92 protein-coding genes and 11 pseudogenes (2 of these 103 running past the window's edge) are annotated in these 115,343 nt (G+C 63.7%); 56 read left to right on the top strand and 47 right to left on the bottom strand.

From position 1 onward, the window contains the following. From QI450_RS07070 to QI450_RS07050, 5 genes are all read left to right on the top strand, one after another. Nucleotides 1-440, top strand: partial view of an IS481 family transposase gene (locus QI450_RS07070; RefSeq protein WP_282360797.1) — the end only. Its footprint begins 523 nt before the window's first position; only the last 440 of its 963 coding nucleotides appear in the window; the start codon falls outside the window, past its left edge; it ends in the stop codon at nt 438-440. 82 nt (nt 441-522) lie between these two features. Beyond that, nucleotides 523-1,344, top strand: coding sequence for an MBL fold metallo-hydrolase (locus QI450_RS07065; protein ID WP_226776256.1), 822 nt, complete (start codon nt 523-525; stop codon nt 1,342-1,344). Between the two features lie 376 nt (nt 1,345-1,720). Beyond that, the gene (locus QI450_RS07060) at nt 1,721-2,473 is read left to right on the top strand and encodes a MerR family transcriptional regulator (protein WP_226776257.1); all 753 of its coding nucleotides are present in this window, start codon (nt 1,721-1,723) and stop codon (nt 2,471-2,473) included. Between the two features lie 356 nt (nt 2,474-2,829). Further along, the gene (locus QI450_RS07055; RefSeq protein WP_282468145.1) at nt 2,830-10,977 is read left to right on the top strand and encodes a SpvB/TcaC N-terminal domain-containing protein; all 8,148 of its coding nucleotides are present in this window, start codon (nt 2,830-2,832) and stop codon (nt 10,975-10,977) included. A 25-nt stretch (nt 10,978-11,002) separates the two neighbouring features. Continuing rightward, nucleotides 11,003-20,080, top strand: a complete 9,078-nt coding sequence (locus QI450_RS07050; protein ID WP_282468144.1) for a neuraminidase-like domain-containing protein — start codon at nt 11,003-11,005, stop codon at nt 20,078-20,080. A 110-nt stretch (nt 20,081-20,190) separates the two neighbouring features. Here the strand turns inward: QI450_RS07050 and QI450_RS07045 are convergent, their stop codons facing one another. After that, entirely contained in the window at nt 20,191-21,144 is a 954-nt protein-coding gene (locus QI450_RS07045) for a DUF4862 family protein (protein WP_226776045.1), read from the bottom strand. 110 nt (nt 21,145-21,254) lie between these two features. Here QI450_RS07045 and QI450_RS07040 point away from each other — a divergent pair, with 110 nt between their 5' ends. The 7 genes from QI450_RS07040 to QI450_RS07010 all read left to right on the top strand — a co-directional run bounded on the left by QI450_RS07040 (nt 21,255) and on the right by QI450_RS07010 (nt 29,545). Beyond that, nucleotides 21,255-22,898 (top strand): ABC transporter substrate-binding protein, encoded by a 1,644-nt coding sequence (locus QI450_RS07040; RefSeq protein WP_226776044.1) that lies wholly within the window; start codon nt 21,255-21,257, stop codon nt 22,896-22,898. A 114-nt stretch (nt 22,899-23,012) separates the two neighbouring features. Continuing rightward, complete coding sequence (locus QI450_RS07035; RefSeq protein WP_226776043.1) at nt 23,013-23,969, top strand: ABC transporter permease; 957 nt, start codon at nt 23,013-23,015, stop codon at nt 23,967-23,969. Nucleotides 23,970-23,972: 3 nt separating this feature from the next. After that, complete coding sequence (locus QI450_RS07030) at nt 23,973-26,063, top strand: dipeptide/oligopeptide/nickel ABC transporter permease/ATP-binding protein (RefSeq protein WP_226776042.1); 2,091 nt, start codon at nt 23,973-23,975, stop codon at nt 26,061-26,063. Continuing rightward, complete coding sequence (locus QI450_RS07025) at nt 26,060-26,866, top strand: ABC transporter ATP-binding protein (RefSeq protein ID WP_226776041.1); 807 nt, start codon at nt 26,060-26,062, stop codon at nt 26,864-26,866. The genes QI450_RS07030 and QI450_RS07025 overlap by 4 nt, the downstream gene beginning before the upstream one ends. Nucleotides 26,867-26,912: 46 nt before the next feature. Then, nucleotides 26,913-27,830, top strand: a complete 918-nt coding sequence (locus tag QI450_RS07020) for a dihydrodipicolinate synthase family protein (protein ID WP_226776040.1) — start codon at nt 26,913-26,915, stop codon at nt 27,828-27,830. Between the two features lie 44 nt (nt 27,831-27,874). After that, nucleotides 27,875-28,813 (top strand): ROK family protein, encoded by a 939-nt coding sequence (locus tag QI450_RS07015; protein ID WP_226776039.1) that lies wholly within the window; start codon nt 27,875-27,877, stop codon nt 28,811-28,813. A 45-nt stretch (nt 28,814-28,858) separates the two neighbouring features. Then, nucleotides 28,859-29,545 (top strand): N-acetylmannosamine-6-phosphate 2-epimerase, encoded by a 687-nt coding sequence (locus QI450_RS07010; RefSeq protein WP_226776038.1) that lies wholly within the window; start codon nt 28,859-28,861, stop codon nt 29,543-29,545. A 151-nt stretch (nt 29,546-29,696) separates the two neighbouring features. Here the strand turns inward: QI450_RS07010 and QI450_RS07005 are convergent, their stop codons facing one another. Next, on the bottom strand, nt 29,697-30,428 hold the full coding sequence (locus QI450_RS07005; protein ID WP_226776037.1) for an FCD domain-containing protein: 732 nt from the start codon (nt 30,426-30,428) through the stop codon (nt 29,697-29,699). 431 nt (nt 30,429-30,859) lie between these two features. On the opposite strand from QI450_RS07005, the gene QI450_RS07000 reads away from it, so the two are divergent. The 4 genes from QI450_RS07000 (at nt 30,860) to QI450_RS06985 (ending at nt 34,884) form a co-directional block, all read left to right on the top strand. Next, entirely contained in the window at nt 30,860-31,288 is a 429-nt protein-coding gene (locus QI450_RS07000; protein ID WP_226776036.1) for an ester cyclase, read from the top strand. 375 nt (nt 31,289-31,663) lie between these two features. Beyond that, a complete protein-coding gene (locus QI450_RS06995) occupies nt 31,664-31,921 on the top strand; it encodes an SHOCT domain-containing protein (RefSeq protein ID WP_226776035.1) in 258 nt (85 codons plus the stop codon). Continuing rightward, complete coding sequence (locus QI450_RS06990; protein ID WP_226776034.1) at nt 31,918-32,490, top strand: sulfocyanin-like copper-binding protein; 573 nt, start codon at nt 31,918-31,920, stop codon at nt 32,488-32,490. Before QI450_RS06995 ends, QI450_RS06990 begins: the two co-directional genes overlap by 4 nt. 264 nt (nt 32,491-32,754) lie before the next feature. Then, the gene (locus QI450_RS06985) at nt 32,755-34,884 is read left to right on the top strand and encodes a copper-translocating P-type ATPase (RefSeq protein WP_282468143.1); all 2,130 of its coding nucleotides are present in this window, start codon (nt 32,755-32,757) and stop codon (nt 34,882-34,884) included. Between the two features lie 247 nt (nt 34,885-35,131). Here QI450_RS06985 and QI450_RS06980 read toward each other — a convergent pair whose 3' ends face one another. Together QI450_RS06980 and QI450_RS06975 are read right to left on the bottom strand one after the other, a co-directional pair. Then, entirely contained in the window at nt 35,132-35,491 is a 360-nt protein-coding gene (locus QI450_RS06980; protein WP_226774279.1) for a metalloregulator ArsR/SmtB family transcription factor, read from the bottom strand. A gap of 4 nt (nt 35,492-35,495) precedes the next feature. Further along, a complete protein-coding gene (locus QI450_RS06975) occupies nt 35,496-36,725 on the bottom strand; it encodes an MFS transporter (RefSeq protein WP_226774280.1) in 1,230 nt (409 codons plus the stop codon). Nucleotides 36,726-36,843: 118 nt separating this feature from the next. Here QI450_RS06975 and QI450_RS06970 point away from each other — a divergent pair, with 118 nt between their 5' ends. Together QI450_RS06970 and QI450_RS06965 are read left to right on the top strand one after the other, a co-directional pair. After that, complete coding sequence (locus QI450_RS06970; RefSeq protein ID WP_226774281.1) at nt 36,844-37,170, top strand: metalloregulator ArsR/SmtB family transcription factor; 327 nt, start codon at nt 36,844-36,846, stop codon at nt 37,168-37,170. Continuing rightward, nucleotides 37,167-37,886, top strand: a complete 720-nt coding sequence (locus QI450_RS06965) for a cation transporter (protein ID WP_226774282.1) — start codon at nt 37,167-37,169, stop codon at nt 37,884-37,886. Before QI450_RS06970 ends, QI450_RS06965 begins: the two co-directional genes overlap by 4 nt. A gap of 80 nt (nt 37,887-37,966) precedes the next feature. Here QI450_RS06965 and QI450_RS06960 read toward each other — a convergent pair whose 3' ends face one another. Both QI450_RS06960 and QI450_RS06955 read right to left on the bottom strand, forming a co-directional pair. Continuing rightward, on the bottom strand, nt 37,967-40,861 hold the full coding sequence (locus QI450_RS06960) for a GGDEF and EAL domain-containing protein (RefSeq protein WP_226774283.1): 2,895 nt from the start codon (nt 40,859-40,861) through the stop codon (nt 37,967-37,969). 235 nt (nt 40,862-41,096) lie between these two features. Continuing rightward, entirely contained in the window at nt 41,097-42,038 is a 942-nt protein-coding gene (locus QI450_RS06955; protein ID WP_282468142.1) for a ferritin-like domain-containing protein, read from the bottom strand. Nucleotides 42,039-42,436: 398 nt separating this feature from the next. Between QI450_RS06955 and QI450_RS06950 the strand changes: the two genes are divergently transcribed. From QI450_RS06950 to QI450_RS06915, 8 genes are all read left to right on the top strand, one after another. Beyond that, on the top strand, nt 42,437-44,050 hold the full coding sequence (locus QI450_RS06950) for a phospholipase D-like domain-containing protein (protein ID WP_226776289.1): 1,614 nt from the start codon (nt 42,437-42,439) through the stop codon (nt 44,048-44,050). A 179-nt stretch (nt 44,051-44,229) separates the two neighbouring features. Further along, nucleotides 44,230-44,460: a hypothetical protein gene (locus tag QI450_RS06945; protein WP_226776288.1), complete on the top strand. Its 231-nt coding sequence runs from the start codon at nt 44,230-44,232 to the stop codon at nt 44,458-44,460. Nucleotides 44,461-44,517: 57 nt separating this feature from the next. Next, nucleotides 44,518-44,724 (top strand): hypothetical protein, encoded by a 207-nt coding sequence (locus tag QI450_RS06940; RefSeq protein ID WP_226776287.1) that lies wholly within the window; start codon nt 44,518-44,520, stop codon nt 44,722-44,724. A 58-nt stretch (nt 44,725-44,782) separates the two neighbouring features. Then, nucleotides 44,783-45,553, top strand: a complete 771-nt coding sequence (locus tag QI450_RS06935) for a diguanylate cyclase (RefSeq protein WP_282360954.1) — start codon at nt 44,783-44,785, stop codon at nt 45,551-45,553. Further along, the gene (locus QI450_RS06930) at nt 45,499-45,840 is read left to right on the top strand and encodes a YnfA family protein (RefSeq protein ID WP_226776285.1); all 342 of its coding nucleotides are present in this window, start codon (nt 45,499-45,501) and stop codon (nt 45,838-45,840) included. The genes QI450_RS06935 and QI450_RS06930 overlap by 55 nt, the downstream gene beginning before the upstream one ends. 220 nt (nt 45,841-46,060) lie before the next feature. Continuing rightward, nucleotides 46,061-46,867: an ABC transporter ATP-binding protein gene (locus QI450_RS06925; protein WP_226776284.1), complete on the top strand. Its 807-nt coding sequence runs from the start codon at nt 46,061-46,063 to the stop codon at nt 46,865-46,867. Between the two features lie 8 nt (nt 46,868-46,875). Continuing rightward, nucleotides 46,876-47,619 carry an ABC transporter permease gene (locus tag QI450_RS06920; RefSeq protein ID WP_226776292.1) on the top strand — a complete coding sequence of 248 codons (744 nt, stop codon included), beginning with the start codon at nt 46,876-46,878 and terminating at the stop codon, nt 47,617-47,619. Between the two features lie 106 nt (nt 47,620-47,725). Beyond that, entirely contained in the window at nt 47,726-48,226 is a 501-nt protein-coding gene (locus QI450_RS06915; RefSeq protein WP_226776283.1) for an SRPBCC family protein, read from the top strand. A gap of 112 nt (nt 48,227-48,338) precedes the next feature. On the opposite strand, the gene QI450_RS06910 is transcribed toward QI450_RS06915, so the two are convergent. Next, nucleotides 48,339-49,403 carry a sodium:calcium antiporter gene (locus tag QI450_RS06910; RefSeq protein WP_226776282.1) on the bottom strand — a complete coding sequence of 355 codons (1,065 nt, stop codon included), beginning with the start codon at nt 49,401-49,403 and terminating at the stop codon, nt 48,339-48,341. 755 nt (nt 49,404-50,158) lie between these two features. On the opposite strand from QI450_RS06910, the gene QI450_RS06905 reads away from it, so the two are divergent. From QI450_RS06905 to QI450_RS06890, 4 genes are all read left to right on the top strand, one after another. After that, a complete protein-coding gene (locus QI450_RS06905; protein WP_226776280.1) occupies nt 50,159-50,713 on the top strand; it encodes a hypothetical protein in 555 nt (184 codons plus the stop codon). A 454-nt stretch (nt 50,714-51,167) separates the two neighbouring features. Then, nucleotides 51,168-51,860, top strand: a complete 693-nt coding sequence (locus QI450_RS06900; RefSeq protein ID WP_226776279.1) for an MSMEG_4193 family putative phosphomutase — start codon at nt 51,168-51,170, stop codon at nt 51,858-51,860. Nucleotides 51,861-51,884: 24 nt separating this feature from the next. Beyond that, entirely contained in the window at nt 51,885-52,439 is a 555-nt protein-coding gene (locus tag QI450_RS06895) for a DUF3090 domain-containing protein (protein ID WP_226776278.1), read from the top strand. Beyond that, nucleotides 52,439-53,206 (top strand): SCO1664 family protein, encoded by a 768-nt coding sequence (locus QI450_RS06890; RefSeq protein WP_226776277.1) that lies wholly within the window; start codon nt 52,439-52,441, stop codon nt 53,204-53,206. Before QI450_RS06895 ends, QI450_RS06890 begins: the two co-directional genes overlap by 1 nt. Before the next feature lie 379 nt (nt 53,207-53,585). Here the strand turns inward: QI450_RS06890 and QI450_RS06885 are convergent, their stop codons facing one another. From QI450_RS06885 to QI450_RS06835, 11 genes are all read right to left on the bottom strand, one after another. Then, nucleotides 53,586-54,209: a hypothetical protein gene (locus QI450_RS06885; protein ID WP_226776276.1), complete on the bottom strand. Its 624-nt coding sequence runs from the start codon at nt 54,207-54,209 to the stop codon at nt 53,586-53,588. Nucleotides 54,210-54,652: 443 nt separating this feature from the next. Continuing rightward, nucleotides 54,653-55,699: a Gfo/Idh/MocA family oxidoreductase gene (locus QI450_RS06880; protein WP_226776275.1), complete on the bottom strand. Its 1,047-nt coding sequence runs from the start codon at nt 55,697-55,699 to the stop codon at nt 54,653-54,655. 8 nt (nt 55,700-55,707) lie between these two features. Beyond that, entirely contained in the window at nt 55,708-56,598 is an 891-nt protein-coding gene (locus QI450_RS06875) for a sugar phosphate isomerase/epimerase family protein (RefSeq protein WP_226776274.1), read from the bottom strand. A gap of 37 nt (nt 56,599-56,635) precedes the next feature. After that, a complete protein-coding gene (locus QI450_RS06870; RefSeq protein WP_226776273.1) occupies nt 56,636-57,550 on the bottom strand; it encodes an ROK family protein in 915 nt (304 codons plus the stop codon). Further along, nucleotides 57,547-58,605, bottom strand: coding sequence for a Gfo/Idh/MocA family oxidoreductase (locus QI450_RS06865; protein ID WP_226776272.1), 1,059 nt, complete (start codon nt 58,603-58,605; stop codon nt 57,547-57,549). Before QI450_RS06865 ends, QI450_RS06870 begins: the two co-directional genes overlap by 4 nt. A 7-nt stretch (nt 58,606-58,612) precedes the next feature. Beyond that, nucleotides 58,613-59,494, bottom strand: a complete 882-nt coding sequence (locus tag QI450_RS06860; RefSeq protein WP_226776271.1) for a sugar phosphate isomerase/epimerase — start codon at nt 59,492-59,494, stop codon at nt 58,613-58,615. A 13-nt stretch (nt 59,495-59,507) separates the two neighbouring features. Continuing rightward, nucleotides 59,508-60,383, bottom strand: coding sequence for an ATP-binding cassette domain-containing protein (locus QI450_RS06855; protein ID WP_226776270.1), 876 nt, complete (start codon nt 60,381-60,383; stop codon nt 59,508-59,510). Continuing rightward, nucleotides 60,380-62,164, bottom strand: coding sequence for a dipeptide/oligopeptide/nickel ABC transporter permease/ATP-binding protein (locus QI450_RS06850; RefSeq protein WP_226776269.1), 1,785 nt, complete (start codon nt 62,162-62,164; stop codon nt 60,380-60,382). Before QI450_RS06850 ends, QI450_RS06855 begins: the two co-directional genes overlap by 4 nt. Next, entirely contained in the window at nt 62,161-63,102 is a 942-nt protein-coding gene (locus QI450_RS06845) for an ABC transporter permease (RefSeq protein ID WP_226776268.1), read from the bottom strand. The genes QI450_RS06850 and QI450_RS06845 overlap by 4 nt, the downstream gene beginning before the upstream one ends. Before the next feature lie 68 nt (nt 63,103-63,170). Then, the gene (locus tag QI450_RS06840; RefSeq protein ID WP_226776267.1) at nt 63,171-64,691 is read right to left on the bottom strand and encodes an ABC transporter substrate-binding protein; all 1,521 of its coding nucleotides are present in this window, start codon (nt 64,689-64,691) and stop codon (nt 63,171-63,173) included. Between the two features lie 71 nt (nt 64,692-64,762). Then, on the bottom strand, nt 64,763-65,812 hold the full coding sequence (locus QI450_RS06835) for an ROK family transcriptional regulator (protein ID WP_309485715.1): 1,050 nt from the start codon (nt 65,810-65,812) through the stop codon (nt 64,763-64,765). Between the two features lie 602 nt (nt 65,813-66,414). Here QI450_RS06835 and QI450_RS06830 point away from each other — a divergent pair. Then, entirely contained in the window at nt 66,415-67,374 is a 960-nt protein-coding gene (locus tag QI450_RS06830) for an IS481 family transposase (RefSeq protein WP_282468141.1), read from the top strand. A 290-nt stretch (nt 67,375-67,664) separates the two neighbouring features. On the opposite strand, the gene QI450_RS06825 is transcribed toward QI450_RS06830, so the two are convergent. Beyond that, nucleotides 67,665-67,883 carry a hypothetical protein gene (locus QI450_RS06825; RefSeq protein ID WP_226776264.1) on the bottom strand — a complete coding sequence of 73 codons (219 nt, stop codon included), beginning with the start codon at nt 67,881-67,883 and terminating at the stop codon, nt 67,665-67,667. A gap of 178 nt (nt 67,884-68,061) precedes the next feature. After that, nucleotides 68,062-68,616: a hypothetical protein gene (locus QI450_RS06820; RefSeq protein WP_226776263.1), complete on the bottom strand. Its 555-nt coding sequence runs from the start codon at nt 68,614-68,616 to the stop codon at nt 68,062-68,064. A 636-nt stretch (nt 68,617-69,252) separates the two neighbouring features. Between QI450_RS06820 and QI450_RS06815 the strand changes: the two genes are divergently transcribed. Then, nucleotides 69,253-70,149, top strand: coding sequence for an NAD-dependent epimerase/dehydratase family protein (locus tag QI450_RS06815; protein WP_226776262.1), 897 nt, complete (start codon nt 69,253-69,255; stop codon nt 70,147-70,149). 9 nt (nt 70,150-70,158) lie between these two features. On the opposite strand, the gene heR is transcribed toward QI450_RS06815, so the two are convergent. After that, a complete protein-coding gene (heR, locus tag QI450_RS06810; protein ID WP_226776261.1) occupies nt 70,159-70,953 on the bottom strand; it encodes a heliorhodopsin HeR in 795 nt (264 codons plus the stop codon). Between the two features lie 129 nt (nt 70,954-71,082). Between heR and QI450_RS06805 the strand changes: the two genes are divergently transcribed. From QI450_RS06805 to QI450_RS06790, 4 genes and pseudogenes are all read left to right on the top strand, one after another. After that, on the top strand, nt 71,083-71,679 hold the full coding sequence (locus QI450_RS06805) for a TetR/AcrR family transcriptional regulator (RefSeq protein WP_226776260.1): 597 nt from the start codon (nt 71,083-71,085) through the stop codon (nt 71,677-71,679). 699 nt (nt 71,680-72,378) lie between these two features. Further along, nucleotides 72,379-72,981, top strand: a complete 603-nt coding sequence (locus QI450_RS06800; RefSeq protein WP_226776259.1) for a GNAT family protein — start codon at nt 72,379-72,381, stop codon at nt 72,979-72,981. Nucleotides 72,982-73,185: 204 nt separating this feature from the next. Then, nucleotides 73,186-73,476, top strand: a complete 291-nt coding sequence (locus QI450_RS06795) for a transposase (RefSeq protein WP_226776254.1) — start codon at nt 73,186-73,188, stop codon at nt 73,474-73,476. A 32-nt stretch (nt 73,477-73,508) separates the two neighbouring features. Further along, nucleotides 73,509-74,180 (top strand): annotated as a pseudogene (locus QI450_RS06790) (IS3 family transposase); the annotation flags it as partial. Here QI450_RS06790 and QI450_RS06785 read toward each other — a convergent pair. Then, a pseudogene (locus QI450_RS06785) lies at nt 74,077-74,604 on the bottom strand (IS30 family transposase); the annotation flags it as partial. The pseudogenes QI450_RS06790 and QI450_RS06785 sit on opposite strands and share 104 nt — an antisense overlap. A 238-nt stretch (nt 74,605-74,842) precedes the next feature. On the opposite strand from QI450_RS06785, the gene QI450_RS06780 reads away from it, so the two are divergent. Beyond that, the gene (locus QI450_RS06780; protein ID WP_226774816.1) at nt 74,843-76,015 is read left to right on the top strand and encodes an IS110 family transposase; all 1,173 of its coding nucleotides are present in this window, start codon (nt 74,843-74,845) and stop codon (nt 76,013-76,015) included. Nucleotides 76,016-76,063: 48 nt separating this feature from the next. On the opposite strand, the pseudogene QI450_RS06775 reads toward QI450_RS06780, so the two are convergent. Further along, nucleotides 76,064-76,936, bottom strand: a pseudogene (locus QI450_RS06775) (helix-turn-helix domain-containing protein); the annotation flags it as partial. An 85-nt stretch (nt 76,937-77,021) separates the two neighbouring features. Between QI450_RS06775 and QI450_RS06770 the strand changes: the two are divergent. After that, nucleotides 77,022-77,282, top strand: a pseudogene (locus tag QI450_RS06770) (integrase core domain-containing protein); the annotation flags it as partial. Nucleotides 77,283-77,484: 202 nt separating this feature from the next. Here QI450_RS06770 and QI450_RS06765 read toward each other — a convergent pair. The 7 genes and pseudogenes from QI450_RS06765 to QI450_RS06735 all read right to left on the bottom strand — a co-directional run bounded on the left by QI450_RS06765 (nt 77,485) and on the right by QI450_RS06735 (nt 82,108). Then, complete coding sequence (locus QI450_RS06765) at nt 77,485-77,781, bottom strand: hypothetical protein (protein ID WP_282361085.1); 297 nt, start codon at nt 77,779-77,781, stop codon at nt 77,485-77,487. A gap of 1,103 nt (nt 77,782-78,884) precedes the next feature. Beyond that, complete coding sequence (locus tag QI450_RS06760; protein WP_282468140.1) at nt 78,885-79,847, bottom strand: IS481 family transposase; 963 nt, start codon at nt 79,845-79,847, stop codon at nt 78,885-78,887. 93 nt (nt 79,848-79,940) lie between these two features. Next, nucleotides 79,941-80,309, bottom strand: a complete 369-nt coding sequence (locus QI450_RS06755) for a type II toxin-antitoxin system death-on-curing family toxin (protein ID WP_226776054.1) — start codon at nt 80,307-80,309, stop codon at nt 79,941-79,943. Further along, the gene (locus QI450_RS06750) at nt 80,306-80,506 is read right to left on the bottom strand and encodes a ribbon-helix-helix protein, CopG family (RefSeq protein WP_226776059.1); all 201 of its coding nucleotides are present in this window, start codon (nt 80,504-80,506) and stop codon (nt 80,306-80,308) included. Before QI450_RS06750 ends, QI450_RS06755 begins: the two co-directional genes overlap by 4 nt. A gap of 646 nt (nt 80,507-81,152) precedes the next feature. Beyond that, the gene (locus tag QI450_RS06745; RefSeq protein ID WP_256447028.1) at nt 81,153-81,287 is read right to left on the bottom strand and encodes a hypothetical protein; all 135 of its coding nucleotides are present in this window, start codon (nt 81,285-81,287) and stop codon (nt 81,153-81,155) included. A gap of 55 nt (nt 81,288-81,342) precedes the next feature. Then, a pseudogene (locus QI450_RS06740) lies at nt 81,343-81,641 on the bottom strand (transposase); the annotation flags it as partial. Nucleotides 81,642-81,790: 149 nt separating this feature from the next. Continuing rightward, on the bottom strand, nt 81,791-82,108 hold the full coding sequence (locus tag QI450_RS06735; RefSeq protein ID WP_226776055.1) for a hypothetical protein: 318 nt from the start codon (nt 82,106-82,108) through the stop codon (nt 81,791-81,793). 4 nt (nt 82,109-82,112) lie between these two features. On the opposite strand from QI450_RS06735, the gene QI450_RS06730 reads away from it, so the two are divergent. The 3 genes and pseudogenes from QI450_RS06730 (at nt 82,113) to QI450_RS06720 (ending at nt 83,803) form a co-directional block, all read left to right on the top strand. Continuing rightward, nucleotides 82,113-82,637: a hypothetical protein gene (locus QI450_RS06730; RefSeq protein WP_226776056.1), complete on the top strand. Its 525-nt coding sequence runs from the start codon at nt 82,113-82,115 to the stop codon at nt 82,635-82,637. A gap of 145 nt (nt 82,638-82,782) precedes the next feature. Beyond that, nucleotides 82,783-83,070 (top strand): annotated as a pseudogene (locus QI450_RS06725) (IS30 family transposase); the annotation flags it as partial. Between the two features lie 130 nt (nt 83,071-83,200). Then, nucleotides 83,201-83,803: a hypothetical protein gene (locus QI450_RS06720; protein WP_226776057.1), complete on the top strand. Its 603-nt coding sequence runs from the start codon at nt 83,201-83,203 to the stop codon at nt 83,801-83,803. 91 nt (nt 83,804-83,894) lie between these two features. On the opposite strand, the gene QI450_RS06715 is transcribed toward QI450_RS06720, so the two are convergent. Continuing rightward, a complete protein-coding gene (locus QI450_RS06715; protein WP_226776058.1) occupies nt 83,895-84,419 on the bottom strand; it encodes a GNAT family N-acetyltransferase in 525 nt (174 codons plus the stop codon). Between the two features lie 72 nt (nt 84,420-84,491). Continuing rightward, nucleotides 84,492-84,941: pseudogene (locus QI450_RS06710) on the bottom strand (IS30 family transposase); the annotation flags it as partial. Between the two features lie 238 nt (nt 84,942-85,179). On the opposite strand from QI450_RS06710, the pseudogene QI450_RS06705 reads away from it, so the two are divergent. Then, nucleotides 85,180-86,352 (top strand): annotated as a pseudogene (locus QI450_RS06705) (IS110 family transposase); the annotation flags it as partial. Between the two features lie 922 nt (nt 86,353-87,274). Here the strand turns inward: QI450_RS06705 and QI450_RS06700 are convergent. Both QI450_RS06700 and QI450_RS06695 read right to left on the bottom strand, forming a co-directional pair. Then, a complete protein-coding gene (locus QI450_RS06700; protein WP_226775793.1) occupies nt 87,275-87,742 on the bottom strand; it encodes a hypothetical protein in 468 nt (155 codons plus the stop codon). Between the two features lie 780 nt (nt 87,743-88,522). Then, complete coding sequence (locus QI450_RS06695; RefSeq protein WP_226775792.1) at nt 88,523-89,170, bottom strand: hypothetical protein; 648 nt, start codon at nt 89,168-89,170, stop codon at nt 88,523-88,525. Nucleotides 89,171-90,020: 850 nt separating this feature from the next. Between QI450_RS06695 and QI450_RS06690 the strand changes: the two genes are divergently transcribed. Next, the gene (locus tag QI450_RS06690; RefSeq protein WP_226775791.1) at nt 90,021-91,268 is read left to right on the top strand and encodes a hypothetical protein; all 1,248 of its coding nucleotides are present in this window, start codon (nt 90,021-90,023) and stop codon (nt 91,266-91,268) included. Between the two features lie 515 nt (nt 91,269-91,783). Beyond that, nucleotides 91,784-92,377 carry a hypothetical protein gene (locus QI450_RS06685; RefSeq protein WP_282365204.1) on the top strand — a complete coding sequence of 198 codons (594 nt, stop codon included), beginning with the start codon at nt 91,784-91,786 and terminating at the stop codon, nt 92,375-92,377. A gap of 144 nt (nt 92,378-92,521) precedes the next feature. Here the strand turns inward: QI450_RS06685 and QI450_RS06680 are convergent, their stop codons facing one another. From QI450_RS06680 to QI450_RS06665, 4 genes are all read right to left on the bottom strand, one after another. Next, nucleotides 92,522-93,544 (bottom strand): pentapeptide repeat-containing protein, encoded by a 1,023-nt coding sequence (locus QI450_RS06680; protein ID WP_309485703.1) that lies wholly within the window; start codon nt 93,542-93,544, stop codon nt 92,522-92,524. A gap of 265 nt (nt 93,545-93,809) precedes the next feature. Beyond that, the gene (locus QI450_RS06675) at nt 93,810-94,019 is read right to left on the bottom strand and encodes a DNA gyrase subunit A (RefSeq protein WP_282468139.1); all 210 of its coding nucleotides are present in this window, start codon (nt 94,017-94,019) and stop codon (nt 93,810-93,812) included. A gap of 89 nt (nt 94,020-94,108) precedes the next feature. Further along, nucleotides 94,109-95,256 (bottom strand): IS3 family transposase gene (locus QI450_RS06670; protein ID WP_226776049.1). Its coding sequence is split into 2 segments (ribosomal slippage): nt 94,109-94,992 and nt 94,992-95,256, totalling 1,149 coding nucleotides; the frame shifts between segments, so codons are not numbered across the junction. Between the two features lie 565 nt (nt 95,257-95,821). Next, entirely contained in the window at nt 95,822-96,337 is a 516-nt protein-coding gene (locus tag QI450_RS06665) for a DinB family protein (RefSeq protein ID WP_226773369.1), read from the bottom strand. A 168-nt stretch (nt 96,338-96,505) separates the two neighbouring features. Between QI450_RS06665 and QI450_RS06660 the strand changes: the two genes are divergently transcribed. Further along, a complete protein-coding gene (locus tag QI450_RS06660) occupies nt 96,506-97,099 on the top strand; it encodes a class I SAM-dependent methyltransferase (RefSeq protein ID WP_282361083.1) in 594 nt (197 codons plus the stop codon). Between the two features lie 33 nt (nt 97,100-97,132). Here QI450_RS06660 and QI450_RS06655 read toward each other — a convergent pair whose 3' ends face one another. After that, nucleotides 97,133-98,119 (bottom strand): IS30 family transposase, encoded by a 987-nt coding sequence (locus QI450_RS06655; RefSeq protein WP_282468166.1) that lies wholly within the window; start codon nt 98,117-98,119, stop codon nt 97,133-97,135. Nucleotides 98,120-98,380: 261 nt separating this feature from the next. Continuing rightward, nucleotides 98,381-98,713, bottom strand: a complete 333-nt coding sequence (locus tag QI450_RS06650) for an SDR family oxidoreductase (RefSeq protein ID WP_282468138.1) — start codon at nt 98,711-98,713, stop codon at nt 98,381-98,383. A gap of 19 nt (nt 98,714-98,732) precedes the next feature. Here QI450_RS06650 and QI450_RS06645 point away from each other — a divergent pair. Next, a protein-coding gene (locus tag QI450_RS06645) for an IS3 family transposase (RefSeq protein WP_226776049.1) occupies nt 98,733-99,880 on the top strand; the annotation gives its coding sequence in 2 pieces (ribosomal slippage) (nt 98,733-98,997 and nt 98,997-99,880; 1,149 coding nt in all). On the opposite strand, the gene QI450_RS06640 is transcribed toward QI450_RS06645, so the two are convergent. Beyond that, nucleotides 99,870-100,433: an SDR family oxidoreductase gene (locus QI450_RS06640; protein WP_282468137.1), complete on the bottom strand. Its 564-nt coding sequence runs from the start codon at nt 100,431-100,433 to the stop codon at nt 99,870-99,872. The genes QI450_RS06645 and QI450_RS06640 overlap by 11 nt on opposite strands. Nucleotides 100,434-100,487: 54 nt before the next feature. Between QI450_RS06640 and QI450_RS06635 the strand changes: the two genes are divergently transcribed. Next, entirely contained in the window at nt 100,488-101,063 is a 576-nt protein-coding gene (locus QI450_RS06635) for a MarR family transcriptional regulator (RefSeq protein WP_348994529.1), read from the top strand. Nucleotides 101,064-101,934: 871 nt separating this feature from the next. Here QI450_RS06635 and QI450_RS06630 read toward each other — a convergent pair. After that, complete coding sequence (locus QI450_RS06630) at nt 101,935-103,107, bottom strand: IS110 family transposase (protein ID WP_226774816.1); 1,173 nt, start codon at nt 103,105-103,107, stop codon at nt 101,935-101,937. Between the two features lie 238 nt (nt 103,108-103,345). Here QI450_RS06630 and QI450_RS06625 point away from each other — a divergent pair. After that, nucleotides 103,346-103,795: pseudogene (locus tag QI450_RS06625) on the top strand (IS30 family transposase); the annotation flags it as partial. A 1,266-nt stretch (nt 103,796-105,061) separates the two neighbouring features. Beyond that, on the top strand, nt 105,062-105,790 hold the full coding sequence (locus QI450_RS06615) for a hypothetical protein (protein WP_226774815.1): 729 nt from the start codon (nt 105,062-105,064) through the stop codon (nt 105,788-105,790). On the opposite strand, the pseudogene QI450_RS06610 reads toward QI450_RS06615, so the two are convergent. From QI450_RS06610 to QI450_RS06595, 4 genes and pseudogenes are all read right to left on the bottom strand, one after another. Continuing rightward, nucleotides 105,753-106,013 (bottom strand): annotated as a pseudogene (locus tag QI450_RS06610) (integrase core domain-containing protein); the annotation flags it as partial. The gene QI450_RS06615 and the pseudogene QI450_RS06610 sit on opposite strands and share 38 nt — an antisense overlap. A gap of 46 nt (nt 106,014-106,059) precedes the next feature. Continuing rightward, nucleotides 106,060-107,457 (bottom strand): IS30 family transposase, encoded by a 1,398-nt coding sequence (locus tag QI450_RS06605; protein ID WP_282468136.1) that lies wholly within the window; start codon nt 107,455-107,457, stop codon nt 106,060-106,062. A 49-nt stretch (nt 107,458-107,506) separates the two neighbouring features. Continuing rightward, a pseudogene (locus QI450_RS06600) lies at nt 107,507-108,064 on the bottom strand (IS3 family transposase); the annotation flags it as partial. Between the two features lie 32 nt (nt 108,065-108,096). After that, nucleotides 108,097-108,387, bottom strand: coding sequence for a transposase (locus QI450_RS06595; protein WP_226776254.1), 291 nt, complete (start codon nt 108,385-108,387; stop codon nt 108,097-108,099). 94 nt (nt 108,388-108,481) lie between these two features. On the opposite strand from QI450_RS06595, the gene QI450_RS06590 reads away from it, so the two are divergent. The 4 genes from QI450_RS06590 to QI450_RS06575 all read left to right on the top strand — a co-directional run bounded on the left by QI450_RS06590 (nt 108,482) and on the right by QI450_RS06575 (nt 110,680). Further along, nucleotides 108,482-108,877, top strand: coding sequence for a tyrosine-type recombinase/integrase (locus QI450_RS06590; RefSeq protein WP_226773765.1), 396 nt, complete (start codon nt 108,482-108,484; stop codon nt 108,875-108,877). Beyond that, nucleotides 108,874-109,206: a helix-turn-helix transcriptional regulator gene (locus QI450_RS06585; RefSeq protein WP_226773766.1), complete on the top strand. Its 333-nt coding sequence runs from the start codon at nt 108,874-108,876 to the stop codon at nt 109,204-109,206. Before QI450_RS06590 ends, QI450_RS06585 begins: the two co-directional genes overlap by 4 nt. A 392-nt stretch (nt 109,207-109,598) precedes the next feature. Further along, on the top strand, nt 109,599-109,958 hold the full coding sequence (locus tag QI450_RS06580) for a hypothetical protein (RefSeq protein ID WP_282360876.1): 360 nt from the start codon (nt 109,599-109,601) through the stop codon (nt 109,956-109,958). Next, entirely contained in the window at nt 109,853-110,680 is an 828-nt protein-coding gene (locus tag QI450_RS06575; protein WP_226773768.1) for a hypothetical protein, read from the top strand. Before QI450_RS06580 ends, QI450_RS06575 begins: the two co-directional genes overlap by 106 nt. A gap of 477 nt (nt 110,681-111,157) precedes the next feature. On the opposite strand, the gene QI450_RS06570 is transcribed toward QI450_RS06575, so the two are convergent. Next, nucleotides 111,158-112,255: a hypothetical protein gene (locus QI450_RS06570; RefSeq protein WP_226773769.1), complete on the bottom strand. Its 1,098-nt coding sequence runs from the start codon at nt 112,253-112,255 to the stop codon at nt 111,158-111,160. 213 nt (nt 112,256-112,468) lie between these two features. Between QI450_RS06570 and QI450_RS06565 the strand changes: the two genes are divergently transcribed. The 3 genes from QI450_RS06565 to QI450_RS06555 all read left to right on the top strand — a co-directional run. After that, the gene (locus QI450_RS06565; RefSeq protein ID WP_226773770.1) at nt 112,469-112,606 is read left to right on the top strand and encodes a hypothetical protein; all 138 of its coding nucleotides are present in this window, start codon (nt 112,469-112,471) and stop codon (nt 112,604-112,606) included. 467 nt (nt 112,607-113,073) lie between these two features. After that, nucleotides 113,074-113,694, top strand: a complete 621-nt coding sequence (locus QI450_RS06560) for a hypothetical protein (protein WP_226773771.1) — start codon at nt 113,074-113,076, stop codon at nt 113,692-113,694. 665 nt (nt 113,695-114,359) lie between these two features. Further along, nucleotides 114,360-115,343 carry the 5' portion of an FAD-binding protein gene (locus QI450_RS06555; protein WP_282468135.1) on the top strand. 606 nt of this gene lie beyond the right edge of the window, so 984 of the gene's 1,590 nt are visible here — the first part of the coding sequence; it begins with the start codon at nt 114,360-114,362; the stop codon falls past the right edge of the window.

The raw sequence follows: 115,343 nt of genomic DNA, 5'->3' as shown, positions 1-115,343 counted from the left end.
GCTATGACTATGTCCACGTGGCCGTCGATGACCACTCCCGCCTGGCCTATGTCGAGGTCCTGCCCGATGAGAAGGGCCCCACCTGCGCGGCGTTCCTGGCCAACGCCGCAGCGTTCATGGCCGCCAACGGAGCCCCCGTGCAAGAGGTCATGACGGACAACGCCCTGGCCTACATCCGGTCCGCGGCCTTCTCCAAAGTCATGGAGGACCTCGGCGCCAAGCACCGGCGCACAAAACCCCGCAGCCCGTGGCAGAACGGCAAAGCCGAACGGTTCAACTGGACCCTGCAGGAAGGCTGGGCCTACAAGAACGCCTACGACTCCAGTGACCACCGCGCACAAGCCCTCACCGGCTGGCTAGACTTCTACAACCACCGCCGAAACCACGCAGCCCTCGGAGGACGAGCACCCATCAGCAGATGTAACCAACCTGCTGGCTGAGTACAACTAGTGCTTGAAAACTCTTACCGCCAGGTAGTACCGTCGCGGCAAGCGGTCGCAAACCACAAGCGGAAGGCGTTTGATGCTGAAGCAAGTGGCTAAGGGCGTTTACGTCCATAAGAGCAAGTTCATCCAAAGTAACTCCGTTGCGGTGCAGGGCCTGACAGGTGTGTTGCTCATCGATCCCGGTATCACGAGCGAGGAAATGGCCGACCTAGCAAACGACCTTCGAGGGTTGGGCCAGCAAGTCGTGGCGGGGTTCTCGACGCATCCGCATTGGGACCACGTGCTCTGGCACGCGATGTTCGGCGACGTGCCCCGTTACGGTACGGGCCGCTGCGCGGCGTCCATCCAAGACCTGCTGTCGCACTCGGACTGGAAGGCCCGCGTGGCCGGGGCGCTACCGCCGGAGCTCGCCGGGGAGATCCCGATGGATCTGCTCGGTCTTATGACCGGTCTGCCCGCCGGAGCAGCGCAGATTCCCTGGGATGGACCGAAAGTCCGGATCATCGAGCACCAGGCCCATGCGCCAGGCCATGCGGCGCTGCTGATCGAGGAGCACGGCGTCCTCGTCGCCGGCGACATGCTTTCCGACATCCTGATGCCGTTTCTCGATCTTGAGGCTGTGAATCCGGTCGAGGACTACCTCGCCGCGCTCCTGCTGTTTGAGGGTGTTGCCGACGAAGTTGCTGCCGTGATCCCCGGTCACGGCTCGGGTTGCGGGGCTGAGCAGCTTCGAGCTCGAATAAAAGAGGATCGCGTGTACGTAGAGGCTCTGCGGGACGGCGGGTTTTCCGAGGATCCCCGGGTCGGCCCGTCGGCCCCGTTGGATTGGCTGCCCGACGTGCACCGATGGCAACTAGGGCGGCTCGCCCACAGGGCAAAGAACGAGACGCCACAATAGCGGCCGCCCAGCGGCACAGTTCCTCCCGGCGAAAAAGCGGTGTACCCCGCGCAAGCTTTGCCCCCATCGAGGCGTTCGTGCACATGACCACTCACGGAATTGCGCTAAGCCGACACCTCCCAAGAATTTTGCTAAGCGCCCTGTGTCATGCAGCCACGGAAGCTGCCGGGCCTGTTCATCCCGGCAGCCCGGCCGCGCAATCTGGGGCAGACGACTTCTAAAACTGACAACTCGGCCGGCTCAGCCGGGCTCGTGAGGCGTGCCGTGAAAGCCGTCGATGCTCCAATAGCCGTCAAATTGGATTTGGCGGTTTGGTCAGGACCCCGCGCGCACGGGGCTTGATCCTGACGTGGCGTCAGGTCCTAGGGTGGGAAACATGTTGGAGACCGGTGGGCAGTCGTGGAGCATTGGCGAACTTGCCACATTGTGCGGGGTCACTGTGCGGACCTTGCACCACTACGACCAGATCGCCCTGTTTCCACCAACAGGGCGAACGGGCTCCGGGCACCGGCGATATTCGGAAGATGATGTCCGCCGCCTCTACCGGATCAGGGCTCTGCGGGCGCTGGGCCTGTCTCTGGAGCAGGTCCGCGAGGTCTTGGCGGCGTCGCCGGACGACGTCGGCGCCGTGCGGCGGCTGCTCACCAGCCAGTTGTCGGCACTGCATGACCAAGCGGAGCAGGCGCTGCGCCTCCAGCGGCAGATCCAGGCCTTGCTCGACAGCATGGGCGACGCCATGCCGGGCGTGGACCACTTCATAACAATTTTGGAAGGGATGACGATGTACGAGAAGTACTTCACGGAAGAACAGCGCACCGAACTGGCGCAACGGAGGGCCGAGGTCGGCCCGGCAGCCGTCGAAGATGCCAGGACCACGCTTGCCAGTCTTATCGAAGAGGGCCTGGGCCACGTGTCAGCGCGCACGCCTGTGGACGATCCCGCGGTCCGCGACTTTGCAAGGCGTTGGGACGGGCTCGGTTCCCAGTTCCACAGCAATGACGCGACTAAGGCTGCGGCGCGGAGCATGTGGCAGGAAAACAGCCCGGAGTTGAGCGCCCGGCTACCGTGGCCCGCGGACCGGCTCCAGGAACTAGTTATGTACCTCCAGCGGGTCCGGGACGCCGGCTAGTTCCTGGGGCGAAGATCCGTAAGACGGTCCGGCCGAAGGCGAGGGCGTGTACCCGGAGATCTGCCGCAGCGGCAGCGCCGTCATCGGCCCTTATGCCGGTTCCCGGGAGGGTCTCCGTCGCCGGGAATAGCGGCCAGGCTCATCTTCCTGCGGAACAGTCAGGCCATTTTTAGGGACATCCGGCTGATACCCGCCGCCTCAGGGCCCACCTGACCTGTCGCTAAGATTTTCCCCTCGACGAAACCACTTCCAAGTGCTAGACCAAGGGCATAGTACTCTCACCTCGAGAAATTGGGGGCACCCGTGCTGTATGGGGTTATGCTTTTACACCGTCTTGGCGGGGTGAATCACCGGCCGTGAACGGCCCCATTACCCCGGCCCTGGTTGAGGTGGCGGACCTGCTGCCGCCCTTCGATGTGGCCGTGGATGCGTCCACCGGCTCCGCGTCGTACTCCTACCCGCTGCCGTTGCCGTCCGGGCGCTTGGGCTTCGGCCCCGGGCTGGCATTCAACTACCAGGACGCGGCGGGGAATTCGCCGTTCGGGTTCGGCTGGGCGCTCGGCGGGATGGCCTCGGTGAGCGTCTTTGACCGCCGTGATGTGCCCCGCTACGACGCCACGGACCGCTACTCCCTCGCCGGGGACGAGCTGGTGCCCGCCCTCACATCAGGTCCTGGCGGGCAGACGGCCCTGGAATGGGACGCCCCCGCCCACCACGTCCGACGCTTCCGGAGCCGGCACGAGTCCACCTTCACCCGGGTGGAACAATGGACCGCGACAGCGGATGGCGACGTGCACTGGCGGGTGCGACGACCAGACGGCAGCGTGGCCATTTTCGGCCGCCGCAGTGATGGATCCGGCCGGATCCGGGACCCCGAACGTCCGTCCCGGATCTACGAGTGGCTACTCGAGGCCCAGTACGACCGCTTCGGCAACGCCATCCGCTATGACTACGCGGCCGAGGACGGCGCCGCCGTGGACTGGAGCTCCCCCGCCGAATTCCCGCGCCTCAACCCCGCCGGTCACGCCCAACGCCTCCTCAAGCGCGTCCGGTACCTCAACCAGGATCCGCTGGACGCGAACGACGACGGTGCTGCCGCCAACTGGCATCTGGAAGTGGTCCTCGACTACGGCGACCACGCCCCCGGCCAGGCTGCCACTCCGGCACCAGACCAAGACTGGCTGGTCCGGCAGGATCCCTATTCCAGCCGCCGCCCCGGCTTCGAGGTCCGCACCTACCGGCTGTGCCGCCGCATCCTCGTGTTCCACCGCTTCGCCGCATTGGGCCCCGCCCCCGTCCTCACCCGCGCCGTCAACCTCATCCACGACCAGGCACCCACCGGGACATTCCTGCACCGGATCGAAGTCCAAGGCTTCCGGCATGATGCCACCGTCACCGTCCAATCCCTCCCCGGCGTTACCTTCCGCTATAGCGACAGCGTGGTGGAACAGCGGCTCCGCACCCTGGACTCCGCCAGTCTCGAAAACCTACCCCAGGGCCTACACGGCTCCGACTACCGATTCGCGGACGTCCGCGGCGAGGGCCTGCCCGGTGTCCTCACCGTGGCGGACGGCGCCTGGTACTACAAACCAAACTTGGGCGGCGGTATCTTCGGCCCGCAAGAACGGCTCGCCGAAACCCCCTCGGACCGCACCGCCGGGTCGTTGCTGGCGGACTTCGACCGCGACGGCAACTTCAACGTGGCCGTCCTGGACGGCCGCCACGCCGGCTTCAGCGAATACAACAGGGACGAACGCAGCTGGCATGCCTTCCAGCCCTTTGGCCAGGTCCCTGTCTTCGCCGGGCCCGGCCGGCAGGACTGGGTCGACGTCGACGGCGATGGGCTGCCGGAGACGATCCTCGCCTTGGGCGAAAATTCCCTGTGCTTTCCCGCCCTGGGCAAGATCGGTTACGGCGCCCCCACCAATCTCCCCCAGCACGCAGCGACCTCCGTCCCGCTCCTTGCCGAGCGTCCGGAGGTGGGCGTTTTTATGGCGGACATGACCGGCGACGGCCTCCTGGACTTGGTCCAGGTCCAGGAAGGCCGGATCGAATACTGGCCCGGACTGCCCGGCGGCGATTTAGGCGACCCCATCAGTATGCTCAACGCGCCCAGCCTCCCGGACGGCACCACACTGGACATCCGTCGGATCCGGTTTGCGGACCTGGACTCCACCGGCACCGCGGACCTGGTCTACGTGGGCGCGGACTACCTGCTGTGGTGGCGGAACGCCGCCGGCAACGGCTTTGTCTCCGGCGGCCAGGTCCTCGGCCTGCCCGCTGCGGATGACCTCTGCAGCGCCCAGGTCCTGGACCTCCTGGGCGACGGCACCCTCAGCATTGTCTGGTCCTCCGTCCTCGCCGGAGACAGCTCCGCTCCCCTGCGCTACGTCCGGTTGATGGCGGACGGCCCACCCCGCCGCCTCGTGTCCGTCGCCAGCGACGCCGGTGCGGAGACCGTCGTCGAATATTCTTCCTCCGCCGTGCACTACCGCCGCGACGAAGCCGGGGACGAACCCTGGCTGACCCGGCTCCCCCAGCACGTGACCGTGGTGGACCGTGTTTTCCTCATTGACCACATAGCCAACACCCGCTCCGTGGCACGCTACGAATACCACTGCGGCTACTTCGACTCCGTCGAGCGCGTCTTCCGCGGCTTCCTGCACGTGGACATCCATGATTCCGGCTCCTTCCACCGGCCCGGCTGGGGCGCCCCCGGCGTGGCCGAAATCCGGCCCCTCCGCCCCGATGAGCTGCCCCCTGACGACCTCGGCGCTGCCTCCTGCCACCGGCTCTGGCACGCCTCTGGGGACCCCGACGTCGACGCCCGGCTCCGCACCCGCTGCTGGGCCGCAGACCCGGACGCGCCCACCCCGCCCAGCGGCCCTGACGCGCCCACCGAAGACCCCGACGCCCACCGCGCCCTGGCCGGTTGGCCGCTGCGGGACGAACTGTTCGCCGTAAACCGCACCGGCCAACGCAACCCGCAGCCCCTCAGAGTCTCCACCACGGGCTACGCCGTGCACCAACTCCAGCCCGCGCTGGGCGGGCGCCCTGCCGCCTATACCGTGCGCGAACGAGAGACCCTCGAAGCCAGCTACGAGGAGCAGCCCGCAGATCCCCGGGTGGAGCAGCGCGTGGTCCTGGCCCGGGACGAGGTGGGCTGCGAACTGCTCACCTTGGACCTGGGCTGCCCGCGCCGCCCCGGCCAGCCTGCGGCCGATCCCAGCCAGGGTGTGCCCATCTCCCAGGTGACCCGCCGCCGGGTCACGCACGTGGACACCGAGGACAGCTACCTGCTGGCGATCCCCGTCGAGGAGGAAGCATTCGAGGGCAGAGGATTAGGCGACGCCGGCCCGCTCAGCTTCACCGCAGCGCGCGCCGCAGCCACCGCCGCGCTGGCCGCCCCGCTTGAGAACGGCGCGGCCTTCACCGCCGGCATGGAGCTGCGCCGCGTGTCCTGGGACCGCACGCTGTACCGGGACGCCGCCCGAACCGGCACCCGGCCACTCGGCGATCCGGGGCCTGAGGGCTTGGTCCACCACGAGGAGCACGCCTGCTTCGCGGCCGCCGAGGTGGCCCGCATCTATGCTGCCCGGGTCAACGCCGCGGCTCTCACCGCCGCCCACTATGTAGCGGCGGATGGCTACTGGTGGGCCCGCGGACCCGTGGCCGCACTGCTCCCCGCCGCCCGTTTCAGCCTGCCGGAAGGCTCCCTGGAAGCCGACGGCGCACAAACCGCGTGGGTGTGGGACCCGGCCGCGCTGTCAAGGCTCAGCTTCACGGACGAGGTAGGCAACACCACCACCGCGGACCTCGACTACCAGGTCATGGCCCCGTGGCGGATCACCGACGCCAACCAGGCCACCTTCGAGGCGCGCTATGACGCCTTCGGGTTCACCGTTCTCACGTCCGGGCACGGCACGGCATTGGACGACGGCGGCACCTCCCAGGCACACGGGGCCCGGCCGTTGAGTGCCCACCCGGGCGGGCTCCCCGGCACCGTGACGGCGGCCCTCGCCAACCCGGCTGGCGCCGTGGTACAGGCCAGCACCTTTGCCTTCTGCGACCTCGCCGCTTTCCGGGACCGGGGTGAGCCGATCTGCAGCGTTGACGTGGCGCGCGAGTCGCTGGTGGACGACGGCGCGGGCGGCCCGGCCCAAAACGGCGAGGTGCAGGTGGCCGTGCAGTACTTCGACGGGTTCGGCCGGCCCATCCAAGGTAAGCAGCGCGTGGACGCGGGCCCCGCGGTGGTCCGCCGCCCGGACGGCAGTATCGACGTGGATGCCCAGGGGGTGCCGGTGGAGGCCCCCGCCGCCCAACGCTGGCGGGCATCCGGGCACGTGGTGTTCGATTCCAAGCAGCAGGCTGTCCTCGAGTTCGAGCCCTTCCACACCACCACGCCCCGCTACGAGCCGGACCCCGAATTGCAGTCGTTCGGAACCGCCGTGCGCCACCGCTACGATGCGCTGGGCCGGGAAATTGGAGTCAGCCTGCCCAACGGCACCCGCACGCAAATCACCACCGACGCCTGGTCCACCACCTCCGCGGACCCCAATGACACCGTGACCGGCTCCGACTATGAACTGCAACGCCAAGCCCTGCCCGCCGGCGATCCCGAACGCCGCGCGCTCGAGCGCGCGAGAGCCCACGCCGGCACTCCCACCACCGTGCACGTGGACCCGATGGGCCGCACCGTCCTGGAGGTGCGCCGCGGTGCCGCGGCCGAGGAACGCCGCTGCCGCCGGACGTTGGACGACGACGGCAACGTCACCGCCGTCGTGGATGCCCGCGGGGTGATGATCACCCAAGTGGACCTGGACATGGCTGGCCGGCTGCTGCGCCAACGCAGCGTGGACGCTGGCGAGACGGTTTTCTTCCTCGACGCGCTGGACCGGGAGGTGCAGCGCTGGGATCCGCGGGCGTACCGGATCCAATCCAGTTACGACGCCGCGGGCCGGCCCACGGAAATCCGCGTGTCCGGCAACGGCCTGAACCACATGGTGGAACGGCTCACCTACGGCGAGGATCCTGCGGTGCCGGCGGCCGTGGCCCGCAACGCGCGCGGGCTGTTGGTGGTCCACGAGGACTCGGCCGGGCGGCATGAGGCCCTGCGCTTCACCCCGGACGGCAACCCGCTGGAGGTTTCGCATCGGCTGCGAACAGTGGTGGACCGCGAACCGGACTGGACCGCTCCCGGCGGCGAGCCCCTGGACGCCACCACCTACACCGCCGTCTCCGCCTATGACGCCTTCAGCAGGCCGTTGCGGCGAACCTCCCCGGACGGCACCACCCGCATGTTCAAGTACCGCCGCGCCGGCGGGATGGACACCATCACCGTCTCCACTTCTGATGGTCAGCTCAGCAACCGGTTTATTTTGGCGGGCAGCAGCGCCAACGCCCGCGGCCAGCAGGAACGCGTCGAGCTGGGCAACGGCGTCACCACGATCAACGGCTACGACCGCGCCACCGGACAGCTCACCCGCTCCACAACTGCCTCCGCTGGCGCCGCCGCGCAGACACTGCGGGACGTGGAGGTGGTCCGGGACCCGGCAGGCAACATCACCTGGCTGCTGGATCACGCCCAGGAACCGGCGCACCCCACCCCGGTCCTGCAGGGGCTCACGGTGACGCCGGCCCGAGAGTACCGCTACGACCCCTACTACCAGGTGGTGGAGGCCACCGGCCGCGTGCACCAGGCGCTGCTGCCCACCGATGCCTGGTCCGGCGCGGCAGGCGTGGTACAGGGCACCCGGCACCTCAGCCTGGCCAACGGCGCCGCGGTGGAGCGCTTCACGCAGCGCTTCCACTACGACGTCGCCGGCAACCTGGACCAGATCAAGCACACCGGGACCACCCGGTCGTGGACACAGGACATCTGGGTTTCGGCCACCTCCAACCGGCGTCTCCCGGCCCTGGACACGAACGGCGTTCCCATCGCCGCACCGGAAGGGCGGTTCGACGCCGCCGGAAACACGAACTCGCTGCCGCACCTGGCCGCGATCGTCTGGGACCACCGCAACCGCCTCCGCTCCGCCACCATCATTGACCGGAGCGCCCAAGGCCAACCGAACGACGTCGAACATTACGCCTACGACGCCGAAGGCCGCCGCGTCCGGAAAGTCACCGAACGGCTCACGGCAGGTGGGCTGGAACGCACCGAGAAAATCTACCTCGAAGGCTGCGAACTGTTCCTCCATACCCGCGCCGGCATCACCGCAATCCAACGCACCGTGGCGCTGATCGAGGACGACGATCGCTGCCTGGCCACCGTCTACCGTTGGAGTGCCGATACCAGCGCCGCCGAAACGGACACCGTGGGCACCGCCGAAGTCCGCTTCCTCATCCCCGATGACCTGGGCTCCACGGCCATGGAACTGGACTCCAACGGCGTTGTCCTCAGCTACGAGGAACACTTCAGCTACGGCGGCTCCTGCTTCATCGCAGGGGCCGCGCTGCGCCGCACTAAACTGCGGGACCGGCGCTACACGGGCAAGGAGCGCGACGACGCTACCGGCCTCTACTACTTCGGCTACCGGTACTACGCGTCCTGGATTGGCGGCTGGCTCAGCCCGGACCCGCTGGGCAATGCCGCATCCTTGAACCTCTACGAGTTCGTCCAGAACAATCCGGTGAACCTGGTGGATCCGAACGGCTTGCAGGCCACCGGCACCATGAGCCGACTGGACAGCGTGCCCGCCAATTACACCGGCGCCCAAGCCATGCGCCATTTCAACAATGGCCGCGGCAGGGAGCTGGGCATCCGGGCCCTGGAAGTCAAGCGCAGCGGCAACGACTGGATGATTGTCCGGCAGGAGAACTACACGCCGCGGTTGCAGCAAATGATCGCCGAAAACGGCGGCAACGTGGAAAAGGCCGGGGCCCTCTACGACATCGAAAAGATGTTTGACGAGCTCAAACTGGACGAACCAGCAGTGCCAGCTTCTGACGCGCCAGCTTCTGACGCGCCGGCGGGAGATCCGCCCACGACGCCGGCCCCGCCCGCCACTGGTGCCGGCAACGGCGGTGGCGCCACGAGTGCCCAGACGGCGCCCACCGGGGATCGGGCCACCGGGAATGCGCACAGTGCCGACGGTTCGAACAGCAGCAAGGACGGCGGCTCGGGCACGGCCACCCAACCCGGCGCGCCCGGTAGCACCGGCAGCGGTTCCGGCACCAAGGGCACGGGTCCCGGCGGCGGCGGCATGGGCGAGGCGGCCACCGGCCCCAGCGCGGGTCCGGGCAATGGCAACGGCCCAGGCACCGGGCCGGGGACGGACACCGGACCGGGCAACGGCAAGACCCCCACCGAGCCGGGCGGCACCGGCGGTGGCACCACGCCGGGCGCCGGCGTCGGCAAGGCAGGCGGATCGGGCACGGGCGGCAAGGGCACCAGCCCCGGCGGCGCGCAGGGTGGCGTGGACGGCGGCACCGAAGGCGGCGCTCCTGGCGGCCAGGTGGGCGGAAACGTCAATGGCAGCCCCACCGGCAGCGTTGACGGAAAACTCGATGGCAACACCACGGGCGATGGCACCACCCCGGCCGAAGGCGGCAGCCCCACCGGGTCGGCAGATGGAACGGCCGACGGCGGTGCCACCGGCCAGGGGGACGGCCCCTCGAAGGACCCCACTAAGCACGGCACGGAAAAGTCCGGTCCGGGCGGCGGGACGGGCACGGGCACCAAGACCGGGGACAGCGAGCCCGCGGATACGGGCACCGGGACGGGAACCTCGGGCAGCGGCCCTGCAGGCAGCAATCAAGAACCCACCGCGCTGGACAAGATCACCAAGATCGCCGGTTACTGGCATCTCGAGTTCAGCGGCAGCGCCGATGGCGTCTCCGGCGGCATTCCCGGCGGCATGGGGTTCCTGTCCGGCTGGGGCGCGCAGGTAGCCTTCCTGGCCCTGACTGTGGTCGACATTGTGCTTACAGTCTTGACACTTGGCGAGTTCAAGGCCGCCATGGTGGGCCTCAAGAATGCGCTCAAGGCGGGGATGACCTCGCTAAAGGGTGTGGTGAGCCGCGGGCTCCGCGGTATGGGGACGGCGCTGCTGGGACTGTTCCGGCGCGCGGCTCCGGGACAACGCACCCCGCTGCTGCGCCGCCTGGGGCGGTTCTTCTGGGAGGACCGGCGCAGCTTCGGGATGTGGAAGGACTTCCGGAAGCGCTGGAGCATCGCGAAGGGCTCCGGCTGGTCCATGGAGCACATGATCATCAAACAGCGCTGGTACCGCACCGTCGGGAAGAAACCGCCCTTCTTCCGCTACGGCACACGAATGAACCGGATCATGCAAGGCCTCGGCGACGCTGGCTGGAACGTGGTGCCCATCAAAGGCTGGTTCAACACGTGGCTCTACAACAACAAAGCCGTCTCGGCGGTCTTCAACTACGGGACCTATGCCGGTGGCGGCTACGGCCTCTACAAGTTGTGGGACTACGCCCTGGAACCCCTACGAGATCCACCCGGAACCGCACCGGCCCCAGCCCCTGCAGCCGCGCCATGAGCATTTTCCACCCTTAGGAGGAGCTATGAACCGAGACGAATTGCTGCGCCTTGACCGGATTGCGGGTCTCGCCCCGGGCGAGGTGGTGGACGCCAAGGACCTCGAGGTGGTGGCTGCGGTCCAGGACGCCCAGCGGGCGGCGCTCGGTGCCGCCTTGGCGGACCAGATGCAGAATTCCGGGCCGCCGCGCTTGTGGGAAACGGCCAAGGATATCGATCTTTCCGGCGCGGAAGGCCCGGGTGCGGCGCTAATGAAGGGACTGCTGGCCCGGCAGGCCCCGCCTGAGTTGATCGCCCAGGCCAAAGCGCAGATCGACGCGGTGGAATCAGCCGGTTTGGCGCTGGCAAACCTCCCGTTGGGTGCGGGGCCGCTGGTCCGCGACGATGTGGCCGCTGCCCGCATGCATCGCCTGGCCGAGATCGCCGTGTTTGATCCAGACCGTGCCACCAAACTGGTGGAGGGCGGGCTGCGGCTGAGCAACATCGACGATACCCAGCTCGATGACCTGGTGGGCCACCGGCTGCTCACCGTTGCCGAGGCGACGTCAATTGGTTTGGCCACCAGCATTTACCGGCTGGTGGACGAGGACACCGCCTTGGCCGGCACCATCCTCAAGACTGGTGCGGCCGGCGGCGCCGTGGCGACAGTGCGCGATCTCGTCGATTTGAACACGGAGGGCTGGAAAGCGGCCATTGCGACGGCGGGCATCACCCCGCCGGGCGGCATGGACGCAGATCAATACGCGCTGTTGCTCGCGGCAAGGGTGGAGGCCACCTACCCCACCGGCGCGGTCCGGGCCCGGCTGGCGGCTCCGGTAACGAACGACGTCTCCGCCGCGATCACCACGGCGAAAGCAGTGCTCGACGTCGGCGCTGATGTTTTGGGTACCCCTGACCTTTCCGGGGTCTCCGCCCAATCGCTGCCCAACGTCCAAGCGGCGTTAGGCAGCCTGGCCGGCTTGGCGGGAGCGCACCGCGGGCTGGGACTCGAAGCCATCATGGCTGACGCGACCCTCTCCGCCGGCGAGCGTGCCAATAAGGTGGGCCAGCGGGTCTCACAGTTCGACAGCTTCTTGGCGAAGAACGCCGACGTGGAACTTGTCGACCTCGACCTCACCCCCGAGAGCGCCGACGTCGCCGCGTTGGACTTTGGCGGAGTTGCGCAAGCGGAGCGGCCGTTGATGCTGCGGCACGCCAAGGTGATGCAGCGCGTCTTCGCCATCACCGGAGACGCTACTGACGCGGCCAAACTGATGAGCGCAGGCTTCGATTCGGCCACCGCGTTGGCGTCGGCGCAGCTCGCCGATGTGATCACCCGGACCGGGCTGAGCGAGGCCGTAGCCTCCCGCTACTACGACACCGTGACCATGACAGTGGGTACGGCCTCGGCTTTGGTGGGCTCGATCATCGATATGAAGCACGGCGGCTTCGGGCTCTTGACTGTGGCCAACGCCGATCCCAGCATCGAGGACTACTTCAAACAGATCGATGGTTATGAGGACCTGTTTGGCAGCCAAGCCTTTTGCGCCTGCCAAAACTGCAAGTCCATCACCGGACCCGCTGCCTACTTTGTGGACCTAATGCACTTCATCGAGGAACACCTGCTCAGCCGCGTCTTCACCGGAGCCTTGGCGGATCATGTCCTGAACCTGAAGACCCGCCGGCCAGAGCTGTGGACCCTGCCGCTGACCTGCGATAACACCACTAATGAGATACCGCAGCTGGTGATCGTCAACGAGATCCTGGAGACGTACCTGGCCAAGCGGACGGGCTTCGCCGGGGACACCGCGGACCGGATCGCGGTGGAGCGCGCCGTATACCGGGACAAACTGGCGTCCGCCAAGGTGTGCTTTGGGCTCCCCTTCTCTCGGCCGCTCTCCCGCACGCAGACGTATCTGGAACACTTCGGCGTGCCACGCTCCACGTTTGTCCGGCTCAGCGGTGGCACCCCCGACCAAGTGGCCATAGCCGGGTTGGGCCTCAGCTTAGAAGAGGCCACCCTGATCACCACGGCCAACACTGCCCACGCCTTCCTGGACACCATGTACGGGCAGGGTTTCGACTACAAACCGGCAGGAGTCACACCGTTCGATGCACAGACCCTGCTCCGGCCAATGTCCATCGCGCAGACCGATCTGGCCCAACTTGTGTCCACCCGGTTCGTCTCGGCTAGCGGCGCCGAGCCGGTCACGATCGTGGGCGGCAAGCTCAGCGCTGCCAGCGTGCAGAACGATATTGAACGGGTCACCGGGCTGAAGCCTGAATCGCTGGACAGGATGCACCGGTTCACCCGGCTGTGGCGGGCCTGCCCGGGCTGGTCCATTCGCCAGCTCGACCTCGTGGTGGGAGCGCTCACGGATGCGGGCTTGGCTGCCGGGATCGACGCCGCGGCCGTGCGCGTGATTGCCGAACTGCAAGCCCTGCAGCAGAGCCTCGGCGGATCGGTGGAGGACCTGCTCCCGCTGTTCACCGAGGTACCCACCAGCCCCGTCAGCAGCTCGGCACCTGGCCTCTTTGACCGGCTGTTCAACCTTCCCGACCTGGTGGCCATGGACGGCCCGCTGCCGTTGCCGGGCACCCGGTTTGTCCACCCTGCACTGCGGGATGATCCCACAGTGGCCGCCTCGGATCACATGCTGCACCGGCTGCTCGCCGCCACCCGCACCGATGCCAGTGGACTGTTCGAACTCATCGCGGGCCTAGCCGCTCCATTGGGCGCCAACCCCGCCGCCGCAGCAGAGGCGGACCGTGGCTTTGCCCTGACCGCCAGCAACTTGGCGCTCTTGGTCCGGCACGCCCGGCTCGCAAAACTCCTCAAGATGAGGCTGCCGGACCTGTTCCGGCTCTTGGCCCTGCTGCCCAGCGGACCGCTGACCCACGTGGGCGGCCTCAACGACCTTCGTGTGCTGCTGGCAACTGCCGCCTGGGCCAGGGGCGCCAAGCGCTCAGTTGACGATCTTGCCAGCATCACCGGCGCGGTGGTAACCAACGCCGCAGCCTATCCCGCCGCTGACGCGCTGGCCAAGGGTGCCCTGGACCGGCTCGCCGCCGACCGCAGCCTGACCTTCACCGACACAGTGTTTACGCTGGCCGGCGTATCCGAGGCCGGCTCGCGCGCACTGGTGGCGGCCAACCCCGCCGCCTTCGATGCCTCGGCTGGCCAGCTGGCGTTGAGCGCCGCCTTCACCCCGATTACTGTCCTCACGGTGCCAGCCGCCGTCACCGTTGCGGAGCCGGAGCTTCGAGCGGTCCTCCTCACCCACCACGCGGGCACGCTGCTGAAGCCGGCCTTGGCTGCCCTGCTCAAGGTGCCGGTGGCCAAGCTGGCCGCTATCGCCGCCCTTGCCGGTGCCGACCTGGACGCAGCGGCGATCGTTCCCGAAGCGCTGGGCAACGGCTCCATCGCCGCCCTGAGTGCCGCCGTCGGGCCCATCCTGCCGCTGGTGACGCTGTTCAACGCCAAAGACCTCGGTGCGGAGGCGGTGGAGTTTGCTGCTGCCCATGCATCCATGTTTGCGCTGCAGGCACCCAACGCGCTGACCATCGAGGCGGCCCGCAAGGTGGACCAGTTCCGGCGGCATCTTGGCACGGATCCCGCGGGCACCGCGGCACTGACGGCAGTGGCCGGCGCGTTCACCAATGCCGCCCACTTCGGCGCTGCCGATCAGGACACCCTCGCGGCACTCCTCGCCGCCGAACGTGCTGTTTCCGTCTCCCTGCAAGCCAACCTGGCGTTGCCCGCCGACGCGCTGGACGCGCTCGACCTACTCGCCGAGGCCGCCGCTGTGGCCACCGCGGTAGGCATCGGCGGCGAAGCGTTAGCCCTGGTAGCCGAGGACGACTACGACCTCCTCAGCCAAGGTGCCGATGCCCTCTTCGCCGTTTTCCGTGCCAAGTATGCGGACGAAACCGCGTGGCAGAAGGCGTACGGACCGTTCCGGGCCCGGCTCCTGGAGCGCTGCCGGGACGCGCTGGCGAACTATCTGGTGCACGCACTGCACCCCGAATTTGAACGGCTGGAAGACCTGTTCCGGTACTTCCTGATCGATCCCGAGGTGGAGGGCTGCTTCCTCACCTCGCGCGTGGTGTCCGCCATTTCAAGCGCGCAGATGTATGTCCACCGTGTGCTGATGAACCTCGAGCAGGACCGGGCAGGAAACGTGCACGTCCAGCCCACCCAGGTGCCGCGCGACGAGTGGGAATGGCGGATGCATTACCGGGTCTGGGAAGCCAATCGCAAGGTGTTCCTGTGGCCGGAAAACTACCTCTTCCCGGACCTGCGGGATGACAAGACACCCTTGTTCGAGGACCTCGAGAAGGAACTGCTGCAAACCGACATCGACGAGCAGGCGGTACTGGATGCTTACGGCACGTACCTGGACGGTTTTCAGGAACTGGCCAGCTTGACCATCGCCGGGTCCTACCAAGAGGTGGATCCCCGCGCCGATTCCGATGTGCTGCACCTCTTCGGGGTCACCCCCGGCGACCCGGCTACCTTCTACTACCGGCGCGTCGAAAATGCTGCGCCGCAGGGCCGGAAGTCCGGTGGCACCGTCTGGGGTCCGTGGCAAAAGGTGGACGTTGCCATCCCCGTCCGGGAAGTATCCCCGGTGGTTCACAACGGCCGGCTGCACTTGCTGTGGGCGGAGATCACAACCTCACCGGTCAATGAAGTGGCCGACGCCGGATCCCGCTTCGCCGGGTACAACCACAAGCTGATCATCAAGTTCACCACCCTCCGCCTGGATGGCAGGTGGACCGCGCCACAGCGGGTGCGTCTGTACGGCACCGATCCATTTGGCGAGAGCGACGGCGTCATCGAGGATCCGCTGGCCGAGCCCGAGGAGTGGCAGGACTTCCTGAGCGCCATTGGCGGGCTGTTGGGCTGGGGTCTGTTCGGTGGTTCCTCGTCGGTGGCCAGTTTGACGGCCGCCCAAAAACGCCTGATCACGCCCAGATATGACGACGACGTCCACGTCAAGGCCCGCGACGGGTACACCCTGCGCGGTCTGGAGTGGACCCAGCTGTACCCGGAGGTGCAGGGCAACTCGCTGTTTGTGGCCGGTGCCGGTTACCAGATGCGCGCCTACATCGACACGTTCGACAAGTCCACGTCCACGGCCGCCAGCCTGCACCTGAGCCGGCAGGCAGTGACGTGGAACCTGACCCCGCACTCGCCCATTCTCACCAAGAAGAACGGGACGCTGTACTACGGGACGCCGTCGGCCTCCTTGTTCGATAACTACGCCCTCGCCGGGCTTGCCGCCGACAAGATCCGGCTGGACCGCGTGTTGGTGGACTGGTCCACGCCGGTGAAGAACATCATCACCAAGAACCTGTACGTCGGTGCGCTGGCGAATATCGGCGCGGGCCGGCTGATGCCCATCAACGGTTCGCTGTCGGACGGGATCATCGACGCCGGCGGGGACCTGTACCTGCTGCAGGCCACCGCCTCGAACGCGGCCAGCTGGGCGCTGCGCAGGTTGGGCACCACGCTGGCGCGGCGGGTGGCCCGCGAACTGTTCACCGGCGGCGTGGAACACCTGCTGGACCTGGACACCCAGCGAGCGCTTGCCGAGGCGCCGCTGGCATTTGGTTTGTCCGGGAACCGGATCGTCAACCGGGTGGTGTCCGGGAGGCTGGACTTCACCGGGCCGTTTGGCACGTACTACCGGGAGATTTTCCATCACATCCCGTCGCTGATCGGCAACCACTGCAACAGCCAGGGCAAGTACGCGCAGGCCGAGCGCTGGTACCAGCACATCTTCGACCCCACCACCTCTGAGGTGGTCACGCCTGACCCGGTGCTCTCCGCATCGGCCAATGAAGCCCGGCGCCGGGACCGGAACTGGCGCTACCTGGAATTCCGCGGCCTGACGTTGCCAACCATGCGCGCCATCCTCACGGATTCCTCGTCGATCGCGGCCTACCACAAGGATCCGTTCAACCCGCATGCCATTGCCCGGCTGCGGCTGAGCGCTTACCAAAAGTCGATCGTGATGCGGTACATCGACAACAAGCTGGACCTCGCCGATTCCCTGTTCGAGCAGTTCCAGATGGAGACGGTCAACGAGGCGCTCATCCACTACGCCACCGTTGCGGACATCCTGGGCGACCGGCCGGCGCAGTTGGGCTCGTGCGGCCCAGACGCGGTGGACCCCCGCACCTACGAGAAGATCCAGCCGCTGATCAGTAAGGGCTCGGAGTTCCTGGTCGAGGCCGAGCACCTGGTGATCCAGGGAAAGCGCACCAAGGAGATGGGCAGCCGGCACAAGTATGTGCTGGATTCAGTGTCCTTTGAGCGGATCACCAAGCGGGCGCTCTCGTCGGAGCGGCTGAAGGCTGCTGGTGTGTTCAGTATCGAGGACGCGGGCCGGGTGGCACCCGACTCAACCAAGGCTGTCTTCGCCGCCAGCAATGCCGCGGCCATGCTGGTGGAGGACGCTGCCGCCGTCGCCGCTCCCGCCCCGGCGCCGCCGGGCCGGCAGCCGGCGGACCCGCGGCGGCTGTTCGAACGGCGCGCGGAACTGCCGGTGGCCGGGCTGGCGATCCGGGCCAGGCTGATGGCCAACCGAATTCCACGATTCGAGACCGCCGACATTGACTCGCCCGCGGGTCTGGCCGGGCTGGGCCGCACCGGGACGGACGATCTGTACCCCGAGGCGATCAAGGAGCGCGAGACCGAGCGGGCGGACATCGACAAGGTGTTTGTGAAGTCCGTGGGATCGGTCGATGCCGGGACCCGGGTACTTGCCGTGCCGCCTCGGAAGGGGCTGCGGGAATTCGAACCGGACACAGCCGCCGTCAGCGCCGGGCCGGATTGGAAGCGGCTGGGCGCCTACGAGGGCAAAAACCGGCTGCGGCCGGACGGGAAGGACCGGCCCACCCGGGTGCGGCCGGACAAGCGGCGGCCGGGAAGGTTTGGGGTGGCGTTCATTCGCCAGGTCAACCCGGTGTTTTGCATCCCGCCGAACAAGGACCTGCTGGCCTACTGGGACCGGCTCGAGGACAGGCTGTGGAAGCTGCGCAACTGCCGCGACATCAGCGGCGCGGTTCGCAAGCTCTCGCTGTTCGCCGCGGAGATCGATCCGATGGCATTGGTCCGGGCACGGGCGGAGGGCATGTCCTTGCAGGACGCGCTGACCAGCCTCAATGGTGACGTGCCGCAGTATCGGTTCTCGTTCCTGTTGGAGAAGGCCAAGAGCCAAGCCACCGCGGTGCAGGGTTTCGGCAACGCACTGCAGGCGGCGGTGGAAAGGCGCGACGGCGAACAGCTGAACCTGCTGCGGGCCCAGCATCAGCAGCAGATCCTGGACCTCACCACCCGCACGCGCGAACAGGAACGGGACGCGGCGGCAAACGCGGTGGCCAGCCTGGAGCGGCACCGAACCACTGTGGCCAACCGGAAGGCCTATTTCGATGGGCTGGTGGACGGCAGCCTCACGGCGTCCGAGCGGACGGAGCGGATCAGCAAGCACATTGCCAGTGGCGCACGGATGACCGAAGCCACGCTGGGCTTCCTCTCCGGCGCGCTGCACCTGATCCCCCAACTGGGCTCCCCGTTCGCCATGAAGTACGGCGGCGTGGAGGCCGGCTGGAGCGCCCACAACTTCGCGGTCGGAACCCGGGCCACGGGCGACTTCGCCGATGCGCTGGCCACGAGCGCCGCCGTCGAGGCCGGCTTCGACCGGCGGGAGCAGGGCTGGAAGCAACAGGTGGATGCGGCAGCGGATGACTTGGCCGAGATCGATCTGCAGCTGACGGGGATGAAGCTGCGCCGGGACATTGCGGAGCGGAACATCACCATCCATACCAGGGCCGCCGAGCAGGCTGAAGAGGTCCTGGACCTGTACGAAAATCACTTCACCGGCGTGGGACTCTATGCCTTCCTGGCCACCACCTTGCAGCGGCTCCACCGCGAGGCGTTTAATACGGCGCTCTCCATGGCGCGGATGGCGGAGCAGGCGTTCCGGTTTGAGCGGGGCGAGGATTCCTATCGGCTGGGCGGCTCGTATTGGGATAGCGAGTATTTGGGCCTGTCTGCCGGGGCACAGCTGGTGGTGGACCTGCAGCAGCTGGAGCGGCGCTACGTGGAGACCAATATCCGGGATCTTGAGATCGATCAATCATTCTCGGTGAGCCAACTGGATCCCACCGCATTGGTGCAGCTCAAAACCACCGGCGAGTGTGCCTTCGACATTCCCGAGGTGCTCTTCGATGTGGTCTACCCCGGGCACTACTTCCGCCGGATCAAGTCCGCCCGGATCACCATTCCCTGTGTCACGGGACCGTTCGCGAACGTCAGCGCCACGTTGCAACTGAATGAGAGCTGGATCCGGAAGGAGGCCAAGTTGGGGGCCGCGAATGTGACGCAAATGCCCGACGCGCGGGCCGCCCTGATCGCCACCAGTACCGCGCAAAGCGACCCGGGGGTGTTCGAACTGAACTTCCGGGACGAGCGGTACATGCCGTTCGAGGGGGCGGGCGCCATCAGCAGCTGGCAGTTGACGTTACCGAAGAGCTTCCGGCAGTTCGACTACGGCACCATCAACGATGTTGTGCTCCGGCTGGCGTACACCTCGAAGTACGACGGTGTGCTGCGGGACAAGACCGAGGCGCTGCAGGCCGCCACCGAGGGCACCATCCTGAACGTTCTGGCTAACAATCCGCTGCAGCACGTGGTGTCGCTGCGGAACCAGTTCTCCAACACGTTCAACGCGTTGCTGCACTCCCCTGCCGCTACCGATGCCGGATTCACGCTGATGAGCACACACCTGCCGTACTTCCTCAACGGCCGAGGCGTCACGGTGAGCTCGGCGAAGCTGGCGCTGCGGACCAAGCCGGGCGGGCCAGCGTTGGCGGGTCTGAAGTTCTCGGTGGACGGGACACCCACCGGTGCGTTTGCCGCGGATCCGACGCTGGGCGGGTTGCCGTCCGTGGACGTCACCGGAACCTTCGCCAACGGTTTCGCGGACGCACACGTCGTTCGGGTTGTTGCCGCTGGCGGGCTGGCGCCTGCTGCCCCGGTGGCCGGTGATCAATCGGCACTGGATGGGACCGAGCTGTTGGATGTGATGTTCGTGCTGGAACTGGCGGTCGCCTAATGGCTGTGGTCCGGGCCGGGCGATTGCAGCCTTCGTCGAAGAGGCCGCATACGTCAGTGCCGACGTGGATCTTGGGCGAGTGTTCCATTTTGATGTTCAGGAACCTCCATCTACCCGACGTTGGCCATCACGAGGTCGCACATTTGACGCACCCGTGCGGCCCGCTCAAGGGGTGACGCCGCGGCCCCTGGCAGGCCGATCTTGAGACCAATGATCGGCGGCCTGCCGGCTTCGCGAAGGCATCCGGCGATTTCGCGGGTGGTAAGCAGGGAACTGGCCGGAGCTCCTTCGACCTCGACGGCAGGCAGATGGGCATCGATCCACGGGTAACCGAACTCGGTGGCTTCGGGGGAACACCCGGAAAACATCAGGCCGTTGAGAACTCCCGCTTCGCGCGCCTCGGCCACATGGGCTGCTGCCGTGCGCCGCTGACCTGTCTCGATGACGGACCGGGCCCAGTTCACGAGCATTCCGATGTCCTGGCCCTGCTCCCGAAACGCCCGGACGAGGTTGGTTTCGTCGCTGAATGAAAGAAATCCCTTTTCAGGAACCCGTCCGGGACGCGGTGCATCGCAGTGTTCAACCACTAGGGAGGTGCCCTGCCAGTCCCACCCTAGGATCTCCCAGAGCGACTCCGCGAAGGCCGCTGGAGTGCCATGCCCGGACGGAGCAGAATGCAACGCGACGGCCTCCACCCGGTGCCCCTGGTCCCGAAGGCCTGCGACATAGCCCAAGATCCCTGCCGTGAAGTCAACGGCGGCCCGACGCCCTTCCCGGTCCGTGGAGGCGAGTCCGAACCGCGCGTCTGCGCCGGCTCTCTGCATGGTTCCGGGAATTGCGGTGACCACCGCTGACCAGTCGGCGTTCGCCCCGGCAGGCCACGGGTCGCCGCCCCAGGCGCGGTAGGGAAGCTCGAGGCCGCGGATAGCGGCGAGTGCTGCGAGTTCCTCGAAGAACTGACTCTGCAGCAGCCCCTCGGGCTGGGCCGGATAGGCGCCGACGATCAGTGACACATTCTCTCCTTCGATCTGGATGCTGCGTACGTCGCCCGGGGGGTTCGCCAACTTGCGGTTCTACACCCGCTTGACGGGCCCGTGTGATGCCCCTTACAGTTTCCACTACAAGCATCGGACGTCCTACATCCGATAAATATACTCGAATGGTGAGGCAAATTATGAGCAGGACATCAATGAACTTGCCGCTGGTCAATGACGCCAGCCGCCGGAGCTTCCTCAAGTTGTCGGGCGCCCTGGGCATGGCCGCGGCTTTCACCACTTCTCTCGCCGCCTGCGGCGGAGCCGCCACCACAACGGCAGGACCGGGGGCAAACACTGCACCGATCAACAAGGACCTCATCATCGAAGCGGGCATCTCCTACGCCCTGTCTACCGGGTTCGACCCGCTGTCCGCTTCCGGGGCAACGCCGCTGGCCGCCAACCTCCATGTCTACGAGGGCCTGGTGGAACTTCATCCCGCCACCCGCGAGCCGTACAACGCCCTCGCCGCGGCCGATCCGAAGCAAGTCAACGACACCACGTACCAGGTGACCCTCCGCGATGGCGCGACGTTCCACAACGGCACCCCGGTCACCTCCGAAGACGTGGTCTTCTCCTTTACCCGTGTGATGGACCCGGCGAACAAGTCGCTCTTCTCCCAATTCATCCCGTTTATCCAGGACGTCAAGGCCATCGACGCGAAGACCGTCGAGTTCACGCTGAAATATGCGTTCCCGGGCTTCGGCCCGCGCATCTCCGTCGTCAAGGTCGTTCCCAAGGCCCTGGCCAACTTCCCGCTCGGATCGGATCAGCTCAAAGCATTCGACGCCAAGCCCGTCGGTACCGGCCCCTACAAACTGGTGTCCGCGGTCAAGGACGACAAGATTGTCTTCGAGGCAAACCCGGACTACAACGGGCCCATGCCGGCACTGGCCAAGGGCATGAACTGGCTCCTGCTCTCCGACGCCGCCGCCCGCGTCACGGCGATGCAGTCCGGTCGTGTGCAGGCGATCGAGGATGTCCCGTACCTTGACATTGACGGACTGAAATCGAAGGCGACGGTGGAATCCGTCCAGTCTTTTGGGCTGCTCTTCATGATGTTCAATTGCGCCCGGGCCCCGTTCGACAACAAGCTGGTCCGCCAAGCCTTGCACTACGGCTTGGACAAGGACTCCATCATTAAGAAGGCACTGTTCGGGAACGCCAAGGCCGCCAGCTCCTACTTCCAGGAAGGGCACCCGGACTACGTCAAGGCCAAGAATGTCTACGGCTATGACCCCGGGAAAGCCGAGGATCTGCTGAAGCAGGCCGGCGTCACAAACCTCGAATTTGAACTGCTCACCACGGACACAGCCTGGGTCAAGGATGTGGCCCCGCTGATGCTGGAATCCTGGAACAAGATCCCGGGCGTCAAGGTCACCCTAAAGAACCTGCAATCCGGTGCGTTGTACACGGACCGGGTGGGCAAGGGAGATTTCTCCGTCGTCGCCGCCCCGGGCGACCCGTCCGTCTTCGGCAACGACGCCGACCTGCTGCTGAGCTGGTTCTACGCCGGCGACACCTGGATGAAGGGCCGCGCGTATTGGGCCGCCACCCCGGAACGCGCGACACTTGTGGACCTCATGGCGAAAGCCGGGCGGTCCACCAAGGCTGAAGCGAAAAAGGTGACCGGCGACATCGTGGATCTGGTGTCCGAAGAGCTCCCGCTGTATCCGATCTTCCACCGCCAGCTTCCGAGCGCCTGGGATGCCAAGAAGCTCAGCGGCTTCAAGCCGCTGCCCACCACCGGTGTCGGCTTCATCGGCGTCGGGCGCACGGCCTGATTCCGGCCGAATAAGTCCAGGTCCGGGCGGGCCCCCTCCCGCCCGGACCTGGATGACCTGCCCCCCGGTGCCGGCTGAGGCCGGGACAAACTTCCACGAATTCCGGAGACAATTTTGGTCACGATATTGCGCCTGCTGGGCCGCAGGCTTGCGGCGCTGCCCCTGATGATCCTTGGCATTACCCTGCTGGTGTTCCTGGTCCTTCAGGCCGCCCCAGGCGATCAGGCGAGCAGCGCCCTGGGCGACGGTGCCAGTGAGGAAGCCAAGGAACAGTACCGCCAGAACAACGGGCTCAACGATTCCCTGGTTCTGCAGTACTTCCGGTTCCTCGGGAAGCTGCTCCAGTTTGATCTCGGGGTCACCACGCCGCCGGCAAAGTCGGTGGCCGACATGATCGCTGCCGCGTTTCCGCTGACCCTGCAACTGACCTTCTTGGGGGTGCTGATCGCCGTTCTGCTCTCGCTTCCCTTCGGCATCATCGGTGCACTCTACCGGGACAAATGGCAGGACCAACTGGTCCGGGTGTTCTCCATCGCCGCCGTGGCAACACCGTCATTTTGGCTGGGCATCCTGCTGATCCAGTGGTTCGCCCTTGGCGCCAGCCCGTCCTTCCCCTCGGGCGGCCTCGCAACACCCGAATCCGGCTTCGGCGGGTGGCTGAACTCGATGACGCTCCCGGCCCTTGCCCTCGCCATCCCGGTCTCCGCCTCCCTGATCCGTGTGGTCCGCACCTCGATGGTCGAGGAACTTGACCGCGACTACGTCCGGACAGCAATCGGCAACGGTGTCCCCTACCGGGAAGTCGTATCAAAAAACGTCCTCCGGAACGCGCTTGTCACACCGGTGACGGTCCTGGGACTGCGGATCGGCTATCTACTCGGAGGCGCCGTTGTGATCGAAATGATCTTTGCCCTGCCCGGCATGGGCCAGTTGATCCTCAACGGAATCACCAACCTCGACGTCAACCTCGTCCAAGGGGTGGTCCTGACCATCTCAGTGACCTTCGTAATCGTGAACATCGCCGTCGACCTTCTCTACCTGCTCATCAACCCCCGAATCAGGACGGTCTGACCCATGCGCAGCAAACTCGCTGAACGCCTCAGCGCCCCCGGAATCCGGTTCAAGGCCCTTCCATGGACCTCCCGGCTCGCGCTCCTCTTCCTGATGGCCATCACCGTTTCCGCCATCTTGGCGCCCCTCATCGCCCCGCACGACCCCCTGGAATCCTTCACCCCGGCGACGGCGCCCGGCGGGGAGCACCTCTTCGGCACCGACCGGCTGGGACGTGACATCTTCTCGCGCCTGCTCTATGGCGCGCAGTCCTCCCTGATGATCGGCCTGGGCGCCGTGTCGCTGGCCATGGCTGCCGGCGCGCTGCTCGGCTCCCTGGCCGCGACCTCCAGCAAACCGGTCAACGAACTGATCATGCGGCTTATGGACATTCTTATGGCGTTCCCCGGCATCGCCCTGGCCGCTGTGCTGCTGGCGGCATTCGGCAATACAGTGCCCACCATCATCGTGGCCATTGCGGTGATCTACACGCCCCAGCTCGCCCGGGTGGTCCGCGCCAACGTCCTCTCCCAATACGGCGAAGACTATGTCCGCGCCGCGCGGGTAATTGGCGCCGGCCGCTTCTACCTCCTGCTGAAGCACGTCGTGCGCAACACCGCGGCCCCGGTCCTGGTGTTCGCCACAGTGATGGTCGCGGACGCGATCATCCTGGAGGCTTCGCTCTCTTTCCTCGGCGCCGGCGTCCAGGACCCCGCGCCGTCCTGGGGCAATGTGATCTCCTACGGCCGCAACCTCGTCCTGTCCGGCGGCTGGTGGGCCACCACGTTCGCCGGCCTCACCATCCTGCTCACAGTGCTCGCCCTGAACATCCTGGCCGAGGGCCTCACGGATGCCATGGTCAATCCGAAGCTCCGCCGGGCACCCGTTGTCAAGGACGACGACGGGTCATCCCCCGCCGCTGTGGCCGTCGACGCCGAGATCGGCACCTCGGTAGCCCAAGGCTCCGTGCTGGAGCAGCATGAGCTCGACGTCGTCCGCGCCGCTGTGGCCGATGCTGTCCCGGAGGCCGGATGCCCTCAGGACAGGCAGGTCCCAACGGCCAATCCCCACGCCCTGCTGGACCAGGAGCTGAAACTGCTCGCCACCGTCGAAGCCGGACGGACCGACCGCCTCCCCCAGGTCTCCGACACCGCGCGCACGGTCCTCGAGGTCAAGAACCTATCCATCCGCTTCCCGGGGCGCTTCGGCGACACCGACATCGTGGACAACGTCTCCTTCAACGTCCGCGAGGGCGAAACCATGGGGCTCGTCGGCGAATCCGGCTGCGGCAAGTCCATCACGTCCCTGGCCATCATGGGACTGCTGCCCAAGACTGCCAAGATCTCCGGCTCGATCACCTTCAACGGCAAGGAACTGCTGGACCCCTCAACCGGCCACGGCAGCACCCAGGCCTACCAAGGTCTACGGGGCCAGCAAATCGCCATGGTCTACCAGGACGCGCTGAGCTCGCTCAACCCCTCGATGAAAATCAAGGACCAGCTGGAGCAACTCACCCGCCGCGGCGGTCGCAAGACCCCGGCCGAGCTTCTCAAAATGGTCAAGCTGGATCCCGTCCGCACCCTGGCCAGCTACCCGCACGAGCTCTCCGGCGGCCAGCGGCAGCGTGTCCTGATCGCCATGGCACTGTCCCGCTCGCCCCGGATCGTCGTCGCTGACGAGCCCACCACCGCACTGGACGTGACCGTCCAGCACCAGGTGGTGCAGCTGCTCAACGAGCTGCGCGAGCAACTGGGCTTCGCCATGGTGTTCGTCAGCCATGACCTCGCCCTGGTGGCGTCACTCGCGCACCGCATCACCGTGATGTATGCCGGGCAGGTCGTGGAGTCCGCGCAGGCATCCGCCCTGCTCCAGAACCCGCGGCACGAATACACCCGGGGCCTGCTCGGCGCCGTGCTCTCCATTGAGGCCGACGCCGCCCGCCTGCACCAGATCCCCGGCACAGTACCATCACCGAGGGCGTTCTCCACCGGCGACAGGTTTGCTCCCCGTTCGCTGCGGCCCGACGCCGACCCGGACCAGCGGCTCGTCCTGACCCCAGTTGACAAAAAAAGCGACCACTACTGGGCCAGCCACCTCAAGGAGGATGCCAAGTGAGCACACCAACCGGCAAGCCCGTGATTGAACTGAAGAACGTCAAGGTTCACCACCGGGCCCGAACCGGCGGCCTCTTCCGGCCCAACATCGTCAAGGCAGTCAACGGAGTGGACTTCACCATCAGCCGCGGCGAGACCGTGGGGATCGTCGGCGAATCCGGCTGCGGCAAATCCACCCTTGCCTCCGTGCTGGTGGGACTGCAGACCCCCACCTCAGGTGCGGTGTTGTTCCACGGGAAGCCCGCCATCAAGCGGAACGCCGCCCTGCGCAGGGAATTTGGCCGCGCAGTATCGGTGGTCTTCCAGGACCCGTCCACTGCGCTCAACCCCCGGATGACCATCCAGGACATCCTCACCGACCCGCTCAAGATCCACGGGATCGGCACCGCGGCGACGCGGGCAGCGAAAGTCAAGGAACTCCTCGCACTAGTCGGGCTGCCGTCATCCGCCGCCGAGGTCACGCCTTCGCAGGTATCCGGCGGCCAGCGCCAGCGCGTTGCCATCGCCCGCGCCCTGGCCCTGGACCCGGACATCATTGTGGCGGACGAGCCGACCTCGGCGCTGGACGTCTCGGTCCGGGCCCAGGTGCTGAACCTGCTCTCGGACCTAAAGACTCAGCTGAACCTCGGTATGGTCTTCATCTCCCACGATATCCAGACGGTCCGCTACGTCTCGGACCGGATTTGCGTTATGTATTTCGGCGAAATCGTGGAACAAGGTCCCGCCGGAGAGGTCTTCGACCATCCCGGCAACGACTACACCAAGAAACTGCTCGGCGCCGCACCCAGCCTGCTGCACCCCTGATCCCCCCATCCTTTCCCAACTCACCAAACCATCATTGGAGATACCTTTGTCTACCCAATTCCAGGGCGTCATTCCCCCGGTCGTCACCCCCCGCCACACCGACGGCAGCATCGATACCGACTCGCTGAAGAACCTCACCCGGCACCTCCTCGACGGCGGGGTGTCCGGCCTCTTCGTCCTCGGATCCTCCGGCGAGGTCCCCTACCTGACAAATGCCGAGCGCGAACTCGTTGTCAGCACCATCGCCGATGCGAACTCCGGCAGCGTGCCGTTGATCGTCGGCGCCAACGAACAGACCACCAACCGCGTCATCGAGGAGGCCCGGAAGGTCATCGACCTCGGCGCCGATGCGATCGTTGTGACCTCGATGTACTACGCGATCGGCAACGCCGAGGAGACGGAAACCCACTTCCGCGCCGTACACGACGCCGTCAGCGCGCCGATCTTCGCCTATGACGTCCCCGTCCGCACCCACTTCAAACTGCCCACTGACCTGCTGGTCCGGCTCGGCCGCGACGGCGTGATCGCCGGCGTCAAGGACTCCTCCGGCGACGACGTCGCTTTCCGCCAGCTCCTGCTGGCCGCCCGGGACATCCCCAACTTCGACATCTTCACCGGTCACGAGGTCGTCGTCGACGGCGCCCTGCTCGGCGGCGCCCAAGGTGTCGTCCCGGGCCTGGGCAACGTGGACCCCCGCGGCTACCGGAGCCTTATGGACGCCGCAGCAGCCGGCGAGTGGGCAAAGGCTGCTGCCGAGCAGGACCGCATTGCCGACCTCTTCGAGATCGTTTACACCCCCAACGGCCGGGTCTCCGGCGGCGCGGCGGGCCTCGGCGCGTTCAAGACGGCCCTGCAGCTTATGGGCGTCATCGAGTCCAACACCATGAGCACACCCATGCCTTCCCTGAACGAGGACGAAACCACCGCCATCAAGGTCATCCTTGAACGCAACGGCCTGCTCTAGGCTCCAGTGTTCACGGACCTAGGGAACTTGGATTGAGGAGGAACATGGCGCACGCCATCGGTGTGGACCTTGGCGGCACCAAGACTGCAGCAGGACTGGTCTCGGAAGACGGCAAGCTGCTGTTCTCGGAGACCACCCCAACACTCAGCCGTGCCGGCGGCGAGGCTGTCCTGGACGCCACCGCGGCGCTGGTGTCCAGGATACGGCTCCGGGCCCAAGCCAACGGCATCACCACCATTGGCGTCGGGGTGGGCTCCGCCGGCGTGATCGACGCAGGGCGTGGCGTTGTGGTTTCCGCGACCGACGCGATCCGGGGTTGGGCGCGGACGGCGCTGACCAAGGGCCTTGCAGGGCGGCTGGGGCTTCCCGCGGCCGCGGTCCGTGCCGTGAACGACGTTCACGCCCATGCACTCGGCGAAGCGTGGCGCGGTGCCGCGGCTGGGACGGCGAGTTCGCTGCTGATCGCGTTCGGAACCGGTGTGGGAGGAAGCCTGGTCCTGGCCGGCACGCCGGTCCTCGGCCACCGCTTCGTGGGCGGTCACGTGGGGCACCTCGCATCCCCGTACGCGTACTCCGGCGGCGAGGCGCTGCCGTGTTCCTGCGGCAACTCGGGCCATGTGGAGGCCGTGGCCTCCGGGCCGGCCATCCACGCGGCGTTCCTGCGGCTGGGCGGCTCCCCTGCAGTCCCGGACACCCGAGCAGTCTTTGCCCTGGCGCACGACGGCGATCCTGCGGCGGGAGAGGCCGTCAGCACCGCGGCCGCTGCGGCTGGCCAGGCGGCCGGCGGGCTTCTCAATATCCTGGACCCCGAGGTATTGGTAGTCTCCGGCGGGCTGGCCGACGCCGGCGAGCTGTGGTGGGAGCCCATGGAGGCAGCCCTGCGCCGGGAACTGCTGGCCCCGCTCGCCCGCATGCCCGTCCTCCGCGCCACACTGCAAAACTCCGCGGCAGTCGTTGGCGCCGCAAAGCTCGTCTTCAACTGACCGAACCTGTCCGCCAACACCGGGCCACACAGAAACAAGGCACTTATGATCCTGACCCCCGACGGCCTCGAGTCCCTCCGCTCCAGGCTTATCGTTTCGTGCCAGGCCTACCCTGGCGAGCCGATGCGGGATCCCCGCACCACCGCGCAGCTCGCGGCCTCCGCCGTCATCGGCGGTGCCGCAGCCGTCCGGGTCCAGGGGCTGGCCGATATCCAGCACACCAGGGCCGCCGTCGAGGTCCCGGTCATCGGGCTCTGGAAGGATGGCCACGACGGCGTCCTGATCACCCCGACACTGCGGCATGCCCTAGCAGTCGCCAATGCCGGAGCGCATATCGTGGCCATCGACGGCACCCGCCGGCAGCGCCCGGACGGGTTGAGCCTGGCAGCGACAGTCGCCGGCATCCGTGGCGGCTCCCACGCGCTCGTTATGGCCGATTGCGGCTCCTACGACGACGCTGCAGCGGCCGTCGACGCCGGGGTCGACCTGATCGGCACCACCCTCGCCGGCTACACCAGTGAACGCACCAAGACCCAAGGCCCTGACCTTGAACTCCTCGAACGGATCGCCGCTGCAGCCTTCGGGAAACCGCTCATCGCCGAAGGCCGAATCCACACACCGGAGCAAGCCCGCCAGGCGCTCGGCGCCGGCGCGTTCGCCGTCGTCGTCGGCACCGCCATTACCCACCCGGCCACCATCACCGGATGGTTCACTGCCGCGCTGCACTGCTGAGGACTGGCGCCATGGCACGGACTCATCGCGGGCATCAACTCCGAAGGGCGTTCCTCCCGCACGCCCGCTGCGGCGCGCCAAACCCGGCATGGCTCCGGGACCCCGACCAGTGGTTCGGATTGATGCGAACGCGCCTGGCCCGCCTTGGCCTTTAGCTGGCCGCGACGTCCTTGAGCTTCCGGCGGATGCCGTCGAAGTGGCGTTGGAGCCGCTCGGAGGCCAGCGGCTTGTCCTTGTCGACCACGGCCTGGAAGATCTCCCAATGGACACGGGCCTGATCGCCCAGATCCACGGGTCCTGAGCCCAAAGCCTGATGGATCTGCCGGTAGACCTTCCAGAAGACATCCATGAGATTGATGAGAAGCTCGTTGTTCAGGGGCGCGTAGAGCCTGCGGTGGAACTCCGCATCCAGTTCGGCCAGCGGCTCGCCTGCTTCCGCGGCAGCGTCCATCAGCTCCATGGTGGTGCGGAGACCGTCGAGGTGCTCCTCGGTCATGAGGTCGATCGCGGACCCGATGAGTCCGGATTCCAGCGCCTGACGCACGTCAATCAACTCCATGGCCTCTTCACCCCGGTGCCGCAGCGACAGACGGCCGCGGAACGCCAGCCCGTCGGTCAGTGCACTGAAGTTGTTAGGTGCCACGAACATGCCAAAACCGTGCCGGATCTCTATCACACCAAGCGCCTGCAACACCTTCAGGGACTCCCTGACAGTGTTACGCCCGACACCCAGCACCGCCGAAAGCTCACTTTCAGTCGGCAATGCGTCCCCAACGTCCAGTCCCTGTTCTAGGATGAGGTCCATGATGCGCGTCTGCAGCGCATGGGACCTGATCTGAGCGCTGAAACGGGCCGGGGACACTACCTGGGATTCGATGCTCATGTCGCTCCTTCTGGCCGTGGCTGTGATCGACCACTCTTATTAGTCAGCCTACAGGAGATGGGACGTCCAATGTCCAGTTCCCCTGCGACGACTCGAAGATATTTCTGACCCCTGCGCCGATGCACTGCTGATCCAGGGTGGCCGGAACCGGCGCCCGGCCCCCGCCACCAGGATGTGCGTTTAGGGGCCTCAAGCCTGGCCGCCGGAATGCGGAACCGCCGCCTTCCGGTAAGTTATTCACTGCCGTGTACCGGCCGCGGCAACTTAACGCCGCGAGAGCCACCGCACCCCGCTCCTATCCCCGCGTCGGCTCCCGGGAGAGAAGTTCCAAGACGCCACCCGCTCGGAGCTATCAGCGGGGTCACGCCCCCCTTGCCTGCATCCGCTGCGGCGACCAGACTTAGTTGCAGGAGCCGATCCGGGGAGAAACGATGGGAAACAAAGACGAACTGCGGCAGGCATACGGGCGCCTCATCGCCGCCGTCACGGCGAATGACGAGGATGCGCTGGCCCGGGTCGTCAGCGCCGACATCGTGGACCATAGCGCCGATCCAGGCCAGCTTCCAGGCTCGGCTGGAATTATTCACTGGATGCAGGGAATGCATGCCGGCCTCTCCGGCCTCACGGGAACGATCGAGGATACCGTCGCGGAGGGCGATAAAGTTGCAGGCCGGATGACATGGCGGGGGACGCATACAGGGCCGTTTCTAGGCCTGGCGGCCAGCAATAAACCCGTGACGGTGGCCTCCATTCACATCCTCCGCTTTGAAGGCGGACTAGCTGTCGAATGGTGGGGCGTGCCTGACCTCTATGGAGCGCTCACTGCGATGGGCGCCCGCGTCGAACTCCACGCTGACTGATCTCCGCACACACCGGTCAGTCGTTGAACATCCCGGCCAGGTAATCCGCCGTCAGGGCCGCTCCCGAGTACATGTCGCCACGCATAGGACCTGCCAAAGCCTTTGGGTTCCAGACCTTGCAACAATTCCCGGTTCACCCACGCCGTCGCACGGCGGCGGCACATCGTTCCGACTCGAGCCCATCGACGCCGGCGCCAACCATAACGAAGTCCAGCTCAGCCGTCACCCCCTCGTCCGTCTCAATGACGTGGAAGGAATGATCCTTAAGGCATTTCCACGGACCAAACGCCCCCGGTCTGCACCCGCGGCGCTCGGGGCGTAAGCCTCTGTTCCAAGGCTCTGCGGGGCCATAGCGTTGTTGCAGGAGGTTTGATCATGATGGATGGCTGGTACGGGTCTGGCTGGGGCATCGGCGCATGGGTGGCCATGGCCGCATTGATGCTGATTTTCTGGGGCGGCGTGGTGACCGTGGTGGTGCTGCTGGTCCGGCGACCCCATGGCGGCGATGGTGCAGGCGCGCCCCTGCCGCCGCACCACAACGCCGAGCGTATTCTCCATGAGCGCTTTGCCCGCGGGGAAATCGACGAACAGGAGTTCACTGCCCGGCGGGCGGCGCTCAGGCGCCAGGAATGAAGGCTATATCCCGCCGCGGGCAGCTGTTCCTCGGGATCGCCGCCACGATTCTTCTAACGGCACTGTCCCTCGTCGCTGTTGGACTCTTCGGCGGACTGGTGAATCCCGGGGTCACCGGTTTTCCGGCCCGGAACCGGTGCGTCGCCCCGGATCTTCCCGGGCCGGTCATCAGCGTGTCACTGACCAACATGGGCGGTCCCATGATGGGCGCGCGCAACGGCGGGATGGGCGGGGCCATGCGGATGACGGCAGACCGCAGCACGCTTGCGCACGGCGCGGTGTCCTTCCTGGCCGCCAATGCCGGCACCCTCAGCCACGAACTGGTCATCCTGCCCCTCGCCGCCGACCAGATCCCCGGCACCCGCCCGATCGGCGCTGACGGACAAATCGACGAGGCCGACAGCCTCGGGGAAGCATCCAATACCTGCGCCGAAGGAACCGGTCAAGGGATCCTGCCCGGAACCACAGGCTGGGTGACCGTCACCCTCCCGCCCGGACGCTATGAGCTGGTCTGCAATCTGCCGGGCCATTACGCCGCCGGGATGTACACACAAATTACGGTGAACTAGGCTCCCGCACCACAGCCAGCGACCACGCGGCGGTCTGTCCAGTGCTCGGTTCGCAAGACGTGGCTCGTGCCATCGACTCAACACGGCAGGTTCCACCCCAGGCGAGAATCCACTCTCTCGCCCATCGTCGACGCATCGGATAAGGGGACAGACATCCGGACCTGCTTGTCAGCTATACCCCCTGGGGGTATGTTTGGGATGTTGTCAGTGAAGTGCTTTGTCCGAGCCGCCCGCAGCCGGGGAAACAACATAAGGAGTACACCCATGGACCACGACCACCACCACGGACGTGCCGCCCGGCAGGACACGTCCGGCGTTCCCCTCAGCAGGTCCGTCGTCGGCAACGCTCCTCACTCCCACCCCGGCCATGGCGGCGGCATGGATGATGAGCACATGGTGCACACCCAGGGCCAACACGCCGGACACAGCGTCGCGATGTTCAAGAACAGGTTCTGGCTGACGCTGGCCATGTCCGTGCCTGTCGTGTTCTTCAGCCCCATGTTCGGCGGGCTGCTGGGCTATACACCCCCGGTTTTCCTGGGCTCGGCCTGGATCCCGCCGGCGCTGGGCACGGTGATCTTCTTCTACGGCGGGCAGCCCTTCCTCAAAGGTGGCCTGGAGGAACTGAAGAGCCGAAAACCGGCCATGATGCTGCTGATCGCCATGGCGATCAGCGTCGCATTCATCGCCTCCTGGATCACCAGCCTCGGGATCGGCGGGTTCGACCTGGACTTCTGGTGGGAGCTGGCCCTGTTGGTGGCGATCATGCTGCTGGGGCACTGGATCGAGATGCGCGCCCTCGGCTCCGCACGGGGTGCCCTGGACGCTCTTGCGGCTCTGTTGCCCGACGAGGCAGACAGGATTACCGCTGAGGGCACCGAAACCATCAAAGTCAGCGAGCTTGCGGCGGGGGACACCGTCCTGGTCCGCTCCGGAGCCCGAATGCCGGCCGACGGCACCATTGTTGACGGCCAGGCAGAGTTCGACGAATCGATGATCACCGGGGAATCCAGGACCGTCCTCCGCTCATCCGGGGATAAGGTCATCGCCGGAACCATCGCCACAGACAACACCGTCCGCGTGCAGGTCACCGCTGTCGGGGACGACACCGCCCTGGCCGGAATCCAGCGCCTCGTCGCCGAGGCGCAGGCCTCCTCCTCCAAAGCCCAGGCCCTGGCCGACCGGGCCGCCGGTTTCCTGTTCTACTTCGCCGCCGGCGCCGGGGTCCTCACGTTCATCGTCTGGTCACTGCTGGGCAGCGTCCCCGACGCCGTGACCCGCACCGTCACCGTCCTCGTAATCGCCTGCCCCCATGCCCTTGGCCTGGCCATCCCCTTGGTCATCGCCATCTCCACCGAGCAGGCGGCACGGGCCGGTGTCCTGATCAAGAACCGGATGGCACTGGAGCGCATGCGCACCATCGACGTTGTGCTCTTCGACAAGACCGGGACCCTCACCAAGGGCGAACCGGCACTCAAAGACGTCGCGACCGCCCAAGGCGTGGACCGGAACGATCTCCTGGCACTGGCAGCAGCCGTGGAAGCAGACAGTGAGCACCCGGTGGCACGGGCCATCGTCCGCGCCGCACGGGAGCAGAACCTGACGATTCCAGCGGCGTCCGGATTTTCGTCCATGACCGGCCGCGGTGTCCGCGCCACGGTCGACGGCAGGACCATCCACGTCGGCGGCCCGGCACTGCTCCGTGACCTCGAAGCCCACGAACCGAAATCATTGGCCGCCGCCACCGGGGCGTGGATGGACCGTGGCGCAGCCGTCCTGCACATCATTGACGGGCAAAGGATCCTCGGGGCCGTGAGCCTCGAGGACGCCGTCCGCACCGAATCCCGCCAGGCCGTCAAAGCCCTGCAGGACCGCGGCATCAAGGTCGCTATGATCACCGGCGACGCCCAACAGGTCGCATCCGCCGTCGCCGAAGAACTCAATATCGAAGAGGTGTTCGCCGAAGTCCTCCCGGCAGACAAAGACAAGAAAGTCGCCGAACTGCAGGCCCGCGGACTCAAAGTCGCCATGGTCGGCGACGGCGTCAACGACTCCCCCGCGCTGGCCCGGGCCGAAGTGGGCATCGCAATCGGCACCGGCACCGATGTCGCGATGGAATCCGCCGGTGTGGTCCTAGCCGGCAACGACCCCCGCGCAGTCCTGTCCATGCTGGACCTCTCACGGGCAAGCTACCGGAAAATGTGGCAGAACCTCATCTGGGCCACCGGTTACAACATCATCTCCGTCCCGCTCGCCGCCGGCGTACTCGCCTTCGCCGGAGTCGTCCTCTCCCCTGCCACGGGAGCCGTACTGATGTCCATCTCCACAGTGGTCGTAGCCCTGAACGCGCAGCTGCTGCGCCGGCTAAAACTCAACCCCGCCCAAGTCCGTTGACCCCGGCAGCGGCCAGTGTGCACTGGAGCACATCCGGTCCGTCAGATAAGCACAAGGGTGCATCGGCCATGGGTGTGGAACAAGCGCGCTGACTACACCCGTTACCTTGTGGACCCGGCACGGCCAAGAGAACCAGCAGTACGGCATAGATCAGGACGACACCAGCTGCGGCCGCGACCGCCGCATCCCAAAAGTTCATGCCCTGGCTTCGTCCGGGGTTTGCCGCACTTCGCGTCTGGCCCGCAGCTCAGTCATGGACGGATTCACCGGTGACTTTGTGGTCGGCGTGGTTCAGGCCTTCCATCACGAGACGGGCCAGGTGTCCGCCGGCGATGCTGTAGATAATGTGGCGGCTGTCCTTGCGGGTGGTGACCAGACCGCTGAAGCGCAGTTTGGCCAGGTGCTGGCTCACCGAGGTCCGGGACGCCCCGGTGCGTTCCACCAGGAAGCCGACGTCCGAGGGTTCCTGGGCCAGGAGCCAAAGAATATGCAGCCGGGTGGGGTCAGAGAGCATCCGAAAGGTAGCGGTGGCCGCGTCCAGGCGGAGAGCGTCGGGGGCGTCCGGGTGTTGGAGGCTGGCGGCGGGGGCGCCTGTAATGTTGTCCACCGGCTCAGCCTTTCGTCGTCTCCGGCACTGGACCGGTCCTGAACGCCGCGGGCCAGAACTTGAAGGCCGCTGCCGTGCTGATGGCAGCCACCGCTGCCAGTACGGCGGCGGCCGCTGGCTGTCCCGCGACGGCGCCGACCCAGCCGGCCACGGGGTAGGTGATGATAAAGCAGGCATGGGAGAGGGAGAACTGGGCCGTGAAGATATACGACCGGGTTCTGTCCGTCGCGGCGCGGCGCAGCAGACGGGCAGAGGGTGTGTTGATCATCGAGGTCCCGGCGCCGAGCAGGGCCCACAGTCCCAGCAAGACCGGCCACGTTCCCGGTACGGCCAGCAGCGCGAACGCCCCGGCGAGTCCGAACGAGACCAGCACCGCTCCGGCCCGCATAAAGGCCCGGTCCGGTAACCTGTCCAGGATCGCCGGTGCCGTCAGCGCCACGGCCATGGAACCGGCGCCGTAGCAGGCAAGGGCGATGGCGACGTCGGTGTTGGAGCCGCCGAACAGGTCCCGGGCGTAGACGACGGTGTTCACCAGCACCAGGGCGGTCGCGGCCGCGACGGCCAGGTTCAGCGCCATCAGTCCCCGCAGCTCCGGAGTCTTCGCAAAGATCCGGGCGCCAAGGGTGGTCCGGTGCCAGAGGGTTCCTTCCTGCCGCACCGCCGGTGCGACCGGAAGGCGCGTTGTGACCACCAGGGCCGCCGAGAACAAGAACCCGGCCACGGTCCCCAGGAAGAGCTCATGAAAAGAGACCACTGTCAGCAGGGCCGCCGCAAGCGCCGGGCTGAGCAGGGACTCCAGGTCATAGGCAAGCCTGGAAAGCGAGAGCGCCCGGGTGTAGTGGCGTTCCTCGGGAAGTACCACCGGGATCAGCGACTGGAACGCCGGGGTGAACGTTGCCGAGGCGCTCTGCAGCACAAAGACCAAGACGTAGATCTGCCATGCCTGGTCCACCATCGGCAGCATCAGGGCAATGCCTGCCCGGATCAGGTCCGCGCCGACGAGCACCGCTTTTTTAGGCAGTCGCTCGACCAACGCCGCCATCACCGGGGCCACGAAAACATAGGCGAGCATCTTGATGGTCAGCGCAGTACCCAGCACCGCCCCGGCCTGGCCGCCGGCGAGGTCAAACGCCAGCAGACCCAGCGCCACGGTCAACAGGCCCGTGCCCAGCAGGGCGACGATCTGGGCCGAAAAGAGCTTCCGATAGGCCGGAACGGCCAGGACTTGAAGCAACGCGGCTCCTCACGGTAATGGCGAACAATCAACAAGTGCTTACATGTGCACATATTAGCCTAGCCCATAAGAACAATACAGAATTGTATGAATACATTCCCGCGTGTACTTTAGAGTTATGGAATCCCTTACCCGCGCTCCAGTGCTGGCACGGTTCGGCTACGCTGTCTCCGACCCGACCCGGGCCCGGATCCTGCTGGCGCTGGCCGAGGCGCCAGCCTATCCCTCCGACCTGGCCGATTCCCTCGGCGTCTCACGGCAGAGCATGTCCAACCATCTGACGTGCCTGCGCGGCTGCGGACTGGTGGTGGCCGTCCCCGACGGCCGCCGGAGCCGGTACGAGCTCGCCGACGAGCGGTTGGGCCACGCCATCGGCGACCTGCTCGGCGTCGTCCTGGCCGTGGACCCGGCCTGCTGCGCCCCCGACGGGACGTGCCTGGCATGACGGCCCTCTCGCTGGGACCGAACCCCGTCCGCCGGGCAGTGCTAAGCCGGCGCATCCGGCTGTTCGCTGCCGCCACCATCAGCTACAACGTCATCGAAGCGGTCATCGCCCTCTGGGCCGGCGGCGTCGCGGAGTCCTCGGCCCTGATCGGCTTCGGCCTGGATTCCGTAATCGAAGTGGCATCCGCCGTCGCCCTGTCCTGGCAGTTTGCCGCCCGGGATCCGGAACGGCGGGAGCACCTGACCCTGCGGCTCATCGCGATCTCCTTTTTCGCCCTCGCAGCCTTCGTCACCGTCGATTCTGTCAGCTCGCTGGCCGGCGGCGGCGAAGCGCGGCACTCCACGCCCGGCATCATCATCGCCGCCCTCAGCCTGGCCATCATGCCAATGTTGTCCTGGCTGCAGCGCCGCGCCGGACGGGAACTCGGCTCCCGGTCTGCGGTGGCGGACTCCAAACAAACCCTCCTGTGCACCTACCTCTCTGCCGTCCTGCTGCTCGGGCTGGTGTTGAACAGCACCCTGGGCTGGTGGTGGGCCGACGCCGGCGCCGCACTTCTGATCGCCGTGATCGCCGTCCGCGAAGGCCTCAACGCCTGGCGGGGCGACGTCTGCTGCACCGTGCCCGGCGGCACGGCTGATCTATCGGCGGTGGCGGCAAAGACCACCGGGGTGGACGAATCGTACGCCTGCTGCGGTGGCTGTGATTCCTCGCCCTGATCGACGGCTGTGGCCCCGGGTCCGGGTTTGGGCTCCACCCCGTCCGGCAGGTCGAGCCGGAATTACCGTTTATTCCACAGTCACCGGGCGCGGGCTGCCGGAGCCAGGAAACCCTCCAAATGCACGAGCGGTGACACGTCGGGGGACGGCCTCGAGAAAAGGTAACCCTGCCCGAATCGGCAACCCATCTTCAGCAGTAGGTCCAGTTGCCCGGTCGTTTCGATGCCCTCGGCGACGACCTCCAGCTTCAACGAATCCGCCAACCGAATGACGCCTTCCACAACCGCCCGGTCGTGTGCGGACGTTTCGATATCGCGCACGAACGTTATGTCCACCTTCAGCAGGTCGATGTCGAAGGCCCGAAGGTGGGAGAGGGATGAATAGCCCGTGCCGAAGTCGTCGATGGCAAGTCGCACACCGATGTCGCGGAGTTCGTGGAACATCTTGGCCGCGGAGCCGATCGCTTCGATCATCGCACTCTCGGTGAGCTCCAGCCAGAGTCGTTCCGGCGGCAACCCGGAGATGCTGAGAGCCTGCTTGACCACGGCGCCGAAGTCGTCCCGCGCGAACTGACGTGGAGACACGTTGACGCTGACGGCCATGGCGCCGTCCAGCGCCGCGGCGGCCCGGCACGCCTGGTTCAGGACCGTGCTTCCGATCTGCTTGATCAGGCCTGTCTCTTCGGCGATAGCGATGAAGTCACCCGGCAGCACGAGCCCGCGCTCGGGTCGGCGCCAGCGAGCCAGTGCTTCGGTGGCCACGACCGTTTGGTTCCGCAGATCCACTATCGGCTGGTACCAGGTCTCGATCTGGCCCAGGTCCACCGCGCTGCGCAGGGACATTTGGGTGTCCAGCGTTTGTGCGACCCGGCCGCGCAGCTCGTCGTCGAAAACTTCGTATCGCGCGCGCCCGTGGTCCTTCGCCAAGTACATGGCCTGGTCCGCGTTACGCAGAAGCGATTCAGGGTCATCGTCGCCGACGCCGAAAGCGATGCCGATGCTGGCATCCACGGATGCGATGTGCTCGCCGATCAGGATCGGCAGGGCGATGGATTTCTGGAGCTCATCCGCGAGCCGGGCGACGTCTTGCCGGCTGTCGACATCTGGGCAGACGACGACGAATTCGTCGCCGCCGAGGCGAGCCACCGTGTCCGACGCCCGAGTGCCGCGGCGCAGCCTGTCGGCGACTTCGGTCAGGACCAAGTCGCCGGAGTGGTGCCCGAGGCTGTCATTAACGACCTTGAACCGGTCCAGGTCGATAAACAACACGGCCACACCCTTGCCGTGGCGTCCCGCCTGGAGAAATGCCTGGGCAAGCCGGTCCAGCAGCAGCAGCCGGTTGGGCAGGTTCGTGAGCGGATCGTGAAAAGCGAGGTGCTCCACACGGGCCTCTGCCAGCCGGCGGGCAGTGATGTCCTCCAGCTGGTACAGGAGACCCCCCACGTGTTTGCCTTCGTGGATTTCAGCGACACTGACCTTCACCCACGTCTCCTCGGCATCGCTGCGCCGCATCCGTCGATCCATACGCTGCCGGGAGCCCTCCAGCAGCCCGGCCGGCAGGGCATCCTGGCCGACTGTTTCGAGCGGCATAAAAACCGCCTCAATGGACTCATCCAGCACACCTGTCGACCGGCCGGTCAGATCGAAGAGGCGCCGATTGGCCTCCAGCACCCGGCCATCGAGCGACACGATGGCGGTTCCGAGCGGGGACCAGGCAAAGGCCGCCTCGAACCGTGCCCGGGCGGCCGTCGCCGACTCCTCCGCGGCCCGCAGGGCAGTCACGTCCGTGATGCTGGCCAGGTGTCCGGTCACGGTTCCCTCATCGCGGATCGGCGTGGTGGTGACCTGCACCGAGTTGACCTGCCCGTCCGGCATGCGAAAACGAATCGTGCTCGAATAGGAGGTGCCGGCGGAGACGCATTCTCCCCATGCGGCCAGTACCCGTTCGACGTCGTCGGGGTGCAGCGCGGAGGACCAGCCGCTGCCCAGGGACTGGACCAGGGTCAGCCCGCTCATATTGAGCCACTGGTCGTTAGCGGAGAGAAGCCCTCCCCCGGCGTCGAGCTGCACGATGCCGACCGGTGCAAGCCGGACGAGCGCCTGGAGCGCGTCCGCTGTCTCTGCCAGTTCCCCGGTCCGAGCCACAACCATGGTCTCGAGCATGTGGTTTGTCTCGGCAAGCCTCCTCAGCGCGGCCTCACGTTGCCCATCGAGTTCGCGAAGCCTTAGCGCCGCCAGCCAGGTGAACGCGCAGCCGAGGAACGTCATGCTCAAGACGAGCATCGCGACGGCGAAAGGGGTGTCGAACCAGCCCATACGCTGCGCCGTCAGGCACATCCAGCCGAGGGCGAACGGACCACCGATGAAGAACGGTATCGCCGGGCGAAGCAGCTTTCCTGCGCTGCCTGCGTCCCGCGACAGTCCGGCCAAACCAGTGGAAGGGTGCTGAAGCAGTATCGCCGCCGACAGCACTGCAATCCCGAGGGCCGTGGGCAAGGCCATGCTGGTGTACCCACCAACGGTGTAAAGAGAGGAAACGCCATAGATATAGCCGAGGATCGCGATATGACTGATGCCCAGGGCTGCGAGGGCCAGCGCGCTTCGGACAAGTCTGCCGGAAAGGACGGAGCCGCCCAACACCAACAGCGAGAAGGCCGTGGACGGCGCCATCCGCGGCAGGCTCCCGCGCCACTCGATTCCCGGCAGCAGGGTATCGATGCCAAGCGAGGTTCCCAGTATGTTTTCGACAAATGACAGGCCGCCGATGACGAATATAGCCGAACCGAGGACTGCGGTGAGACGCCGATGGTCAACTGCGATCAGCGAAATCGAGAGGAGCACTATTCCCAGCGCCGCCGTCGGCTTCATCGAGAGTAGCCCGCTCGCCAGCAGTGCACCTCCGGTGTACCAGCCGAACAGGACGGCGAGCCCTACTGCGCCGACCAGGGCTGCTCCGGTACGCCCAACCAGCTGCATGTCATTCCCTTGTTCCCGAAGGGGGCAGACGTGCCGACCAACGTAAGAAGACTACAGGCAGGGCGCATTAGGGTTCGCGGAGCGTGATCAGCCGGGGCGCTGAGCGCACGGTGTACTTCCACTTGGTCTCGACCGGGCCACGGATGTCGCCTTCCTGCGCCCCCGCCACGGATGGAGCCGTGAGCGCTGTGGCGGGGAAGCAGAAGAGCTAGTGGCTTTTGCCAAGGGTGGAGTGTCAGGCGCTGGCTGCGCTCCGGTTGATCTCGCCGTTTACCCCCTTGGGGAAGAACCCGCCTTCTCTTTCTGCTTTGGCGGTGAGGTAGGCGATGTTCAGGACCTGCCCCGGGCTGCGGCTGAAAGCGATGCCGTTTGCGTCGGTCGGGACAAGGTTGGCGGTGTCTTTAGTGCCAATACCCTGATCGAGATCAGTTGATCCATCGAGGCTGTCCCGGGCGTCGGAGATCGCTTGGGCGGGTACCTGCAGATCACGAGCGTAGAGGGTGGTTCTGATGATTCCGGCGTGATAAGCCTCGACAGCGAGGATACCGGCGGCGGCTTCGATGTAGGTCTTGTTATCGATCAGCGGTGCCGCGCCCTTGTAGGCGGTGACGCCGACGTCTTCGAAAATGAACGCGCCCAGGAGGAAGCTTGTTTCGTCCGCAAAAGGGTTGAACGTCTGGCCTGCCTTGATCAGCCCCGCCGCCATGGCAGCGGCGGTGAAGCTGGCCTCCAGATCAATTTGCGGCCGGGAAACTGCGGCTTTGCCGAGCGCGGTGCGGAGGAATTTGACGTGCGATTCTTCGTCCGCGGCGATTTCCTTGGCGTATTTTTCGATCAGGCTGCCGGCCTTGAAAGGTACCTTCGCCCCGCCGGTCACACCGCCCTTTCGTCCTTTGCCGTCCGTGAGTCCCTCACTCAGGCCCCGGCCTGTAACGGCCCGCAGGTAGAACTCCGCTTCGAGGTATTCCAGGTTGAGGGCGAAGTTTAGGATCGCCCCGTCGCTTGGCTTGTTGTCGGAATGCTCTGCGTCGCCGTCCGCACGGGACGGTGAGGCGGCGATCAAAGCAGCTGCGCCGCCGATGCCTGCAATTCCGGCGGCGCGGAACAAAATGCGCCGGTCCATGGGGTTTTCCGCGCTGCGGCTCATAGCATCGGTGACGAATTTGCGATCGAACATTGGTGTGCTCCTGTCATGAGTTCGATTTTGAGACCATGACAATCCGGAGAGTACTCCCGCCGGCCCCCGGCCGGATAACGCAGCGCAAAACCCCTGCGTGTGGGAGAACCCATGATGTTGACACTTACAGTTCGCAGTGATCCATGTCACGGATGGGTGGCCGGGGGGGTGTTTTTCCCGCCACGGAGGTTTCCCGCGAACACCGGGAACGGTTGGCTTGGCCCCGGACCCCCGCGGTCCGCATTTTGCAGATCGACCGGAAGACCGGACGGGCCGGAACCGCCGACCCGCTTTTGCCGGGCGCTGAGAACCCGGATGGTGGCATTACCCGCACAGTCGTAGGCTATTTTGGAGACCAGACACTAGCGGCCTGGCCTCGGGCCCCGAAGGAGTATCGAGTGGACAGTAATGCCGGTACGTGGTTCCTGAGTCGCGCTGAGCGGGGGAATCTGGCCACGGACGTACACGCCGGCGGTGCCGGATCCCCGTCGTGGTCGGAGGGCAACCTGGTGCGGCCCCTCATCCATGGAGCGAGCTACTTCGCCCGCCTGCATGAGGAGCTAACAGACCTGCAGGCGGGAGACCGTGTGTGGTTCACCGATTGGCGTGGCGATGCCGACGAGCGGCTCCTGCCGGACGGACCGTCGATTGGCGATCTGCTCGCGGGGTTGGCCCGCACGGGAGTCGAAGTGCGGGGCCTTGTCTGGAGATCCCACGGGGAGCGCGTATCGGCCCCGATCAGCGGCCGGGCCAATGAGCTCTTAAGTCGTCAGATCAACGACGCCGGAGGAGAGGTGCTGCTGGATCAGCGTGTCCGCCTGTTCGGCTCCCATCACCAAAAACTGTTCGTCATCCGCCGTCGGGACAATCCGTCGCGGGACATTGCTTTCGTTGGCGGGCTCGACCTTTCCCACAGCCGTCGAGACGATGCCGATCACGCGGGAGATCCGCAAGCGGTGGACATGGATCCCCGATACGGGAAACAACCGCCGTGGCACGATGCCGCCCTCGAACTGCGTGGCCCAGTGGTGGCAGACGTGCTGGCCGTGTTCGCAGAACGTTGGAACGACCCCCATCCTCTGGACCGGCGCACTCCCTACCGGATGCTGCTGCAACGTCTCGCCCGGATGCCCCGGCACCCCGAACCGCTCCCGGCAACTGCGCCCCCGCCACCACCGGCCGGCCCTCATGCCGTGCAGCTGCTGCGCACCTACGGGGTGAAACATCCCCCGTTTCCGTTCGCACCAAATGGGGAGCGCAGCGTCGCGCGCGGATACGCGAAAGCCTTTGCCCGCGCCCGTTCGCTGATCTACATCGAGGATCAATACCTGTGGTCGGCAGAGGTCGCAGCAGGCATCGTTGAAGCTCTCGAACGGAATCCCGAGCTGAGGGTCATTGCCGTCGTGCCCCGTTACCCTGACTCTGATGGGCCTGTCGCCGGGCCGCCCAGCCGGATCGGGCAACTGCGGGCCCTCAAAATGCTGCACCGGGTCGCACCCGGCAGGGTCGGCGTGTTCGACCTGGAGAACCGCTCGGGAACACCGATCTACGTCCACGCCAAGATCTGCATCATTGACGACACCTGGTTTACCTGCGGCTCAGACAATTTCAACCGCCGGTCCTGGACCACCGACAGCGAGCTCACCTGCGCCGTCTTCGACACCACCGCCGACAATCGGGGAACGCCCGGCACAGACACCGGCGACGGCGCTTCCCGGCCGTTGGCCCGCGGGCTCCGGCTCCAACTCTGGGCCGAGCACCTTGGCCTGGACCAGAACGACCCACGGCTCCACGACCCTGCGGCCGGACTCGAGCTTTGGAACACCACCGCCGATGCTCTTGACCACTGGCACGAAACCGGCCAGCGCCCACCCCGGCCCACGGGAAACGTGCGACACCACACGCCAGAACCCGTCTCGGCCCTCCAACGCCTCTGGGCGGATCCAATCAGCCGTCTCGTCGTGGATCCGGACGGCCGCCCCCGCAAGCTGCGAGGCACTGACCGGTTCTAGCCAGGCAACCTATGAGCGCAGAATGGGCCGTATGCTGACGGTAATTGAATATGTCCTGCGCCGGCTATCGAACCCTCGCGTGTGATGCACGGGCGAACCGAATGATTAAGACACCTGCGTGACAGCTGGCGGACCAGAGGCGGCCTGCCCCGGCGGCAGAGCCGTCTGCCGAAGACGACTTGGACGCCAGTGCTGCCCAGCCCGGTGCAGACAACCGAACTGCCCTGCGCATCCGGGTGGCCACCGTAGCGCTGGTGCTGGTGCTGCTTAGTGTCAGCGTCTTCGCCGGCTGGTCCTCACAGGTCGCCTCCTCAGCGGCCCAATCCGCTGATGATGCGAGCACGCTGTCGGACTATTATGACCGGGCCGATCGTGCCGTCACGGCAGAGGAATCCCTGGAACACGAGTAACGACTCGAGCCTGGCCCCGAAGTACGGGCAAAGTACAACGCTGCATCCGCTGACCTGGTGACAGCACTGGACCTCGTCGAAGAGAACGGTGACCAGAGCGACCCCGAGACGGAGTCTCGGCTCGACGCCGCCCACGAGTCTTATCTCGGTTCAATTGCCCGCATGTTCGACGCTGTCGGTACTGGCAACACACCACTCGCCCTCAAAATCGACGGCGAAGAAGTCGACCCCAAGTTCGTTGCCATTGCGGCTACTGGACCGTGAACGGCGTCAGGCGTTGCGCGACTCGCTTCACGATGCCCTGACCGGTCTGCCGAACCGCGTGTTGCTCTTTGACCGTTTCGGCCAGGAGCCCGCTGCGGCTGAGCGCACCGGCGCGGCAGTCGGACTGTTGCTCATCGACCTGGACTGGTTCAGGGAGATCAACGACACCTTCGGTCACCACTACGGCGACGAGCTGTTGATCGGCCCCTTGACCACCCACGTGCTGGAAGCCGCTCCCGCCCAGACCAAGGCCTGGCTGGACTCCGGAGTCCCCTTGACCATGTCCGTCAATTTGTCCGCGCGCAGCCTGCTCGATGACGGACTGCCCCGGCAGACTGCCGATCTGCTCGCACGGCACGGGGTGCATCATCGACCTCGGCCACAGTCTTGGGCTGACCGTCCTGGCCGAGGGCGTCGAGACCGCCGAGACGCTTACGCATCTGAGGACATTCGACTGCGACGTCGTCCAGGAATACTTCATCTGCTGCCCTATGCCCGCAGCGACATTCGATGCATGGCGGGCCTCATACCCAACCAGCACGATGCTCAGGCCCGAGGAACCTGCCCCGGCCGAATAACCGGCCGCAGGCAGTGGACGCATATCCTGCTCATCCACCACCCGGCAACTGTTCCCCTTGTCCCGACGGCGCCGGCATCGGCATCGGATATCCGTAATCACTGTGCACTGCGATCCCAGCGGGGAACCCGCTCAGCCACGCGGACGTATGGATCGCAGTGCTGGGATGTCCACAAGCGTGCGGCAGGATGGGCATCATGGTCATTGCAAAGTCTGTGCTGCTGTTCATCCTGGCTGCTGTTGCCGAGATAGGCGGGGCCTGGATGGTGTGGCAGGCCGTCAGGGAAGGCCGGGAGTGGTGGTGGGCCGGTCTCGGAGTCATTGCCCTGGGCCTGTACGGGTTCGTGGCGACACTGCAGCCCGACGCACACTTCGGGCGGATCCTGGCCGCGTATGGTGGCGTGTTCGTCGCCGGGTCCCTGGCATGGGGCGTGGTCTTCGATGGGTTCCGCCCGGACCGCTGGGACGTCATCGGGTCCCTGATCTGTGCCGCAGGGGTGTCGGTGATCATGTTCGCTCCCCGTGGGCCCGTTTCCTAGGATTCCGGCCGGGCGGGCGAAGGTACCGGCGGGCACAGCGTGTTGCCGTCCAAGCAGAAGACGCGGCAGCACCCGGCACGGGGTTTGTTTGTCTTTTCCGGCGCAGAACCAGCGCGGAAATGATGGGATTATGGCAGTTTGCTGGTCCCGTTGACCGCACGATTCCGCGGGTCTAGATTCAATTCATTACTTGGTGAATCAGGCACCTGCAAAGGAAACCATGTCCCGGTCAGTAGCAGCCGTGCAGGTGAGCAGCCTGTCCATCGTCAAGGCGCACAAAGTCATCCTCCAGGAGCTGAATTTCAGCATTCCGGCGGGCCGGATCACCGGGTTGCTGGGTCCCTCCGGCAGCGGCAAGACCACCTTGATGCGCACGATCGTTGGGGTCCAACGCATTACCTCGGGCTCCGTTACAGTGTTGGGGAGGCCTGCCGGCGATCCTGCCCTCCGCCATGAGCTTGGCTATGTCACCCAGTCCCCCAGCGTTTACCCAGACCTCAGCGTCGAAGCGAACGTGCGGTATTTCGGTGCCATGCACGGCAGACACCGGCGCGACGCCGCCGCGGCGATTGCCGCCGTCGGGCTCGAAGGGCACGCCAGGATCAAGACTGCAGACCTTTCCGGGGGCGAACTCAGCCGCGTGTCGCTGGCCTGCGCCCTCGTGGCGCGCCCGAAGCTGCTCATCCTGGACGAACCGACCGTCGGCCTGGACCCCGTCCTCCGCGCGGACCTCTGGGAGCGCTTCGGCGCCATGTCCGCGTCCGGCACCAGCCTGCTGATTTCGAGCCATGTTATGGAAGAGGCCAGTCACTGTGCATCGCTGCTGCTCCTGCGGCAAGGCCGGCTAATGGCTTCGCTCACCCCGGATGAGCTCAGCAACCGGGGCGGAAGCGAGGACTTGGAGCTGGCGTTCCTGAACATCATCAGGAAGGCCGAAGCCGACGACGGCCATCCCAACGGCCCGGGTACTAAACCGCGTCCCGGAGCCAACAGCCTTCCGGCAGCTGGAATGAAGGTGACGGAATGAATCCGCGCATGATGCTCGCCACAACGGCGCGCGTTCTGGACCAACTGCGCCACGACCAACGCAGCGTGGCGCTGATGCTTGTGGTACCTACGCTGCTGCTAACCGCTGTCTATTTCCTCTACGAAAACGAGACCGTGCCGCCCGGTGCGCCGAGGACCTTCGACCGGGTAGGTCTGATGATGCTGGCGATCTTCCCGTTCGTGGTGATGTTCCTCGTCACGTCGATCACGATGCTGCGCGAAAGGACCTCCGGCACGCTGGAGCGGCTGCTGACCACCCCCATCCACAAAGCCGACCTGCTGTTCGGCTATGGGCTGGCGTTCTCCATCATGGCCGCCCTCCAGTCGTTCGTCGCCACCGGCGTCGCCTACTGGGTATTCGGCCTGGAGATCAAAGGCAGCGCGGGGCTCGTGGTAATGATCGCCGTCGTCAACGCGGTGCTGGGCGTGGCGCTGGGCCTGCTGTGTTCCGCTTTCGCCCGGACGGAGTTCCAGGCTGTGCAGTTCATGCCGGTTGTGGTGGTACCGCAGATCCTGCTGTGCGGGCTGTTCGTCGCGCGGGACCGGATGAACGGGCTCCTGGAAGCAGTGTCTAACGTGCTGCCGCTGACATTCTCGGTGGATGCCCTGAAGGAGATCGCGGGCCACAGCGATGCCACGGAACTACTGTGGCAAGACACCGGCATCATGGCAGCGATCGTCCTGGCTGTGTTGGTCCTGGCCTCGCTGACCCTGCGCCGGCGGAACCCGTGAGCGGCCACCAGCCCAACGGCGGCCAACCCGCGGCCCGGCCGGGCCTGGTCACCTTGGAAGACTGGCACAACGGCAGAAGAAGTGACCGTTCTGTAATGATGGACCCATGAATCCGACAAACATCCGCCATCACCAGGAGTCCGTAACGGTCCAGGCATCAGCCGAGACACTCTACGACTTGGTCTCTGACATCACCCGCACCGGCGAGTGGAGCCCAGTCTGTACCTCGTGTTGGTGGGACGATGCGGTCAATGCCGGCCAGCTCGGTGCCTGGTTCACCGGGCGTAATGAGCTCCCGCACCGGTCCTGGGAGACCCGGTCGCAGGTGGTGGCTGCCGAGCGCGGTCGCGAGTTCGCCTGGGTGGTGGGTGGCAGCTTGGTCCGCTGGGGCTTCGCCCTGACTCCAGCAGACACCGGGACGACCCTGAGCGAATCTTGGGACTTCCTGCCCGGCGGGATCGCCATGTTCGAGGAGAAGTACGGTGACGGCGCCAACGTCCAGATCACCGACCGCACCCAGCAGGCGCTCGACGGTATCCCGAAAACGCTCGCCGCGATCAAGCGGATCGCCGAGTCCATCGCTGCAAGTGAGGAGGCCCAGTCATGACCGGCTCAATCGGCATATCCAACCTCCCCACGCAGATCTGCGACCAATCTTGGCCGCGATCACCCTCCACGGAGTCCCCGAGAAGCTAGCAGATCGGGCCGGAATAGGGTGGCTAACCCGTTGACGCCACGGCGAACAGTCCTGCCACCCCGATGAGGTACAGGACGAGGACGACGAGTGAGTCAACACCCATTCCCAGGATTTTGTGTGCGGGCCGAAAAATCAGTCCCAGCATGTAAACCAGGGTCAGAAGGATGCCGAGGGCGGTGAGGTAGATGTCGGTGGCGTGCGCCTGGGGCAGCACGGGTTTGCCGGAGATGAGGACGGCGGCGAGGAACAGGACGGGTAGGAATGCGTTGCCGCCGAAAATGTCGCTGAAGGCCAGTCTGTAGTCGCCCTGCTTCACTGAGGCCAGGCCGGTGGAGATTTCCGGCAACGATGTCGCGAGCGCAAGGAATGTTGCCCCGAAGAGGACACCGGAGAGCCCGATGTGTCCGGCGATGGCTTCCCCACTGCGTTCAAGCACCACCCCTGCGCCGAGGGTCGCCGCAGCCGCAACAAGGAAGATCAGCATCGACTTGCCCGTCCCCGAAGCCTTGGTTCCGCCGGCCCTAGCTGTCTTGCTGTGACCCTGGGGCTTGTCCTGGCTAGCGGGGGCGTGGCCCTGCCCGTGCCACGGGAGGGACTTCTGGGACCGCTGTACGAGGAAAAGGCCGAGCAGCCAGATCAGAGCTATCAGCACGGCCGCAGGAGTGAGGCGAAACGCGACAAGGCCCGCAGGCATCTGGCTTCCGGCGATCACCACCCCGAGTACGCCGATCACGGTGATTGCCTCGATGACCAGGGTCAGTGATGCGGCCTGGTAACTCAGCGGTTTTTTGCCCTTAGTCCCAAAGACATCCAGAACGACCAGCACCACCGTCTGGATGGCGATGCCGCCCAGAATGTTCCCGACAGCCACGCCGATGTTCCCCGCCGCAGCCGCACTGAAGGTGATCGCAAGCTCGGGCAGATTCGTCGCGACGGCCAGCAGAATCAGCCCGCCAAGCGCGGATCCGAGATGCAGGCGGACGTCAAGAACATCGGTTTGTCGGGACAGTTGGATCCCGGCGGACCAGATTACGGCCGCCGCAGCCACGAAAATCAGCAATAGCAACGCCAGCGGAAAAGATTCCATTTACATACTCCATTTCCGGCCGGTTGAGCTGCTGGTGCAGCTTCACCGCGGTCCGGGGGAAAATAGCAAAACCGTTGCACTAACGAAAACATCAGTCTACTGAATCTGTTCCATCCCGGGCCTGAGACGGGGAGTATCCGGTACCGGCGGGGGTGAACCGCGGAATCGCGTACTGCCGTGGGCAGGACTGCCTGTTGCCTGGCTGCGAGTGGCGGGGATGGCGTTTGCTCAGGTGCGCCTCAGTGTTTGCCCTGTTTCGAGCTTCTGGCGGGGTTATGGCCCCGCGCGGGTCCTGGAAAACATCGGCAGGTACCGCAGTGCATTGCGGAAGCCGGACAAGCCCATCCGCGTGCAGTGGCAGGACACCGTCGTCGTCGCAGTTCTCGGCAAGGGTTGAGTGCTTGGACTGGTCCGAACCGCCTGATCCGGGCACGCCGGGATAGCTACCGACGGCGTCCGGAGCAGTGCTTCGAAGCAGGCGCCCTGGAACCGGAACCAGTGGGCCGCGATGTCGCCCTCCACGCAGGTGCCGGAGCCGAACAGTGCCCGGCTCCCCTCGCGGGTTCCGGCGACGGCGAAGGTGATGTCCGGCCAGGCTCTGGCTTCCCCGCCCGGTCATCGGCGGGAAGGACAGGGCAAGTGACCGCAGGGTGGGGTTATCCCGTGCGATCCTGGATCGGGACAGGCGAGCCCCCGTTGACCGTGTGGGGCCGGCAGGGGAGGCTGAGGGGACATCGATGACCAGGAGGAGCACGATGACTTACCGCCGCACGTCGGCCGCCACAGCGGTGCTGCTCGGGTTGGTCCTTTCCGGGTGCCAGTCGGCTGCCGGGCCGCTCACGGTCGAATCGCCTCCAGCAGCTGTGCCCAGCCCGTCGTCCTCCGAGCTCACGGCCATCATCCAGACTGCTGTCGAGGACCGCAACGGCACCGTCCTCGACACTCCCCCGGCTCCACGCCTGACCGAAGGGCAGGCGACTGCGGCCTACTTAGCCAAGCGCGCGCGGGACCTTCCGGTGGTAGCCCGGTCAAAGGCCGCATTCAAGTCAACGGGCTTCTGGTACACGGACTTTTCGACGAAGATCACGGTGGAATCCGTGAAGATGACCGGGTCGACTGCAAGCGTCCATTTTAAGGAATTGACCGAAGAACACCAGGCCTCTGCAGCGAATGGGCCGAGCAACGTCCCGTCGGGCTACTCGGTGCCGCAGACCGCTACGTTTCGGGCGGCCGCGGATGGATGGCAGCTGGACAGCATCGCCCCTTCCGTTCATGGCGGCGGCCTGCCTATGTCCATAGTCGAGGACTGAGGACGGCTCGTTAGGCGGTGGCGCTGGGGTCCGTCCGCCGACTAACTGCGGCCCACGGCGCAGCACCTCACGCGTACTTCGGGCAGGCGCCGCGCCCTCGCGCCTGCCTAGTCAGGCGATCATCGGTGCCAGTGCCGCAGAGCTCAGGGATGCCAAAAAGCGGATCCGGCTGCTGGAGAAGGAGAACGGGGTACTCCGCCCGTCCACGATGACCACACATCCGCCGGGACTTCAACGCGACCGCACCCGATCAGCTGTGCCGGGGGTTCTGCCTGTGCCGGTTGTTCCGGTTTTGCTGCGTCGGCCATGAGCTGGTGGAGGCGTGCCGAGTCCGTCCGTGCGGCTTTGAGCGCGTCGGCGTGCTGGAGGGTTCCGCCAGTGCTTTTATCTGCCTGTGTGACGCGCGACCCGGGACGGTGCACACCGCCGTCGAGCGGGTGGTTAGGCTGGGTGGATGGCGACAGTTATTCTCGTGCGGCACGGCCGCACCACAGCCAATGCCACTGGACTGCTGGCCGGTCGTGCCGTCGGCGTCAGCCTGGACCAGATCGGGCGCGACCAGGCGGCTCTGACCGGAGACCGGCTCGCGGCCGTGCCCGTTGTCGGGGTGGTGTCGAGCCCTCTTGAGCGTTGTCGGCAGACCGCCCAGCTCATCCTCGATCGTCAGGCTGGCTCGCCGTACGCGCCGGTCGATCCCGATCTCACCGAGTGCGATTACGGCCAGTGGCAGGGCCGCACGCTCAGTGATCTCGCGACCGAGGATTTGTGGCCGGTTGTGCAGTCGCAACCGTCCGCCGTCGTCTTTCCCGGCGGTGAATCCATGGCGGCGATGCAGGCCCGGGCGGTGGCAGCGATTCGACGCCACGATGCAGCCTTCGAAGCCGAGTACGGGCCGGGGGCCGTGTGGGTGGCGGTGAGTCACGGTGACATCATCAAGTCAATCCTCGCCGACGCGCTCGGCATGCACCTTGACCTGTTCCAGCGTATTAACGTGGGCCCCGCCTCCGTATCGATCGTGCGCTACGGCGCTAGCCGGCCGAGCGTCCATGCGACCAACACCGACGCGGGTGATCTGTCGTGGCTGTCGAACGGCATCCACTCTGGCGATGCGCCGGTGGGCGGCGGCGCCGGTCAGAAGGCGCCATGAACCTCATGTGCCTAGAATATTGACATGCCTACACGTGTTCATGAATTTGCCTGGCCTGATCGGGTCGTCGTTGGCACCATCGGCCTTCCGGGGGCGCGAACCTTCTACCTGCAGGTGCGCGCAGGGAGGCAGGTTGTGAGTATTGCCTTGGAGAAGCAGCAGTCGGCTCTGCTCGCAGAGAAGATCGACGAAATTCTCGACCAGCTCATCACAGTCGACGGCAACCCGTTCAGCGTCCCCTCGAGTACTCCCATTGAACTTGTCGACAATGACCAGCTCGATGCAGTTCAGGAGCAGTTTCGCACCGGCGCCATAAGCTTGGGTTGGGACCCAACCACGGCCCAGGTCGTAATAGAGGCCTACCCCATCACCGATGTCGATGCTGATGACAACGACGAATCGCTTGTTGAGGACGGCGCTAACGAGCCCGAAATGCTGCTGGTGCGAATGCCGGTCGGCACCGCCCGCGCATTCGCCAAGCGCACCCGGGAGATCGTGGGCGCCGGGCGTCCGATGTGCCCGCTTTGCGGTTACCCCATAGACGCCGACGGGCACATCTGCACCCTTCCCGAGGTCTGATGCCAGCGCCGGACCTGCTAACCGCCGAGCTTAAGCTCACCGGCCGCATCACGACGGCATCAAACGCTACATTTCTGGGCAGCATCGGCGACGTGGTGGTCGTCTATAAGCCGATAGCAGGCGAAAGTCCGCTGTGGGATTTTCCCCACGGCACCCTGGCTCACCGGGAGGTGGCCGCCTACCTGGTCTCGCAGGCCTTCGGTTGGGACCTCCTACCGCACACCTGGCTGCGCGATGGTCCGATGGGCGAAGGAATGGTGCAGCTCTGGCAGGAGCAAGACCCCACCCAAAGCGCCGTGGACCTGGTCGCAACGGACCACGTGCCGGAGACGGGCTGGAAACGCGTTCTCGAGGGCCGGGATGAGAGCGGACGGATGGTCGCCCTCGTTCACGAAGACTCGCCAGCACTCAGACGGATGGCGGTGTTCGACATGGTCGTAAACAACGCCGACCGCAAAGGTGACCACATTCTTGCCATGCCGGAAGGACACCGGTACGGCGTGGACCATGGGCTCACCTTTCACCGTGACCACAAGCTGCGCACGGTGCTGTGGGGATGGGTGGGAGACGCTTTGACCGCCGAGGAACGCGACGGCATCGATCGTGTCAGCGAAGGACTGCGCGGTGGGCTGGGCCGAAACCTGGCGGACTTGCTCAGCGCCGAAGAAATCGCATCGCTCACCGCGCGTTGCGCACGGTTGCGTTTGGCAGGGCGGTTTCCGGCTCCGAGCGGTGAGATGCCGGCGGTGCCCTGGCCGCTGTTCTAGGGGAATTACGGCCGAGGCAAGAACTTATTCAAGGTCTTGCCTCGGCTTTTACTACCGGCTGCGGCTATTGCTTCTGCGCAGGGCTGACTTGCTCGCCCACTATGAGTTCATCGGGCAGGAGATGTCCGTCCGGTCCGGGGCCGCCGATCCCGACGTGCCGGAAACGGCGGACCCGGCACGGCACGGGCATGATGGGTGATCGTAGTTGGCCGGCAACGAATTTGACGGCCGACGCACAGGAACTGGCTGTGTCCGGGCCCGCCCCAACCCGCCAGGGCAACGGCGGCGAGCCCTGGTGGCGATGGGAGCGGCTAGTGGGTCTCCCGGGCCGTACATCCAGATGCCGAAGTGTCAGGACGCGGTGGGGATGCCCCGCCGATCACAGCCGGTGGGCGCCGGATCCTGATTCGTCTTGGGTCGGCAGGTAGTCCTGGGCCGCTTCGGTAATCTGGTCTCTAGCCGGGGGTGCGTTCTGGGCGTTGGCCTTGATCCTAGGCGCTTCTTCTTCAGCCTTGTTCAAGTACTGTTCCCAGCGGGCGGACATCGGTTTGATCAGCCCGCCGACGACGCCGAGGATCCCCACGATGGCTGCCAGCACGGCGATCAGAATCGGCGTCGTCACTGTGGTGGCGATGTCCACCTGGTTCAGGGCCGCAATGATGCCAATGCCCAGAATGACAATGCTGGCGATATCCGCCAGGGTTTTGCCGTAGGATAGCCCGCCAAGGGATCCCTGGATGAGGGTCTTTACGGCGGCGGCAATCGCCGCACTGATCACCACGATGATGATGGCCACAACGACCTTGGGCAGAGCGCGATGATGGCTGCCAACAGGGTGGCGACCGGGTTCGGACCAAAAACCCCGAGCGCGAATTGAAGGACGAAGCACCAAGGCGTAGTAGATGATCTTCGAAACAATATCACTTGCATCGCTGGTGGCGACGCCCCACAAGCGTTTGACCTTGGCCGGCCCGGGAAGGCCGGCGATTCCAGCCAGGCTCATCAGCTCCCCAACCAGATGCTCGCTGACGCGCACGTCCAGGCACGCGTCAGTTCGGTATGGCTCCGGTCAGGACCCGTAGGTGCCCCGGCTGGCGGTATGGACTTCCCTAATGAGCCCGGTCAGCCACTGCCTGCGCATCCTGGTCGGTGACATCGGCCGCTTCCGGTACTTGTAGCAACCGGGACTGCTCTCACGCCCAGCAGCCGACGAAAGACCTTCGCGAGGAACCCGGCACCGGCGGCCACGCGGCTGATGGGTTTGCCGGCCCGGAACAGGGCGACTGCCCGTGCGCGGAATTCCGGTGGATAGGGTCTTGGCATGGTTGAAATCCTCTCAGCGAGAGCCAATAGCTCAACCCATTTCGGGTAACCAATCCCTGGGACAGGTCATGGATTTAAGCAAATTAGGAGGCGGTCCCGCTGTGCAACAAGCCGCGTTGGAACTCACTCATCATCGAGACGCACCCGTTGCCTGGAGGCGGCCGAACTCAGAATCCCTTGAAGAACCCTGAGAGTGTGCAGGCCCCGTTCGCCAGATGCTGCAGGGCCGCTACCAGCCTCAAGCGCAGAAACCATTTCGAGCACGCCGACGCCGAGCCGAGAGCCTATTTGGATCTCGGGCATCACTTCAACGAATTCTTCGTCGCCCGCGCGCATGAGCCGCAGGGGTCCGCACCAACTGTCCGGACTCGGCCCGACGATACTGCCGGCTGTGCCATGGAGCTCAAGTCGCGGGGCTGTCGTGCCTACGACATCCCAGCTCTGCAGCAGAGTCGCGACCGCTCCGCTGGCAAACTCCAGCACGCACGAGATGAAGGTGGGAACCGCCGAGGGAAAGGTCTCCCCCGCTCGGCTGCCTACCCTCACTGTGCGTGTCTCGACCGGAGTCGCTGCCATTGCGGTCACCGCCCGCACAGGTCCAAGTAAGAAGGTGAGCGCGGTCACGAGGTACGGCCCGATGTCGAACAACGGGCCGGCTCCCTCGTGGTAGAGAAACTCGGGCGACGGGTGGAAGTGTTCAGGTCCGGTTGTGACGAGAATGCTGATGGCCGAAAGCGGCTGCCCGATGGCCCCATCGGTGATCAGCTTGGCCATCGCTTGGATCCCGTCGCCGAGGAAGGTGTCTGGGGCGCAGCCCACCCGGACTCCGGCACGACCTGCGGCCTCGATAATTCGTACGCCATCCGTGAGCGTTGTCGCGAGCGGCTTCTCGCTGTACACGTGTTTGCCGGAGGCGATAGCGGCCAGCGAGACCTCTGCGTGGGCCATGGGCGCGGTGAGGTTGAGGACCATATCGACCGCTGGAAGCGCGAGTAGCTCCTCGAGTGATGCAAGAACTAACGGGATTCCGAACTGCGTACCGACCGACCTAGCGCGCTCACCATCACGATCTGTGCAGGCTACGAGCTCCACACCCGGAGCACCGGCGATGGTCGCCAGGTACTTCGCGCTCACGTTGCCGCAACCCACTACTCCAATCCCTATCGTCATGATGGGGCCTAGCGCAGCTCTTCTAGGATGCGTTTGACATTGGTAAGGCCGGTCTCGCAAGCGAAAAGGCAATCCTCGTTGCCCTCAAACTCGATCGAGATGTACCCGTCATATCCTCCTGCGACGACAGTCGAAAGGATGCCCCGTGTGTCCATGTCGCCGAAGCCAACGATAGACCCGAGCAGATAGCTTCCGCCGGTCGTCGTCAGCCAGCCCTCGCCCGGGTAGGAGCCGTGCGGCCTGATATAGAAATCCTTGAGGTGTACGAAGGATGCTTGGGGCAGGTTAGCTTTAGTGGCGATGAGCGGATCTTCGTCGACACAGAGGAAGTTACCGACGTCCAGAGTCGTCTTGAAGTTCGGTTCATTTACGGCGGCTATGAGCCGGCGCACGTGTTCGCTGCCGTTCATATAGAAGCCGTGGTTCTCAACACTTGTTTGGATGCCATACTTCGCAGCGAAACGTGCGATCTCGGCGGAGGCGTCAACGATGGTTGCAAAATTCTCCTCGAAATCTGAGACATCCCTAATCTTCCGAGCCCACTGCGTCACGTCGTGACGGAAATAGCGGATGCCTAGGCTGTCGCTCAGCCGAATATGGTCTTTCACCCGTTCTATCTGGGCAGCACGATCATCGGGTTCACCGATAAAGTCCGCCGGGATACACATACCGGAGAGTTCGACGCCGTTCGTCGCGGCCGAAGACCTGATCGCCTCGATAAGGTCAGGATCGTCGCCGAAGCTCCAGACTGTGTCAGTGCCCTTGGGTGAGAAGGAGACGGTAGCGAGCTCAAGGTGTTCCCCGTCGCTTCGGCCTATCCATTCAATAACGTCGACGATGGACATCTTGCCTGTCAGCATCTTGTCGCTGAAGCTGAAGGAGCTGAAACCGATTTTCATAGTGTTCACTTTCGGTAGTTGACTAAAAGACGGGGCCTCAGACGGCCTGAGCTGCTAAGCCGATAAGCGCGGCCCCGACCGCGGCGGCCGGGAAGTCATCCGGCAGCAATCGAACGCGGGTTTCGAGATTGAGGAAGGCGACGAATGCAGAGGTATCGGCCCAACGGGAGAACACAGCCTGTACCGACCGCAGCAGCGGAGTTCCCATCGAGCTGAGACCGCCTCCAATCACGACAGTGTCGACGTCGACGGTAAGAACCAGGACGCGAACGGCCAAGGCGATGTTCTCGGCTAACTTGGCCTTCAACGAGATGGCCATCTCGTTGCCCTCCTCCGCAGCCTCAAACAGCGCTTGGACAGGACGCGGGTGGTCTGTGGGCCACTGGCGCGCTACGGCTGAGCCCGAGGCCATCACTTCGAGGCAGCCATGCTGCCCGCAGGTGCACAGCGGGCCGTTAGGATCAACGGGAATGTGCCCCAGCTCACCCGCTGTACCGCGCGATCCACGCCAGAGTTCGCCGTTCAAAATGAGGCCGGCTGCGAGCCCCGTGCCCAGGTTCAAGTAGGCCATCGATTGGCTGGAGGGGGTACCAACGAGATGGAACGCGGCTAGCGCCGTGGCGTTCACGTCGTTCTCTACATGCACAGGTGTGCCGAGGACGCTAGAGAGCCGGCCGCCGAGCTCGAGGCCGTGCAGGCCGAGGTTCACGGCGTGAGAAACCCTACCGGAGGCCGCATCGACGGCCCCGGGGATGCCTACGCCGATCGACTCGAACTGGGCGGGTGCGAGGCCGCTAATTCGGGTGAGTTCCTTGACGGCGGCCAGCGCTGTGGCCACCACCTCTGCTTCGCCGTACCCGGTCGGCAACAGCAGGTGGCCTGCGATCTCGCCGCTGTCATCCAGCACGACTGCTGCGGTTTTCGTACCGCCTATATCGATTCCGATCCTCACAGGGCCACCTCGCGCCCGAGCGCCGCTGACTCGTAGATGGCAGACAACATCCGCATGATCTCAACTCCGTGGGAGACGGGCGCGATTTCTTCGGCCTCGCCGCGGCATAGGCTCACGAAGTGGTTGATCTCGTTCTGGAAACCTTCGTCGAAATTGAAGGTCAGCAGGTCTACCTGGGGCACGACATTTATCACGGTGTCGTGGCTCTCGAGAGTGAATCTGAGGCTCGGCTCGAGCTCGGCACCTCCTTTCTCACCGTACACGCCGACTAGCAGCTCGTCCTCGAGCGCGTGGAGCGAATAACTCGTCTCGAGGTAGAGGGATGCTCCATTTTCGAAGCGGATGAGGGCGTTCGCGAGGTCTTCTACATCGTTCTTGTCTGGATCGTAGTCCGACACCTTGTAACGCTCGAGGTTCGTAATGTTGGCCCTGTTCCCGAGCCGGTGGTAAGTGTTGCCGCTCACGGTCACGGGCTTAGGCGAACCCATCATGAACCAGCAAAGGTCGAGCACGTGCACACCGATGTCGATCAGCGGACCACCGCCCGCTCGCTCCCCATCGGCGAACCAACCGCCCGGGTTGCCAATCCGGCGAATGTTGGAGGCCTTCGCGTAGTATATTTCGCCTAGATCGCCGGCATCGATAAACTGCCTCAGCAGCTTGGCATTGGACGAGAACCGACGCACGAATCCCACCTGCAGTAGTTTGCCGGTTCGGCTGACGGCGGCCGCCAGCATCTCGGCCTCGGCCACAGTTTTGGAGAGCGGCTTCTCCACCAACACGTTCTTGCCGGCTTCTAGGGCCGCGATCGCCAGTTCTGCGTGGCTGTTATTCCAGGTGCAGATGCTCACGGCATGCACTGCGGAGTCTGCGAGCAGTTCCTCGAGTGTCGCGTACGCGTTGGCGACACCGAATTTCGCGGCCTGGTGCTGCGCTCTAGCGAGATTCAGGTCGTAAATCGCGACGAGCTCCACATCGGGGTTCGCGGCGTAAGACTGCAGGTGCATCGCTGAAATACTTCCGGCGCCGATCACGCCGATACCGATACGACTCATAATTCCCTCATACCTCCGCAAACAGTCGCTGCATATTGGCCAGGCCGGTGGTGGCCGCCAAGAGGCAGTCTTCGATTCCCTCGAATTCGAGTGATATAAATCCGTCGTAGCCCGATGCGACGATGTTTCGCACTATCGAGCGCATGTCAAGGTCGCCGTAGCCGACGATGGCGCCGAGCAGGTACGCACCCCCATCGGTGTGTATCCAGCCCTCCCCCGGATACTGGTGTCGAACGTAGAAGTCCTTAAGATGGAAGATTGACGCGTAGGGAGCGTTCCTCGCGACAGCGGTCGACGCGTCCTCGTCCACGACAAGGAAGTTGCCAACATCTACTGTGGTCCTGAAGTTCGGTTCGTCCACAAGGTAGATCAGACGCCGCACGCGCTCGCTCGCGTTCATGAACAATCCATGGTTCTCAACGCTCGTAGTGATGCCATATTGGGCTCCGAACTGCGCGATTTCTTGGCAGGCCTCGACGACCCTCGGGAGCAGTGATTCAAACTCGACAATGTCCCTCCCGGGCGTCGCCCAGGTAGCGACGTCGTGACGGAACAGTCGTATGCCGAGCTCGTCCGCGGTGAGAATATGACGCTTGGTGCGCTCCATGTTTAGTTTGTATTCCTCCACCGTGTTGGTGAGGAAGTTGGCCGGCGCCACAAGGTTGGAGAGCACGAGCCCGGTGTCTGCGGCCTTCGACTTAATGCCTTGAATGAGCTCGGGGTCGGAGTCGAGGGTCGATTCGTCGGACATCTGACCGGTAAGGGACACCGTCGCAATCTCCATGTGGGTGGCGTCGGTCGCGCTGATCCAGTCCATCACGTCGAGGAGGGACATCCTCCCGTCGCGCATGCATTGGCGGAAGGTGAAGGAACTGAAGCCAAATTGCATAGTTTTTTGTCTTTCATTTTTGTGGTTGACCAAGGCTCATGTAGAGGTCCCGGCGTTTAGCCTGACCCACCGGGTCCGGCACCGGCGATGCGAGCAACAGTCTCTGCGTGTATGGCTCTGTGGGGTTCGTCGTGACGACGTCACCGTCGCCGGTCTCGATGATCTCTCCGCTCAGCATCACCGCCACCCGATGGGCTATGTACCTGACCACAGATAGGTCGTGTGAGATAAAGAGATAAGCGACCCCGGTCTGCTCCTGGATGTCGATGAACAGGTCGAGGATGCGCGCCTGGGTAGAAAGGTCGAGGGCGCTCACCGGCTCATCACAGACGATGAGTTTCGGGGCGAGGGCGAGTGCTCGAGCGATGGCCACGCGCTGTCGTTGTCCACCGGAGAACTCTCGCGGATACCGCTGCGCAGCGTCAGCCGGCAGGTGCACATGGTCGAGAAGCTCGGCCACCCTCGCCCGGGCATCCGTTCCGCTGTAGCCGCGCACGGTGAGCGGCTCGGCGAGGATGGACTCGATAGTCATGGCCGGGTTGAGCGAGGAGTACGGATCTTGAAAGACCACTTGTATGTCCCGGCTCAATTGCCGACGCCGGCGACCACCTACGTGTGAGATTTCCTCGCCCTCGAACACGACGCTACCGCTGGTCACCGGAACGAGCCCAAGGACCGCCCTGCCTAGGGTCGTCTTGCCCGACCCTGATTCGCCCACAAGGCCGATCGTTTCGCCCCGCCTGACCTGGATCGATACATCTTTCAGGGCGTGGAAGCTCCTGCCTCGGAAACCTCTCCCGCGATAGGTGACGTTGAGATCGTTCACTTCAAGCAGCAGCGGGGCGCCCTGGTGTTCTGCCCACTCGGGGTCCTGGCGCTCGACGCTCATCTGGCGGCCTCCGTTTTAGATCTGCTCTTGCGTGGCTCCGCGCCCTCTAGCGTCGCAGCCAGCAGCATTTTCGTGTATTCGTGCTTCGGAGCGCCGAAGAGTTTAGTTGCGTCCTGTTGCTCTACGATGACGCCATCGCGCATCACCGCGACGCGATCGCAGATGTCGGCAACGACACCAAAGTTGTGAGTGACAAGGATCATTCCCATGTTGCGTTCCCGCTGCAGATCACGCAGTAGGTTGAGAACGTCGGCTTGCACCGTAACATCCAGAGCCGTCGTCGGTTCGTCCGCGATGAGCAGCTCCGGATCGCAGGATACCGCGCCGGCGATGAGCACGCGCTGCGCCATTCCACCGCTCAGTTGGTGCGGGTAGGAGGCCATAGTGCGCGCAGGGTCGGGGATGCCGACCCGTTCGAGGAGCGCATGGGCGCGAGCAGTTGCCTCTGCCCTAGATATCCCGAGCTTGTGGCGCATGGGTTTCACGAGCTGTACCGCCACGGTGAACGATGGGTCCAGGTTCGACATCGGTTCCTGGGGCACGTAAGCCATTCGAGTGCCGCGCACCCTCTGCAACTCGCTCTCCGGCAGTCCGAGCAGATTCTGGCCGTTGAGGGAGATCAGGTCCGCGCTCACCAGAGACTCCGGCGGCAATAGGCCAAGCACTCCGAACGACGTTTGCGACTTGCCCGAGCCGGACTCGCCGACGAGCCCCACCACCTCGCCCTTGTTCACATACAAAGAGATACCCTTGACGACCACGGAGTCCGACGCGTCATGCCGGGGGTAGGCGATCCGCAGGTTTTCCACTCTAAGCAGCGCATCGACCGGTGTAATCGGCGCTGAGTCACGCCGGGTGTTCACCGCGACCGCGGGCTCCGGGACCGGCCGATCGCCGGCCTTCGGGCGAGCGGCCCTCATCGGCCGCTGCGAACCCAGGGTATCGGCAAACGCGCCACCGAGGATGACGAGGGACATCACCGTAAACCCGATTGCGATTCCCGGCGGGTAGATGAGCTGCGGCGCACGGAAGATCGTAGTGAACGCGGAGCTGAGCATGCCGCCCCAGCTCGGTCGGTCTGAGCCGCCGATGCCGAGGAACTCCAGGCCGGACTGAACGATGATGGCGAGCCCGAAGATGAAGGAAGAGCGAATGAGCACCGGACCGAGCACGACGGATAGCACGTGCCGGAAGATAATCCTGGCGTTACCGAGCCCGGAGACTTTCGCTGCATCGATGAACAGCTCACCGCGCACGCCGATCACAACGCTCCGAGTGACCCGGAACAGGTCGGGGGAACAAAGGATGCCGAGCGCGATCATTGTAGGCCAGAGCCCGGTGCCTAGCGAGGTGACAATCATCAAGAGAATGAGGATCTGCGGAAGCGACATCAGCAGGTTGGAGGCCCAGCTGGCCACGCCGTCGAACCATTTCGAGAAATAACCGGCGAGCAATCCAGTCGGTACGCCGCAAACGATGGTCGTCACGGTCATGATGAGGCCAGCTTGGAGACTCACCTGGCCGCCCCAGAACAGGCGGCTGAGCACGTCACGTCCGCTGGCGTCGGTGCCGAGCGGATGCGCGGGGCTGGGGCCGAGCAGCGTTTCTCCGAGTGAGATGAGGTTCGGGTCGCGCGGTGAGATCCAGGGCGCGAGCACGCTCACCAACACGATAATGAGTAGGATCATCGCCGCCGCGACACCGAGCGGATTGCGCAAGAATCTCTTCGTCCTGCGGAAGGTCTGTCCGGCCGCAGCCGGAACGAGGGTAACTTGGCTCATGCGATCCGCACCTTCGGGTTGAGGGCGCCGTAGAGCACATCCACGACGAAGTTGACTGCGACGACGACGATCACGGTGAACAAGAGCAGGCCCATGATGACCTGGATGTCGCCGCTCCCTGATGCCGTAATTGCGACTGCGCCTATACCCTGGAGCCCGAACACGCGCTCGACGATCGCCGCGCCGCTCAGCGCAGCGATGAACTGCAGCGAGAGCATCGTGAGCGCGGGAGGCGAAGCGTTGCGCAGCACGTGGGTGAGCAGAATGTTGCGCGACGGCAGTCCGCGGCTGCGGAGGGTACGGATGTAGTCCTGTTCGTAGACCGAGATGACAGAATTGCGGATCTGCTGAGCGATCGCGGCAATCGAGCCTATGGAGAGGGCAACGATCGGCAGGGTGATGCTGCCTATCCAACCGAGCGGCGAATCAAGGAATGGTGCGTATCCTGTGGCCGGAAACCACCGCAACTGCACCGCAAAGACCTGAGCGAGGATCAAAGCCACCCAGAAATTGGGAAGGGCGAACCCGAGGACCATCACTATCTGCAACGCCCTGTCTATGCGTCCGGGGCGTACAGCGGCAAAGACGCCCAGCATCATGCCGAGTAGGGCAGCGATGAGCACCGCTCCGACGGCGAGTGAGACGGTAACGGGCAGGCGGGTAAGAATGAGTTCACTCACCGAAACGTTCTGCGCTGAAGATGTGCCAAGGCTGCCTGTGAGCGCGTTTCCCAGCCAGTCGAAGTACTGCCCAAAGACCGGGCGATCGAGCCCGAGTTCGTGGCGCTTAGCCTCCACCTGGGCGACCGTCGCGTACATACCGAGCGATCCCCGTGCGGGATCTGTTCCGGTAAGGGTGAGAAAGAAGAACATTCCGGTGACGACGACGAAAGCAAGCAAGAGGCCCGCGAGGAGGCGCCGGAGGATGAAGAGCAGCATTGCAGCTCCTTCGAAAAATCATGACAAGGGGTGGCCGGGTCTCCCCGGCCACCGCGACGGGTGATGTACTACTTGCCGGCCGGAGCGAAGAACCGGAGACTAGGAACAAGCTGGGCCTGCTCCATGGTCACTTTGATCTTCGAACTAGATATGTACACGTTCTGAAGCGTAGCGATCGGTGCGAACCACGCTTTGTCCACGATGTACGTGTTCAGTTCCTGGTAAAGCTTCGCTTGCCCATCACCCTGAGCCTTCGGAATCTCATCCAGGTACTTTTGCACCGTCGGATCCGAGTACCCGAGGCCGTTCCAGAGCGAGGTGGGCGTGAGTTTGTTAAGCACATCTGTCCAAGCCGGAATGTTGGTCGAGAACGACAAGATATATGCCGCTGAGTCGTTATAGACCTTCAGGCCGCCATTTGCGAAGCTCCCGGCGAGCACCGGCTTCAGCGTGATTCCCACCGCAGCAAGGTACTGCTGAAGGATTGGGATGAGCGGTTCCTGGAAACCGCTCGAGTAAACCACCGGAAGTGTGAAGCCGTCTGCATACCCGGCATCGGCGAGCAACTTCTTCGCCTTGGCAACGTCATACGGGTACTTGTCGTTCAATTCCGACACCCAGGCTTGACTGGCCGGGTTGAACGTCTGGGTCGAGACCTGACCGTAGCCGTGGAAGAATCCGTCGAGGATCGCCTTCCTGTCGAGCGCGATGTTGATTGCCTGGCGCACACGCTCATCCTTGAGTGCGGGCACTAGTGTGCCCGCACGGTCCTGCAGGATGATTCCCTGCCATTCGCCCGGCACAGTCTGAACGGTCAGTCCGGCCGCCTTCGCCTGGTCGGCCATGTCCGCTGTCGCGTACATGAACTCTGTCTGACCTGTGGAGAGCGCGTTGTACGCGGCGGTGAAGTCCGGCATCGGCTTGATGACCACAGTGCTGAATGGGTACGAGTCTTTATCCCAGTATTCCGGCTTCTTATTGAACACATAGCTGGTGCCCGCGACGGTCTTTGTGTCGAGGGTGTAGGGCCCGCTGCCAACAGGAGTCTTGCCGATCGTCCCGGCAGCAATGGCCTTCGGGCTCGCCATAAAACCGGCGTAGGTGGCGAGAGCTGCGAGAAGCCCGGGGGCCGGAGCCGCCAGATCTATTTTCACCTCTGTGGGACTCAGGGTATCGACTTTGCTGATAGCTTTTGCCGTCTCCGAGGCACTGCCTGCGCCCTTCTTTCGGTCCTCTAGGTTAGCTTTAACCGCGTCCGCGTCGAACGCGGTACCGTCGGCAAATTTGATGCCGTCACGCAGGGTAAGCGTGAGCTCCGTCAGGTCGCTGTTGTACGACCACTTCGTAGCGAGGTTGCCCTCGATGCTCCCGTCGGCCGACTTTTTGAGCAGCGGGTCATACATAGCCTCCGCATACTGGATGATCGAACCCTCCTTCATGGCACTCGGGTCCCAACTCGTGATGTCACCACTATTGCTCATAGTGAGTGTGTCGGTGCTGGTCCCCGACGTCGGCTGGCTTGCACCGCAGCCGGTAAGAGCAAGCGCGGTCGCGGCAATTGCCGCAATCACCCCATACGTTTTTCTCATTTGTGTTCCCTTCTCCCGTGGCACTGCCACGCTTGGTGAAGCTGGTACTTGCGATCGACTGGGCGTCATGCTCACGAGACTCCAAGCTCCCGGGAGAGCACCAGCACGGCTGCGCCGCGCATGACAATGTCTTCTCCGAGGGTGGTCATACGAACGGTAAGGCTGCTGTCGAAATCGGACATCGTGCGTCTATGCAGGGTCTCCAGTGTCGCGTTGAAAAGCGGACCCTCAAGGAGGTGGCGGGGGCCGCTGAGTACGACCTCCGCGAGATTGAGCGCCCCCACAACGGGCGCGAGAGCCGCGCCGAGACGCTCGCCAGCCTCCCAGAGAAAGCCTGCCCTTTCAGCTTCGGTGCTCGCTGTCGCCAGCCGAGCCTCGATGCGCGGCACCGCCAACCATGTCTCCAAGCAGCCCCGCTTACCGCAGACGCACTCGTCGCCGCCGGAGCCAAAGACCACGTGGCCGATCTCGCCGGCGGCGAAGCGACTGCCGAAGAGCAGCCTCCCGCCGAGGAGAATCCCCGAGCCCAGGCCGTGGCCAATTCTGATCAGCATGATGTCGCTCTTAGCTTCTCCGAAGCTGTGCTCGGCGAAAACAGCCACGTTCGCGTCGTTCGACACGACGACCGGAAGGCCGCAGCTCGCCGAAAGTTTGGCGCGCAATCGTTCGTTCTCCCAGCCGAGGTTGGGAGCACTCAAGACCACTCCTTCGAGGTCCACGATGCCCGGCGACCCGACACCAATACCGATAACGGTGGCCGTGGCCTGCGTGATGAGCAGCTCCGCGAGGGCGACGGCTTTGGCCGTGGCTTCCGCGCCAGTGCTGTTCTCAAGAGCGATCTCCGCGCGGCTGAGAATCTTTCCGTCGAGGTCGAGCATCGCTCCACGGAACACCCGATTATCGCTCAGGTCGATTCCGACGATCTGGAAGCCCCCGCGGTTGATGTCGAGCAGAGTAGCAGGCTTGCCCGGCCGAACACCCGTTCTCTGACCGAGCTCGATAACAAGCCCTTCGTCGATGAGTTCCGCCACGAGATCCGACACGGTCACGCGGGTAAGACCCGTGACGCGAGCGACATCCGCGCGGCTCTGACTTCCAAGGCCGTACAGGGTCTGCAGCACGAGGGCGCGGTTGTGACCGCGCGCATGCTCGGGGAGCACCTTCGACCGGGGGCGAAGAGTTCGCCCAAGAGGAAAGCCACCCGAGGTCGTCGGCCGCCCCTGGAGGGAGTCGTCACGCATACCAATGGATGTCATGGAAGTAAGTAAAGCTAACAAACTAACTCCTGACAAGGGTTTCCCGAAAATTATCACAGGCGGGTAGCGCCAGCAGATTACAATCAGGTATCCCGGCCGAACCCCAATTGGTTCGTTCGGCCGACGAAGCCATAACCGGTTAAAGGGTCCTTCAGAGGGGTGCGACTAGCGCATCCGCCGCACATATCCTTCATTTACTGTCACATGTGTAGGTCGGAGGAGGTCGCGCGGAATCGCGATCGCTGCGCGCCCTTACTCATTCCGGTCCCCTGACTCAAAACTGCGGGCAGCGCTTCGTATCGGAGCTGGACCTCAACTCACGGGCGGACCTCAACGGCCACTTCGGGGACTGGCTAGCTGTATTAGCCACGGAGGTTGGTGACAGGCGGCGTGGATAGGTGACAAAAAGAAGACCTCCGGGTGGAGTGGGGCTTGTCTAGAGTCCAGTTCCACAAACGGAGGTCTTCATGTCCCACCCTAATGCCTTTCTCGCGCCCAAGGGCCGGCTGCAGCTGGCCAGATGCGTAGTCGATGACGGGTGGCCGCTGCGTCGGGCCGCAGAGCGGTTCCAGGTCTCCGTACCGACAGCCGCACGCTGGGCAGAGCGTTACCGCGAACACGGCGAGGACGGGATGGAAGACCGCTCCAGCAGGCCCCTTGTGTCGCCCTCGAGGACCCCGCAACGGCGGGAACGGCGGATCATCGCCCTGCGCGTGAACCGGCGGTGGGGGCCGGCCCGGATCGGGTATCTGCTGGGCCTCCACCCATCAACCGTCCACAAGATCCTTTCCCGGTACCGGCTGGCGAAACTGTCCTGGCTGGACCGTGCCACGGGCCGGGTGATCCGCCGCTACGAGCACGAGAAGCCCGGGGACATGATCCACGTCGACATCAAGAAACTCGGACGCATCCCCGACGGCGGCGGGCACCGCGTCATGGACCGGGCAGCGGGCAAGAAAAACAAGACAGGGACCACGGCGAACCGGCGCCCCGGCTACGCCTACCTGCACAACGCCGTCGATGACCACTCACGCTTCGCCTACACCGAGATCCTCGACGACGAGAAGAAAGAGACCGCCGCCGGCTTCTGGGAACGCGCCAACCAGGCCCTCAACGCCGCCGGCATCACCGTGAAGCGCGTCCTCACAGACAACGGCTCCTGCTACCGCTCCCACGCCTTCCAAGACGCCCTGGGCCCGGACATCACACACAAACGAACCCGGCCCTACCGGCCCCAGACCAACGGCAAAGTAGAGCGCTACAACCGCACCATGCTCGATGAATGGGCCTACGCCAAGCCCTATGCATCAGAGGCCGAGCGTGTTGCCGCTTTCCCAGCCTGGCTCCATGACTACAATCATCACCGAGGCCACACCTCACTCAAGGGTCAGCCACCAGCAAGCCGCGTCACTAACCTCCGTGGTTAATACAGCTAGCGACAAAGAGCGACCACAAAACACCGCCCAAGAGCGCCGAATTCCACAGGCGACAATGCTCTAATTTTCCCGGAATGGTGTGGGCTCGTCCGCGGCCAGCGATTCCCGTAACTATGTCTCGAAACCCTCTGATGGATTCGGTGTATTCACCGATAGTTACGAGACACCCCGGAGCAGCCCAAAACGAAACCGATCGCCTACGCACGCGCTTGTGATTTTCAGGAGTCGCCTGCACTGATGTCAGAAGTCGTCTGCACTGCGTTTGTGTGTCCGAATGGGAATCATCCTCGTACCCTGCCCCGAATCCGGATGAATAGGGCAGCGAGCATCGCCCCGAAGAAAGACACCGTGAGGATGTCCAAGATCGCCAATGCCGGGTTCGTCCACGGCGGAACCAGGTCGTACTCGGCGTTGCACTTTGTGGTCAGCGGGAACAGCTGGAGTTGCTCATGCGCGTTTTGGCTGCGGTACTCGTGGTCGTACGGCTGACCAGCACCCAATTCGCACACCTCCGCGACAACAAGCCCGCCCGCGAAGACACCTTGGAAGAAGACCGCAACGAGGACAAAAAAGCCGACAGTGCAGTCAGTTCCAGCCAGAATTCGGCCGGTTTGATCTTGCCCATTGTCAGTCCCCCATCACTACAGGCCGAGTCTATAGTCCGCTATCCGCCATGTTTCACGCAGTCGCCCGCCGCAGCGTCTCACCGGGAATCACCTGAGAGCTTGAGAAGTGCACCCAGTCATCGGTCCGGCCCTCATCGAAAAGGCGGCGTGCCGTCATCTGGCACTCCTGCATGTCTCGTCGTGTGCCGCGCGGGTCGTAGCCCACGGCACCACCCAGAAGAGTCGAATTCACCTGGCGGGTCAGGCCAGGCGCGGTCATCACCTCGTACATGGTGTGTCCGCGCAGGCAGGGCCACTTGCCAGTTGGGACCTCGACCAGGCGAAGGTAGGTGTATCCATGGGCGAACATGGTGTTCCCCATCTGCTGGAGCAGCGACCATGACTCATCAGCGCCAAGTGCGAAGTCGGTCATCTTCTGCAGTAGGTCCTGATACTGCTGGTTAAGCGCCCTATCCACCGACCCGTCCGTCTTCTGCACGTACTTGTCGCCGAGTCCACCAGCACCTCCCTGGAGTGTCAGGCGGACCCATGCACGGATTTCCTCAACATCTTCGGCTGCAGGATTGGATAGAAGATACTTCGCCCGTGCCTCATAGTTCTCGGCCACCTGCGGCTGACGGATGACGGATGAGTCGAATCAGCCCGGAAAACGTCAGCATATCGAGGGCCAGCGAATTTACGTCAGTCGTCTACGACTCCATTTCAGGTGTTATGCGCTGAGGCGCAGGTCGAATGCAATCTCTGCAGTGTCCCACTCCGCACCGAGAGACGCTGCGGTCGGATTCTTCAAGAACTCTTTTCAGCGCCTCATCTACGGTCCCAATGTCGCTGACATAGCAAGTGGAAATAGAGCCCTCTATTCGTCCGATCGGGACCTCTACCGATCTGTCCCCTGCTTGCCCGTGGCTTTGCAGGACCGCCAATGAGAAATCATTTTCCGCATCATGGTTGCGGTGGCGCCCCAGCTTCGATGACGGGGTTCCGGCGACTTCGAAACGGGCGGGACCATGTTCCACTAGTCGCACCAGCGCCCGCAAGCCGATCCTCAACCGGACGATCGTGAGAAGCTGAGCGAATGATTCTGGAGCACGCGGTGCTCCCCGTCCGTCCACACTGGGCTCAAAGCCGTCTAACGTCAACTCCTGGGCCCCCTAACCAATCCGCCACGGCCCGCACGGCGGCGGCCCGCTGGGCCTCGACGTGGTGGCGTAGGCCGAATCTTCGGCCAAGAATGGAGTTACAGATGTCTTCCTTCGGAACGGTACGACAGGACTGGAAACCCGGAACGCTGTCTTCTGCCCAGACCGATTACGAGGGTCTTCGCGTGGTGATCTTCGGCGGTACCGGCGGCCTCGGCCGGGCCATCACCCAGTCCCTGCTGCGCAAAGGGGCCGAGGTCACCGTCGTCGGAAGGACGCTCAAGGACCCTCCTCACCCCAAGAGGTCATTTATCCCGGCAGACCTGTCGTCCTTGAACAACTCCCGCCAGATGGCCCGCGACTTGCCGGCCGAAACCTTCGACGCAGTCCTGCTCACCCACGGGATCTTTGCGGGACGGACCCGCCAAGAGACACCGGAAGGCGTAGAGAAAGATCTGGCCACGAGCGCGATGAGCCGGTGGGTCGTTGCCCAGGAACTGGCGCCACGGCTGGGCCGGGGAAGGCCTTCGCCCCGGCAGAAGCCGCGCCTTTTTGTCTGGGGGTTTCCCGGCGGCGAACGCGCGCTGGACCTCACGGACGTGCAATTGACCCGAAACTACCGCTGGCAGACGGCCCACAGCAACACCGTCGTGTTCAACGAGGCTCTGGTCCACCATGCTGCCGCCCGGTTTCCGGACATCAACGTGTTCGGTATGAATCCCGGCATCATCAAGACCAACATCATGGCCGGTGTCCTCGGCCAAGCGACCTTGAAACTACGAGCACAGCAGACCCTCATAGGTCTGCTGTTCCAGAGCGCGGAGGCCTACGCCGAAAAAGTGGTGCCCCTCGTGGTCCACCCCGCTTTGGAAGACAGATCAGGCGCACTATTCAATCGGCATGCCCAGCCAATAGAACCCAACCCTTGGCTGATTTCCGACAACCACTTTGACCACGTAGTCGCAGCGGCGGAATCCCTCTCAGCCCGAATCCTTGGTTAGGGCACTTATTCATTCGATGAGAGAGGCCAGGAAGACCTGCCACGTCAGCAGGGATTTCGCCGCGAGACTCAGCACCAGATACGTTTTCTCACCGAACGCATAGTTGGCCCACGGGCCTATTTCCCGGTACTGAAGCCACTGAGTGAGTCCGAAGCAGAAAAAGAGAACGCCCTGAATCGCCAAGATGACGAAGATGTACTCCGGAGCGTCGGAGTACAGCGGGATGTTAAGGCCCATCGCCACCCACGGAGTCACTCCAACCAGCGCACCGAACCAAAACGGAACCATCGTGGTCGATGTTCGGCCCGGGGGGTTCATTCGCTCTTGAAGGTATCCGAACAGAATCATTGCGACGTTGGCGCCGGCGACGACGAAGAGGGCGTTGATAGTCACGATGCCCCAGTAGAGTGCGATCACGATGACCATGAGCGTCGCGCTCAACGAGTACTCGACCCACCGGAACCGGTTGATGCCGCGCCGGAGGTCACGCTCATAGACTTTGCGGCCGAGCGTCGCCGTCAGCAGGTGATCAGTGCCAGCCAGTGCGAGGAATGCCACGAGAACATACCCGATGGTCAGCTCGAAGAGCGTCGAGGTTACGAGGCCTCCCTCCTCTCCTGCTCCGGGAGGACCATCAACATACGAAGCGAGCACTGGAATTGCGAAGTCGTTCGTCAGGAAGAGAAGCGCGGCAGCCTGGCCGAGGTGCAGTACTGCTAGTGCGATGTTCCACCGCCGTAAGCCTCGAAGGCGTTCGGGAGTCACGCCCGTCGCAATCGACGGCGATGTCAAGGACTGAGTCACGGCGTTGCCCCTTGGTTCGCTGGTAGGGATGTTGTTGCTGCGCCCTCTAATTGAACGGCCGTTGAATTAAAATTTCAAGAGATCGCTACGATTGCATGTCAAGGACCACGACTAGGCCGGGATGTGCCAATGACCACTGCACGAGCAGGTCGCCGAAGGGGAACCAGCGAAAGCAAGCAACAGATCCTCGTAGCCGCGCGCTCTCTCTTCGCCGAGCACGGGTATGAGCGGACTACTATGCGGATGATCGCCGAGCGCGCGGGAGTCGATCCGAGTCTTGCGATCTATTTCTTCTCCAGCAAAGAGCACCTCTTCGCGGCGTCGATGCCCGCACCGAGCGAGGAAGCTCTCGCTGCACCAAAGCTCATGGCAACTCTCCCACGGGCGGAGGCTGCGCGGGCTATAGGTCGCCGCATCCTCGAGTCGGTCAACTCGCCCGAGGCCAGCAACATCCTCGGAATGATGAGGGCAGCCAGTTCGAAACCCGAGGCTGTAGCGCAGCTCCGCGAGATCTTCATCAGTCGAATGATGCTGCCCATGATGACCGAACTCGGGCTCTCGCGCCCCCGGGAACGGGCCGTGCTGCTCGCGGTCATCGTCACCGGAATGTCATTCCTGCACGAGCTTCTGGAGATCAAAGAGGAGTGGCCGGACCTCGAGGAGAACGCCGAACTCGCACTACTCACACAGACTATTGAACTCGTCCTCACCACAGACCTGGATTAGACCCCGACACGCGAGGTCGTTGGCTCACACACGTCAGCCGCGAAGTCAGCCAATTCTGAAGCTCAAAAGAGGCCATCTGTACCAGTGGCTTGAAGGCCGGGGTTGTAGAACCAATCTGTTGTTCTAATTCCCCATTATTTACAAGCTTGTCAATTTTGCTAAAAGTCAACACGATAGAATAAATCCATGACTACTTCAAACAAGTCACTGCCGACTCGCCAGAGCCGCATCCAGAGAGCATTAGGTCTGATGTTTTCCATCTCGATGGTGGGCTTACTGGCGTCAATCTTCCTTACCGGCCGCAACCCGCTCTTCCCAGGGATGTCCGGTCCGTTGCTGGTGCTGCTCTTCTTTCTGGCCGCAGCAGGAAGCGCTATCGGACTTGCAGTCACCAGGTCTCGACAGGCTGCCATGGAAACCGCAGAAAAGAGAAAAGTCCGAAAGGCTTGCTCCAGCGAGCTGGGGCCCACCGGAACCGAGCCGGTCAGTGGCGCCCCACAGCTAAGGCAGCAGAGCGCTCCAGGATGGACTCGTTACGCGCCCTCACCTTGTCATGACTCAGAGGGTCATCGTTCCAGCAGAGTTGCAACAGCGCAGAGACGGCCTGTCACCGTTTGGGGTGACCGGACGTCTCTTGACTGCTTTTAACTTCACGTGCAGGCGGCTAGCTAGCGCCGCAGGCAGCGCGTAATTTCCCGTTTGCCCTTCCCCTCACTGGCTTACGGGCAAATTCATGGCCGCCGTACTTCGTCGGGCACGATAGGAACTCTGACCGTCGAACTTCGCCCCTGGACGCTTGAGGACGCACCCGCGCTACGGGCTGCATACCAGCAGAACCCGGACCTAAAGACTCAATTTGGCAGTGCGCACCCAGCCACCATAGACCAGGCGCGTGACTACATCGGCGCCCAACTTCCGTTCACAGAGTCCAGACGCAACTGGGCCATAACGATAGACGGCGCTGCTGTAGGCAATGTAGGACTATCAGCCATTGACCGGCGCCACGAAACTGCCTGGATGTACTACTGGCTCACCTCTGCAGCCCGCGGTCGCGGCTATACAGTTCGAGCCCTCGCAACGATCGCCGCAGCAGCATTCGAAGACGGCCTCTTCCGACTCGAGCTAGGGCACCGAGTCAACAATCCCGCATCGTGCAAGGTCGCCTCCAGTGCCGGTTTCATCCCCGAAGGTATCGAGCGCCAGAAGCTGGCGTACGGCGCTGAACGCTTCGACGTCGAGACCCACGCGCGACTGCGTACGGATTCATGCCCACATCTCACGATGCTCCCGTTATCCCGATGAAGCCGCAGCGGGACAGTCGGTTCTAACGCCACCCGCTATTGGACAAGAACAGATCCTGATCGGGCCGCCATCAGAGTGTGAAACCTGTTCCAGTGTTCGAGTTCACGCGGTTGGCGGACGCCGCAACCGACTCTAGGTGATCGCGGTACTCGCGCCACTGAGGTGTACTACTGATGTGAGACACAGTTTGAAAGGATTGTGCCCATGTCTTCCCGTCCTACCTATTCCGATGAGTTCAAGGCCGATGCCGTGAATCTTGTCATTTCCTCCGGCCGTTCGCCCGCCTCAGTTGCCCCCGAGTTAGGGATTTCCGTGACCGCCCTGAAGCGCTGGGTGCAGCTGCACCGGGAAGGAGAGTCCGGCACCGGCGTCAGGCCGGATGATCCGGTTGATCCCGCGAAATACAAGGCGTTGGAGGCCCGGTTGCGGGAGCTGGAAAGGGAAAATGATTTCCTGAAAAAAGTGTCGGCGTTCTTCGCCAAAGAACAACGGTAGAGGACCTCTACCGGCTTGTTCAGGAGAAGAACGCCGAATTCCCGGTGGCCTGGATGTGCGTCCGGCTGGGCGTTCCACGGGCCTCGTACTACCGGTGGCTGGAGCAGAAGGAATCACCGACGTCTGCCCGGCACCGGGAGCTGACCGGACTGGTGAAGGCGATGTTCGATTCCTCGGACGGGATCTTCGGCCACCGGATGGTCCACACCAAACTCGCCGCCACGGGCGTGGAGGTTTCCGTGGGCACGGTCGCTGCCATCATGGCCGAGAACGGCTGGGCGGCCAAGCGGATGCGCGCGTTCAAACGCACGACCATCCCCTCGGACCCGGACAAGGTCTTCGCGGACCTCATCGGCCGGGACTTCACCTCGGAGGTCCCCGGCACGAAGCTCGTCGGGGACATCACCTACCTGCGTACCGGAGAGGGCTGGCTCTACCTGGCCACCGTCATCGACCTCTGCACCCGCATGGTCGTTGGCTGGGCCACGGCCGACCATATGCGCGCCTCCCTCGTCACGGACGCGCTGAAAATGGCCAGGGACCGCGGACACCTGGCCCCGGATGCCATCTTCCACAGCGATCGCGGCACGCAAGGCGTATTCAACCGATCGAAGCAACAGTTGCTATTGGGACTGACTTTAGCTGGTCCGCGAAGGCTTCCGCTGGGGTGCGCCATCCTAGGACGCCGCGCGGCCGGTTGTTGATGATGTCGGCAACAGCTTGGATCTCTGGCATGCTCCAGCGGGAGATGTCGGTGCCTTTCGGGAAGTACTGCCGGAGTAGCCCATTGAGATGTTCGTTGCTCCCGCGCTGCCACGGGCTCTTCGCGTCGGCAAAGTAGACCGACAATCCGATTTCCTGGGTCAGAGTGGCGTGCGCGGACATCTCCTTCCCGCGGTCCCAGGTCAGGGAGCGGCGTAGGTTTGCCGGGAGTGGCTCGAAGGTCCGGACGAGTGCGTTCTTCATCGAGACCGCCCCGTAGCCAGCCAATGCGGGCCCATTCTTTGTTGGCTTGACCAGTCCGTAACCCTTCTGTCGGGGCAGATGGACGAGCATGGCGAAACGTGTCGTGCGGTCGATCAGAGTCGCGATCGCTGACCGGTTGAGACCAATGATGAGATCTCCCTCCTTACGATTTTGTTGTGGGTGATTTCGGAGCTGTCGTAGTGTTTGGATCACCCTCGGGTGGCGGGTATGGCCCAGATCTCCCTGCCGCTTGGACGGCTCACTGGGAATGGCCGCCCGCTGCCCGCCGATGACTCGACCGCTGATTGAGACTTACGACATTGATCGTTGGGTAAGGACGTGCCGGCGTGGTTATCGACAGGGACCAACAAATTGGAGCTGATCGAAGGGACCGAAAGACATGCCGGACGTGTGGGCAGGAATCGACTCGGGCAAGAGCGCCCATCATTGCGTTGTGATCGATCAGTCCGGGACGGTGCTGCTGTCGAGACGGGTTGAGAATGACGAAACCGCGCTGCTCGAGCTCATCGCCGCGGTCGCGGAGAGCGCGGCCGGTGGTGAGATCTGCTGGGCTACGGATCTAAACGCCGGCGGCGCAGCGCTCCTGATAGAGCTGCTGGCAGCACACGCTCAGCACCTGCTCTATATCCCTGGGCGGATCGTGCATCACGCCGCAGCGACGTATCGTGGGGATGGAAAGACCGACGCGAAAGATGCCAGGATCATCGCGGATCAGGCACGCATGCGCACCGACCTGCAACCCGTTCGCAGTGCGGACCAGATCAGTGTGGACCTGCGGATGCTCACTGCCCGCCGCACCGATTTGGTCTGTGACCGTGTCCGGGCGATCAACCGGCTCCGGGCCACCTTGTTGGAATACTTCCCCGCACTCGAGCGGGCCTTCGACTACTCCAAGAAGGCTCCTCTGACCCTTCTGAGCGGCTACCAGACCCCTGAGGGTATCCGCCGGATGGGACTGGCCCGACTCGCCGGATGGCTCAGGAAACGCGGCTGTCGGAATAGCGCCAAGATGGCTGAAAAAGCCGTAGCCGCCGCGAATGCCCAGTCCACCGTCCTGCGAGCCCAGTCCATGGGCTCGGCCCTCGTGGTCCGGCTGGCCGAGCAGATCCACGCAACCGATGTAGAGATCGCCGATGTTGATGCCCAGATCACGGATCTCTTCGGGCAGCACGACAGCGCCGATGTTTTGCTGAGTATGCCAGGATTCGGACCTGTACTCGCCGCAACCTTTCTCGCGAACATCGGCGGCAACCTGGACGGATTCGACTCTGTAGACCGGCTCGCCAGCGTCGCCGGCCTGGCTCCGGTCCCACGTGATTCGGGACGGATCAGCGGAAACTTGCACCGGCCGCGCCGCTTCAACCGCAGACTCCTCCGAACCTGTTACCTCGCCGCGCTCTCAAGCCTGAAAAACAGCCCCGCCTCCAGAACCTACTACGACCGGAAACGCGACGAGGGAAAGTCCCACAAACAGGCGCTCATCGCACTCGCCCGACGCCGCATCAACGTCATCTGGGCCATGCTCCGCGACCACACCGAATACCGTGAGTGAGACGGCCCCCACCATTTGCGTCCAGGCTGCTTGACAACAGCATTGAGATTCCCAGTGGCCTGCGACTTTCCGATCGTCGGCTTCGGAGGGTCTCTTCTTCAAGGTTGTGGCGTCGGTGACGTGCGCCCAGGCCTGCTGTCGTGTTCGCGCTCGTGGTGTGCGTTTGGTGCGCCCTCGGCGCAGGTGCCACGCCTGCTGCCTTGTGAGTCCGCCTCGGTTTGGAACGTAAAGGGCTTGATAGATTGCTTCGTGCGAGATCCGCATCGTTGGATCATCCGGGAACTCGATAGGCAGGCGTTTCGCGATTTGTTGGGGACTCCAGCCCCTCACCCATTCGCGGTCCTCCCGATGGGGCTTGTTCTTCCCGTCCCAGACCGGACCGACCGGGCCGAGTTGATCCCCATCGACCGATCTGACGTGTCCGCTGAGCTTGTCGTTAACGTACTCGCGGAGGCCGCCGTTCGTGATCAGCTTCGCGGTCTTGGGACGGCGGGCTCGTCGTTCGGCGTGCCACTGCGCTGTCGACGCCTTGTAGTCCAACCGATACGTTCTCGTCGACGCGTTCCGGCGCAGCTCCCGCGAGATCGTCGATGGGCTTCGGCCCAGGCGGCGAGCTATCTCCCGCACCCCGCAGTCCTGCGCACGCCACAACGCGATGTCCTCGCGGTCACTTGAGGACAGATACCGCCCGGACAGTGTCGGGGCCAGCTGAGGATTCACACCGCCAGCGTGCAGGAACCAGCGATGCGCCACTGGTTCTGACACGCCCGCCGCGACGCCGGCGTCCCTGGTCTTCGCACCGGAGGCGATCGCGACCCAGAACCGTACCCGGTCCTCGCGCCAAGCCACTGACGGCCGACCCGGCGAAGGGATATGCCCCCGATACGCCCGTACCTCCTTCTGACGACTTCGAACCGACATCCAACACCTCCGTGATCAGGTGTTGCTTCGATCGGTTGAATACGCCCAATACACCTCCCGGGAAATGGGCGCCTGGTGCACCGGTAACGGCGTCCGGCAGTCCATGGGTGCCACCGGGGTGTGCTGGGATAACGCGGTCGCCGAGTCGGCGTTCTCATCCCTGAAGAACGAGTTCTACCGCCACCAGAGCTTCGCCACCCGCCAAGACGCCCGCCGGGCGACCATGCGCTACATCGAGGTGTTCTATAACCGCTGGCGACCCCACACCCACAACGACGGCCTGCCGCCGGCCACAGCAATGGCCAACGTCAAAACCCAAAACCAGCCGCTAACCGCGGCCGCCTAACCCCGAAAAAACCAACCAACTGTCTCACATCCTTGACACACCTCAAACGATTCCCACACCAGGGCGGGGTGGGCGGTGAAGTCTGTGGTGTGTGGTCGGGGCGACGGGTCGGTGAGCCAGGCGAGGTCGCCGTCGGGCCTTGCGATGTAGCCGTCCAGGCTCGTGCCGATGAACACGCATCCCTGCCAAGTGCGATCGGTGTTCATGTCCAGCCTTCCAAAAGAGCATTGAGAGTAAGTGTTGGAGTCGTGGGGTTGAAGTCCACGGCCCGACGGTAGAGGCTGCCGTGGAGCGTGTCGAGCAGTGTCAGCGAAGCCGCGTGAGGATCGATTTCGCTCCGCAGCGGCACGTTGGCCAGGAGGGTGGCGAAGTAGCGGGCTTGCTTCCCCCAGCCCTCGCGTAGCAGCGCCGCCGAGGTGGGTGACCACAGGTCGCGCATAAGCTCCCCAAGGCCGAAGATCGCCGATGCGGATGAGGGCGCGGCAAAGTTCCCATCCACGTACTCACGCAACTCGGTCAAAACATCGACGGTCCCCACCCGGGAGTCGGGCACCCGATCGATCCAGCGCCGCGTGAGCGCGAGCAGTAGACCCTCTTTCGAGCCAAACCGCTTGATCAGGCCGGCGGGGCCTATGCCAGCGGCCGGAGCAACATCGTGAAGACCCCCCCGGGATTATCGAAGGTCGCCGAACCACCGCAGCCTCGATGCGGTCGAGTAAGTCCTCATCGGAGGTGCGCTGCGGTCTGCTCATGGAGTTAGTAAATAGCCATTCACTAACGCGGGCAAGCTCATCACGACCACCTATTCGGTTCTCTGGACCCCAACGAAGATGCTCCACGGCGCGACCAACTCGGACACTCAGAAGCCGGATGCGGCGATGACGGGAAAGACGACGGCTGCGGCGGCCGGTTAACTGGCGGGAAGGCCATGGCAGAAGCCCACCAGTTCCCTGGAACTCGACCTCGAAGCCGGCCGCACCTACCGACTGGCCAGGCTCAGCGATCTCATATCAGCTCCGGATTCGTGCCATGTCATGCCATTCCCCGCGAAGTCCTGCATGAACAAATATCTGAGCGGAAAACCCGAACCGGCCGCAACCTTGGGTCGATCAAAAAAATCAGGAAGTCATGTTGTACGCGCCCCTAGCCACCATGAAGTAGTGAACGCGAAAACCCCAACGGGAGGACGAACGAGGATGAACTCCCAGAACAGACCCCGCGAGGAGGCACCCGGCCCGCCGTAGCCAGAGGCTCCCCCAAACAACCGAATAAGCCGTTCTAGGACCCTACACACCCGGAACATCAGATCAGAGCCAAGAGTGTTCACAATGTGCACACGAAAAAACACCCCAAAAGCGCCTGACCTGCGGAAACACTGTGCCCGAGGTGGGACTCGAGCGGGTTTCCAGCCCTTGAATTTCCGCCACTCCCCCGCAAACGTCCGCAATCCGGCCCAGTCCGGCACCAATACGACCCGATCCGAAGCCCAGGGTGTGCACAGTGTGCACACCCTGCTTTTGGCCTCCGAACTCCCCCGACGACTGCTCATGGCCGAATTCCGAGCCATCGGTCTGGGACCCCTCCCACAGCACCTAGCTGTACTCAGCCAGCAGGTTGGTTACATCTGCTGATGGGTGGTCGTCCTCCGAGGGCTGCGTGGTTTCGGCGGTGGTTGTAGAAGTCTAGCCAGCCGGTGAGGGCCTGGGTGCGATGGTTGCTGGAGTCGAAGGCGTCCTTGTAGGCCCAGCCTTCCTGGAGGGTGCGGTTGAACCGTTCGGCTTTGCCGTTTTGCCAGGGGCTGCGGGGTTTGGTGCGCCGGTGTTTGGCGCCGAGGTCCTCCATGACTTTGGAGAAGGCAGCGGACCGGATGTAGGCCAGGGCGTTGTCCGTCATGACCTCTTGCACGGGGGCTCCGTTGGCGGCCATGAACGCTGCGGCGTTGGCCAGGAACGCCGCGCAGGTGGGGCCCTTCTCATCCGGGAGAACCTCGACGTAGGCCAGGCGGGAGTGGTCATCGACGGCCACGTGGACGTAGTCATAGCCGATACCTCGGCCTCTGACGGCTTCGGATCGGCCGTGGACCCGCCAGCCTCCGCCGTCCGGGATTTTCCCGAGCTTCTTCACGTCGATATGCAGCAGTTCTCCGGCGGTGTCGCGTTCGTAGCGGTGGTCGGTTGCCCGGCCGGCGCGGATGCGTTCGCCGCTGATCGGGTCCAGTTCCCATAACCGGGGCAGCCCGGCCCGGGCGATGATCCGGGAGACCGTGCGGGCCGGGACCTGGCACCGTTCACCCAGCTCGACCGGGCCCTCGCGGTGCTTTACCCGCGCCGCGAGGACCTCGTCGATTTTCGCCGAGGGGGTGGCGTGCGGGCAGGAACGCGGGCGTGACGAGCGATCCTCCATCCCGTCCGAGCCGTGCTCCAGATAGCGCCGGAACCACCGGTGGGCGCAGGTCCGCGAAACACCCATTTCCTTGGCCACGTGGGCCACGGGACGGCCCTGAAGAACACGCTGGACAAGAATGCTTCTACCGGCAGGAGTCAGACGGGCATTACGGTGGACCATGAAGACCTCTTAGTCGTTCGGTGAGTGTGGTAACCACCAACCTAAGAGGTCTTCACCCTTTCACCGTGTAACCAACGTCCTGGCTGAGTACACCTAGCGCCGCATCAGGTGTTTCTCGATCAGGATGGCGCTGCGCTTCAAATCGATGTCGCCGGCGGCCACACCAACAACCAGGTCGAAGGCATCGTCGGCGCTGAAGACGTGCCGATAGCCGTTGATCCAGAGGAACAGGACCATGAGCGTCCAGGCGGTGCGTTTGTTGCCGTCGATGAGCGGATGGAACCTGGCCACGGACTCGAGGAGTGCTGCGGCCTTCGTGGCCAGTTGAGGATAGGCTTCTGTGCCCATGACCGTCGTCGCGGGGCGCGCCAGGGCGGAAGCGAGCAGCCCGATGTCACGGATGTGGAAGCCGTACCGGTCGATCACCTGCAGTGCGTCCTCGATTTCGAGGTAGGAACTCATGCATCCTCAAGGCGCTTGAGCAGCTCCGCATCATGACTCATCACGAAATCCAAACCCTCACTGATCTCCCGGCCTCGGTCGTGGCGCTGGAGGACCAGCTCGGCCCCTTGGAGAAGCAGGGCGGACTTGGAAGTGTGCTCCTCGGCAGCAAGCGCATCGAGACGGCGGTCGAGGTCTTCGGGAACTCGTAGATTCATGGCCATACCAAAATGGTACCAAACCAGTACCAGCCGCTACTGATGAGAGGGGCTGGTCGATCTCGGCCGCGAAGTCATTTATACGTTCGTTTAAGTGACAACGTGATTCCGAACCAGGCTGGAATCAGAATATGTCACTTAACCAGTCATCTATTCTAAGTCATGCAAAGGGTCATCGTTTCTCTGTATGTGACAAAAGATCGTGATGGTCATGGTTGCGCCGAATGTCAGTTTGCGAAGTCGTCTACACGGGATGTCAACACTCGTCCGCACTGGCTCTAGGACGTCGCTGAGGATCACGATTGGGGAAAATCAATGTGTCCTTCCTGTCGCGGCGACCTGTTCGTTCGACGGGCGGCGAATTCTGCGGCTCCACATTTGCTGGCTTTAGAGTTGCCCCCTCGGTCTTCAAAACCCAGTCGAAGATAGGGGCAGAGTTCCGCACCCCCAGACGCTCAAAACTAACCCCGCCTTGCCGAAGTCCGCCCCGTTGAACGAGATGTTTTTGCCGCTGAAGGTCGCACGGTCGAAGGCGGTTTGGCGGCTCCGGGTCACCAGGGTTCACAGACAGGGGTCATTGACCTCTTGCACGGTGGTGCCGCTCCCACGCACGTGTGTCGGCGTCACGCGGAGTGCAGTGCGGGATTTAGCTGGCGGGCGTCTTGGTCGACCCCGGCGTGATCGAAATCGGCATGCAGAACCTTAGCTGGCCCCCGGATCCGTCGTTGATGCAGTCGAGCGACACATCCTCGTCATCGGTGTGGAGAATGACGTTCGACATCCCGCGCTTACCCTGATTGAAGGTTCGCGGGGAACCCGGCGCCGGTAAGTTCTCCGATCACCGGGTGGATTCTTTTGGGTCCGGCCGGTCCTCACCGAGCAGCTTCGCTGCACGCTTGAGGATCTCCACTTCCGTTTCCAGCTGACGGATCCGCTTCCGGGCTTTGGCCAGTTCGGTGCTCTCGGGCGTCGTCAGCCCCGGGCGTTCGCCGCGGTCGATCTGGTCCTGACGGACCCAGTTGTGGAGGCCGCCCTCGCTGATACCCAGCTCGGCGGCCACTCGGCTAATGGGTTTGCCGGCCCGGACCAGGGCGACTGCCCGTGCGCGGAACTCCGGTGGATAGGGTCTTGGCATGTCTGAAGCCTCTCAGCGAGAGCCAAAAACTCAAACCATTTCGGGTAACCAATCCCTGGGGCAGGTCAAGCTGTCAACTAAACCTTCAGCAGTCCCCCAATAGGAGCATCGGTGGGCCGAACGCCAAGCGCCAGAGGTGACTGCCCCACCTAGGAAACTAAGACGACCCCACCTGATTCGCCATAGGTCTGCCGATCTACGACGCCAACGTGGGGGTTCCATGAAGCCGACTTGAATCCCTCAATCCTCAAAGCCGGATATTTCTCGAACCCCGTCTTGACGATGGTCACGTTGCCTTCACAAATCAAGTCCCATCCACCTTCAATCTCGCTTTTGAGCCCATCCGGAAGATCCACGGCGGAGGCGAGAGCGAAGAGGGAGTCGAAAGGCCTCCCGTGCCAACCGTCAGCTAGCACCAAGCCGGAAAAAGCACCAGTCCAGCGATCGCCGGATTCATCCAGATTCATCCAGATGGGCACTATTGTCGAACCGGGCGGTGCACTTATCGCTCAGCGGAAAGATGTTCCTGCCGGCTCCATATCCCGCTGGCAGCAGGCCCAACTCCACGACCTGAAAGTAGGCACTATGCCAATCCAGGAGAACCTACCCGAACCAGGCGGTGTCACTGCGCCTCCTGTCCCTCAGGCGACACTGATCCAGGAAGAGAAGCCGCGGCCGCCCCGGTTAATCCAGTGGTTGAGGCTCGCGCTCCTGCTCTCCTACCTGCTGCCCCCGCTCTGCCTGTTGGCGGGCACAGCGTCGGGTAACTACCCCGGTTACATCATCGTAATATTTATCCAATACGTGCTTCCGTTCATGCTCCTGATCTCGTTGATCTACCTGGGCGTCTGGCTGACGACACGGCGCAGGTACCGGTTCGATAGTCTCTGGACCACAACCATCATCGTCCTCATGTCTGCCCTGCAGCTGATAGTCGTTGCCCTCGTAGCGTTCGTCCTGTACCAGCTCTCGACCTACAACAACCCGTATGGATAGCCGGAAGACTTCACCCAAAGACCGCCAGAGACCCGAGTAACGGCTGCGGGTTCCAGTTCAGAACAAAAGCCCTTCCCGGGTCAGCCGGGAAGGGCTTTCTTTTTACACGTACCGCAGCTCCGTCAGCGCCTGCATTCCATCATTTCGGCATTCCCTGACCTGGGACCAAGGCATCGAGATGCAGGACTGGAAAACCGCGAAGATCGACACCGGCCTCGACATCTACTTCTGCGACCCACACTCGCCCTGGCAGCGCGGCATCAACGAAAACACCAACGGCCTGCTGCGCCAATATTTCCCCAAGGGCACCGACCTGAGCATCCACAGCCCCGCAGACCTCGACTGGGTTGCCCAGGAACTCAACGACCGACCGCGCAAAAGACTAGAGTTCAAGAAACCGATCAAACTGATCGAAAACCTCCTGTTGCAATGACCGCCTGAATCCGCCGATCGGCTACTGGGACCTGTCCCTGACGTCGCGCGGCGGTGGTAAGTGGCGGACGCGGATCGGGAGCCGGTGATCTCGGTATCGACGTCAGTACAGTGGGCAGAGGGGGGAACGAATGAGCAAGGGAACGACAAATGGTGGCCGTCTGCGCCAATGGTGGCACGAGTTCAATGCGAAGCCAGTCCCCTACCCGACGGACCCGGGCCGCGCCGCGGTGCCGTACCCGCCGTCCAAGCGGGGTCAACGTCACGCGTTCGCAGAATGCGAGGCGTACCTCCTGCGCGAGATCGTGCACGCTGGCGGCTGGGCCCGGCACGTGAACGCCCGCGGCGACCTCACGTTCGTCGCCCCGTGGCTCATCCAGCCCTGGCGGATACACGCTTCGCTCACGGACGACACAAAGGGCCGCGGTCCCATGAAGGCTCAGATGCAGGAGGTGGTGGACTGGCTCGCTAGCCATGGGGCGCTCCGGACGCTGAGCGACGAGCAGCGAAACGAGCTCGTTCGGTCCGGTGAGGATGAACGTGCTGCAGAGGGGCGCACCGGTGGGTCTCCGTACGACTCGCCGGAGTACCGCGCCAGGGTCGAGGACATGTACCGCGAGTGGGACCGCGATTCGTGGGAGGTCATCCCGGTGGAGATGCTGCACGTGTACCCGCACCTCGCCGACGCGGACCAGGACTGGCACGACACTGCCGTTCGCGCTGAAGAAGCGTAGGTAGCGTCGGCACCTGCTGACCGTCGTATCCGCAGGGTCGACTGACGGGCGTTCCCCCCGCGGACACCAGCAGCGTCCGATAGACGATCCCTTACCGGTCCGCACCGAGCTCCCACGCATCACGAAGAATCTCGAACTGCAGGTAGTAGCTGTTGGTCTCTAGAAAGGTCTCCGCCTCGCCACGGCCCGTTTCCCGCATCCCGAGTGAACGAAGAATCTGGACTGACGCGACGTTCGCGGCGACAGCCTCTGCCCAGATTCGCTCGAGTGACAGTTCTGTGAAGCCGTAGGTAAGGCCGGCTTCGGCGATTCGACGTCCCAACCCATGCCCCCAGCGGCGCGATGGCCCCACGAGAAAACCGAGCTCCCTGCTCTCCGGATCGGTTCCATGGAGATCCATGTATCCCAGGAGTTCACGGTCAACGCTTTCGGCCGCCAAGCGAAGCAACCCCGTAGGCGGGTCCTTGATTTGCCGGATCCAAAAGTCGCAGACCTTCGCCGGCGAGCTGGATGTCCATCCTGCATGTCGACAGAAGAGTTCGTCCTCGGCCCACGCGCCGAGAACAGCAGCGTCGGCGTCAGTGAGAGGGCGTACCTGCAGGAAGGAGACACTCATGTCCTCAAACTATCGCTACCCGTTCCAGGATGTCCCACCTACGCCCGGTAAAGGATCGGCGGATTCAGGCGGTCATTGCAACAGGAGGTTTTCGATCAGTTCGATCGGTTTCTTGAACTCTAGTCTTTTGCGTGGTCGGTCGTTGAGTTCCTGGGCAACCCAGTCGAGGTCTGCGGGGCTGTGGATGCTCAGGTCGGTGCCCTTGGGGAAATATTGGCGCAGCAGGCCGTTGGTGTTTTCGTTGATGCCGCGCTGCCAGGGCGAGTGTGGGTCGCAGAAGTAGATGTCGAGGCCGGTGTCGATCTTCACGGTTTTCCAGCCCTGCATCTCGATGCCTTGGTCCCAGGTCAGGGAATGCCGCAGCGACTCGGGGAGTGTCTTGATCTTCGCTGCCAGGGCGTCACGAATTTGTTCTGCTTTATAGCCATCCGGAAGATGAACGAGCATCGTGTAATTAGTGGTCCGCTCGACCAGCGTTCCAATCGCGGACTGATTCCCTTTGCCGATGATGAGATCGCCCTCCTTACGATTTTGTTGTGGGTGATTTCGGAGCTGTCGTAGTGTTTGGATCACCCTCGGGTGGCGGGTATGGCCCAGATCTCCCTGCCGCTTGGACGGCTCACTGGGAATGGCCGCCCGCTGCCCGCCGATGACTCGACCGCTGATTGAGACTTACGACATTGATCGTTGGGTAAGGACGTGCCGGCGTGGTTATCGACAGGGACCAACAAATTGGAGCTGATCGAAGGGACCGAAAGACATGCCGGACGTGTGGGCAGGAATCGACTCGGGCAAGAGCGCCCATCATTGCGTTGTGATCGATCAGTCCGGGACGGTGCTGCTGTCGAGACGGGTTGAGAATGACGAAACCGCGCTGCTCGAGCTCATCGCCGCGGTCGCGGAGAGCGCGGCCGGTGGTGAGATCTGCTGGGCTACGGATCTAAACGCCGGCGGCGCAGCGCTCCTGATAGAGCTGCTGGCAGCACACGCTCAGCACCTGCTCTATATCCCTGGGCGGATCGTGCATCACGCCGCAGCGACGTATCGTGGGGATGGAAAGACCGACGCGAAAGATGCCAGGATCATCGCGGATCAGGCACGCATGCGCACCGACCTGCAACCCGTTCGCAGTGCGGACCAGATCAGTGTGGACCTGCGGATGCTCACTGCCCGCCGCACCGATTTGGTCTGTGACCGTGTCCGGGCGATCAACCGGCTCCGGGCCACCTTGTTGGAATACTTCCCCGCACTCGAGCGGGCCTTCGACTACTCCAAGAAGGCTCCTCTGACCCTTCTGAGCGGCTACCAGACCCCTGAGGGTATCCGCCGGATGGGACTGGCCCGACTCGCCGGATGGCTCAGGAAACGCGGCTGTCGGAATAGCGCCAAGATGGCTGAAAAAGCCGTAGCCGCCGCGAATGCCCAGTCCACCGTCCTGCGAGCCCAGTCCATGGGCTCGGCCCTCGTGGTCCGGCTGGCCGAGCAGATCCACGCAACCGATGTAGAGATCGCCGATGTTGATGCCCAGATCACGGATCTCTTCGGGCAGCACGACAGCGCCGATGTTTTGCTGAGTATGCCAGGATTCGGACCTGTACTCGCCGCAACCTTTCTCGCGAACATCGGCGGCAACCTGGACGGATTCGACTCTGTAGACCGGCTCGCCAGCGTCGCCGGCCTGGCTCCGGTCCCACGTGATTCGGGACGGATCAGCGGAAACTTGCACCGGCCGCGCCGCTTCAACCGCAGACTCCTCCGAACCTGTTACCTCGCCGCGCTCTCAAGCCTGAAAAACAGCCCCGCCTCCAGAACCTACTACGACCGGAAACGCGACGAGGGAAAGTCCCACAAACAGGCGCTCATCGCACTCGCCCGACGCCGCATCAACGTCATCTGGGCCATGCTCCGCGACCACACCGAATACCGTGAGCGAGACGGCCCCCACCATTTGCGTCCAGGCTGCTTGACAACAGCATTGAGATTCCCAATGCCCGGGCACGGCCCGGTCCTGAACTTCGGGGGGACGTTCGGAAATGTTGATCATTCCGGGGATCCGGTTCTTCCGCTGGCCGGCCTTCCTGCAGGGCTGCATGACCGCCCGCCCGGTGCGTAGACACGCGGTCAGATCGCGCTTCAGCGCCCCGCGGGACTGGAGGTAAAGGGACTGGTAGATCGTCTCGGGTGACACCCTCATCTCCGGCTCATCGGGGAACCCAACCCGGAGTCGTCCTGCGATCTGCTCGGGTGAGTACTTCTTTTTCAGGTCATCTTCCACCTTCGCACGCAGCACGGTGTTCGTGTGCAGTTTCGCTGGTTTCGGACGCGAGGCCCGCTCATAGGCCAGTGCGTGCGCTGAGGTCCCCCGGTAGGGCATTCCTGCCACCGAGTTGCGCCGCAACTCCCTGGAAACCGTGGAGGCCGCTCTGCCGACCACGGCTCCGATCTGCCGCAGAGATTGTCCCTGGGCGCGCAGTATTGCGATCTCCTCGCGCTGGGCGAAGGTCAGGCAACGGCCCTTCAGATCACGGCCCCGCCGGGGCCTGACACCACCGGCCTCGGCCAAGACCCTACGCCCGGTACGCCGGCTCGTATTGATCGGAACCACGGCATCGGTGATGAAATCACCCGCCTGCATCCCGGCCCAAAAAACCTGCAAGAGATCAGGCCTCAAATGAATTGAATACCCCGCCATAACAACACCCATCCGCTAAGTGTTGCAATCACCGCGAGAACCCAAGGATCCCTCAGCGGGCGCCCTTTTGCCATACGTCTGCTCTCTGACGTGAGTCTTTACTGCGCGCGGATGCCTCCACCCGGGTCGTGATTCTGGGCGGCATTCCTCAGCCCTGTCGTCGTTATGTACGACGCCCAATAGCTTCTGAAAGCTCGGCCGGAGTTTTTGATGAGACCAGGACGGCGGTACCGCCGCTGGTGTTGATTCGCACGGAGGGACCCCCTACCAAGTAGCCAGTCGTCTTGTTCGGCAGTATGCGCAATCCCATACCCTCGCGAACTCCCGTAACCCGGTCGGGGGCAGCCCCGGTGATCTGGTCATAGTGGATGGTCGTCCTAAACACACCCGCGACCCGAATATGCACCCCATTCGTTCCGAGGCGCATGACCGCTTGCATCAAAAAAGCGGCGGCGAATAAGGCTACAAGCAAGATCGCGAGGACCAGGCTCATCACACTCGGGATCTCAGCGCTCAGCGGGATCACCACCGCAGACGTGGTAAGTACGCCGAGAATGAGCACACCTACCCGGTATGAACCTGGCATGAGCGTGAGGAATGTTAGATCCGAAACGTCGTGTCCTTCGTTCACCCCGCCATCGTTGCCGGAAGCGGTTCGGCCGTCAAATCAACTCACGGCAAGTCACGTCGCGGGGACCGTCCACCTCGTCGGCACGAGTAGGCGTCCGTGAGGCTTTTTAGCGATAAATGGCCGTTTTTCGCATCGCTATATATTCCACTGAGCCGTCCGCAGACGGATCCCTCACCGGCCACTGACCGGCAGCAGCGCTCCTTACCGTTCAGGGAATCACCACGTGCTCGTCTGCGTACTCAGACTGAGGTCCCGTGGCCGGGCAGTCTATCGATTCCATGGTCGCCATCTGTTGGTCGAAGCCGTATCTGACGCAGGCGTTGACAGTCCGCTGCTCCCCCCAAAACCCACCGCTCGTGGTCACGTGATCCCTCAAGTAAATGTCCGCGGTGGGCCGGCCTCCAGGCGGCGTTGCGACTGCGTAGACACCTGGCATGGCCTCTTCCAGTTTCTGGCGTACTCGCTCGGAAGAACCAGGAGCGGTGTCCTCCAGTATCCGTGTGTAGGTTGCTAGTGCCTTGGTGGCCTTTTCGCGAATACTGTTACGGCCGATCTCTTCAATAGGTGCGCGACCGCATGAAGGGAGGATAACGACCATTGTCGTCATCACCACGACGATAGTTACTGCACGGCGGTTCACGTGAGCGCCCGGGTCGGTAATTCAGCGTACAAGCCAGTTCCTTTTGGTTCAGATGGAATGATTGAGAGGAAGGACCTAGGGGCTGTAAAACAGTCTGCTTTGGTCCTCGCATGGCATGTTCCAGCGCTGCGGCGGCATGGCTACCGCCGGAGCTCAATGAATGTGTGTTCGTATCTATCCGGTTTCATGTAGTCACCTACGAACTCCAAGTCCAGCCCCTCATCGTTCCATACCGCCCGGTATGTCCCGGCGCGGAATGGGTCGTGCGCGTTATTGGTAGTCAGCGACGCTACTTTCACATAAGTGGGCCAGTTTCGGGGCTCGTAGATCGTGAATCCGCCCGCTATGAGGACTGTCCTGTTGACGATCAGCACGCTTCTTCCGTCAGTCGGTGCGTGCAGCGTGTACGCGGTCACCGGGGTGAGCAAAAACAACGTCAAGGCCAAGTATGAGAACACCAGACCGATGCAGATGCCGGCCACCCATCCGGAGGCCTTTACGAGGCGAGCTATCCAGGGATGTCGAATCCTGTGAATTGCACTTCGCACCACTAGATACACGCCAGCAACGGCGGGGACTATCGCCAGGAGGGCCAGGGCGGTTCCCAAAGTTATGGCGTTAATGTCCGGAGCGAGAAGAATATAGATGTCCGCGGAATCAAGCTGGAGGAGTGTCCAGGACATCAGCCCGAGACAGGCCGCTACCAGAAGCCACGCGATTCCCAGCCAGATGGAGCTTCGCGCACGGTTACGTGCCGCGGTCAACGTGCCGTTTTCTTGGACTGTCATTCTCCGGCTTCACTCCTGGCATTCTTGAGCGTTGACTATCCGAGCCGCCGCTCGGCGTCCGATGAGGGTTTTCCGCGGCCACGGGTTCAGCGGGGGCCGATGAGGCAGCTGACTCATGTCTTAGGAACCTAGGACTGAATACCGAAGGTAGACCTTGAGCCCGGTGCGGTCATCAGAGATCCCGGTGCAGGTTTTACGCAACGTCCATAGGTTCATTGGCTCGCAACGTTCTGACACAACTCCCATCTCGGCAGCAAGTGACAGTGCAGTTTGCGGCTCTCTTATGTTGACAACCATCTCCCGCCAACAGCCTCCTGACCCACAGCGCTTGGAGATTTCCCCCGCTTCACTGGGCTGCGGAATAATCTGGAATGCAGAGCCGGGTGGAACTGCCCCTTCATCGATGGCGCTGCAGACCATCGATCCGATCCACGCGATCAAGACCAGCCCGAGCGCGAGCATTGAAAGACGTCCTACGCGCCGACGAGTCGTCATTTGAGGGCCCTCATGGACTGCGCCAGACACCGGGGCTGGCGGCGCTGTTTGCAGGATGTCCTACGAATGTTTACAGGCACACAATCAAATCGCAGAAGCAAAGATTCAGCGTTGCGCTTTCGAGCCATGTGTCCCCCAAATCGAAGACCTCAGACTACACGGCGGGCAGGTATGGATCGCCTAGAGATCGCCGGTCAGTGTCAGGTAGACAAGCCCTGAACGGGCGCTCTTTCCGCACACCAACGGACTTGCTGTCCGGACTCCATAGGGCCGAAAGTCGCCGGCGGCTGGACTAAGCTCCATGCAATGACATTGCGAAGCTGTGTGGTGCCACGTCTATTGGGGGTAGAAAAGCGTGAAGCATCAAAGTCTGAGGACGGCCGCAGCGGTGACGGCGGTCCTTTTCCTGGGGGCGGCACCGGCCGTGGGGGCTCCTGCGGAGATTCTCGACGTCGGCGGGACACCCCTCGGAGTAGTGGTTGGCAGTGACGGCACAGCGTACGTGGGCGATTACGGCGCCGGCGGGATTCGGGTGATACCGCCGGGAGCGTCCCAGCCTTCGCGCACGCTCAGTACGGGCATCAATGTCTCCGGGATCGCATTGGCCCCGGACGGCACGTTGTACGTGGCACAGCAGGACAGTGCCTCGGGTGAGGCAGTAGTGGGTGTCATACCGGCCGGGGCGGCGGGTGTCGTACGGAGCATTCCGGTGTCGGATGGGAACCATCTGATTGCCGCCGGACCCGACGGGACGGTCTTCGTTCCGAACCCTGCCGAGGGCACTGTGTCGGTCATTGCACCCAATGGATCGGCGGTGGACCGCATTGTTACGGTCGGGCCCGGCCCGGTGGAAGTGGCGGTCACGAAGGACGGCACCGCGTTCGTGACGAACCAGTACGGCGGGACGGTCTCGGTGATCCCGGCCGGGGCGGACACCGTCTCGCGGACCATCCAGGTCAGCTCCACGCCCGGGAGGACAGAGAACCCCCACGGGATCGCCGCCGGCCCGGACGGTAAGATCTATGTCACCAACATCAGTTCCAATCACGTCGCCGTCATCAAACCAGGCGCTGACGCCGTGGCCTACCGCATCTATGTCCCGGGCGGACCCACGGAGGCCGCCGTCGGGCCGGACGGGACCCTCTACGTGGCCAGCGCCCTACGTCCCGCCCTGTCCGTAATACCGCCGGGGACCAGAACAGCGGGTCCCTCGATCCCAACGGAGAGCAACCCCGGTCACCTTGCGGTAGCTCCGGACGGGACCATCATCGTGACGACCCCGGGCAGCGGCTTGGGAAACGGTTCCGTGGCCCGCTACGCCACCGCCGCTGCAGTTGCGGCTTCGGCCCCCGCCCCGGCCTCGGCACCGGTATCCGCCGCGACCCGACCCGGCGACGCGGTGACAACCCCGTGGAGCTCCCCGGCCGTAATCGCTGGAACGGCCGGAGCGGCAGCTCTCGTCATCGCCCTGCTCATCGTGGCCACGCAGCGCCGGCGAATGGCGTCCCTTCGCGACCGCGCCAGCGGGTCAGAGGAACACCCCGCCGATCACCACAGCGCAGGTTTCTGGAGCGGGCACGCCGATGCAGGCCAAAGCAAGTGATCTGGCCGAGCGGGCTTAACCGATTGTCCCGAGCTGATGTGGAAACCCGGACAGAAAACCGTAGCCACAGCTATCCGCGGGTCCACGCCACCCTGTCACCAACTTCGGATGGGCAGTTCGGTCGCAGGCAACGGTGTGCAGAGGTAGGAGGGGTCGCCAGCTATCTATATATGGCACGCTTCACTCCGCCGAAAGAAGTCAGTCCGAGCCACGATCGTCGCAAACAGGAAATGGCGAAAACACATGCCACTAGAGTTCATGGACATGCTGGCGCAGCCCAATCTTGGTTTCAGCCAGGCACTACTCTCAAATGCGAACCCGGAGTCAGTCGGGAATCATGACTGGCTGCGCGCTTCTCGACCTGCTAGCGGGCACCGTTTCTTGCATCGGTAGGGCTGGCGGACGGATCAAGTACGGCGCGAGGTAACCAGCGTCGACGGCGCGGTCATTTCATCGTGAAGTGAGACTGGCCTCTGGTCAGCGGCAGAGGATCGATACAGCTAGACTCTCAGCGCATGGGGACCGGGGGAAAAGTAAAGAGCTCGTTGAACATTCCGGTTCTGTGCCGCCTGGAGGCTGCGTGCCTGGCGCTTGCGGCCATGACCGCCGTGGCACAACTTGGCGCGCTGCTTTTGGTCATCGGCAGGACTGTACTGACTTTCTGGGCCGTCAGTGGCATGCTGCTGGTCGCCTCCGTGATACTTCGTCTGGTCTCCAATTGGGCAGCTCGCTGCATTGACGTGCCACCGTTTGCAGCGCATGTCCGGCTATTGCGCAGCATCGTGGCCTTTGCTGTGTGCCTCATCTGCCTGGGCGGCGCGTTCGGCGACCTGGGCGCCAGCTACCGCGTTCTAGATCCTCCTGCAGCCAACGGTTGCCGTGCCGTCGTGCGCGAGTTTTCTTTCCTCTTCGCCGGCAGGGGTGAAGTGTACGCGGTCAGGTTCGGCGGGATCGGATTGCGCGGGAGCTCGTGGACCACGGACGACGGGTATGAACCGGTTGCCGGCGGCTCGTACACCCTGGAGTGGGATGGGAACGATGGCGTCCTCAATCTCATCGGAGGCATTGACCCGGTATGGCCCGCCGTCCATGCCATCCCGTGCAGCTGAGCGGGAAATCAACGCACGGCCCAGCCCGGCGTGTTCGCTCATCGCGCGCCCGACCGCTCCGCCAAAATCCATCTCCATCGGTCAACCGGAGTACTTCATCAATGACGGCAGCGCCTGCACCTGATTTCCAACTGGCGAGCGTTCTTAGTCTCGCCTGAGAGATACCTGCGTCATCTGTAGGATACGTCCGGTAAAGGATCGGCTACCGGACACTTTTCCGCCGGAGGTTTTTGGGTGCTGACTGACCGGCAACTGCTGTGTAGTTGCCGGCCGGCGGGCACCACTGTGTCGTCGTAAGCTGTTTTTGGTCCAATGAGTAGGACTGCTGAAGTCCGAGGGCAGGCGCGTGTGGGCGTCGCCGTGGGCGGCGCTGAGTTGGGCCTGTGTCAGATAGAGGGTTCTGGAAAGATCGGCTCCTTCGAGACGGGCATCTCGGAGGTCAGCGCCGAGGAGGTCAGCACCTGAGAGGTCGCAGTCTCGCAGGTCCGCAGCGATGAGATAGGCGCCTCGAAGGTCTGCCCCACACAGCGACCTGGACTTCATATTCTTGCCCATGAGGTCTGCCCCCGGGACAAGCGCAGCATCTAGATGATCATCACCAGTTGCAAGGTATGAGAACCTCACTTCTTCGCTGACGTCCATGAGTACCGACCGAACCCGGGCGTGCATGTCGCCGAGGTTCAGGGAGAGGACCTTCTGCGTTCCGGCTATCGCAATTTCAATTGTCATTCTGAGCTCGTTGACCTGGTGCGAGGTGTCCGGGTCGAAGGTCCTGCTGGTAGCTTCTGCCAGGTACCAGAGCATTTCGTGGAGTTGTCGGACGACTTTGAAGGACGGGAACATGTCTTTCGCTGTTGCTGGATCCGCTTTCCAGCTGATTCCTTGGAAGAGGTTCTGGGAGACGTTTTGGCCGGCTCCGAAGCAGTCAAAGACAGTGCATCCTCGGAAGCCTCGCGGGCGCAGGCTGTCGTGGATGGTGCAGGAGAAGTCGGAGGCAAGGTTCTTGCAGGGAGTTCCTGCTGGTTTGTCGATGGCGAAGTCCGAGGTGCGGGAAAAGCCTAGGGCGGTGCAGCAGAGCGCGAAGCAGTTGGCGCAATCAGGGCGCAGTGATTCCCGGTCCAGGGCAGGTGAGGAGGGCGCGGCGGAGTCGGTCGATATGAAGGGCATGTGATCTTCTCTGGATGAGTTCGGTGAGGGGCCGGGTGCCAGGGGAACTCGCGAGGGAGTCCCCTTCGAGGGCACACGGGATCACCGCTTCCGAGGGAAGCGAACGGGAACCGCTGCATCGACTCTGGGTCACAGAGAAAGTAAGAATGTCACTGCGGTCAAACGTAGCATCACGTCCTGCCCGCCCGTAAGCCGATCGGCGTACGGGAAGCCGGCAACGCGTGCCGCGATGAGGCAACAGCAATTGATGGAGGGCGCGGAGTCCTCAGAGCCGGTCAGGCAACCTTGATCTAAGTTCTTCTGCGTAGGACGCGATGACCTGACGCCGGTTTCGGGTGAATGTTTTAGCCTGCATGTCCAAGACCGCCCGGCTCCCGTGCTCGTCCAAGCCCAACAGCTGACCCACCCGACGGATCGCTTCGTCCATGTCCTGTGAATCCTCGATCTCCTGGAAGACCTCGTCTCGCCGATCCATCGCATGCACTAGAGCCTCGTGGAGCATCAACTGCTGCCTGATCTGCCGCTCGTCCTCATTTGGTTGGGCCCCCGTTAGCAGTCCAGCGTCTATGCGATAGCTAATTGGTTTTCTTGCGTCCAGGTTTCCCAGTAGCGCTTCGGCGTCATGCCGTCCAGGGATCCGTGGGGCCGTTCATGATTGTAGATAGCTTTCCATTCCTCCGCCAAATACTTGGCTTCGGCCATGCTGTCCATGATTTCTCCGGAGAGTTGTTCCCTTCTGAATTGGGCGTTGAAGGATTCGATGAAGCCGTTCTGCCAGGGTGATCCCGGGTCGATGAATGCGGTGTCGACCCCGGCGGTGTCGCACCAGCTGACCAGTGCCTCAGCAGTGAACTCGGGCCCGTTGTCGCACCGGACGTAGGCCGGGGCGGTGCCGGTTTCGGCGATGATGTTCTCCAGCACCGCGACCACGTCGGCGGCTTTGAATGACCGGCGGGGGATGATGGCCAGCGCGGTGCGGGTGTATTCGTCGATGACGTTGAAGAACCGGATGTGCCGGCCGCAGGAGGTCACGTCGGACTGGAAGTCGAAGCTGACCACGTGCATCGGGTACTCGGCTGTGAGCCGTTTCTGCTCCCCGGCGCCGGGCCCGGTGCGGCGCTTCTTCCGCGCCCTGGGTTTGCAGGTCAGCCCCTCGTCGCGCCAGAGCCGGCGCACCCGCTTCCTGTTCAGTGCCACGCCGTCCCACTCGGGCTGTGCCAGCAGGTGCCAGCGGGCCTTCCGCCAGCCCCACGCTGGATGCTTCACCGCCACGGCGCGCAAGGCTGCGCGGAGCTGGATTTCCTCGAAACCCATGTCGGGTTTCTTCTTGCGGAACGCTGACCGGTTCTGGCCCAGAAGCGCGCAGGCGAAGCGTTCGGACGCCCCGAACTTCTCCACCGCCATGCGCACGGCACGGCGGCGGGGTCCGGGGCTCAGAATTTTCCCCGCGCGACCTCGTTCAGGATGTCGATGGCGAGTTCCTTCTCCGCCAGCAGCCGCTTGAGCCGGGCGTTTTCCTTCTCCAGCTCCTTGGTCCGTTTGGATGACTCGGCGTTCTTCTCGGACCCGTACAGGTTCAGCCAGCGATACCAGGTCGCCTCGGTGACCTGAAGTTCCTTGATGACCTCGACCATCGGGCGTCCGTCGTTGAGCATCTTCTGTCCCTGCCGGACCTTAGCGATGACCTGCTCGGGGGTATGTCTGCGTGCCATGATTCGTGAATTTCCTCCTGTGTCCATTCTCGGACACGAAACTCACACAGACACTGGACTTCTATCTGGGGACCCAACCACATTCATGCGGCGATTCTCGCACGACGAAGGTAATGGCACGGAATACCGCTGGAGGATCCCTTTATGAGGTTGCAACATGCAAGGAATAGCGCTTGTCGGTGTCGGTCGAAAACGCCGAACCCCATTGCTGAGAGTCACAATCAAAGACAGGGCTAAAACAGCCGCTGGTAGCGTTCAACGATGGGGACCAAGAACAGAGTTGTCAGATCCATCATCGTTTTCGTCGCAGGCTTTGTGCCTTGGGCGCTCCTGTGGGAGTCCATCGGAGCCGTACAGGCCTTCCTCACAGGGGTCGTCGTCGCGGCGGCGGCGGGCTTTGCTTTGAGCCGCTCTGCACGGCAGACTCACCGGTGAGTTTCTGTGACGGGCCCAAATGGGGTTTGCCGGGGCGGGCAACCGCGCGCCCGGTTGTGGATCGGTTTCCGGACAATGGTCTGACTCACCGCAGTGCTAAGAATCATGTGAGCGAATGTGGAACGACCGGTTACTCTCCTACACTTCCATCGATTGCTTCGCGCAGGAGATCAGCATGACCGTTGTGCCGGGCGGTTTCTTCCAGAATGTGCGTAAGAACCCATCGCAGGTTCCACTGGCTTCCGTCCCGGTCAGTACCCACGGACAAATCATCGAGGGAACAGTTGAGCAATGCGGTGCGACTTCGCGCGCAAGCATCCCTGTATAGGTCCCGCAGCTCCTGCGGGTCATCATTGGCAGCGCTGTGAAATTCCCAGTCCCGGTCTCCATCCCACGGAGCACTCCCCCAAGGCTCAAGTTCCTTTTCATCCTTGCCCAAGAATCTAACTTGAATCCAGTCGTCTTCAACGAGAGCCAGATGCTTGAGCAGACCCCCAAGAGTCAACGTCGAGGTTGTCAGTCGACGGTTCAGATCAGCGCGTCCCAGGTCCTGGGTCTTGAGGAGAAGTGTCGCTCGCTGGTAATCCAGAAACTGCTGAAGATTCGAGCTTTCATCTCGACATGACTGCGGATCCACTCGTTCCATGAAGGAAGTCTTACACGACTTCACTGCTGGTGGGCGATACGTCCCGTATGCCGTTCCTTAAACCGGACATGTAGTGGGCCGCGACTTAGTCATCGGGCGAGTCTCGCAGATTCCCGCAGAGGGATCGGCGACCAGGCACGTGTCCGTAGCTTGCCTACACTCGAATGCATGATCAACGTTGTCAGCGAAGCGTATTCGCGTCGGGCCGTGGAATACGTCGAACGCTTCGCTTCACTCGGTGCTGCGCACCCTTCAGATCGTCAACTGGTGGCGACGTGGGCGGATGGCATCGAGGGTGCAGTCATCGACGCCGGCTGCGGTCCGGGGCATTGGACCAACTTCCTCAGGGAAGCGGGGGTCCCTGCAGTCGGCGTGGATCTGGTTCCGGAGTTCATTGCGCACGCCCGCGGTGCTTATCCCGGCATCCCGTTTCGGACAGGCAGCCTCGACGCCCTCGACGTCGGCACAGGGTCAATGGGTGGAGTGCTCGCCTGGTACTCACTGATTCACTATGAGCCAGGCACGATCCGCACTCCTCTCCTTGAGTTCAGTCGGGTCCTTAAACCTGGTGGCGCCCTGCTGATCGGCTTCTTCGATGGTCACGTCGTCGAGAGGTTCGATCACGCGGTCGTCCCGGCATACCAGTGGCCGGTAGGGGATCTCTGCGACGAACTGGTGGCTGCGGGCTTTAATGTGGTCGAGACGCACGCACGGACAACCACCGGGCAGCGATCGCACGGAGCAATTCTCGCCATCCGCTGAGGTGTTCGGTAGAGGATCGGCGGATTCAGGCGGTCATTGCAACAGGAGGTTTTCGATCAGTTCGATCGGTTTCTTGAACTCTAGTCTTTTGCGCGGTCGGTCGTTGAGTTCCTGTGCGACCCAGTCGAGGTCTGCGGGGCTGTGGATGCTCAGGTCGGTGCCCTTGGGGAAATATTGGCGCAGCAGGCCGTTGGTGTTTTCGTTGATGCCGCGCTGCCAGGGTGAGTGTGGGTCGCAGAAGTAGATGTCGAGGCCGGTGTCGATCTTCACGGTTTTCCAGTCCTGCATTTCGATGCCTTGGTCCCAGGTGAGGGAGTGCCGCAGCGACTCGGGGAGTGTCTTGATTTTCGCGGTCAGTGCATCACGCATCTGCTCGGCCTTGTACCCGTCCGGCAGGTGTACGAGCATCGTGTAATTAGTGGTCCGCTCGACCAGCGTTCCAATCGCGGACTGATTCCCTTTGCCGATGATGAGATCGCCCTCCCAATGCCCGGGCACGGCCCGGTCCTGAACTTCGGGGGGACGTTCGGAAATGTTGATCATTCCGGGGACCCGGTTCTTCCGCTGGCCGGCCTTCCTGCAGGGCTGCATGACCGCCCGCCCGGTGCGTAGACACGCGGTCAGATCGCGCTTCAGCGCCCCGCGGGACTGGAGGTAAAGGGACTGGTAGATCGTCTCGGGTGACACCCTCATCTCCGGCTCATCGGGGAACTCAACCCGGAGTCGTCCTGCGATCTGCTCAGCCGAATACTTCTTTTTCAGGTCCTCCTCCACCTTCGCACGCAACACCGTGTTCGTGTGCAGTTTCGCCGGTTTCGGCCGCGAAGCCCGCTCATACGCCAGAGCATGGGCCGACGTCGCCCGGTAAGGCAACCCGGCCACCGAATTGCGCCGAAGCTCCCTGGACACCGTCGAGGCCGCTCTGCCGACCACGGCCCCGATCCGGCGCAGCGAGTATCCCTGGGCGCGCATCACCGCGATCTCCTCACACTGGGCGAAAGTCAGGCACCTGCCCTTCAGATCCCTGCCGCGGCGTGGCCTGACACCCCCGGCCTCGGCCAGGACCCGGCGCCCAGTCCGCCTGCTCGTATTGATCGGCACAACAGCGTCAGTGATGAAATCACCGGCCTGCATCCCAGCCCAAAACAGCTGCAGAAGATCCGGTCTTACATAAATCGAATACCTCGCCATAACAACACCCATCCGCTAAGTGTTGCAATCACCGCAAGAACCCAAGGATCCCCTTGCGGGCCTCGACTCGTCGTTGCATGACCGTGTTCGTCAGAGCATCGAAGTGAGTACGCCTCCATCTGCGCGCATGGCGGCCCCGTTTGTTGCCGATGAGAGTGGGCTTGCGAGGAAGACTGCCAGGTTTGCGATTTCTTCAGGCTCTATGAACCGCTCGAGGAGCGAGGTCTGATTTCCACCGATGATGGCCGCCTTGAGTTCACTTGTCGCGAGCTGCTGCGTCTTCGCAATTTGCTCGATTGTTTCGGCGACGCCGTCTGAATAGGTGGGTCCGCCAAGGATTGTATTGACCGTAACGCCGGTACTGGTTGGGTCCCCAGATAGAAGTCCAGTGTCTGTGTGAGTTTCGTGTCCGAGAATGGACACAGGAGGAAATTCACGAATCATGGCACGCAGACATACCCCCGAGCAGGTCATCGCTAAGGTCCGGCAGGGACAGAAGATGCTCAACGACGGACGCCCGATGGTCGAGGTCATCAAGGAACTTCAGGTCACCGAGGCGACCTGGTATCGCTGGCTGAACCTGTACGGGTCCGAGAAGAACGCCGAGTCATCCAAACGGACCAAGGAGCTGGAGAAGGAAAACGCCCGGCTCAAGCGGCTGCTGGCGGAGAAGGAACTCGCCATCGACATCCTGAACGAGGTCGCGCGGGGAAAATTCTGAGCCCCGGACCCCGCCGCCGTGCCGTGCGCATGGCGGTGGAGAAGTTCGGGGCGTCCGAACGCTTCGCCTGCGCGCTTCTGGGCCAGAACCGGTCAGCGTTCCGCAAGAAGAAACCCGACATGGGTTTCGAGGAAATCCAGCTCCGCGCAGCCTTGCGCGCCGTGGCGGTGAAGCATCCAGCGTGGGGCTGGCGGAAGGCCCGCTGGCACCTGCTGGCACAGCCCGAGTGGGACGGCGTGGCACTGAACAGGAAGCGGGTGCGCCGGCTCTGGCGCGACGAGGGGCTGACCTGCAAACCCAGGGCGCGGAAGAAGCGCCGCACCGGGCCCGGCGCCGGGGAGCAGAAACGGCTCACAGCCGAGTACCCGATGCACGTGGTCAGCTTCGACTTCCAGTCCGACGTGACCTCCTGCGGCCGGCACATCCGGTTCTTCAACGTCATCGACGAATACACCCGCACCGCGCTGGCCATCATCCCCCGCCGGTCATTCAAAGCCGCCGACGTGGTCGCGGTGCTGGAGAACATCATCGCCGAAACCGGCACCGCCCCGGCCTACGTCCGGTGCGACAACGGGCCCGAGTTCACTGCTGAGGCACTGGTCAGCTGGTGCGACACCGCCGGGGTCGACACCGCATTCATCGACCCGGGATCACCCTGGCAGAACGGCTTCATCGAATCCTTCAACGCCCAATTCAGAAGGGAACAACTCTCCGGAGAAATCATGGACAGCATGGCCGAAGCCAAGTATTTGGCGGAGGAATGGAAAGCTATCTACAATCATGAACGGCCCCACGGATCCCTGGACGGCATGACGCCGAAGCGCTACTGGGAAACCTGGACGCAAGAAAACCAATTAGCTATCGCATAGACGCTGGACTGCTAACGGGGGCCCAACCAGTACCACGGGTGAGCTTGGCAAGTCCGTTGCTCAAGGCGAGTAGTCCTGCCTTGGTCACGCCGTAGTGGGTCATGTCGGCAGGGATGTTTACTCCCAATTCGCTGCCGATGAATATGATCCGGCCCCATCCGGCGTCCACCATTTTGGGAAGTACTGCGCGTGACAGCCGCACGCCACTCATAACGTTCACATCGAAGTAGCGCCCCCAGTCATCATCGGAGATTTCCCCGAAGGGTTTCACTTCGAAGAGTCCGACATTGTTCACGAGGATGTCGATGTCCTCGAGCGAACCCAGCAGGTGCTGTACCTCCGCAGGGTTGCGAAAGTCAGCAGCAATGCCTGAGACGATCGCGCCGGGCACCTCTGCCCTAAGTTTGCCCACCGCGCTTTCGACCCGGCTCTCATCGCGCCCGTTGATGATGACAGACACGCCCTCTCGAAGCAGCGCCTTCGCAATCGAGTAGCCAATGCCCTGGGTAGCGCCGCTAATGAAGGCCCGATTGGCCGCTAACTGCATGTCCATGATTGTGTTGCCTCACATTTTTTACTTGCTTGGGAAACCAAATGCTACAAGTAAATGATTGCTCAGTCAACTAAATGCGCAGCTAAACCCGGCTGTATCTCGTACTCTGGTCGTATGACTGATAGCAGCCCTCCAGTAGAACTAGCCGGTGAGGACCTTGAGACATGGGCGGGACTGGCTACCGTTTTGGAGTGGTTGCCGCCTGCGCTCGATGCGCCGTTGGTGCAAGATTTTGACCTAACACACTTCGAGTACGGCATCCTCTTCGCATTGGCTGACGCAGCTGATCGGACACTTCGCATGAGTGATCTGGCCGGCTTTGCCAACAGCTCTCTGTCGCGACTGTCTCGCGCAGTGTCACGGCTGGAAGGCCGGGGCTGGGTTCGGCGCTCCCAGGACCCCAGGGACGGGAGATCCACCCGAGCAACTCTCACCGACGCCGGCCGCAAGGTGATCAATGAGGCAACTCCGAGTCATGTCGACACCGTCAGAAGGCTGGTCCTTGACCCGCTAACGGCCGCTCAAAGACGCCAGTTGCGAGAGATCACCTTGCGTATTCAAAAGGCAATCAGGACACAGGAGGGATGGCGGCCGCCGCGAGGCATCAGTTCTCCCGCAGCATCGGAATAGCACATGTAGTCCTCGCAGAGTTCAGCTAGCAACTCGGGAACCATGCGGGTTGTCCGGTGAGGGATCCTTGGGTTCTCGCGGTGATTGCAACACTTAGCGGATGGGTGTTGTTATGGCGGGGTATTCAATTCATTTGAGGCCTGATCTCTTGCAGGTTTTTTGGGCCGGGATGCAGGCGGGTGATTTCATCACCGATGCCGTGGTTCCGATCAATACGAGCCGGCGTACCGGGCGTAGGGTCTTGGCCGAGGCCGGTGGTGTCAGGCCCCGGCGGGGCCGTGATCTGAAGGGCAGGTGCCTGACCTTCGCCCAGCGCGAGGAGATCGCAATACTGCGCGCCCAGGGGCAATCTCTGCGGCAGATCGGAGCCGTGGTCGGCAGAGCGGCCTCCACGGTTTCCAGGGAGTTGCGGCGCAACTCGGTGGCAGGAATGCCCTACCGGGGGACCTCAGCGCACGCACTGGCCTATGAGCGGGCCTCGCGTCCGAAACCAGCGAAACTGCACACGAACACCGTGCTGCGTGCGAAGGTGGAAGATGACCTGAAAAAGAAGTACTCACCCGAGCAGATCGCAGGACGACTCCGGGTTGGGTTCCCCGATGAGCCGGAGATGAGGGTGTCACCCGAGACGATCTACCAGTCCCTTTACCTCCAGTCCCGCGGGGCGCTGAAGCGCGATCTGACCGCGTGCCTGCGCACCGGGCGGGCTATCAGGCAGCCCTGCCGCAAGGCCGGCCAGCGGAAGAACCGGATCCCCGGAATGATCAATATCTCCGAGCGTCCCCCCGAAGTTCAGGACCGGGCCGTGCCCGGGCATTGGGAATCTCAATGCTGTTGTCAAGCAGCCTGGACGCAAATGGTGGGGGCCGTCTCACTCACGGTATTCGGTGTGGTCGCGGAGCATGGCCCAGATGACGTTGATGCGGCGTCGGGCGAGTGCGATGAGCGCCTGTTTGTGGGACTTTCCCTCGTCGCGTTTCCGGTCGTAGTAGGTTCTGGAGGCGGGGCTGTTTTTCAGGCTTGAGAGCGCGGCGAGGTAACAGGTTCGGAGGAGTCTGCGGTTGAAGCGGCGCGGCCGGTGCAAGTTTCCGCTGATCCGTCCCGAATCACGTGGGACCGGAGCCAGGCCGGCGACGCTGGCGAGCCGGTCTACAGAGTCGAATCCGTCCAGGTTGCCGCCGATGTTCGCGAGAAAGGTTGCGGCGAGTACAGGTCCGAATCCTGGCATACTCAGCAAAACATCGGCGCTGTCGTGCTGCCCGAAGAGATCCGTGATCTGGGCATCAACATCGGCGATCTCTACATCGGTTGCGTGGATCTGCTCGGCCAGCCGGACCACGAGGGCCGAGCCCATGGACTGGGCTCGCAGGACGGTGGACTGGGCATTCGCGGCGGCTACGGCTTTTTCAGCCATCTTGGCGCTATTCCGACAGCCGCGTTTCCTGAGCCATCCGGCGAGTCGGGCCAGTCCCATCCGGCGGATACCCTCAGGGGTCTGGTAGCCGCTCAGAAGGGTCAGAGGAGCCTTCTTGGAGTAGTCGAAGGCCCGCTCGAGTGCGGGGAAGTATTCCAACAAGGTGGCCCGGAGCCGGTTGATCGCCCGGACACGGTCACAGACCAAATCGGTGCGGCGGGCAGTGAGCATCCGCAGGTCCACACTGATCTGGTCCGCACTGCGAACGGGTTGCAGGTCGGTGCGCATGCGTGCCTGATCCGCGATGATCCTGGCATCTTTCGCGTCGGTCTTTCCATCCCCACGATACGTCGCTGCGGCGTGATGCACGATCCGCCCAGGGATATAGAGCAGGTGCTGAGCGTGTGCTGCCAGCAGCTCTATCAGGAGCGCTGCGCCGCCGGCGTTTAGATCCGTAGCCCAGCAGATCTCACCACCGGCCGCGCTCTCCGCGACCGCGGCGATGAGCTCGAGCAGCGCGGTTTCGTCATTCTCAACCCGTCTCGACAGCAGCACCGTCCCGGACTGATCGATCACAACGCAATGATGGGCGCTCTTGCCCGAGTCGATTCCTGCCCACACGTCCGGCATGTCTTTCGGTCCCTTCGATCAGCTCCAATTTGTTGGTCCCTGTCGATAACCACGCCGGCACGTCCTTACCCAACGATCAATGTCGTAAGTCTCAATCAGCGGTCGAGTCATCGGCGGGCAGCGGGCGGCCATTCCCAGTGAGCCGTCCAAGCGGCAGGGAGATCTGGGCCATACCCGCCACCCGAGGGTGATCCAAACACTACGACAGCTCCGAAATCACCCACAACAAAATCGTAAGGAGGGCGATCTCATCATCGGCAAAGGGAATCAGTCCGCGATTGGAACGCTGGTCGAGCGGACCACTAATTACACGATGCTCGTTCATCTTCCGGATGGCTATAAAGCAGAACAGATGCGTGACGCCCTGGCAGCGAAGATCAAGACACTCCCCGAGTCGCTGCGGCATTCCCTGACCTGGGACCAAGGCATCGAGATGCAGGGCTGGAAAACCGTGAAGATCGACACCGGCCTCGACATCTACTTCTGCGACCCACACTCGCCCTGGCAGCGCGGCATCAACGAAAACACCAACGGCCTGCTGCGCCAATATTTCCCCAAGGGCACCGACCTGAGCATCCACAGCCCCGCAGACCTCGACTGGGTTGCCCAGGAACTCAACGACCGACCACGCAAAAGACTAGAGTTCAAGAAACCGATCGAACTGATCGAAAACCTCCTGTTGCAATGACCGCCTGTCCCATAGCCGATCGGTCAACGGGCAATCGCCGTTGTGTTGGATGTGCCACTGCTTGAATAGGGCTTACGGACTGAACGAGCGACTTAGGGGATCTGACGTGACACAAGTGATAAAGGAAGCACACGATTCCTGGGCCCGGGGAAGGTGGCGCAACCCGCCCGTGCGTGTCGTCGCGGATGGTCGGACTCTGCGGGTAACCGCAGCCGAGAACAGTGACGCGTGGAGGCACACCTCGTACGGCTTCGTCCATGACAGCGCGCATGCCCTGTTGGCACCGCTGCCCGCTGAGGGGGCGGTGGAGGTTTCATTCCTTCTGAATTACACCGAGCAGTTCGACCAGGCGGGGATCTATCTTCACGTTTCGGAATTTTCTTGGATCAAGGCCGGCGTGGAGGTGTCCGACGGAGTCCCACAGGTCGGGGCCGTCGTAACACATGGGTCTCCGACTGGTCGGTGGCACCTGTCCCTGAGTGGATCAATCGGGAAATCACAGTGCGGCTAAGCAGGGCCGGTAACGCCGTCACCATCAGGGCCCGCGCCGGGGATGAGTCTTTCCGGCTCATCCGCGTTGCTCCTCTGGATGAAACAGTAAGTGCCGAGGTCGGCCCATTTTGTGCCTCGCCCACTCGGGCTAACTTCACGACCACCTTCACCCGATGGGTTGAGACCGATGCAGATGCAACCCTGCACCCTGAACACGACTAAAGCCGCAGCACTCATCCGTGAGTCGTACTGGGAGCGGTGAAGGATCCGCTTTCGGGCAAATTCATGGCGCCCGCCTTTCGTCGGGCACGATAAGAGCTATGACCGTCGAACTTCGCCCCTGGACGCTGGAGGACGCGCCCGCGCTGTGGGCTGCCTACCGGCAAAGCCCAGACCTTGAGACGCAATTTGGCGGTGCGGACCTGGCCACCGTCGACCAGGCGAGCAGTCGTGACTGCCCAGGGAATCGAGACCTCTGCGGAGCTGGACGCTGTCTGGGGGTCGAGGACCAATGCGCGGGAAAGTAGCGCTAAGGATCAAGATGACCACGCTGGCGCGGCTTTCCCTGGACCGCGATGGGAAGTTTGCCCTGGTCAGCACGAGCAGTCACCTAAACATCCGTAGACGTTGCATTGGCCCAACCGCAGTAGTACACCTAATGAAATTGCAGCCATTTGGACCAATGCGCGGGAAACTGGCGCTAAGGCTGGTGGGAGTGCCCGGTAACCTTCTGCACTTGAAACGTTTCCGCAGGTCAGAGCTGTAAAGCATGCCGTGTCCAGGGTCGGAGGCCTGCCCTTGCTGCGGCCGGACGAGCAGGTCTTCACGGCCATGTTGAACGGGTGGCGCAACCAGCAGCTCGCCCGGAACCTGGCGTTCTCCACGATCGAGGGCCGTGAGAAGGCGGTGCGGGCGTTCGCCCGCCACGCGGATGCCTTCCCATGGGCCTGGTCACCGCAGATGGTTGACGAGTGGCTGGGTGATCTGCGCTCGGTCCGGAACCTGCGCCGCTCCACGCTGCGGAACTACCAGGGGAGCATCCGCTCCTTCTGTGACTTCGTTACCGACCCCGCCTACGGCTGGGCCGAGGCCTGCCAGGAACGGTTCGGTACCCACCCGGTGCAGGTGATCCACGAGTGGAACGCCGCCGTGCATGTCGAGGAAGCGGAGGCGGACCCGGCCAAGCGTGCCTTCACCCGCGATGAACTGCAGGCATTCTTCGACCACGCGGACGAACAGGTCGGCCGGGTGCGCGGGCGCGGACGCAAGGGCTGGCTGCCCGCGTTCCGTGACGCGATGCTCTTCAAGACCGCGTATGCCTTCGGCCTGCGCCGCAACGAGGCGCGGATGCTCGATGTGGTGGACTTCGGCCGCAACCCCCGGGGCCCGGAGTTCGGGGAGTACGGCGTCCTCTACGTCCTGAGGTGTGTCAAGTATGTGAGACAGTTGGTTGGTTTTTTCGGGGTTAGGCGGCCGCGGTTAGCGGCTGGTTTTGGGTTTTGACGTTGGCCATTGCTGTGGCCGGCGGCAGGCCGTCGTTGTGGGTGTGGGGTCGCCAGCGGTTATAGAACACCTCGATGTAGCGCATGGTCGCCCGGCGGGCGTCTTGGCGGGTGGCGAAGCTCTGGTGGTGGTAGAACTCGTTCTTCAGGGATGAGAACGCCGACTCGGCGACCGCGTTATCCCAGCACACCCCGGTGGCACCCATGGACTGCCGGACGCCGTTACCGGTGCACCAGGCGCCCATTTCCCGGGAGGTGTATTGGGCGTATTCAACCGATCGAAGCAACAGTTGCTATTGGAACTGACTTTAGCTGGTCCGCGAAGGCTTCCGCTGGGGTGCGCCATCCTAGGACGCCGCGCGGCCGGTTGTTGATGATGTCGGCAACAGCTTGGATCTCTGGCATGCTCCAGCGGGAGATGTCGGTGCCTTTCGGGAAGTACTGCCGGAGTAGCCCATTGAGATGTTCGTTGCTCCCGCGCTGCCACGGGCTCTTCGCGTCGGCAAAGTAGACCGACAATCCGATTTCCTGGGTCAGAGTGGCGTGCGCGGACATCTCCTTCCCGCGGTCCCAGGTCAGGGAGCGGCGTAGGTTTGCCGGGAGTGGCTCGAAGGTCCGGACGAGTGCGTTCTTCATCGAGACCGCCCCGTAGCCAGCCAATGCGGGCCCATTCTTTGTTGGCTTGACCAGTCCGTAACCCTTCTGTCGGGGCAGATGGACGAGCATGGCGAAACGTGTCGTGCGGTCGATCAGAGTCGCGATCGCTGACCGGTTGAGACCAATGATGAGATCTCCCTCCCAGTGGCCTGCGACTTTCCGACCGTCGGCTTCGGAGGGTCTCTTCTTCAAGGTTGTGGCGTCGGTGACGTGCGCCCAGGCCTGCTGTCGTGTTCGCGCTCGTGGTGTGCGTTTGGTGCGCCCTCGGCGCAGGTGCCACGCCTGCTGCCTTGTGAGTCCGCCTCGGTTTGGAACGTAAAGGGCTTGATAGATTGCTTCGTGCGAGATCCGCATCGTTGGATCATCCGGGAACTCGATAGGCAGGCGTTTCGCGATTTGTTGGGGACTCCAGCCCCTCACCCATTCGCGGTCCTCCCGATGGGGCTTGTTCTTCCCGTCCCAGACCGGACCGACCGGGCCGAGTTGATCCCCATCGACCGATCTGACGTGTCCGCTGAGCTTGTCGTTAACGTACTCGCGGAGGCCGCCGTTCGTGATCAGCTTCGCGGTCTTGGGACGGCGGGCTCGTCGTTCGGCGTGCCACTGCGCTGTCGACGCCTTGTAGTCCAACCGATACGTTCTCGTCGACGCGTTCCGGCGCAGCTCCCGCGAGATCGTCGATGGGCTTCGGCCCAGGCGGCGAGCTATCTCCCGCACCCCGCAGTCCTGCGCACGCCACAACGCGATGTCCTCGCGGTCACTTGAGGACAGATACCGCCCGGACAGTGTCGGGGCCAGCTGAGGATTCACACCGCCAGCGTGCAGGAACCAGCGATGCGCCACTGGTTCTGACACGCCCGCCGCGACGCCGGCGTCCCTGGTCTTCGCACCGGAGGCGATCGCGACCCAGAACCGTACCCGGTCCTCGCGCCAAGCCACTGACGGCCGACCCGGCGAAGGGATATGCCCCCGATACGCCCGTACCTCCTTCTGACGACTTCGAACCGACATCCAACACCTCCGTGATCAGGTGTTGCTTCGATCGGTTGAATACGCCTTGCGTGCCGCGATCGCTGTGGAAAATGGCATCCGGGGCCAGGTGTCCGCGGTCCCTGGCCATTTTCAGCGCGTCCGTGACGAGGGAGGCGCGCATATGATCGGCCATGGCCCAGCCAACGACCATGCGGGTGCAGAGGTCGATGACGGTGGCCAGGTAGAGCCAGCCCTCTCCGGTACGCAGGTAGGTGATGTCCCCGACGAGCTTCGTGCCGGGGACCTCCGAGGTGAAGTCCCGGCCGATGAGGTCCACGAAGACCTTGTCCGGGTCCGAGGGGATGGTCGTGCGTTTGAACGCGCGCATCCGCTTGGCCGCCCAGCCGTTCTCGGCCATGATGGCAGCGACCGTGCCCACGGAAACCTCCACGCCCGTGGCGGCGAGTTTGGTGTGGACCATCCGGTGGCCGAAGATCCCGTCCGAGGAATCGAACATCGCCTTCACCAGTCCGGTCAGCTCCCGGTGCCGGGCAGACGTCGCTGATTCCTTCTGCTCCAGCCACCGGTAGTACGAGGCCCGTGGAACGCCCAGCCGGACGCACATCCAGGCCACCGGGAATTCGGCGTTCTTCTCCTGAACAAGCCGGTAGAGGTCCTCTACCGTTGTTCTTTGGCGAAGAACGCCGACACTTTTTTCAGGAAATCATTTTCCCTTTCCAGCTCCCGCAACCGGGCCTCCAACGCCTTGTATTTCGCGGGATCAACCGGATCATCCGGCCTGACGCCGGTGCCGGACTCTCCTTCCCGATGCAGCTGCACCCAGCGCTTCAGGGCGGTCACGGAAATCCCTAACTCGGGGGCAACTGAGGCGGGCGAACGGCCGGAGGAAATGACAAGATTCACGGCATCGGCCTTGAACTCATCGGAATAGGTAGGACGGGAAGACATGGGCACAATCCTTTCAAACTGTGTCTCACATCAGTAGTACACCTCAGTCCGCCACGGCAAGGCGAAGAAGGGCTCCCCGCCCAAGCGCCGCAGCGTGCTGTCGGTCCTCGACTGGTCAGCGGAAATCCTGCAGCAATGGGCCGAGGAGGCCCGCCCGCTGATCCCCACCGCCGGCCCCGGAGCCTTACGGCCCTCGGAACGCTCGTCACGCGTGGGCTTCACCCAGATGAACACCCGCTTCTGCACCTACCGGGACAGCCTTGGCCTGGATCAGGGTCTGGATTTCCATTCCTTTCGGCGCTCCTACGTCACGCACCTGATCGAGGACGGCTGGGATGCCCGGTTCGTCCAGGAACAGGTCGGCCACGAGCACGCGTCGACCACCTCGATCTACACCTGCGTCTCCTCTGACTTCCGCACCCGAACTCTCCGCAGGACCCTGGACGCCACGATGGAGGCCGCCCTGCGGCCGGTGAGGAAAGCCCGATGAAACGACACATCAGTTATCAATGGCGGCTGCGCGAGGTGATGGCTACCCGGGGGATCTTCACTGCCTCGGATCTGTCCCCCCTGCTGGCCCAGCGCGGCATCGAGCTGTCCTCGGTGCAGGCCTGGCGGCTGGTCACCCAGATCCCCGAGCGGCTCTCGCTGCCGGTCCTCGCCGCGCTCTGCGGCATTCTGGAAGTGACCCCCGCGGAGCTGATCGCCACCCGGGCGGAGGCCGTGACGCCGCACCGCACGGCCGGCGCGGGTGCCGAGGTCGTGGACCTTGCCGCCACCATCCGGCCCAAGCGGGCCAGGATTACCCCCGAGCAGTGAGTCCCGCCTACGACACCCGCGAGAAGTATGAGCGGTGGCATATACGCATCTGTGCCCGCTGCGGCCGGCAAGCAGCGAAAGCGGCGAACTGGTCGGACGGCCCGATCTGCCGGACGTGCTTCGACAAGGCCACACGCACACATGGATCCTGCCCGGGCTGCCGGAGCGAACGGCTGCTGCCGGGCCGCGACGCCTCAGGGATGCCGGTCTGTAGGGAATGTGCAGGGATCACCCGCGACTTCTCCTGCGACCGCTGCCGGGTTGAAGGGCCCCTGCTCGCCGGACGGCTCTGCCCCAGATGCACCCTCACCGACCGGCTCAGCGCGCTCCTGGATGACGGCACCGGCCGCGTCCACCCGCCCCTGGCACCACTATTCGACCGAATGCTGACGATGCAACGGACCAAAAGCGGGCTTGCCTGGCTGACGCGCGCTCAGCCACGGGCCCTGCTGCAGGACCTCGCCTCAGGCCGGCTCGCTCTGACCCACGAAGCGTTCCAGCAACTGCCGAACTGGCGGACCGCCGCCTACCTGCGCGACATACTCCTGGAGTGCGGGGTCCTGCCCGCCGTCGACCGGCAACTCCTGCTCTTCGAGAGATGGCTCACCGGGCATCTGGCCGCCGTCGCGACCCCGAACACACCCGGGTGCTCCACCGCTTCGCCACCTGGCACCAACTCCGCAAACTCCGGGCCAAAGCCGGCAAAGGACCGCTGGGCAACTCTCCGGCATACGCGGCCCGGCAGCAGCTGATCCAGGCCGGTTCCTTCCTGACCTGGCTCACCGGCCGCGGCGCTCTCCCCGAACACTGCCGGCAACCCGACCTCGACGCCTGGCACAGCGAAAACCACGCCACCCGCCGACCCGCCACGACCTTCCTGAGCTGGTGCATGAAGACCGGCCGGATGCCCGCCATGACCATCCCCGTCCGGTCCACGGGAAACCCTGCCCCAATGGGACAGCATCACCGGCTCGCCGCTCTCCGGCGCCTGGTCACCGACGAAACCCTGCCGCTACGCTCCCGCGTCGCCGGCTCATTGATTCTGCTCTACGCCCAACCGGTAAGCCGGATCGTCCGGCTCACCACCGACGACATCCTCAACTACGGAGACCACACCCTGCTGCGCCTCGGTGAACCGCCGACTCCGGTTCCGGAACCGCTGGCCGGGCTACTGCGGGCATACCTCGAAGACAGGCCCAACATGACCACCGCCGCCAACCCGGCCTCCCGATGGCTCTTCCCGGGGCGCCGGGCCGGGCAACCCATGGACCCGGGAAGCATCCGCGATCTGCTGCAGGAAATCGGGGTCCCGGCCCAGTCCGGCAGAACCGCAGCGATCCGACAACTCGTCCTCCAGATGCCGCCGCCGGTGGTGGCCCAGGGCCGCGGTTACCACCACACCAGCACCACCAGGATCGCAGCAGAAGCCGGATCACCCTGGAGCGGATACGCGCCCGGCGACCACAGCCGATAACAACTCCCGCAACACCGAGCCATTCCCGACAGCGGCAAAGCCGGCCACTCCCATGAGCTGCCGCGAAGGCTTTTGGTCCCTGAGTCAGGCTCTCCGACGCTGCAGCTGCTGCAGGTACCCGGCCGACATGACGATCGCCAGCCAGATCTGCCAAACAGGTCCCGAGGCCAGCCCATTCCAGGGGAAGGTGCCAAGACTGAGGCCTAACACGAGTCCCAAGCCAAGCCACAAAGTGCCCTGGACAACCTGTGAGCTTATGCGGTGAGTCGGCACTATGAGGGTGCTGGCCAGCAGCAGACCACAGGCCGCCCACCCAAGAAGAAACACCCGAAGAAGCATGTCCCTTCCGGTGCCGTCACTTGGCCATAGGAGTAGCGGTATTGAAACTGAGGCCAGAACGAACGCCGTGGCGAGAAGACCATCCTTCCAGTTGGCGGACCGTGTCGCCTGTGGGGCTGAAACTGACATACTTACTCCTTAGTACGGACCGCACCTGACAATGGGGTAGCAGGAAGAACGGTTACAACAGTTCAGGCTTACACACCAGGGGCAGCCGATAACCGCACATGCAATGCATGACCCCGGGTTGCCGCAGGCAAAAGCACAACCCCAACAGCATGATTGAACGCAACCCCAGTTCTGTTCGTCGCACCTGCGGTACATGCAATCCGGGCAGCCACTTGCTGTGGTTGTCGGTTGATCGGCACGCAGGGCGGCGACGTCCGTGGCGACTCCATCGTCTGCTTCCGCAATCAGGCGCGATGTTTCAGCCCCGGTGATTTGGAATACCCTCGTCAGCCGCCTGCTTGTTCCGGACTTTGTGGTGACGCCGTAGGTGGCGACCACGGTGTCTCCATGGACATAGGCAACGGCTACCATGCTTCCGCCGCCAGTGAGCGCATGGCGGACGCCCTTCACGGTGGGCGCGTCAACTATTTCTTCGGAGACCTCAACCCCGGCAACACCGGTGCCGAGCATCGAGCGGGATTCCGGCCGGACAGATGCAAGCCCCATCAGTCTGGACATGTGCGCAGATGCCGAAGATTCTCGCCATGCCGCAAGAGCCTGGCCCCCGGTCAGATCTTCCTTGGATGTACCCGACATCTGATCGAACCAATGTTCATTTCGCCGCTTCTTATCTGATGCGGCGACGGCCGCGGTGCCGCTGCCTGCCAGAATGGAAATGCCGAGCGCAACCCCGGCCGCACTTTGTAGAAACACGTTTCGGCTGACGCCGCGCTCGGGTCCACGGTTGTTTTCAGCACTGCGCTGGCGAAGTGCTCCCAGTTGCTGGAGTATCCGCCAGCTTCCGCGCATGCCGAGCCTGCTCATCATTGCAAGCCCCATAGCCGCACCGGTTTTTGCGGAGACGTCACCGTCAGCGATTTCGATGAGTGTCGGGGTCCACGGCGCATCTTCACCCAACGCCACAACCCGCCAAGACACCATTTCCGGCGACGACAGATTCATGACTTCAAGTCTTCCGCCGGTAGCCGAAGCAACGTCCTCGGCAATCTTGCTGCAGGCCAGGCACCCGGCGTCAAAGCCTAGGACGAGCCTCATATCAGTACTCATTCGCAGTTCCCCCATATCACTGCTGGGCCCGCCCCCTGCGAACCCAGTAGCCTCACCATTCCGATCATGACGAAATTTGTCAAGTCACTTTACAAACGGGGGAATGCGTGTCTTCCCGATGGCGTTGTCTGCTTCGACAGCGCCGGCATGGTCACCGCGTTAGTGCGTCCGGGATCATCTGGCAGAACGGACCCGCAGTCCAGCAGAACCGTAGTGATCCGAAAAATCGTCCTCCAGATGCCGCCGGTGGTGGCCCAGGCCCTCGGCTACCACCACACCAGCACCACCAGGATCGCAGCAGAAGCCGGATCACCCTGGAGCGAATACGCTCCCGGCAACCACAGCCGATAACAACTCCCGCACCCCGCCAATCCCGACAGCGACAAAGTCAGCCAGAGAAAATCCGAAGAATACCGACTACTCAATCAACGGTCACTACCAGTCCCGCGAAAGCCAGGGGACGGCTCGGCGGCCGTCCGCCGGCAATGACGGCGACGAAACTTGCGGCGGCTAAAGACCTGCGGGGTCAGGGAAAGAAACTGCAGGAGATCGCGGCGACTCTCAGCGTGAGCATGTCCTCCCTCACCAAGGCCCTCGGGCCGCGACCAGGTAAGTCGGCGCCGGACTCCCAAGCCGTCATTCAGGACGTTGCGTAAGTCGATTCCGCACGCGGTCAGTGCGCCGCCGGTTTTGGATCAACTTGACCATTCCGTTCATCGGGGGCCGTGCCTACCAGGGGACCCCGACGACGGGGCGGCCGCCAATTGGCGGAGGTGCGCCGGCAACCACGCTGCCCAACGCATCGCCGCCCTGGCGTCATGCGCGAGCTTGTCGTGCACAATGAGTCCATGGCCCTCACGAGCAATCTCACGGTCGACTCTCTGACGAGAGCGATGCGCGCCCACCTGTACCTCGCCGCTGCAGTCGCTGCCGAACGGGCCCGTGAACTCTGGGATGGCGAGTTCGAAGGCAAAGCCCCGAGGACGGACGACGACATCCAGGCGTTCATCGACGCCCTCGTCACCGGATTCGACGACAGCATGAACGACACGATCCAGGCGGAGGCCGTGCTCGTCCGTGTGCGCGGGCTCCTCGGCGAGTTCATGACCCCCGCGGATGCCGACGCCGCGATCGTGTCCTTCCGGGAAGGCCCCGAGTCCCACACCGACGAGGTGCAGCGGGTGCGGCGGGAATGGAACGCGAAGAACGCCAAGCGGGCACGAACGATCCGGGTGGTCTGGCGCACCTACTGGGCCGGGGCCGTTGTGCTCACAGCCGTCGTCGTCGGACTGGCGATCGCCTCGGGGAACGGCGAAGACGTGATCGCGGCCGCGATTCTTGCGCCGAGCCTCCTCGCCATCGTCGCCGGCATCATGGCCGCGACCTTCAGTTCCATCCGCGGTGAGCCCTCCTCCCCGGAGCCCATGCCAAACATGTAGGTCAGAGCACTGAAACCTCCGAGCTCAGAGATTTTCTCCACAATCCACGGTGACTCACCCAGCCTGTCGGTCGAGCGTCAGTTCAAGAGCAAATCCTCGTGAGTGTAAGAATGGCTTCATGTGCGCCAGATCGCTCCGCCCCGGACAGCGCACCAAGGACGAGCTGCAACACCGGACCGAGGTGGATTGAGAATGCCGAAACGGACAGAGCAAGTGAACGAGAACGCTGCGCCGACGACGGGACCCGTGTTCCCCAGGATGCTGACCCTGGAGCAGGTTCAAGAGGTCCTTAACGTCAAAAGTGCACTGGTCTATTCGCTCGTTCGCAGCGGCGAGCTCCGTTTAAGTTGACATACTCACCCTGGGGCAGGTCACCGAATCAACAAAACCGGGGGCAGTCCCCTCACTGCAGGCTTGGGATCGTCGACAGATCAGGGCCGACCTCTGCTAATTCAAACTCGGCTGCTTGACCGTCGCATCGTTGTTTCCGGCGCGCTCTCCCGGGGCCCGGGTGCCGTCATCTTCGTAGTGTGTCGCGTTTGCGATGTCGCGGCCGGCGATGTAGCCGAACGTCAAGGCCGGGCCGAGGTTGATCCCGCCGGCGGGTCTTGGAAAAAACCGATTTCCTCGGGGGAACCACCGCGTACTCGGCCGGGACTTGTTGGGTGCCCAACAACCGATTCCAGCGTGAAGACGGAATCCTGGACGATTACGACCGCGCCGCACGCTATCTGGATGCCGTGGTGAGCGGCAAGGCCCCGCGTGAAGGCTGGCTCGCCTATCTGGACGCCGCGCCGAAGATGCTGGACGCGATGCATGACCTTGGCGTCACCTTCCGTCGCTCCCCTGCCGTGGTCGACTACCACTCCGAACTTCCCGAGACTGGTAAGACCGGACGCGCGTTGGAACCTGACCCCTTCGACGGGCGCCTGTTGGACAAGGCCGACTTCGGCCGTGTCCGTCCGCCGGTACCCGAGTTCGCTCTTCTGGGCGGGACCCTGATGTTGCGCCGCGCGGAGGTGTCCGCCTTGCTCAAGCTCTACAACGGCTCGCTGGCTGAGCGTGGCAAGGCCGTGGCTCTGGCTGCACAACTCGGCCTGCGGTGGGCACTTGACCGGCTCACCCGTCCGCGAGGCACGCGCCTGGTGATGGGCAACGGGCTTGTGGCCCGAATGTTCCACGAATCGCGCAAGCGGGGGGTGGAATTCCTCTTCGGTGCGCAAACCACCGAACTACTCAAGGACGGGGACCGTGTTGTCGGTGCGGTGGTTGCGCAGAACGGCAGGCGCCTGCGCGTCCGTTCCCGCCAAGGCGTGGTGCTTGCCGCCGGCGGCTTCGCCCAAAACGCTGAAATGCGAAAGAAGTTGCTGCCTTCCCCCACGCCGCTCTACTCGCGGGCCGGGGAAGGGTCCACCGGAGACACGCTGTCCCTGGCCAGGGAGGCCGGTGCCACGCTGGCCAGGGATAACGGGGAAAACGCACTGTGGTTCCCCAGCTCCATCGGACGACGAAGGGACGGTTCTCGCGTGGTCTTCCCGCACATCTGGGACCGTGCCCGTCCCGGCGTGATCGCCGTGGACTCTAACGGCTTGCGCTTCGTGGACGAATCCTGTTCCTACCACCGTTTCGTGCGGGCCATGTTCGCTTCC

This window comes from Arthrobacter sp. EM1 (assembly GCF_029964055.1).
Lineage (GTDB): Bacteria > Actinomycetota > Actinomycetes > Actinomycetales > Micrococcaceae > Arthrobacter.
The sequence above is the reverse complement of the archived record's forward strand: the minus strand, read 5'-3'. Positions and strand labels throughout refer to the sequence as shown.

Excerpts from the sequence above, each read along its gene's own strand:
- QI450_RS06920 (WP_226776292.1), top strand. The coding sequence starts at position 46,876 with ATGATGCTCGCCACAACGGCGCGCGTTCTGGACCAACTGCGCCACGAC.
- QI450_RS06895 (WP_226776278.1), top strand. The coding sequence starts at position 51,885 with ATGCCTACACGTGTTCATGAATTTGCCTGGCCTGATCGGGTCGTCGTT.
- QI450_RS06865 (WP_226776272.1), bottom strand. The coding sequence starts at position 58,605 with ATGAGTCGTATCGGTATCGGCGTGATCGGCGCCGGAAGTATTTCAGCG.
- QI450_RS06685 (WP_282365204.1), top strand. The coding sequence starts at position 91,784 with ATGGGGACCGGGGGAAAAGTAAAGAGCTCGTTGAACATTCCGGTTCTG.
- QI450_RS07040 (WP_226776044.1), top strand. The coding sequence starts at position 21,255 with ATGAGCAGGACATCAATGAACTTGCCGCTGGTCAATGACGCCAGCCGC.
- QI450_RS06560 (WP_226773771.1), top strand. The coding sequence starts at position 113,074 with ATGCGCGAGCTTGTCGTGCACAATGAGTCCATGGCCCTCACGAGCAAT.
- QI450_RS06970 (WP_226774281.1), top strand. The coding sequence starts at position 36,844 with ATGGAATCCCTTACCCGCGCTCCAGTGCTGGCACGGTTCGGCTACGCT.
- QI450_RS06585 (WP_226773766.1), top strand. The coding sequence starts at position 108,874 with ATGAAACGACACATCAGTTATCAATGGCGGCTGCGCGAGGTGATGGCT.
- QI450_RS06845 (WP_226776268.1), bottom strand. The coding sequence starts at position 63,102 with ATGCTGCTCTTCATCCTCCGGCGCCTCCTCGCGGGCCTCTTGCTTGCT.
- QI450_RS06905 (WP_226776280.1), top strand. The coding sequence starts at position 50,159 with ATGACTTACCGCCGCACGTCGGCCGCCACAGCGGTGCTGCTCGGGTTG.
- QI450_RS06570 (WP_226773769.1), bottom strand. The coding sequence starts at position 112,255 with ATGAGTACTGATATGAGGCTCGTCCTAGGCTTTGACGCCGGGTGCCTG.
- QI450_RS06890 (WP_226776277.1), top strand. The coding sequence starts at position 52,439 with ATGCCAGCGCCGGACCTGCTAACCGCCGAGCTTAAGCTCACCGGCCGC.
- QI450_RS06995 (WP_226776035.1), top strand. The coding sequence starts at position 31,664 with ATGATGGATGGCTGGTACGGGTCTGGCTGGGGCATCGGCGCATGGGTG.
- QI450_RS06580 (WP_282360876.1), top strand. The coding sequence starts at position 109,599 with ATGCAACGGACCAAAAGCGGGCTTGCCTGGCTGACGCGCGCTCAGCCA.
- QI450_RS06720 (WP_226776057.1), top strand. The coding sequence starts at position 83,201 with ATGAGCAAGGGAACGACAAATGGTGGCCGTCTGCGCCAATGGTGGCAC.
- QI450_RS06760 (WP_282468140.1), bottom strand. The coding sequence starts at position 79,847 with ATGGTCCACCGTAATGCCCGTCTGACTCCTGCCGGTAGAAGCATTCTT.
- QI450_RS06780 (WP_226774816.1), top strand. The coding sequence starts at position 74,843 with ATGCCGGACGTGTGGGCAGGAATCGACTCGGGCAAGAGCGCCCATCAT.
- QI450_RS06860 (WP_226776271.1), bottom strand. The coding sequence starts at position 59,494 with ATGCAATTTGGCTTCAGTTCCTTCACCTTCCGCCAATGCATGCGCGAC.
- QI450_RS07030 (WP_226776042.1), top strand. The coding sequence starts at position 23,973 with ATGCGCAGCAAACTCGCTGAACGCCTCAGCGCCCCCGGAATCCGGTTC.
- QI450_RS06955 (WP_282468142.1), bottom strand. The coding sequence starts at position 42,038 with ATGTTCGATCGCAAATTCGTCACCGATGCTATGAGCCGCAGCGCGGAA.
- QI450_RS06735 (WP_226776055.1), bottom strand. The coding sequence starts at position 82,108 with ATGAATCTGGATGAATCCGGCGATCGCTGGACTGGTGCTTTTTCCGGC.
- QI450_RS06605 (WP_282468136.1), bottom strand. The coding sequence starts at position 107,457 with ATGTCGGTTCGAAGTCGTCAGAAGGAGGTACGGGCGTATCGGGGGCAT.
- QI450_RS06635 (WP_348994529.1), top strand. The coding sequence starts at position 100,488 with ATGATTGCTCAGTCAACTAAATGCGCAGCTAAACCCGGCTGTATCTCG.
- QI450_RS07060 (WP_226776257.1), top strand. The coding sequence starts at position 1,721 with ATGTTGGAGACCGGTGGGCAGTCGTGGAGCATTGGCGAACTTGCCACA.
- QI450_RS06715 (WP_226776058.1), bottom strand. The coding sequence starts at position 84,419 with ATGAGTGTCTCCTTCCTGCAGGTACGCCCTCTCACTGACGCCGACGCT.
- QI450_RS06755 (WP_226776054.1), bottom strand. The coding sequence starts at position 80,309 with ATGAGTTCCTACCTCGAAATCGAGGACGCACTGCAGGTGATCGACCGG.
- QI450_RS06855 (WP_226776270.1), bottom strand. The coding sequence starts at position 60,383 with ATGAGCGTCGAGCGCCAGGACCCCGAGTGGGCAGAACACCAGGGCGCC.
- QI450_RS07015 (WP_226776039.1), top strand. The coding sequence starts at position 27,875 with ATGGCGCACGCCATCGGTGTGGACCTTGGCGGCACCAAGACTGCAGCA.
- QI450_RS06830 (WP_282468141.1), top strand. The coding sequence starts at position 66,415 with ATGTCCCACCCTAATGCCTTTCTCGCGCCCAAGGGCCGGCTGCAGCTG.
- QI450_RS07010 (WP_226776038.1), top strand. The coding sequence starts at position 28,859 with ATGATCCTGACCCCCGACGGCCTCGAGTCCCTCCGCTCCAGGCTTATC.
- QI450_RS06900 (WP_226776279.1), top strand. The coding sequence starts at position 51,168 with ATGGCGACAGTTATTCTCGTGCGGCACGGCCGCACCACAGCCAATGCC.
- QI450_RS06805 (WP_226776260.1), top strand. The coding sequence starts at position 71,083 with ATGACCACTGCACGAGCAGGTCGCCGAAGGGGAACCAGCGAAAGCAAG.
- QI450_RS07065 (WP_226776256.1), top strand. The coding sequence starts at position 523 with ATGCTGAAGCAAGTGGCTAAGGGCGTTTACGTCCATAAGAGCAAGTTC.
- QI450_RS06795 (WP_226776254.1), top strand. The coding sequence starts at position 73,186 with ATGTCTTCCCGTCCTACCTATTCCGATGAGTTCAAGGCCGATGCCGTG.
- QI450_RS06730 (WP_226776056.1), top strand. The coding sequence starts at position 82,113 with ATGGGCACTATTGTCGAACCGGGCGGTGCACTTATCGCTCAGCGGAAA.
- QI450_RS06925 (WP_226776284.1), top strand. The coding sequence starts at position 46,061 with ATGTCCCGGTCAGTAGCAGCCGTGCAGGTGAGCAGCCTGTCCATCGTC.
- QI450_RS07005 (WP_226776037.1), bottom strand. The coding sequence starts at position 30,428 with ATGAGCATCGAATCCCAGGTAGTGTCCCCGGCCCGTTTCAGCGCTCAG.
- QI450_RS06885 (WP_226776276.1), bottom strand. The coding sequence starts at position 54,209 with ATGAGCCTGGCTGGAATCGCCGGCCTTCCCGGGCCGGCCAAGGTCAAA.
- QI450_RS06660 (WP_282361083.1), top strand. The coding sequence starts at position 96,506 with ATGATCAACGTTGTCAGCGAAGCGTATTCGCGTCGGGCCGTGGAATAC.
- QI450_RS06745 (WP_256447028.1), bottom strand. The coding sequence starts at position 81,287 with ATGTCGAACGTCATTCTCCACACCGATGACGAGGATGTGTCGCTCGAC.
- QI450_RS06910 (WP_226776282.1), bottom strand. The coding sequence starts at position 49,403 with ATGGAATCTTTTCCGCTGGCGTTGCTATTGCTGATTTTCGTGGCTGCG.
- QI450_RS06595 (WP_226776254.1), bottom strand. The coding sequence starts at position 108,387 with ATGTCTTCCCGTCCTACCTATTCCGATGAGTTCAAGGCCGATGCCGTG.
- QI450_RS06990 (WP_226776034.1), top strand. The coding sequence starts at position 31,918 with ATGAAGGCTATATCCCGCCGCGGGCAGCTGTTCCTCGGGATCGCCGCC.
- QI450_RS06985 (WP_282468143.1), top strand. The coding sequence starts at position 32,755 with ATGGACCACGACCACCACCACGGACGTGCCGCCCGGCAGGACACGTCC.
- QI450_RS06675 (WP_282468139.1), bottom strand. The coding sequence starts at position 94,019 with ATGGATCGGCGAGACGAGGTCTTCCAGGAGATCGAGGATTCACAGGAC.
- QI450_RS06630 (WP_226774816.1), bottom strand. The coding sequence starts at position 103,107 with ATGCCGGACGTGTGGGCAGGAATCGACTCGGGCAAGAGCGCCCATCAT.
- QI450_RS07050 (WP_282468144.1), top strand. The coding sequence starts at position 11,003 with ATGAACCGAGACGAATTGCTGCGCCTTGACCGGATTGCGGGTCTCGCC.
- QI450_RS06880 (WP_226776275.1), bottom strand. The coding sequence starts at position 55,699 with ATGACGATAGGGATTGGAGTAGTGGGTTGCGGCAACGTGAGCGCGAAG.
- QI450_RS06750 (WP_226776059.1), bottom strand. The coding sequence starts at position 80,506 with ATGAATCTACGAGTTCCCGAAGACCTCGACCGCCGTCTCGATGCGCTT.
- QI450_RS06930 (WP_226776285.1), top strand. The coding sequence starts at position 45,499 with ATGGTCATTGCAAAGTCTGTGCTGCTGTTCATCCTGGCTGCTGTTGCC.
- QI450_RS06915 (WP_226776283.1), top strand. The coding sequence starts at position 47,726 with ATGAATCCGACAAACATCCGCCATCACCAGGAGTCCGTAACGGTCCAG.
- QI450_RS06815 (WP_226776262.1), top strand. The coding sequence starts at position 69,253 with ATGTCTTCCTTCGGAACGGTACGACAGGACTGGAAACCCGGAACGCTG.
- QI450_RS06640 (WP_282468137.1), bottom strand. The coding sequence starts at position 100,433 with ATGGACATGCAGTTAGCGGCCAATCGGGCCTTCATTAGCGGCGCTACC.
- QI450_RS06850 (WP_226776269.1), bottom strand. The coding sequence starts at position 62,164 with ATGAGCCAAGTTACCCTCGTTCCGGCTGCGGCCGGACAGACCTTCCGC.
- QI450_RS07000 (WP_226776036.1), top strand. The coding sequence starts at position 30,860 with ATGGGAAACAAAGACGAACTGCGGCAGGCATACGGGCGCCTCATCGCC.
- QI450_RS06665 (WP_226773369.1), bottom strand. The coding sequence starts at position 96,337 with ATGGAACGAGTGGATCCGCAGTCATGTCGAGATGAAAGCTCGAATCTT.
- QI450_RS06680 (WP_309485703.1), bottom strand. The coding sequence starts at position 93,544 with ATGCCCTTCATATCGACCGACTCCGCCGCGCCCTCCTCACCTGCCCTG.
- QI450_RS06960 (WP_226774283.1), bottom strand. The coding sequence starts at position 40,861 with ATGCAGCTGGTTGGGCGTACCGGAGCAGCCCTGGTCGGCGCAGTAGGG.
- QI450_RS06875 (WP_226776274.1), bottom strand. The coding sequence starts at position 56,598 with ATGAAAATCGGTTTCAGCTCCTTCAGCTTCAGCGACAAGATGCTGACA.
- QI450_RS06840 (WP_226776267.1), bottom strand. The coding sequence starts at position 64,691 with ATGAGAAAAACGTATGGGGTGATTGCGGCAATTGCCGCGACCGCGCTT.
- QI450_RS06695 (WP_226775792.1), bottom strand. The coding sequence starts at position 89,170 with ATGACAGTCCAAGAAAACGGCACGTTGACCGCGGCACGTAACCGTGCG.
- QI450_RS06965 (WP_226774282.1), top strand. The coding sequence starts at position 37,167 with ATGACGGCCCTCTCGCTGGGACCGAACCCCGTCCGCCGGGCAGTGCTA.